103 protein-coding genes and 1 pseudogene (2 of these 104 only partly in view) are annotated in these 115343 nt (G+C 59.3%); 62 read left to right on the forward strand and 42 right to left on the reverse strand.

Translation table 11 applies throughout. The features are described 5' to 3' along the window. Window positions 1–563, forward strand: partial view of a substrate-binding domain-containing protein gene (locus tag AAE029_RS02375; RefSeq protein ID WP_371071182.1) — the 3' portion only. 484 nt of this gene lie to the left of the window's left edge; only the last 563 of its 1047 coding nucleotides appear in the window; the start codon falls outside the window, past its left edge; its stop codon occupies window positions 561–563. A gap of 76 nt (window positions 564–639) precedes the next feature. Beyond that, window positions 640–1848 (forward strand): acyl-CoA dehydrogenase family protein, encoded by a 1209-nt coding sequence (locus AAE029_RS02380; RefSeq protein WP_371071183.1) that lies wholly within the window; start codon window positions 640–642, stop codon window positions 1846–1848. A gap of 74 nt (window positions 1849–1922) precedes the next feature. Here AAE029_RS02380 and AAE029_RS02385 read toward each other — a convergent pair whose 3' ends face one another. After that, on the reverse strand, window positions 1923–3140 hold the full coding sequence (locus AAE029_RS02385) for an SfnB family sulfur acquisition oxidoreductase (protein ID WP_371071184.1): 1218 nt from the start codon (window positions 3138–3140) through the stop codon (window positions 1923–1925). A gap of 204 nt (window positions 3141–3344) precedes the next feature. Then, window positions 3345–4643, reverse strand: coding sequence for a glycoside hydrolase family 28 protein (locus tag AAE029_RS02390; protein ID WP_371071185.1), 1299 nt, complete (start codon window positions 4641–4643; stop codon window positions 3345–3347). A 220-nt stretch (window positions 4644–4863) separates the two neighbouring features. Here AAE029_RS02390 and AAE029_RS02395 point away from each other — a divergent pair, with 220 nt between their 5' ends. From AAE029_RS02395 to AAE029_RS02410, 4 genes are all read left to right on the forward strand, one after another. Next, on the forward strand, window positions 4864–6105 hold the full coding sequence (locus AAE029_RS02395) for an ABC transporter substrate-binding protein (RefSeq protein WP_371071186.1): 1242 nt from the start codon (window positions 4864–4866) through the stop codon (window positions 6103–6105). Next, a complete protein-coding gene (locus tag AAE029_RS02400) occupies window positions 6102–7055 on the forward strand; it encodes a carbohydrate ABC transporter permease (protein WP_371071187.1) in 954 nt (317 codons plus the stop codon). Before AAE029_RS02395 ends, AAE029_RS02400 begins: the two co-directional genes overlap by 4 nt. After that, a complete protein-coding gene (locus AAE029_RS02405) occupies window positions 7052–7870 on the forward strand; it encodes a carbohydrate ABC transporter permease (protein ID WP_371071188.1) in 819 nt (272 codons plus the stop codon). Before AAE029_RS02400 ends, AAE029_RS02405 begins: the two co-directional genes overlap by 4 nt. A 283-nt stretch (window positions 7871–8153) precedes the next feature. Continuing rightward, window positions 8154–8585: a DUF4168 domain-containing protein gene (locus tag AAE029_RS02410; RefSeq protein WP_371071189.1), complete on the forward strand. Its 432-nt coding sequence runs from the start codon at window positions 8154–8156 to the stop codon at window positions 8583–8585. Window positions 8586–8664: 79 nt separating this feature from the next. On the opposite strand, the gene AAE029_RS02415 is transcribed toward AAE029_RS02410, so the two are convergent. Genes AAE029_RS02415 through AAE029_RS02425 form a run of 3 tightly spaced genes read right to left on the reverse strand, consistent with a single transcriptional unit; the run spans window position 8665 to window position 12382 of the window. Continuing rightward, entirely contained in the window at window positions 8665–10149 is a 1485-nt protein-coding gene (locus AAE029_RS02415; RefSeq protein ID WP_371071190.1) for an aldehyde dehydrogenase, read from the reverse strand. Window positions 10150–10196: 47 nt separating this feature from the next. Further along, window positions 10197–11477 (reverse strand): amidase, encoded by a 1281-nt coding sequence (locus AAE029_RS02420; RefSeq protein ID WP_371071191.1) that lies wholly within the window; start codon window positions 11475–11477, stop codon window positions 10197–10199. A gap of 8 nt (window positions 11478–11485) precedes the next feature. Continuing rightward, complete coding sequence (locus AAE029_RS02425) at window positions 11486–12382, reverse strand: polysaccharide deacetylase family protein (protein WP_371071192.1); 897 nt, start codon at window positions 12380–12382, stop codon at window positions 11486–11488. A gap of 175 nt (window positions 12383–12557) precedes the next feature. Here AAE029_RS02425 and AAE029_RS02430 point away from each other — a divergent pair, with 175 nt between their 5' ends. The 12 genes from AAE029_RS02430 to AAE029_RS02485 all read left to right on the forward strand — a co-directional run bounded on the left by AAE029_RS02430 (window position 12558) and on the right by AAE029_RS02485 (window position 23720). Beyond that, a complete protein-coding gene (locus AAE029_RS02430; RefSeq protein WP_371071193.1) occupies window positions 12558–13460 on the forward strand; it encodes a LysR substrate-binding domain-containing protein in 903 nt (300 codons plus the stop codon). A 211-nt stretch (window positions 13461–13671) separates the two neighbouring features. Further along, window positions 13672–14262: an NADPH-dependent FMN reductase gene (locus tag AAE029_RS02435; protein ID WP_371071194.1), complete on the forward strand. Its 591-nt coding sequence runs from the start codon at window positions 13672–13674 to the stop codon at window positions 14260–14262. A gap of 29 nt (window positions 14263–14291) precedes the next feature. Continuing rightward, window positions 14292–15176 (forward strand): LysR substrate-binding domain-containing protein, encoded by an 885-nt coding sequence (locus AAE029_RS02440; RefSeq protein ID WP_371071195.1) that lies wholly within the window; start codon window positions 14292–14294, stop codon window positions 15174–15176. Between the two features lie 330 nt (window positions 15177–15506). Continuing rightward, entirely contained in the window at window positions 15507–16484 is a 978-nt protein-coding gene (locus AAE029_RS02445) for an ABC transporter substrate-binding protein (RefSeq protein WP_371071196.1), read from the forward strand. 85 nt (window positions 16485–16569) lie between these two features. Next, window positions 16570–17385 carry an ABC transporter ATP-binding protein gene (locus tag AAE029_RS02450; RefSeq protein ID WP_371071197.1) on the forward strand — a complete coding sequence of 272 codons (816 nt, stop codon included), beginning with the start codon at window positions 16570–16572 and terminating at the stop codon, window positions 17383–17385. Then, complete coding sequence (locus tag AAE029_RS02455; protein ID WP_371071198.1) at window positions 17385–18245, forward strand: ABC transporter permease; 861 nt, start codon at window positions 17385–17387, stop codon at window positions 18243–18245. Before AAE029_RS02450 ends, AAE029_RS02455 begins: the two co-directional genes overlap by 1 nt. Window positions 18246–18257: 12 nt before the next feature. Further along, a complete protein-coding gene (locus AAE029_RS02460) occupies window positions 18258–19235 on the forward strand; it encodes an alpha/beta hydrolase (protein ID WP_371071199.1) in 978 nt (325 codons plus the stop codon). Window positions 19236–19285: 50 nt separating this feature from the next. After that, entirely contained in the window at window positions 19286–20380 is a 1095-nt protein-coding gene (locus AAE029_RS02465; RefSeq protein WP_371071200.1) for an LLM class flavin-dependent oxidoreductase, read from the forward strand. Beyond that, window positions 20380–21192: a hypothetical protein gene (locus AAE029_RS02470; protein WP_371071201.1), complete on the forward strand. Its 813-nt coding sequence runs from the start codon at window positions 20380–20382 to the stop codon at window positions 21190–21192. Before AAE029_RS02465 ends, AAE029_RS02470 begins: the two co-directional genes overlap by 1 nt. After that, window positions 21179–21967 (forward strand): Rid family hydrolase, encoded by a 789-nt coding sequence (locus AAE029_RS02475; RefSeq protein WP_371071202.1) that lies wholly within the window; start codon window positions 21179–21181, stop codon window positions 21965–21967. Before AAE029_RS02470 ends, AAE029_RS02475 begins: the two co-directional genes overlap by 14 nt. A gap of 30 nt (window positions 21968–21997) precedes the next feature. After that, on the forward strand, window positions 21998–22999 hold the full coding sequence (locus tag AAE029_RS02480; RefSeq protein ID WP_371071203.1) for an ABC transporter substrate-binding protein: 1002 nt from the start codon (window positions 21998–22000) through the stop codon (window positions 22997–22999). Between the two features lie 79 nt (window positions 23000–23078). Further along, entirely contained in the window at window positions 23079–23720 is a 642-nt protein-coding gene (locus AAE029_RS02485; protein WP_371071204.1) for a glutathione S-transferase family protein, read from the forward strand. A 321-nt stretch (window positions 23721–24041) separates the two neighbouring features. Here AAE029_RS02485 and AAE029_RS02490 read toward each other — a convergent pair whose 3' ends face one another. Continuing rightward, a complete protein-coding gene (locus AAE029_RS02490; protein WP_371071527.1) occupies window positions 24042–25802 on the reverse strand; it encodes an amylo-alpha-1,6-glucosidase in 1761 nt (586 codons plus the stop codon). A gap of 2 nt (window positions 25803–25804) precedes the next feature. Beyond that, complete coding sequence (locus AAE029_RS02495; RefSeq protein ID WP_371071205.1) at window positions 25805–26737, reverse strand: ROK family protein; 933 nt, start codon at window positions 26735–26737, stop codon at window positions 25805–25807. Between the two features lie 229 nt (window positions 26738–26966). Here AAE029_RS02495 and AAE029_RS02500 point away from each other — a divergent pair, with 229 nt between their 5' ends. Both AAE029_RS02500 and AAE029_RS02505 read left to right on the forward strand, forming a co-directional pair. Continuing rightward, the gene (locus tag AAE029_RS02500) at window positions 26967–28169 is read left to right on the forward strand and encodes an ROK family protein (RefSeq protein ID WP_371071206.1); all 1203 of its coding nucleotides are present in this window, start codon (window positions 26967–26969) and stop codon (window positions 28167–28169) included. Between the two features lie 357 nt (window positions 28170–28526). Further along, window positions 28527–29705 (forward strand): ABC transporter ATP-binding protein, encoded by a 1179-nt coding sequence (locus AAE029_RS02505; protein WP_371071207.1) that lies wholly within the window; start codon window positions 28527–28529, stop codon window positions 29703–29705. A gap of 140 nt (window positions 29706–29845) precedes the next feature. Here AAE029_RS02505 and AAE029_RS02510 read toward each other — a convergent pair whose 3' ends face one another. From AAE029_RS02510 to AAE029_RS02535, 6 genes are all read right to left on the reverse strand, one after another. After that, window positions 29846–30103 carry a hypothetical protein gene (locus AAE029_RS02510; protein WP_371071208.1) on the reverse strand — a complete coding sequence of 86 codons (258 nt, stop codon included), beginning with the start codon at window positions 30101–30103 and terminating at the stop codon, window positions 29846–29848. A gap of 403 nt (window positions 30104–30506) precedes the next feature. Next, a complete protein-coding gene (locus AAE029_RS02515; protein WP_371071209.1) occupies window positions 30507–31601 on the reverse strand; it encodes a DUF5666 domain-containing protein in 1095 nt (364 codons plus the stop codon). Then, entirely contained in the window at window positions 31601–32452 is an 852-nt protein-coding gene (locus AAE029_RS02520; RefSeq protein ID WP_371071210.1) for a DUF6502 family protein, read from the reverse strand. The genes AAE029_RS02515 and AAE029_RS02520 overlap by 1 nt, the downstream gene beginning before the upstream one ends. Before the next feature lie 322 nt (window positions 32453–32774). Further along, complete coding sequence (locus tag AAE029_RS02525) at window positions 32775–33821, reverse strand: flagellar hook-associated family protein (protein ID WP_371071211.1); 1047 nt, start codon at window positions 33819–33821, stop codon at window positions 32775–32777. A 3-nt stretch (window positions 33822–33824) separates the two neighbouring features. Next, entirely contained in the window at window positions 33825–35288 is a 1464-nt protein-coding gene (gene flgK, locus AAE029_RS02530) for a flagellar hook-associated protein FlgK (RefSeq protein WP_371071212.1), read from the reverse strand. 13 nt (window positions 35289–35301) lie between these two features. Beyond that, the gene (locus AAE029_RS02535; RefSeq protein ID WP_371071213.1) at window positions 35302–36600 is read right to left on the reverse strand and encodes a flagellar hook protein FlgE; all 1299 of its coding nucleotides are present in this window, start codon (window positions 36598–36600) and stop codon (window positions 35302–35304) included. A 589-nt stretch (window positions 36601–37189) separates the two neighbouring features. Between AAE029_RS02535 and AAE029_RS02540 the strand changes: the two genes are divergently transcribed. Beyond that, window positions 37190–37840 carry a TetR/AcrR family transcriptional regulator gene (locus AAE029_RS02540; protein WP_371071214.1) on the forward strand — a complete coding sequence of 217 codons (651 nt, stop codon included), beginning with the start codon at window positions 37190–37192 and terminating at the stop codon, window positions 37838–37840. 106 nt (window positions 37841–37946) lie between these two features. Here the strand turns inward: AAE029_RS02540 and AAE029_RS02545 are convergent, their stop codons facing one another. Together AAE029_RS02545 and AAE029_RS02550 are read right to left on the reverse strand one after the other, a co-directional pair. After that, window positions 37947–38669, reverse strand: a complete 723-nt coding sequence (locus AAE029_RS02545) for a ribonuclease activity regulator RraA (protein ID WP_371071215.1) — start codon at window positions 38667–38669, stop codon at window positions 37947–37949. Between the two features lie 71 nt (window positions 38670–38740). Then, entirely contained in the window at window positions 38741–39526 is a 786-nt protein-coding gene (locus AAE029_RS02550) for an IclR family transcriptional regulator (RefSeq protein WP_371071216.1), read from the reverse strand. A gap of 215 nt (window positions 39527–39741) precedes the next feature. Between AAE029_RS02550 and AAE029_RS02555 the strand changes: the two genes are divergently transcribed. From AAE029_RS02555 to AAE029_RS02585, 7 genes are all read left to right on the forward strand, one after another. Further along, window positions 39742–41265: an ABC transporter substrate-binding protein gene (locus AAE029_RS02555; RefSeq protein WP_371071217.1), complete on the forward strand. Its 1524-nt coding sequence runs from the start codon at window positions 39742–39744 to the stop codon at window positions 41263–41265. A 45-nt stretch (window positions 41266–41310) separates the two neighbouring features. Continuing rightward, the gene (locus AAE029_RS02560) at window positions 41311–42231 is read left to right on the forward strand and encodes an ABC transporter permease (protein ID WP_371071218.1); all 921 of its coding nucleotides are present in this window, start codon (window positions 41311–41313) and stop codon (window positions 42229–42231) included. Next, window positions 42228–43145: an ABC transporter permease gene (locus AAE029_RS02565; protein WP_371071219.1), complete on the forward strand. Its 918-nt coding sequence runs from the start codon at window positions 42228–42230 to the stop codon at window positions 43143–43145. The genes AAE029_RS02560 and AAE029_RS02565 overlap by 4 nt, the downstream gene beginning before the upstream one ends. Next, window positions 43145–44116, forward strand: a complete 972-nt coding sequence (locus AAE029_RS02570; RefSeq protein WP_371071528.1) for an ABC transporter ATP-binding protein — start codon at window positions 43145–43147, stop codon at window positions 44114–44116. The genes AAE029_RS02565 and AAE029_RS02570 overlap by 1 nt, the downstream gene beginning before the upstream one ends. Further along, window positions 44113–45099 carry an ABC transporter ATP-binding protein gene (locus AAE029_RS02575; protein ID WP_371071220.1) on the forward strand — a complete coding sequence of 329 codons (987 nt, stop codon included), beginning with the start codon at window positions 44113–44115 and terminating at the stop codon, window positions 45097–45099. Before AAE029_RS02570 ends, AAE029_RS02575 begins: the two co-directional genes overlap by 4 nt. Before the next feature lie 399 nt (window positions 45100–45498). Next, window positions 45499–47685 carry a DUF1217 domain-containing protein gene (locus AAE029_RS02580; protein WP_371071221.1) on the forward strand — a complete coding sequence of 729 codons (2187 nt, stop codon included), beginning with the start codon at window positions 45499–45501 and terminating at the stop codon, window positions 47683–47685. A 4-nt stretch (window positions 47686–47689) separates the two neighbouring features. Next, on the forward strand, window positions 47690–47995 hold the full coding sequence (locus tag AAE029_RS02585) for a DnaT-like ssDNA-binding protein (RefSeq protein ID WP_371071222.1): 306 nt from the start codon (window positions 47690–47692) through the stop codon (window positions 47993–47995). Window positions 47996–48068: 73 nt separating this feature from the next. Here AAE029_RS02585 and AAE029_RS02590 read toward each other — a convergent pair whose 3' ends face one another. Further along, window positions 48069–48413, reverse strand: coding sequence for a hypothetical protein (locus AAE029_RS02590; protein ID WP_371071223.1), 345 nt, complete (start codon window positions 48411–48413; stop codon window positions 48069–48071). Between the two features lie 155 nt (window positions 48414–48568). On the opposite strand from AAE029_RS02590, the gene cobF reads away from it, so the two are divergent. The 5 genes from cobF to AAE029_RS02615 all read left to right on the forward strand — a co-directional run bounded on the left by cobF (window position 48569) and on the right by AAE029_RS02615 (window position 52997). Continuing rightward, window positions 48569–49384 carry a precorrin-6A synthase (deacetylating) gene (gene cobF, locus AAE029_RS02595; RefSeq protein ID WP_371071224.1) on the forward strand — a complete coding sequence of 272 codons (816 nt, stop codon included), beginning with the start codon at window positions 48569–48571 and terminating at the stop codon, window positions 49382–49384. Window positions 49385–49468: 84 nt separating this feature from the next. Beyond that, window positions 49469–50866: a precorrin-3B synthase gene (gene cobG / locus AAE029_RS02600; protein WP_371071225.1), complete on the forward strand. Its 1398-nt coding sequence runs from the start codon at window positions 49469–49471 to the stop codon at window positions 50864–50866. A 3-nt stretch (window positions 50867–50869) separates the two neighbouring features. After that, a complete protein-coding gene (locus AAE029_RS02605) occupies window positions 50870–51502 on the forward strand; it encodes a precorrin-8X methylmutase (protein ID WP_371071226.1) in 633 nt (210 codons plus the stop codon). Continuing rightward, window positions 51499–52236, forward strand: a complete 738-nt coding sequence (locus AAE029_RS02610; protein WP_371071227.1) for a precorrin-2 C(20)-methyltransferase — start codon at window positions 51499–51501, stop codon at window positions 52234–52236. Before AAE029_RS02605 ends, AAE029_RS02610 begins: the two co-directional genes overlap by 4 nt. Then, complete coding sequence (locus AAE029_RS02615) at window positions 52233–52997, forward strand: precorrin-3B C(17)-methyltransferase (protein WP_371071228.1); 765 nt, start codon at window positions 52233–52235, stop codon at window positions 52995–52997. The genes AAE029_RS02610 and AAE029_RS02615 overlap by 4 nt, the downstream gene beginning before the upstream one ends. Here the strand turns inward: AAE029_RS02615 and AAE029_RS02620 are convergent. Then, entirely contained in the window at window positions 52961–53731 is a 771-nt protein-coding gene (locus AAE029_RS02620) for a cobalt-precorrin-6A reductase (protein ID WP_371071529.1), read from the reverse strand. The genes AAE029_RS02615 and AAE029_RS02620 overlap by 37 nt on opposite strands. Between AAE029_RS02620 and cbiE the strand changes: the two genes are divergently transcribed. The 3 genes from cbiE to AAE029_RS02635 all read left to right on the forward strand — a co-directional run bounded on the left by cbiE (window position 53730) and on the right by AAE029_RS02635 (window position 56099). Further along, window positions 53730–54959, forward strand: a complete 1230-nt coding sequence (gene cbiE / locus AAE029_RS02625; protein ID WP_371071229.1) for a precorrin-6y C5,15-methyltransferase (decarboxylating) subunit CbiE — start codon at window positions 53730–53732, stop codon at window positions 54957–54959. The genes AAE029_RS02620 and cbiE overlap by 2 nt on opposite strands. Before the next feature lie 22 nt (window positions 54960–54981). Then, window positions 54982–55740 (forward strand): precorrin-4 C(11)-methyltransferase, encoded by a 759-nt coding sequence (gene cobM / locus AAE029_RS02630; protein ID WP_371071230.1) that lies wholly within the window; start codon window positions 54982–54984, stop codon window positions 55738–55740. Between the two features lie 104 nt (window positions 55741–55844). Continuing rightward, window positions 55845–56099: a DUF2934 domain-containing protein gene (locus AAE029_RS02635; RefSeq protein WP_371071231.1), complete on the forward strand. Its 255-nt coding sequence runs from the start codon at window positions 55845–55847 to the stop codon at window positions 56097–56099. 74 nt (window positions 56100–56173) lie between these two features. On the opposite strand, the gene AAE029_RS02640 is transcribed toward AAE029_RS02635, so the two are convergent. Both AAE029_RS02640 and AAE029_RS02645 read right to left on the reverse strand, forming a co-directional pair. Continuing rightward, window positions 56174–56986, reverse strand: coding sequence for a TIM barrel protein (locus AAE029_RS02640; RefSeq protein WP_371071232.1), 813 nt, complete (start codon window positions 56984–56986; stop codon window positions 56174–56176). 153 nt (window positions 56987–57139) lie between these two features. Continuing rightward, window positions 57140–58168, reverse strand: a complete 1029-nt coding sequence (locus AAE029_RS02645) for a LacI family DNA-binding transcriptional regulator (RefSeq protein ID WP_371071233.1) — start codon at window positions 58166–58168, stop codon at window positions 57140–57142. Between the two features lie 136 nt (window positions 58169–58304). Between AAE029_RS02645 and AAE029_RS02650 the strand changes: the two genes are divergently transcribed. The 5 genes and pseudogenes from AAE029_RS02650 (at window position 58305) to AAE029_RS02670 (ending at window position 62446) form a co-directional block, all read left to right on the forward strand. Then, window positions 58305–59393, forward strand: a complete 1089-nt coding sequence (locus tag AAE029_RS02650; RefSeq protein ID WP_371071234.1) for a fatty acid desaturase family protein — start codon at window positions 58305–58307, stop codon at window positions 59391–59393. Window positions 59394–59428: 35 nt separating this feature from the next. Further along, window positions 59429–59743, forward strand: coding sequence for a MocE family 2Fe-2S type ferredoxin (locus AAE029_RS02655; protein ID WP_371071235.1), 315 nt, complete (start codon window positions 59429–59431; stop codon window positions 59741–59743). A 12-nt stretch (window positions 59744–59755) separates the two neighbouring features. Then, window positions 59756–60982, forward strand: coding sequence for an NAD(P)/FAD-dependent oxidoreductase (locus tag AAE029_RS02660; protein WP_371071236.1), 1227 nt, complete (start codon window positions 59756–59758; stop codon window positions 60980–60982). A gap of 45 nt (window positions 60983–61027) precedes the next feature. Beyond that, window positions 61028–61840 (forward strand): annotated as a pseudogene (locus AAE029_RS02665) (3-methyl-2-oxobutanoate hydroxymethyltransferase). 54 nt (window positions 61841–61894) lie between these two features. Beyond that, window positions 61895–62446 (forward strand): NADPH-dependent FMN reductase, encoded by a 552-nt coding sequence (locus AAE029_RS02670; protein ID WP_371071237.1) that lies wholly within the window; start codon window positions 61895–61897, stop codon window positions 62444–62446. Window positions 62447–62468: 22 nt separating this feature from the next. Here the strand turns inward: AAE029_RS02670 and AAE029_RS02675 are convergent, their stop codons facing one another. The 5 genes from AAE029_RS02675 to AAE029_RS02695 form a co-directional block, all read right to left on the reverse strand. Continuing rightward, entirely contained in the window at window positions 62469–63638 is a 1170-nt protein-coding gene (locus AAE029_RS02675) for a M20 aminoacylase family protein (RefSeq protein WP_371071238.1), read from the reverse strand. Window position 63639: 1 nt separating this feature from the next. Then, window positions 63640–64464: an ABC transporter permease gene (locus tag AAE029_RS02680; protein WP_371071239.1), complete on the reverse strand. Its 825-nt coding sequence runs from the start codon at window positions 64462–64464 to the stop codon at window positions 63640–63642. After that, window positions 64464–65192 (reverse strand): ABC transporter permease, encoded by a 729-nt coding sequence (locus AAE029_RS02685; RefSeq protein ID WP_371071240.1) that lies wholly within the window; start codon window positions 65190–65192, stop codon window positions 64464–64466. The genes AAE029_RS02680 and AAE029_RS02685 overlap by 1 nt, the downstream gene beginning before the upstream one ends. A gap of 63 nt (window positions 65193–65255) precedes the next feature. Continuing rightward, window positions 65256–66035 (reverse strand): transporter substrate-binding domain-containing protein, encoded by a 780-nt coding sequence (locus tag AAE029_RS02690; protein WP_371071241.1) that lies wholly within the window; start codon window positions 66033–66035, stop codon window positions 65256–65258. 40 nt (window positions 66036–66075) lie between these two features. Beyond that, on the reverse strand, window positions 66076–66849 hold the full coding sequence (locus AAE029_RS02695; RefSeq protein ID WP_371071242.1) for an ABC transporter ATP-binding protein: 774 nt from the start codon (window positions 66847–66849) through the stop codon (window positions 66076–66078). Window positions 66850–67055: 206 nt separating this feature from the next. Here AAE029_RS02695 and AAE029_RS02700 point away from each other — a divergent pair, with 206 nt between their 5' ends. The 7 genes from AAE029_RS02700 (at window position 67056) to AAE029_RS02730 (ending at window position 75514) form a co-directional block, all read left to right on the forward strand. Next, the gene (locus AAE029_RS02700; RefSeq protein WP_371071243.1) at window positions 67056–67934 is read left to right on the forward strand and encodes a dimethylarginine dimethylaminohydrolase family protein; all 879 of its coding nucleotides are present in this window, start codon (window positions 67056–67058) and stop codon (window positions 67932–67934) included. Then, window positions 67931–68557, forward strand: coding sequence for a TetR family transcriptional regulator C-terminal domain-containing protein (locus AAE029_RS02705; RefSeq protein WP_371071244.1), 627 nt, complete (start codon window positions 67931–67933; stop codon window positions 68555–68557). Before AAE029_RS02700 ends, AAE029_RS02705 begins: the two co-directional genes overlap by 4 nt. Before the next feature lie 20 nt (window positions 68558–68577). Further along, window positions 68578–69768 carry a pyridoxal phosphate-dependent aminotransferase gene (locus tag AAE029_RS02710; RefSeq protein ID WP_371071245.1) on the forward strand — a complete coding sequence of 397 codons (1191 nt, stop codon included), beginning with the start codon at window positions 68578–68580 and terminating at the stop codon, window positions 69766–69768. Further along, window positions 69765–71372, forward strand: coding sequence for a 5-guanidino-2-oxopentanoate decarboxylase (locus tag AAE029_RS02715; protein ID WP_371071246.1), 1608 nt, complete (start codon window positions 69765–69767; stop codon window positions 71370–71372). Before AAE029_RS02710 ends, AAE029_RS02715 begins: the two co-directional genes overlap by 4 nt. Window positions 71373–71473: 101 nt before the next feature. Next, the gene (locus AAE029_RS02720) at window positions 71474–73408 is read left to right on the forward strand and encodes a PAS domain S-box protein (RefSeq protein ID WP_371071247.1); all 1935 of its coding nucleotides are present in this window, start codon (window positions 71474–71476) and stop codon (window positions 73406–73408) included. A gap of 383 nt (window positions 73409–73791) precedes the next feature. Next, window positions 73792–74187 (forward strand): DUF983 domain-containing protein, encoded by a 396-nt coding sequence (locus AAE029_RS02725; RefSeq protein WP_371071248.1) that lies wholly within the window; start codon window positions 73792–73794, stop codon window positions 74185–74187. A gap of 337 nt (window positions 74188–74524) precedes the next feature. Beyond that, the gene (locus tag AAE029_RS02730) at window positions 74525–75514 is read left to right on the forward strand and encodes an Ldh family oxidoreductase (protein WP_371071249.1); all 990 of its coding nucleotides are present in this window, start codon (window positions 74525–74527) and stop codon (window positions 75512–75514) included. A 3-nt stretch (window positions 75515–75517) separates the two neighbouring features. Here AAE029_RS02730 and AAE029_RS02735 read toward each other — a convergent pair whose 3' ends face one another. From AAE029_RS02735 to AAE029_RS02785, 11 genes are all read right to left on the reverse strand, one after another. After that, window positions 75518–75982: a cyclic nucleotide-binding domain-containing protein gene (locus AAE029_RS02735; protein ID WP_371071250.1), complete on the reverse strand. Its 465-nt coding sequence runs from the start codon at window positions 75980–75982 to the stop codon at window positions 75518–75520. A 42-nt stretch (window positions 75983–76024) separates the two neighbouring features. Beyond that, window positions 76025–78742: an ABC transporter transmembrane domain-containing protein gene (locus tag AAE029_RS02740; RefSeq protein WP_371071530.1), complete on the reverse strand. Its 2718-nt coding sequence runs from the start codon at window positions 78740–78742 to the stop codon at window positions 76025–76027. 246 nt (window positions 78743–78988) lie between these two features. Further along, the gene (locus tag AAE029_RS02745; RefSeq protein WP_371071251.1) at window positions 78989–80119 is read right to left on the reverse strand and encodes a glycosyltransferase family protein; all 1131 of its coding nucleotides are present in this window, start codon (window positions 80117–80119) and stop codon (window positions 78989–78991) included. Beyond that, a complete protein-coding gene (locus AAE029_RS02750) occupies window positions 80116–81363 on the reverse strand; it encodes a glycosyltransferase family 4 protein (RefSeq protein WP_371071531.1) in 1248 nt (415 codons plus the stop codon). Before AAE029_RS02750 ends, AAE029_RS02745 begins: the two co-directional genes overlap by 4 nt. Window positions 81364–81377: 14 nt before the next feature. Next, window positions 81378–82586 carry a glycosyltransferase family protein gene (locus AAE029_RS02755; protein WP_371071252.1) on the reverse strand — a complete coding sequence of 403 codons (1209 nt, stop codon included), beginning with the start codon at window positions 82584–82586 and terminating at the stop codon, window positions 81378–81380. Window positions 82587–82646: 60 nt separating this feature from the next. Then, entirely contained in the window at window positions 82647–83753 is a 1107-nt protein-coding gene (locus AAE029_RS02760; RefSeq protein WP_371071532.1) for an ABC transporter permease, read from the reverse strand. Window positions 83754–83818: 65 nt separating this feature from the next. Next, entirely contained in the window at window positions 83819–84817 is a 999-nt protein-coding gene (locus AAE029_RS02765) for an ABC transporter permease (protein ID WP_371071253.1), read from the reverse strand. A 1-nt stretch (window position 84818) separates the two neighbouring features. Further along, the gene (locus AAE029_RS02770) at window positions 84819–86726 is read right to left on the reverse strand and encodes an ABC transporter substrate-binding protein (protein WP_371071254.1); all 1908 of its coding nucleotides are present in this window, start codon (window positions 86724–86726) and stop codon (window positions 84819–84821) included. Further along, entirely contained in the window at window positions 86720–88615 is a 1896-nt protein-coding gene (locus AAE029_RS02775) for an ABC transporter ATP-binding protein (protein ID WP_371071255.1), read from the reverse strand. Before AAE029_RS02775 ends, AAE029_RS02770 begins: the two co-directional genes overlap by 7 nt. Before the next feature lie 156 nt (window positions 88616–88771). Further along, window positions 88772–90106, reverse strand: a complete 1335-nt coding sequence (locus AAE029_RS02780; RefSeq protein ID WP_371071256.1) for an adenylate/guanylate cyclase domain-containing protein — start codon at window positions 90104–90106, stop codon at window positions 88772–88774. Between the two features lie 364 nt (window positions 90107–90470). Beyond that, window positions 90471–91691 (reverse strand): DUF3095 domain-containing protein, encoded by a 1221-nt coding sequence (locus AAE029_RS02785; protein WP_371071257.1) that lies wholly within the window; start codon window positions 91689–91691, stop codon window positions 90471–90473. Window positions 91692–91814: 123 nt separating this feature from the next. Between AAE029_RS02785 and AAE029_RS02790 the strand changes: the two genes are divergently transcribed. Then, window positions 91815–92294 (forward strand): class I SAM-dependent methyltransferase, encoded by a 480-nt coding sequence (locus AAE029_RS02790; protein WP_371071258.1) that lies wholly within the window; start codon window positions 91815–91817, stop codon window positions 92292–92294. Window positions 92295–92322: 28 nt separating this feature from the next. On the opposite strand, the gene AAE029_RS02795 is transcribed toward AAE029_RS02790, so the two are convergent. Then, window positions 92323–93204 carry an FkbM family methyltransferase gene (locus AAE029_RS02795; RefSeq protein ID WP_371071259.1) on the reverse strand — a complete coding sequence of 294 codons (882 nt, stop codon included), beginning with the start codon at window positions 93202–93204 and terminating at the stop codon, window positions 92323–92325. An 8-nt stretch (window positions 93205–93212) separates the two neighbouring features. Next, window positions 93213–94928, reverse strand: coding sequence for an adenylate/guanylate cyclase domain-containing protein (locus AAE029_RS02800; protein WP_371071260.1), 1716 nt, complete (start codon window positions 94926–94928; stop codon window positions 93213–93215). A 257-nt stretch (window positions 94929–95185) separates the two neighbouring features. On the opposite strand from AAE029_RS02800, the gene AAE029_RS02805 reads away from it, so the two are divergent. Together AAE029_RS02805 and AAE029_RS02810 are read left to right on the forward strand one after the other, a co-directional pair. Beyond that, on the forward strand, window positions 95186–96280 hold the full coding sequence (locus AAE029_RS02805; protein WP_371071261.1) for a glycosyltransferase family 4 protein: 1095 nt from the start codon (window positions 95186–95188) through the stop codon (window positions 96278–96280). Further along, the gene (locus AAE029_RS02810; RefSeq protein WP_371071262.1) at window positions 96270–97043 is read left to right on the forward strand and encodes a polysaccharide deacetylase family protein; all 774 of its coding nucleotides are present in this window, start codon (window positions 96270–96272) and stop codon (window positions 97041–97043) included. The genes AAE029_RS02805 and AAE029_RS02810 overlap by 11 nt, the downstream gene beginning before the upstream one ends. On the opposite strand, the gene AAE029_RS02815 is transcribed toward AAE029_RS02810, so the two are convergent. Further along, window positions 97044–97376, reverse strand: a complete 333-nt coding sequence (locus AAE029_RS02815; protein WP_371071263.1) for a hypothetical protein — start codon at window positions 97374–97376, stop codon at window positions 97044–97046. Window positions 97377–97562: 186 nt separating this feature from the next. Continuing rightward, window positions 97563–98393 carry an MBL fold metallo-hydrolase gene (locus tag AAE029_RS02820; RefSeq protein WP_371071264.1) on the reverse strand — a complete coding sequence of 277 codons (831 nt, stop codon included), beginning with the start codon at window positions 98391–98393 and terminating at the stop codon, window positions 97563–97565. 401 nt (window positions 98394–98794) lie between these two features. Here AAE029_RS02820 and AAE029_RS02825 point away from each other — a divergent pair, with 401 nt between their 5' ends. Genes AAE029_RS02825 through AAE029_RS02855 form a run of 7 tightly spaced genes read left to right on the forward strand, consistent with a single transcriptional unit; the run spans window position 98795 to window position 106845 of the window. Then, window positions 98795–99961, forward strand: a complete 1167-nt coding sequence (locus tag AAE029_RS02825) for a transporter substrate-binding domain-containing protein (RefSeq protein ID WP_371071265.1) — start codon at window positions 98795–98797, stop codon at window positions 99959–99961. Continuing rightward, window positions 99958–100566 (forward strand): ANTAR domain-containing response regulator, encoded by a 609-nt coding sequence (locus AAE029_RS02830; RefSeq protein ID WP_371071266.1) that lies wholly within the window; start codon window positions 99958–99960, stop codon window positions 100564–100566. Before AAE029_RS02825 ends, AAE029_RS02830 begins: the two co-directional genes overlap by 4 nt. Continuing rightward, complete coding sequence (locus AAE029_RS02835) at window positions 100556–101449, forward strand: ABC transporter permease (RefSeq protein ID WP_371071267.1); 894 nt, start codon at window positions 100556–100558, stop codon at window positions 101447–101449. Before AAE029_RS02830 ends, AAE029_RS02835 begins: the two co-directional genes overlap by 11 nt. Beyond that, entirely contained in the window at window positions 101449–102369 is a 921-nt protein-coding gene (locus AAE029_RS02840) for an ABC transporter permease (RefSeq protein ID WP_371071268.1), read from the forward strand. The genes AAE029_RS02835 and AAE029_RS02840 overlap by 1 nt, the downstream gene beginning before the upstream one ends. Window positions 102370–102417: 48 nt before the next feature. Further along, window positions 102418–104046: an ABC transporter substrate-binding protein gene (locus tag AAE029_RS02845; protein ID WP_371071269.1), complete on the forward strand. Its 1629-nt coding sequence runs from the start codon at window positions 102418–102420 to the stop codon at window positions 104044–104046. Beyond that, a complete protein-coding gene (locus AAE029_RS02850) occupies window positions 104036–104980 on the forward strand; it encodes an acetamidase/formamidase family protein (protein WP_371071270.1) in 945 nt (314 codons plus the stop codon). Before AAE029_RS02845 ends, AAE029_RS02850 begins: the two co-directional genes overlap by 11 nt. A gap of 59 nt (window positions 104981–105039) precedes the next feature. After that, window positions 105040–106845, forward strand: a complete 1806-nt coding sequence (locus AAE029_RS02855) for a dipeptide ABC transporter ATP-binding protein (protein ID WP_371071271.1) — start codon at window positions 105040–105042, stop codon at window positions 106843–106845. Window positions 106846–106876: 31 nt separating this feature from the next. Here the strand turns inward: AAE029_RS02855 and AAE029_RS02860 are convergent, their stop codons facing one another. From AAE029_RS02860 to AAE029_RS02870, 3 genes are all read right to left on the reverse strand, one after another. Continuing rightward, entirely contained in the window at window positions 106877–108238 is a 1362-nt protein-coding gene (locus tag AAE029_RS02860) for an FAD-containing oxidoreductase (RefSeq protein ID WP_371071272.1), read from the reverse strand. Then, entirely contained in the window at window positions 108235–108693 is a 459-nt protein-coding gene (locus AAE029_RS02865) for a DUF4126 family protein (RefSeq protein ID WP_371071273.1), read from the reverse strand. Before AAE029_RS02865 ends, AAE029_RS02860 begins: the two co-directional genes overlap by 4 nt. Window positions 108694–108900: 207 nt before the next feature. Next, window positions 108901–109413: a protein tyrosine phosphatase gene (locus AAE029_RS02870; RefSeq protein WP_371071274.1), complete on the reverse strand. Its 513-nt coding sequence runs from the start codon at window positions 109411–109413 to the stop codon at window positions 108901–108903. A gap of 569 nt (window positions 109414–109982) precedes the next feature. On the opposite strand from AAE029_RS02870, the gene AAE029_RS02875 reads away from it, so the two are divergent. The 4 genes from AAE029_RS02875 to AAE029_RS02890 form a co-directional block, all read left to right on the forward strand. Continuing rightward, window positions 109983–111371 (forward strand): cytochrome c, encoded by a 1389-nt coding sequence (locus AAE029_RS02875; RefSeq protein ID WP_371071275.1) that lies wholly within the window; start codon window positions 109983–109985, stop codon window positions 111369–111371. Then, window positions 111368–111865, forward strand: coding sequence for a (2Fe-2S)-binding protein (locus AAE029_RS02880; RefSeq protein WP_371071276.1), 498 nt, complete (start codon window positions 111368–111370; stop codon window positions 111863–111865). The genes AAE029_RS02875 and AAE029_RS02880 overlap by 4 nt, the downstream gene beginning before the upstream one ends. Continuing rightward, entirely contained in the window at window positions 111865–114108 is a 2244-nt protein-coding gene (locus AAE029_RS02885; RefSeq protein WP_371071277.1) for a molybdopterin cofactor-binding domain-containing protein, read from the forward strand. Before AAE029_RS02880 ends, AAE029_RS02885 begins: the two co-directional genes overlap by 1 nt. Window positions 114109–114287: 179 nt before the next feature. Then, window positions 114288–115343, forward strand: the 5' portion of a protein-coding gene (locus tag AAE029_RS02890; RefSeq protein WP_371071278.1) for an ABC transporter ATP-binding protein. It continues 69 nt past the right edge of the window; the window shows 1056 of its 1125 coding nt (coding positions 1–1056); the start codon lies at window positions 114288–114290; its stop codon lies off the right edge, out of view.

Here is a 115343-nt window from a genome sequence, read left to right on the forward strand (position 1 = left end):
CCGGCTATGTCTATGTCGCAGGCTTCGCCCCGCTCGACCGCCGCAACGAGGTCTGGGAGAAGTTTAAGTCGGAAAATACGGGTGTGGCCGAAAAGGCTCGCTTCGGTAATGTCAGCGACACGACGGCAACCTCGACCGCCGACCAGGCAAAGGCCGCATTGACCGCCAACCCAGACATATCCGTCGTCTTTGCCCCCTATGACGAGTTTGCCCGTGGCGTGAAGCTTGCCGCCAACGACCTCGGTATCGCCAGCAAGCTGAAGATCTATTCGGCTGACGTCTCTACCGCCGACATTCAGGAGATCACCGAAGAGGGCAGCCCGTGGGTTGCGACGGTTGCGACCAATCCGGCCGTGATGGGTGCGGTTTCCGTCCGTGCCGCAGCACTTCAGATCGCCGGTCAGGAGGTTCCCCACCAGATCACGGTGAAGCCGACGCTGCTGACGCAGGAAAGCCTGCGCGCCGCCGGTGTCAAGACGATCGAGGAACTGGCGCAGAAGATCCCGGCCTTCAGCACAAGTGAGGCGGCGACCGCGAGCTGGATTCCGAACAAGCTCTTCTAAGCTGCCTGTCTCGATCTTCCAGCGGGGGTGTGCGGCCCCCGCCGGACCATTTTTCAAGGAACGGAGCCTGACCCCCATGAGCCAGTCCAATGTCATCTTTGCAACCAACAGCAACACGACGCGAGAGAACCTCTTTGTCCGCGCCAAGGAAATTTCGGCCGATCTTTCCTGGCGTGCCGCCGAGCTCGACCGTGAGGGCCGCCCGCCGCTTGCGGAAATCGTCAAGCTGAAGAATGCGGGGCTGCTGAACGCGCTGCACGCGCGACAGATCGGCGGCGGCGGTCTCGACTGGGTGGACGGGTTGAAGCTCGTGCGCATCCTTGCCCGCGGCGAGAGCTCTATTGGCCAGCTCCTTGGCTATCACTTCGTCAACAGCCAGTACATCTACTGGGCGCTCGATGAGGCCAGTGCGCATGCGCTCGGGGCAGAGACGGTCGCGAAAAACCTCTACTGGGGCGCGGCCGTCAATCCACGTGATCCCGGCCTGGTGCTGACCCGGCGCGGCAGCGGCTATGTGCTGAACGGCCGCAAATCCTTCTCCACCGCCGCTCATGTGTCCGACTACATCAATGCCAATGCGGCCCTCGACGACAAGATCGTCGGCTTTGCCGTTCCGACCAATCGGCCGGGCTATAGAGCCAATGACGACTGGGACAATTTTGGTCAACGCCTTTCCGACAGTGGCAGCGTCGAGTTCCACGATTTCCCCGTCTATGCGGAGGATTTCGTCGACGCGCCAGCAGCGCCCGATGCTGCGCCACCGGTTCTTTCGACCTTCAACACGCCCTTGATCCAGCTTGTCTTCGTCAATTTCTATCTCGGCACGGCCGAAGGCGCGCTGCAGGCAGCCGTCGACTATGTGCGCACGACGACGCGGCCCTGGGTCACTTCGGGCGTCCAGCGTGCAGCGGACGATCCCTATATCCTGGAGCGCGTTGGTGAGTTCACTGCGGCACTCAAGGCCTCAGCTGCACTGGCCGATAGCGCGGCTGCCGCCGTCCAGGCTGCTCTTGCGAAAGGCCATAGTGTGACGGCTCGCGAGCGTGGCGAGGCGGCGGCGGAAGCCTATGCTGCCAAGGTGCATGCAACGAACGTCTCGCTCGACATCACTTCGCGCGTCTTCGAACTGACGGGCGCCCGCTCGACCGCAGACAAGTATCGTTTCGACCGTTTCTGGCGGAACGTGCGTACCCACACACTGCACGATCCGGTCTTCTACAAGGCCAAGGAGGTCGGTGAGTTCGTACTGAACGACAGGATCCCGGAAGTCAGCCTCTATAGCTAAGGCTTGGCGCATATCCGTGGTGAAAACCCTTTTCCGAGGTAGGGAAATGGGGTTTTCATTTGGCGCTGGGAGGATCAGAGCGCGCCGTTTTTTGGTGGTATGACGCCGTTCAGGTGATAGTTGCCGACGACATGGTATTTCCAGCGCACCGGATCGTGCAGCGTGTGGGTGCGCGCATTACGCCAGTGCCGATCGAGGTTGAGGTCGAGCTTTACAGAAGAGGTTCCGGCGAGCTCGAAGAGCGTGTCAGAGGCTTCTATGGCGATCTCGGTCGTCAACACCTTGGCGGCCGCCACGGCCAGCGTTGCCTCCACCACCTTCTCCTCTGTCGTATCGATTTGCGCGGCATCGACTTTGCGGCCGGCGCTTTCGATCAGCACCGTGGCTGCCTCCAGCCGGATGGCGATCTGCCCAACCTTGGCGATCGTCAGAGGATCGTCTGAAGCGCGCTCGACGCCGCTATCCATCCAGGGCCGCGATTTCGTGCGAACAAAATCCAACGTTTCGGCGAAGGCGGCGCGGGCAATGCCGAGGTCGATGCCAGCATGGATAATCTGGCCGACCGAGCCGATCGTCGTCGGCCGCTCGAAGCCCTTGTGATGGAAAACGACGCAATCGGCCCTGACATAGACATTGTTCAACACCGTCGTGCCGCTGCCCGTCGTGCGCTGGCCGAAACCGTCCCAGTCGTCGACGCTCTCGACGCCTTCCGTGCCCTTCGGCACGAAAGCCATGACCAGTCGATCCTCCTCGTCGAGTGCAAAGACCGTGACCCAATCGGCGAAGAGCACGCCGGTGGAATAGTACTTCGTCCCGTTGATGCGATAGCCCGGTCCATCGGGCGTGATGCGCGTATTGTAGTGGCCGACGGTCTTGCTGCCACGCTCGGAAAGGGCATTGCCAAAACGGTCGCCAGCGAGCGCGCGGGAGAAGAAGTAGCGCTTCTGCTCTTCGCTTCCGTCCGCCCGCAAGGCTTCGAGAATATAGAAGTGGTTTTGCGGAATCTGGCCGATCGAGCCGTCGGCTTCCGAAAGGATCGCGGTTACTTCCGCCAGCACCGAATTGGAGACATCCAGTCCGCCATATTGCTCTGGAACAGTTATTCCCAGCAACCCGGATTGCGACAAAGCATCGAGTTCTTCGAATGGGAGGAGTCTCTCGCTGTCCCGCCGCGAAGCGGTCGTTGCAAACCGTCTCGCGAGTTCCCGCGCCACGGCGATTGCCTGCTGCTCATTTTCAAGCAGGTTCGCCACCGGGCGGGCCGGCGCGCGGTGCGTCAATGGCGCATTCATAGATTTCTCTCCGTTTCATTCCGCGTCACGATGCAGCATTCGCGGGCATGGTTCGAGGAACGAATTTTTCTTTTTGGACAGAGCTACGGACGGCAATTTCTTTGTCCATAGATTTTCTGGACAATACCGGCAATACCGGCACTCGCTGCGTCGGTGCACCGAGCGCCCAGCCGCGGCCGAGCGCTGGATCAGATGTCGAAAACGTCACTCGGAAACTATGTCCAAACTGTTCCAGCCAGCGGGCAGCGGCGTCGGGCGCTCGATTGCAACCTCTTCCATGACAAGATGCGTCACATTGTGTGTAAAGACACCTGGCAGCCCCCCCGGATAGTCGACAAGACCGAGGATCTTGCCGTCGGCACCGCGCAGCCAGGCGTTGCCTCGTCCCTCGGCACCTTCCGGAGGCGCCAGATCGGCATTGGTGGGACGAAGATCATATTGCCTTGCCGTTCCAAGCGGGCCTTCGTCCATTGTCAGGTCAATGTTGTGCAGGATGATACCGTCGATACCGCCGGCTTTTTCTGCGAACAAATTAATTGCGCCGTGGCAACGCCCCTTGATGTTTTCGGCGGTGACATTGCGGACCACTCCAGCCGGCAATTCCGGGCGGCGGTCGAGCTGGGTTATCGTCAGAGGTTCGCCGGATCCCCAGAATCCGTCCGGCGTTTCATGGCAATCGAGCTCGATATCCGAAAAGACGATGTCTTCGATGATGCCGCCGTCCCGGGAGAAAATTCCGAGCCCCCGGTTGGACGCTTCAACCTTCGAGCGTGAAAAACGAACGTTGCGAACGTCGCCGAAGCTTTCTGTACCGATCTTCAGCGCGCAACTCTTGCTCTCGACGACACAGCCGGAAATTTCGACGTTCTCGCAGATGGAGATGCCTCTGTCGCTCCGGCTCGTCTTCAGGCAGATGCCATCGTCTGCCGTTCTGATGATGACATCCCTGATCGTAACATGCCTGCAGCTGTCGATGACCACTCCATCGGTGTTCGGCAGTTGCCGATTGTTGGATATCTCCACGTCGCTGATGGCGACGGTTTCGCACCGGACCAGATGAACCGTCCACATCGGAGAGTCTTCGATGAAAACGCCTTCAAGCCTGACGTTGCGGCAATCCTCCAGAACAAGGATGCGAGGACGCTTTTCGCTCGGGGTGAAAGTCCCGACGCTCTCGTCGAACCCGGTCCTGAAAGCGTGGCCGGCGCCGAGAATCCTGCCCTTGCCGACGATGGCGATATCGCGCGCGTTTTGCGCCGTGATATAGGCCCGGTCGGAAGCCTCCGCTATCACGCTCACGGAATTGGAGGCGTAATATTCGTAGTTGGGGGTGAACTCGAGCGTCGCGCCTTCCTGAATGACCAGTGTTACGCCGCTGCCGAGCCTGAGCGGACCCGCGACATGCCATCCAGGCTCCAGTAGCAGCCTTCCTCCTCCAGCGGCGATCAGCTGGTCGATCACGCCCTGAAGATCAGCGACATCAGTTTCGACGGAAATTTCCATTCTGTATCCTTCCCATGAGAGCGGGCAAATTATGCCGGCCCGATTTATTCGTCAACACGACGAACTAATTGAGCCAGTCCGCCAGCGGCTATATTGACACGATCAAAAACTCGTATTTAATTCGTCATGGTTACGAACAAACAAGCGCCTGCGAGGAGCTGGAGGGCAGGCTGCAACATCGTTGAAATCCTGAAAAATGATGAGCTGAGAAGGGGAACCTATGAAACCGCTCAAGACATTGATGATGGCCGCCACTGCCGTGGCGATGACGATTTCGGCTGCGGCCGCTTCCGAGCTGAAGATCGTATGGTATGTCGACAATGACCAGCAGGAAGCAAATACCAGAGCCCTGCTCGACCAGTACACAAAGCTGCATCCCGACACGACCTTTGACCTCGAAATCACGCCCTATGACGGCATGATCCAGAAATTCCAACAATATGCAGCATCCGGCATCATGCCAGATCTGTCTCTGACCTCATCGATGGAGCCGGTCATTCGTCCGTTCCTCGTTGATTTCAGCAAGGAAATCGGGCCCGAATGGATCAATGATTTCGTCAAGGGATGGGGCGATGGTGCCAAGCTCGGCGAGAAAGTCATTGCTGCGCCGCTTCACGTGACCTCGACAGGCATTTTCCTGAATGTCGACGCCTTCAAGAAGGCGGGCGTCGCGATCCCGGACGCAGCGACCGGCTGGACCTGGGACGAGTTCATCCCCAAGATCAAGGAAGTTGCCGAAAAATCCGGCACCCGCTATCCGCTGGTCTGGGACGTGTCGGCCAGCCGCTGGATCGTGCACGAATATCAGTACGGCAACCACATCTATACGGAAAAGGAGCCCGTGAAGGTCGTGATGGACGAGGCGGCCTGGACGACGGCGCTCGACAAGTTCATCGATATTACGAAGGCAGCCATGCCGCCCGGCCTCTGGTCCGGCGCAAGCTCCGACAACCCGAAGGAAATCTTCACGGCCGGCCAGGCCGTGGCCTACATGTCGGGTAGCTGGCAGATCGCCGGACTGGCCGAGAATGCGCAATTCACCTGGCAGGCTGGCCCGACGCCGCACGGCACCGTCGCGTCGTCGATCTATGGCGGCGACTATATCGTCGCCTTCAACACCAGCCAGCATCTCCCGGAAGCGGTGGAATTCATCAAATGGATCACCTCGCCGGAAATCCAGGCGCAATACGCCAAGACCTTCGGTACGATCCCGGCAAACCTGAAGGCGCCCGCCGTCAAGTATGACAATCCGGCCGCGACCGAGGCGATCAAGGTCATGCAGAACGAGCTCAACGTCAGCCCTGTCTATGCGGCGACCGATCAGGCCTGGCCTCAGATGCAGGCCGTCTGGGGCACGGTCAAGACGGCCGTCACCCAGGCCGTAGCCGGTCAGATTTCGTCGGCGGAAGCCATTTCGCAGATCAAGAAGGCTGCCGACGCCTCGCTTGAGGCAGGCAAGTGACCGCGCTCGTCATGGAAAAAGGCTCTTCGGCACTGGGTTCCCACCCGGTGCCGAAAGGCCGCAAGAGCAGCCTCGCAAGCCTTGGATGGCCGTATCTGCTGATGCTGCCCACCGTGGCGCTGCTCGTTACCTTTACGCTCTATCCGCTGGTGCAGGGCCTGTTCATGGCCTTCTTCCATCGCGGTGTCGTGGTTGTCCCGCAGGTGCCGAACACCCTGCCGCAATATGTCGGGCTTCAGAACTTCATCGGCCTTCTGAGCGACGCCGATTTCCAGATTTCACTGCTCAAAACGGTTCTTTTCGTCGTTGTTGCCGTTCCGCTGAACATCGTCGTATCGCTTTCGCTTGCGCTTCTGCTGTCGCCCCAGACGAAGCTGTTCGCAATCGTCCGCACGATCGTATTCTTCCCCTCGATGATCAGCCTGCTGATCATCGGTGTTTCCTGGCGTTGGCTTTTCGGCCTCAACAACGGTCTGGTCAATTACCTGCTGTCGCTCGCCGGTATTGCTCCGGTTCCGTGGCTGGAACAGGATACGATGGCGCAGGTTGCCATGATCATCGCCTGGGTATGGGCGCAAGCCGGTTTCAACATGATGATCTTCATCGCCGGCCTGACCGCAATTTCCTCCGATTATTACGAAGCCGCATCGATCGACGGCACCAGCAAATGGCGGCAGTTCACGCACATCACGCTGCCGCTCTTGAAGCCCACGTTGGCCGTTGTTCTCGTGCTGTCGTCGATCGAGGCCTTCAAGGTCTACGAGCTCGTCGTGTCGCTGACCGGCGGCGGCCCCGGCAAGGCCACGGTCTACCTGATCCAGACGATCTATGACACGGCCTTCCAGAAGCCGATGCAGGCAGGTGTCGCGGCAGCGCAGTCGATGGTGCTTTTCGTCATCCTGATGCTTCTGACGATCTTCCAGCTTCGCGTGTCGAGGGGAGAAAAATGACGCGTATCTACTCCCCCTGGCGACTGATCTTTGTCGCGATAACGCTGTTCGTCTTCTTGATGCCGCCTGTCTGGCTTTTCCTGTCCTCGCTGAAGTCGCAGCAGGAAATCTTCCAATGGCCGCCGACCATCTTTCCGGCCCAGCCGACATTGCAGAACTTCATCGATACCGTATCGCGGGCGAAGTTCCTGGTGTTCTTCCGCAATTCGGCCATTGTATCGGTGCTATCGGCGCTCCTTTCGGTCACGATCAGCGTCATGGCCGGTTATGCGCTGGCGAAGTTCCGCTTCAAGGGAGATACGCTTTTCTTCCTGCTCATCATGTCCTCGCTGATGGTGCCGCTGCAGATCATCATGATCCCGGTCTTTCTGGTGCTGCGCGACCTCAACCTACTCGATACGTTGGCAGGCATCATCATTGCGCCGGCTGCAACACCGACCGGCGTCTTCCTGATGCGCCAATACATCACGAACATTCCGGACAGCCTGCTCGAGGCGGCACGCATCGACGGCACACCGGAATGGCGAATTCTGCTGCGGATCATCGTGCCGCTGTCCATTCCTGCCATCGGTACGTTGCTTGCCTTCAATCTCGTATGGCGCTGGAACGACTATCTGTGGCCATTCCTGATCATCAGCGATCAGGACAAGTGGACGGTGCAGGTGGCGCTGGCAAACACAGTCGGTCGCTTTGGCATCAATTGGCCGCGGCTGCTGTCGATGTCGGTGCTCTCGGTTCTGCCGGTGCTCGTCATGTTCACGGCGCTACAGCGTCTCCTGATGAGCGGCCTGATGGCGGGCGCCACGAAGGAGTAGAGCCGGAGCTGGCCTGCACGAAAAAGCCTCCGGACTTCTTACCGGGCGCTTTTTCTTTTTGTGCGATTGGCCGCGCGTCGGGGTTCAGAACTCACTGATTAAGCCGTACTTGCCGAGATATCGACGACCACAAAGCCGCCGCTCAATGGTCAGCAAATCGCCCCGATACCGCCGCACGGAGCACTCTTAAAGGGTCCATCGTCACCGCCTTGCTCGGCCTTCCAGCGCTGAGCGATCACCAAGGCGGTCCTGCTGCCGATCAAATCGTGCACGTTACAGAGGAATGACTATGATCACTCGTTATACACCCGTTGCAACGTTGACCGCTGCGGTCTTCAGCTTGATGGTTTTCAGCCCGGCGTCCGCATTGGAAGTGGCCCAGGCGCAAGAGGCGCAGCCGACGCAAGGGCAGACCGGTGGCAACAGTGCGGCTCCGGCCGTCAGCGATCAGAAAATCCAGGCTTTTGCCGTTGCCTATCTGAAAGTCGACAAGGTCAGGCAGGAATATTCGGCCAAGATCGGAGCGACGCCGGACGAAACGGCGAAGCAAAAGCTAGAGACCGAAGCCAAGAACCAGATGGTTGAGGCCGTTAAAACCTCTCCGGACATATCCGTCGAGGAATACACATCAATTCTGACGGCTGCCCAGAACGATCCGGCTTTGGCGCAGAAGCTTCGGGATAAGATCGACAATTCGGCACCGGCGCAGCAATAACCTGCGCGCTCCATGGATCGGATAGCTCCAAGAGCAGTGCCCGCCGTTTGGCCGGGCACTGCGTTCTCATTTGAGCAGTTCACAGGTTTATCATCACTGATTTTGTTTCCGTGAACGCCTCGACACCTTCCCTGCCGTTTTCTCTTCCCCAACCTGACTGCTTGTATCCTCCAAAAGGAAGAGCATTATCTAGTGCACCGCCGTTAATTCGGACGGTACCGGACTTGAGTTTTTTTGCCATGTTATGAGCGATGCTTAGATTTTGCGTCCAGACAAAAGCCATGAGACCGTAGATGGTATCATTGGCCTCGGCAGCGATCTCATCGAGGCTGTCGTCATCAAATGACGTGGCGCATAGAACTGGGCCGAAGATCTCTTCACGCCGGACGGCCATCTCCGCGGTAGTGTTGGTCAAAATCGTCGGTTCTACAAAGTATCCGGATCGAGCGATCCGACGTCCACCTGCAATGACGGCGGCTCCCTCTGATCGGCCAGACTCCACATAGCCGAGAACACGATCAACCTGCTCCTGAGAAATAAGAGGTCCCATCTCCGTCGTTGGCTCCGTTCCGAGGCCAACCTTCAGCTTGGACGCCCGATCGACGAGGCCATCCAAGACCTTGTCGAAGACGCCTTTGTGCACATAAAGACGTGAGCCTGCGGTGCAGACCTGTCCAGCATTTCCGAAAATGGCGCGGAACACTCCGTCAATGCTACGCTCCAGATTGGCATCGGGAAAGACGATCGCAGGCGACTTACCGCCAAGCTCGAGTGTGACCCGTTTCATGTTGCTGGTGGCGGCATGAACGATTTTCTTGCCCACTTCAGTAGAGCCGGTGAACGAGATCTTGTCGACACCTGGATGTTCAACGATTGCGGCACCTGCATTGCCATAACCGGTAACGACATTAATAACACCGGGCGGAAAGCCAATTTGGGTGGCGAGTTCGCCTATCCTCAGCGCGGTCAGCGGCGTTTGTTCCGCAGGTTTCAAGACCACTGTGCAGCCTGCGGCAAGCGCTGGAGCAATCTTCGACACCGCCATAGTGAGAGGGAAATTCCATGGGACAATAAGCCCCGCGACCCCAACCGCTTCCCTGATTGTATAAGAATGCCAATCCCCCGAAAGGGAGACAACGGGAGCTTCGCCAGTAAGCTTGGTTGCCCAACCTGCATAATAACGAAGCTTGTCGGCGGCCGCGGGGACCTCCCATCCACGCGACGCGGTCAAAGGCTTCCCGTTGTCAAGCGTCTCGATCAAGGCGAGTTCATCGGCATGTTTTTCGATTTCCTCACCCAACTGGTAGATCAGCCGAGAGCGCTCTGCTGGGCTCATGCGGGACCAAGTACCGGTGTCGAATGCAGCGCGCGCGGCTTTGACGGCGAGGTCGACGTCGTCCAGACCGGCGTGAGCTACACGAGCAATCACTTCCTCGGTGGCTGGATTCACTACGTCGAACACTCTTCCTGATATAGCCGGGGTCTGCTTTCCATTGATAAGGAGCGTACCGCAACGGCTTAGAAAGAAATCGACGGCAGTCTGAATTGTGTTGGCGCTATCCATAACTTCCTCATAGCTATTTTTGATTCCGAAAGAGACGCGAGACCGCGCTATCCGGGAAGCACGGTGTGAACCCAGTCAGCCCAAGCGATTAGACTCATGTCGTCGTCGAATTTTCCGATGAGCTGCAAGCCTAGCGGCAATCCCAAAGGTCCAAGTCCAAAAGGCACGTTCACGCAGGGGACGCCGAGTAATGTCCATGAACGATTGAAGACAGAGTCACCCGTTCCAGCAGTCGCAAGAGGGGCCTCGCCGGGCGCACTCGGGGTCAGCAGGAAATCGTAATTCTGCATGTTCTGTGCGAACGCCCGCCGGCAGGATTTCGCCAGATGACGAACAGCGTCGTATTCCTCACGGCCAACACCCCAGCCATCTTCAAGTCGAGCCTTGAGTGCATCGCTCAGGAGATCGGGGAAATTATCCATCTCCCAAGCCAGCGCTCTGGCGGACTCAAACCCCATAATCGATTTGTGCCGATCGGAAAGGTCTTCAGACCCTGCAGGCATTGCGAAGACCGTGATTGCAGCGCCGGCGCGAGCCAGCCTCTCGCAAGCTAATTCGAGGTTGGCTTGAGTAGTGTCAGCCGCCGTTTTCCAATGTTCATCCTGAACAATGCCGATTCGGGGTCTTCGATCGGGTGCCATTGGAACAGAGTTTCGACCCGAAAGGACGGTCAGGACGAGTGCCAAATCCTCCGGCGTCCGGCTGAATATACCGATGGTGTCGAGGGACTCCGCCAGAAATTTCAATCCCGCTCTATTGATGCTACCGAAGGTCGGCTTGATCGCGAACACACCGCAGTAAGCGGCGGGGCGAATTGTTGATCCGGCAGTTTGCGTACCAAGAGCCACCGGAACCATGAAATCCGCCACAGCTGCAGCAGAGCCACTCGATGATCCACCCGGTGAAAAACGGACGTCGTGAGGATTGCGGGTCGCTGCCGGATAAACATTTGCGAACTCCGTAGTCACCGTCTTTCCGGGAACAAGCGCGCCGGCGCGCTTGAGAAGCGCGACACTCGCCGCATCTGTCTTGGGCCGATGCGATGAATAGATTGGGGAATTGTAGCTAGTGGGTTGGTCGGCGGTGTCGATGACATCCTTTACGCCAATCGGGACTCCGGACAGCGGATCGGAAGTTGGCATCCGGTCCCTTTGCTCAGCTAGCTCGACCGCCTGTGCCCGATCTATGAAAGACCATGCCTTGATTGCATCTTCGCGCTCGGCAATCCGGTCGAGGCATGCTTCAATGACCTCGCGCGCAGAAATCTCCCCACGCGCCGTACGACGGGCAATTTCAGACGCCGTCAGCTTGTTGAGTTCGGTTGGCATACTCAGGCTCACTTCGCGGGCGGAGGCACGATGCTCATGAAGTGCGAAGCGACCTGACCTGGCGTCGCCAACCAGATATCACTTCGGTGGGAGGCGATATGCGCGAATGCGCGGCGCAAGGCACGCAAACGGAACGGCTGTCCAATGATGAACGGATGTAGCACCAAGGTATAGACAAGCGGCCACTTTCTAGACTGCAGCAGCATCTCGTCGAACTGGTCGATCATCATCCGCTCGAATGCCATCGCACTTTCCTGACGAAAGACCAGCGTTGGCGAGTCGTTCAACTCGATGGAGTAGGGGACCGAAAGCAAAGGCCCAGATCTGGTATGCATCCAGAACGGCTGATCGTCGGCGGCCCAATCAAGCGTGTAGCTGTAGCCGGCCTCTTTGAGCAGATCGAGGGTTACCGGACTTTGGGCCAGATAGGGACCGAGCCAGCCACCGGGTTGCTTACCGGTATGCTTCCGTATCGCTTCCGTGGCCTCTGCGATAAGGCTAGCCTCCCCGGCTTCATCCAGGGCGTCCTGACGCTCCGCATTCGTGCGACCGTGCCCGATAAACTCGTCGCCTCTTATCTTTATGCGATCCGTGATTTGGGAGCATTCTTCGAACAGCAGCGAGTTGATATTGTGAGAGGCCGAAAAGCCGAACTCCTCAAGGAGGTCAAACAGATACCACTGGCCAACACGGTTGCCATAATCACGCCATGCGTAGTTTCTCGTCGTCTGGGGGGCAGTAGTCGATGCGCTATCGCTTCCTAACCCGCTCAGGAAGCTGAAGACTTCAATATTGTTGCATATGCAGACTGCGAGTCGCTTGTCACCCGGCCATGTAAAGAGGGGCCGCTCCGGAAGGGGCACATAATCATAGCGACCATGCTTTTTGAGACTGACAAGCGACACGTCATTCCTCCTATATTTGCGAGCCGGTAAGTCGGCGGGGTACAACTTGAACTATATTCATGCGTCGCCATCCTCGTTCGAACGACGCGCGATGGGGCCGATGTTTGGTTCGAAGGTCGACGAGGGTCCAATACATTTTATGTACTTACTAATATCATTGTGATATGGCGCATGCATGGAACTGAAGCATTTGCGCTATTTCATCGCGGTCGCCGAGGAGCTGCATTTCACGAAGGCGGCAAACCGCTTGAATATGAGTCAACCTCCTCTCAGCCAGATCATTAACCGCCTGGAAGAAAACCTGGGCTTCAAGTTATTTGAGCGAACCAAGCGCAGGGTCACTCTGACGGACGCCGGCAAGATATTGCTGCAGGAGAGCCGGGCGATCCTGGCGCGCGCGGATTTTGCGGTGGAGAACGCCGCGCGTGCTGCCCGTGGTGACGTTGGTCACTTGAAGGTCGCCTTCATTCCTTGGGCCGACTTTACGAGCAAGTTCTCGGATCTTTTTCGAAAATTCGGAGAAGAGCATCCTGATGTCACAGTCGATTTCCATTCGACGCCAGTGGCCGCTGCCTCAGCGGCCCTCATCGAGGGGAGGGTCGACGTCGCCATTCTGTCGACGCCTCCGAACCCGCCGCCGAGCCTAAATGGGCAGCTGTTGCTGTCGGACCAAATTGTCGTGGCGCTTCCTGAACATCACAGCCTTGCGCGCAGGAAGCTTATCCCGCTCAAATTGCTGGAGCATGAGCCGCAGATTGTCGTTGCTCCGGATCGTATCGGGTCCTTTTACGAGGTGGTATATACTCTCTGTCAGCGCGCCGGGTTCACCCTGAAGCCAAGACACGTCATTGATCATCCGCAGACGACGCTTGCATTGGTATCAGCCGGGGTGGGTGTGTCGCTTGTCCCGTCATCCTACCAGAATATCCATAGACCCGGCATCATTTATAGGCCTATTGAACCGACCTTGAATGTCAGTCTCATTGCAGCCTGGAAGCGGGAAGAAAGTTCTCCGGTCGTGAAGGCGTTCCTCGATGTACTGCATCATTTTCCCGCGGAAGAGGGCGATCCAACATAGCGTCTAAGCGCATCAGCCCCGACGAGCCGTTGGCCATCGTTAATATCGAAACCATCTTAGTTGCCCCCAAAAATGTATTAGACAAGTCTCAATCGCCGTTGTCTGATCGATACAGGCGATCGATTGTGGGAAGTGCACCTGAACACAGTCGTCACGCTCAATGACAACGAAAGTAATCGCGCTTTGCGATCCAAGTGAGTGGGACTTCAAGATGACTCATAAACCGCTAATCGTCGCAATCGGTGGAACGCTCCGGCCGGGATCCAGTACCGAACGTGCTTTGCAAATATGTCTCGATGAGGCGGAGAAGGCCGGGGCCAGAACGGAACTATTGAAAGGCGTCGACCTTACCTTACCGCCATATAATCCGGAGGATCCGGTACGCTCACCCCAAGCAATGCGGCTGGTGCAGCTTATCCGCGAGTGCGATGGCTTGATAATCGGCTCGCCTGGTTATCACGGTTCCATTTCCGGAATGATAAAGAATGCCCTCGACTATACAGAGGACCTTCGGTCTGACGATAGGGTGTACCTGGACAGCAGGGCCGTCGGATGCGTCGCGTGCGGCGCCGGCTGGCAATCCATCGGCTCCACGCTCGCCGCGCTCAGATCGATTGTTCATGCCCTTCGCGGCTGGCCGACCCCGCTCGGCGCAGGGATTAATACGGCAGTCAAGACCTTCGATCCGGACGGACGTTGCCTTGACCCCGCGGTTGAAAACCAATTGAGGTTGGTCGGGCAACAGGTGGTTCGGTTTGTCGAGGCCTTCGGATCTATCCGTAAAATCGACGTTGCTGCATAGCGCTTCTCGACCGGGAAAACTCCTCAGGCATGGATCTTAAGCACCTTCGCTATTTTATTGCTGTGGCTGAAGAGCTCCATTTTGCAAGGGCGGCGGCTCGCTTGAACATGAGCCAGCCTCCATTGAGCCAAATGATCAATCGTCTTGAAGACTCGTTGGGCTTTAAGCTTTTCGAGCGGACAAAGCGAAAGGTGGTTCTGACTGAGGCTGGCAAGGTATTGCTACAGCACAGCCGCTCTATTATCGCGCGCGCGGATTTCGCGGTCCAGAATGCTGAGCGAACCGCGCGCGGCGATGTTGGGCACCTACGGGTGGCCTTCATTCCATGGGCCGATTTTACGCCGCTCTTCTCCGACGTATTTCGCCGGTTCGGAGAACGTCATCCTGAAGTCGTCGTTGATTTCCATTCAATGCCTGCCTTGGCAGCTGTAACGGCATTGGAGGAGCATCGCATTGATATCGCATTTCTCTCCACTCCTCCCGAACCCCCAGAAGGTCTGAGCACGCAATCCGTCCTTTCGGACAGCATTGTTTTAGCGTTACCGGAAAAGCATCCAATGGCAGAGAGGGACGCAATTTCACTGAGGCTGTTGGCCAGCGAACCGCAGATTGTCGTCGCTGCTGACCGAATTGGTTCCTATTATCAAATGATTGAGGCCGCCTGTAATCAGGCTGGTTTCAATCTCCAGGCCAAGCACATAATAGATCATCCGCAAACCACGCTAGCTCTGGTTTCTGCTGGGGTCGGGGTCTCACTTGTTCCCGCGTCCTATGAAAATGTGAGACGTCCCGGGATAATCTACAGGCCACTTGAGACCTCCATCACCGTTAGATTGGTCGCGGCCTGGAATCCGGAAGATAATTCCCGAGTCGTCGCCGCATTTCTCGGCATTCTGCGCGATATTGCAGGCTGATAAATACCTTTCCGGTATTTATCGAATTGCGCTTGGGAGGACGGGAAATTGTCCTCTCGACCGTGCTGGCCCCGTTTCGCCCATTCTGAGGCGCGGGCCGCCTTCACTTCCCAAAATAACGCGGTTCATCGTTATTAGCATAGGCTGTGCGTCGACGCCGACGGCATCTCATATCCGCTGCGCCCCTTGTTTGACATCCTAGTATATACGCCTGGAGCCGCCCGTATTTAATATCATCTTCGTCTTAGCGGACGCTAAAAATGTATTAGACAAAGATCAGGTCGTGTTGTTCGATGCCCCCATAAACCAAGAAGACCAGGGAACAATTTTATGAACTCACGAATGGGAATCTCCCACATTTCCGCTACTGTTCTGGCCATCACAACGGCGCTTACGTCAGCAAGTGTCGCAAAGGCCGCAGACGACGTCACGGTACGCCTTAACTGGTTCGCCGCCGGTTACACCGCCCCTTTTTACGTCGGTGTTGAAAAAGGCTGGTACAAAGACGCCGATTTGAACGTTACCGTCCAGGAGGGACAGGGATCAGGCCCCACCGCAGCGCAGGTTGCTGCAGGCCGAACGACCTTCGGTTTTGTCAGTGCTGACGCGCTCGTACGTGTCGCCTCGCAAGGTGCTCCTGTGAAGATGGTAGCGTCGCTGGCCCAAACCGAGGGCGATTGCGTGCTGGTCAAGGAAGCGTCCGGAATCAAGACGCCAAATGATCTCGAAGGCAGGAGGTACGGTTCTACCGCGGCGAGCTCGATCGGACGGCTCCTTCCGGCATACCTCAAGGCGGCGAATGTCGACGACTTGGTCGTGCAGCGTGTTTCCGTCGATGCCGCAAATCTCTATGCGGGTTTCATCGGCGGCCAGTATGAGGGGATGGAAGCGCTCTCCTACGATGAACCACCTCGTTTTGAGGCTCAGGGGATCAAAGTAGATTGTCTGGCTTATGCGGACAAAGGCATTCATCTCATTGGTCCGGGGATAGTGACCAACCTCGATATGATCAAGGACAAGCCCGATGTCGTCAGGCGCTTCGTCGATGTCACCTTGCGATCCTATGCATATTCTTACGAACATCCGGAAGAAGCGGCTGAGATCGCAAAGAAGCTCGCCGGCAAAGCGGTGGAAGACACCAAGATATCGACCGAGCAGCTCAAGATCTTTGCGCAGCTGAAGCCCAAACTGGCCGGATTTGCCAAGGCCGAAGACTGGCAATCAACCGTTACGTTGCTTGGACAGTATCTCGGCGTCAGTGCGCCGGACGTAGACACCCTGTACACCAACGAGTTCCTGCCGAAGTAATCGGCAGGAACCATCGCAAACTCTAGGTAAACACCGCCGGCAAGAATGCGGCTTTGCCGCAGCTGGTTCCTCCCTTGGTAACGATATGTCTGATCCCAAATTCCTCTCCATCGAAGGGGTGAACAAGAAGTACGCAACACGCGACGGCGAAGTTGTTGTGGCTCTTGATGATCTCTCCATAGATGCTCGCCACGGCGAATTTATTTCCATTGTCGGACCTTCCGGATGCGGCAAAAGCACATTGATGATGATGGTCGCGGGTCTCGCGAAGCCGACCTCGGGGCAGATCACCGTCGACGGGGTCGAAGTCACCAAACCGCAAACTCAGCTCGGGATTGTCTTCCAGGAGGCAAATCTCCTGGAGTGGCGGACAATTCTGCAGAATCTGATGCTGCAGGCAGAGATCCGGGGCTTGGACCGCAATCGTTACACGGAGCGTGCCAAGGAGCTTCTCGATCGAGTCGGTCTTGGTGCTTTCGCAAACCGTATGCCATTCGAACTTTCCGGCGGCATGCAGCAAAGGGCCTCGATTTGCCGCGCCGTGTTGCATGATCCGCCGCTCCTCCTGATGGACGAGCCCTTTGGTGCGCTTGATGCGATGACGCGCGACGATCTCAATCTCGAGCTGCAAGATATCTGGATGAGTTCGCCGAAGACGGTCCTCTTCGTCACGCACAGCATAAGTGAAGCTGTCTTTCTATCGGATCGCGTAATCGTCATGTCTCCTCGTCCGGGACGGGTTGCAGCGCAACTCGATATCAATCTCCCGAGACCCCGTGACCTAAGCATTCGCGAGACCCCGGAATTCGGCAGATATACGAGCAAGATCCGCGACATCTTCACTTCGCTCGGCGTCATGCGCGATCGCCCAAGCAGGACAGAACAGAAGGTGCGGAACTGATGAGCAACGCAGTGGTCAATCTCAACGAACGCCTCGGCAAGAAGCCTGAGCCGGTGAAGGTCGAAATAACGCGGAAACGGTGGCGCTTTCCGGTAAAGTACCTCTATCCGGTGCTAACAGTTATCGTCCTGTTGTGCCTCTGGGAGGCTGTGGTCGTTGCTGCGAATGTGGGGACTTGGTTTCTGCCGCGACCGTCTGCAGTCATCATCGCGTGTTTCGAGCAGGCTGCAATGCTGCTTCCCGCGGCCTTGGTGACGACGCAGGAGATCGTTGCCGGTTTCGCGCTCAGCATCGTCGTCGGCTTGGCTATAGCGATGATTATTGTCTCGAACCGGGTCGTCGAGGAAAGCTTCTATCCGCTTCTGGTCGCCACCCAGGTTATTCCGAAGATTGCCATTGCACCGATCTTGACCATCTGGTTTGGCTACGGCCTTGCGCCCAAGGTCATGGTCACGTTCCTGATCGCATTCTTTCCGATCGTCGTAGACGCGATCATCGGATTCAAATCGGTTCCGATCGCAAAAGTTCAGCTTGCACAGACGATGGGGGCGGCGAGCTGGCAGATTTTCAAGAATATCAGACTGCCGAGTGCGCTTCCCAGCATTATGGGCGGTGTCAAAATCGCCTCCACCTTCGCTGTTGTCGGCGCGGTCGTCGGTGAATTCATCGGCTCAGACGATGGATTGGGACGCGTAATCCTCGTGGCCAACGGCAATTTCGATACCGTCCTGGTCTTCGCCGCCATTACCTACCTGACCATTATCGGTGTGGCGCTCTTCCTCATCGTCGAAGCGGCCGAGCGGTTCCTTATTCCATGGCACGTATCGCGTCGTGCCGATCATTCAACTGCAAAAGTCTAAAGGGTAAGGTCAATGAATATTCGACCAACCACCAACTGGATCGCCCAACTGCTCGAGAGAGACGTAAAGCTTTCCCCCCGGCAATCTCCTGATGAAATACCGGCAGCACGAGAGCTTTGGGATCTTTCTCACCTGAATCAGGACCTACCCGAGCTTGCCCAGGTCCACGAACGTGTCGTTCTGCGAACGCGGGAACAAACCGATCTTACGGCCGAGATCTATGTACCGCACGGACAAGGCCCGTTTCCGGTGCTTCTCTATATCCACGGCGGAAGCTGGTGCCTTTGGAGCGCCGCTCACGTCAGAAAACTCACGATGCAGATTGCCGCGGCGGGTTTCGTCGTTGTCAATCTGGACTACGGATTGGCTCCTGAACATCGTTTTCCGTGGGCGCTTGAAGACTCGATTTTTGCGGCCCATTGGGCGATGGCAAATGTCGGCCAATATAATGGCCTGTCCAACGGACTTCTGATCGGGGGAGATTCCGCCGGCGCCAATCTAGCCGCGGCCGCCGTGGTCGCTTTGGCCGAGCAATCGATAAAGCCTGGCTATCCGTATGATGCTCAGGCGGTGAAAATCGCTGGTGCGCTACTGCTTTATGGAATTTTCGATTTTCCGTTGTTGTTTTCCGAGCCCGGCCGTAATGCTGGTTCGGGGACTATAGAGACGACCTGGAACCTCGCATATCTCGGCCCGAACTTCGTCGGCGTCCACCGCAATCCTCTCGTGAGTCCCGCCTATTGGGCCGGGATCAGCGCCTTTCCTCCGAGCTATCTGAGCTGCGGCGCTCGTGATGCGCTTCTCCCGCAAACGATCAGAATGACGAGCGTTCTGACCGCAGCCGAAGTTCCGACCACTGCATCGATTGTCGGCGAAGCGGATCACGGATTCCTCATGCTGACTGGCAAAGCCGAGGCAGCAACGCGCGAACTGAACAATATTACACGCTGGCTGGTCGAGACGGCGAATTCTCAGCTGGCTCGGTACTAATCACCGTAGCAGGCGACAAACCACAAAATTCTGGCAATAGGAGAGGAAAGATGCGGTTCGCACTTATCCAAGAGGGTGATTTTCCGCCCGATAGCGACACTTCCAAGCGCTATGGCGAGATGGTCAAGGAAGCGGTCTTCGCAGAAAAGATGGGCTTCGACACATACTGCCTGTCCGAGCAGCATTTTCTTAAAGAGACCTGCACGGTATCTGCGCCGGAGGTCTTCTTTCCGTATGTTGCTGCCCAAACCGAGCGTCTGCGGTTTCGTACCACGTCGGCGGTGCTCCTGTCGTTCAATCACCCGATCCGCGTGGCTGAGCGACTGACAACACTCGACGTTCTTTCCGACGGAAGGGCCGAGCTGGGAACTGCCCGATCCAACAACCTGAACACGCTTGAAGGTTTTGGGGTGTCGCCCGATGTGTCGCGAGCTCAGTGGGCGGAGTCGATCGATATCATTCTGCGTGCACTCACTCAGGACACCTTCGAGTACGATGGCACGTTCTGGAAGGTACCACCGCGGACCCTATCTCCCAAGGCGATCCAGACACCACATCCCCCTGTCTATGTCTCGGCTACAAGCTTTGAGACGCATACAAACGCCGGAGAGCGTGGCATTGGGGTCATGACCGGCAATAGTATTCTGGGATGGGAATATGCACAAAAGTGCATCGATGCGTATCGGGACGGCCTGACGCGAGCAAAGCCCGCCTCCGGATCGTACGTCAACGACCAGGTGAGCTTCTTTGTGGCCGTTGCCCATTGCTCCGACACTATGTCGAAAGCGATCAACGAGGCTGCACGGGTGAGCAAGACATTCATCGATCTCGTCATATGGCTTTACAGTCGCCTCGGCTCGAGCTCTCCCGATTATGCCTACCTTAGCGCGATCAAAACGATCGAGGCGCGAAAGGAAGATCTTGAGTACGTCTTGAATTCAGCCCCATATTTTATGGTGGGGACCCCGGACTATCTGATTGAGCGGTTCCGCCGGTTGGAAGAGATGGGCGTCGATGAAGTCATGCTCCGCATCGATGGAATGGGTCACGAGACCAACCTTCAAGCCATCGAGGCGTTCGGAACGAAGGTCATTCCGCACTTTCAGAAGACGCGTGCCAGATCGAAAACGGATGGAGCAGCCTGATGGACGTCCAGGGTTATGGTTGGGCCGGCCGTGTCGGCCTGATCGTTCCACCGGCGAACACGACCATTGAGCCGGAGATAGTTGCCGCACTTCCCGCGGGTGTCTCCTTACATGCGACCCGCCTGCCGGGCCGCGTTGTCAGCGATACAAGCATTGGCCTCCGCGAGCGCTTTATTGGCTATAACGCAAGCTTGGCGCAGACAGCCGATTCATTCGGCGGCGCGGATCTGTCTGCCCTTTGCTTCGGTGTCACGGGCTCCTGTTATCTTGTCGGTCATAAAGGCGAGGAAGCCCTGTTAAGGGATTTGCGCGCCGGTGGCGTTCAGAATGTCGTGACTGCCGCCCGTGCACTCGGCGAGCTAATAAACAAGATCGGTGCGCGACGTATAGCACTGGTCGTCCCATATCCCGATTGGCTGACAGAGCTGGCAATCCGTTATTGGAACGAGATCGATTTGGACGTGGTTCAGGTCGAAGCCTTAAGCAATGTTGTTTCGATCTATTCGGTCGATACGCAAAACGTCGTGACAACCTCCGAAAAAATCCGAGGCTCAAATGCGGAAATTGTTGTCCTGAGCGGCACGGGGGTCGCAACTTTGCCGGCGATCGAGAGGCTCGCTAGCTCGATGAATATTCCAGTGATCTCGTCAAATCTGAGCCTGGCGTGGTGGAGCATCGATAGACTCCGAAAGGATCACCCTGTTTCGGTCAGTCATCCCGCATTGCTGGCATTGGAGCGCTGGATCAAATCACAAGAAGGCTTGGCCGACAGCACGAGAACGAAGTGGGACATGTTGAATGACTTCCGATAATTCCGACGGAGAGCTGGTTTCACACCGCCTAAAGGTTCTTCATGAATTCGCCGACGCCTATAATCGGCACGACGTTGATGCGATCATGGAATTCATGACCGAGGATTGCTCGTTCATTTCCTATTTCGGCCCCGAACCCTTCGGTGAGCGGTTTGAAGGCGCCGAAATGGTCCGCCGGCGCGTCGTCTCCTTCTTGCAGGATGTCCCGGATGCCCGTTGGGAGAATGCCCGTCACTTCGTCAGTGGAGATCGCGGCGTCTCTCAATGGACGTACTCCGGCACGCGTAACGGGACCAAAGAAAAAGTAACGCGAGAAGGCTGTGACCTCTTCACATTTCGCGGCGACAGAATTCTCGTTAAGGATACTTATCAGAAGATCTTGCAGCCGCCGGCGGTCCGTCGTGAGATTCGGGTTCCTTCAATCCACAAGCCTCTTGGACGCTATGCGCACGCCGTCAGACATAAGGATATGGTCTTCATCTCCGGTTGCGGGCCATTCGATGCAGCTGGAGAGCTGGTTGGCGCAGGAGATATCGTCGCGCAGACAACACAAACGCTTCAGAACGTAAAATCGATCCTCGAGGCGGCCGGGCTAAGTTTCGCGAATGTCTTGAAGGAAACGATATTCCTGACTGATATCGGTGAGGGCGTTGCCACCCGAATGGTGCGGGAACAGTTCTATGGTTCAGTCTTGCCTGCCGCAACGTTGCTCGAAATTAGCCGTTGCGTGCATCCAGATATGAAAATTGAGATTGAAGTGATAGCCGGTGCCTAACCGAGCTCGAAATAAGTCGAGGTTATTACAATGAAGCGTGTTCCAATTGCGTTCGGTGGCGTGGATTACCTGGACCGGACGGCTGCGTTGCAAACAGGGCTGGTCTCGCCAGCCGGCGTCGATCTAAACTATATCGTCGTGCCTGGCATCGGCGATCTGTTCCGGCGTGTTGCTCAGCATGCGGAGTTCGACGCATCGGAATTTTCCGCTTCATCCTACTTCATGATGCTTGGCAAGGGTGACCGACGGTTCGTCGCAATCCCCGTCTTTCCCTCGAGGAGCTTCCGTCATAGCCAAGTCTACATCAACACCAAAGCGGGAATAACAAAGCCCGAGGATCTCGCGGGGAGGAACATCGGCATCTTGGACTATCAGATGACCGCTGCGCTTTGGATTCGAGCATTTCTGCAGCATGACCATGGGGTCGCGCCAAAGGACGTTACGTGGTGGACCGGCGGGCTCTACACCCCGGATTTTGCCGAACGTATGCCGATGTCCTTGCCTCCGGGCGTCGAACTGAGGCGAATCCCCGAGCACGAAACCCTGGAGGGTATGCTCAGTTCCGGCAAGCTTGATGCGCTCGTCACCGTTGAACCACCGAGGCCTTTCCTCGCTGGCTCGCCAGAGGTGGCGCGGCTCTTTCCAGACTACCGACGAGTGGAGGCGGACTACTTCAAACGTACCGGTTTCTTCCCGATCATGCATCTGGTGGTAATTCGCCGTGACGTTTACGAGGCAAATCGGTGGGTGGCCGTCTCTTTGCTTCAGGCGTTCGAAGCCGCAAAGCAATATGCCAAGAAAAGGATGCACTATCAGGGTGCCTACGCTGTCGGGCTTCCTTGGCTCAACGCTGAAATGGAGGAAGTGGACACGCTCTTCGGTGGCGATGCCTTCCCCTATGGCGTTACACGAAACCGCGCAATCCTTGAACAAATGACCGTGTACGCTCATGAGCAAGGGTTCACTCCACGCAAACTCGACGTTGAGGAGCTGTTTGCGCCCGAGACCTACCAGGATGACGTCCCCGGCTGATTTGTCCGGAGACAAGATGCCTCAGGCTTGCGCGCTTCCAGAGCGCGCGTTGGCCACATACAAATAGCGGACGATTGGGATGCCAACTCTATGTTACATGCCACGCACATGTGCGATCGGCATTCATATCATTCTTGAGGAAATCGGTAAGCCGTATGACCTGAAGCTTGTTGATCTGCGCAAGCATGCTCATCTTGACGAAGAGTATATTGCTATAAATCCGAAGTCCAAAGTACCCGCTCTCATCCGGGACGACGGAAGTGTTCTGACAGAATTCCCAGCAATTGCGACATGGTTGGCCTTAATGGCGCCCGAGCGCAATCTCTTGCCTCAGGATCCTGAAAAGCTTGCTAGAGCACTTGAGATGGTCGACTACGTCGTCGCTACCCTTCACATGCAAGGTTGGAGTCGCCATTGGCGGCCCCAGCATCATAGCAGCATCGAAAGCGAGCATCCGGCGATACAGGCAAAAGGTCGCGACATAATCCAGAAAGGCCTGGCGTTGCTCGACGGGCGGCTTGAAACAAGCGATTGGCTTATAGGGGCCTTCTCAATTGCAGATTGCGCCTTATTCTATATCGAATACTGGTCCGCGGATGTAGCGAAATGGTCGCTGCCTACGAATATCGCCGTCCATTACTCAAGGATGAAGCAGAGAGCATCCGTCCAGCGGATGGCTTCAGCTGAGGGTATTGCCGAATTATCCCTACAATCGAACTGACCCAACAGCCTGCGGCACTACTAGTCATTAGGCCGTTCGAATATTGCGTTGCCGCATCAATCACGCGACGGAGAACGGAGTTGTGACCAAGACTATGCCAGCATGCTAACGGGATTAAACATCTAAAGCCTGTCGCGTGAAAAGAGATTCATGCGACAGGCTTTAGCTCATTGTTTTTCATGCATGTCGTTGCCGCAAAACCGCTGCACACTTGCGCGACATGCGTTAACGACGTGAGCCCGTTACGAAAATCGATCCCGATTTTCGTAGTTATGCGCCAGCAAGCAAGAAAGGCCGCCCGCAGGCGGCAAGTCGGGAAAATCAACGGATATTCTTCGGCAGTTTGTCCTTGTAGGCAAGTGCCGCCGCCGCCGGCATGCTGCTCCATCCCTGGAGCAGTGAGCCGCGGCCCCAAGGCGGCGAGAAATATTCGACGGCGCCCATCCAGCCTTGCTCGAGGCAGGTCTGCCACCAACGCAGCAGTGGATAGCCGGCACCGTCCAGACCGTAGGCCAGGCGTTGCTCCGCATAGAGACCGGAGAGATAAGGCCAGTCCGATCCGTTGTGGTAGCGATAGGCGAAATAGGACTTTTCGCGTGTGTCCTTCGGGCGCTTGAACGGCGGGAAAGCGCAAAGCACGCCCCAATCGCCATAGGGCTGATCGGCATTGTTGCGGCTTTCCAGGATCTTCTGGACCTTTGCGAGCACCTCCCTTGCCCTCTCGGGCGAAACGGCGCGAAACCGCAGAAGCGTCAGGCTGTCCAAGGTCAAATGATCCTCGACGAAGTCTCTCTTGGTTCCGTAGTCGGCATAGATGCCGCTTGGCTGCAACAGCGCCTCGTCCAGCGATGCCCTTGCCTTCTCTGCGACCGCGGTCGCTCTCGATGCGATCGCCTGATCGACTGCCGCGCCATGCTCTGCGATAACGTCGAGCGCGCCGATCCAAAGGCCGATGTCGTAGGCGACATAGCCGTGACGATAGACATTGTCCGCCCAGTCGCGATCGTTGCGCGGCTTTACCGGCAAGCCGTTTCCAGCCTCGTCAAATCCGCAATAGCGGTTGAAAATCGTCACGACCTTGTCCCAGTAGAGGGACAGGGGCGTTTGGTCCCCGGTTTTGCGAATATAGTCGCCGATCGTCAGGATGAAGAAGAGCGGACTGTCGAAATGATCGCTCCACCAATCGCCGGGGCGCAGGTGTTCGATCTTGATCCTCGGATGCGACTGGCGCACCTTTTCCCACTCCTCGGCCTGCGCAGGACCCGTGAGAATTACGCCGCTCGGCGCTTCACCATCCGGCTGGATGCCGCGGGCAAGAAGATCGATCTGAGCACGCACCGCGTCCGGCTCGCGGTCGAGCAGCGCCTGGAGCGTCCAATAGCCATCACGATAATAGGTGCGTGCAGGCGCGCTATAGGCTTGGCCTGCGGCAAGGCCAGCAAAGGCGCCATGCTCGTCCCGTCTGATACTGGAAAACGCCGCATGCAGGCTCTGCGAAATCATGCTGCGCATCAGCGGCTCTGCCTGCGGCATCGCATCGCAGCGCGCCACATAGCCATGCGCTTCTTCGATCACCTTCGCCGGATCGACAGTGAAGGCCCGCTGTGCCTCGTCCAGCGTCGCACCGGCCGTCACAAGGATCCCGTCCGGCCTCTGCTCCACGATTACGACGCCCCATTCGGTTCGGGCGATCCGACGATTGCCCTGCCGCTCGACCGGCTTGCGTTTTGCGACGCTGCCCCACCACGCGCAACGCTGGGACGGCACGAGTGTGCGAAGCTTTGCGCCCTTCAGAAACAATGCAGGCGCGGATTGCGCGACGTAGAGGCCACCGCCTTCGGCCTCGATGCGGTTCGGGGCATAGATGAAGGGAGCGCCCCATCCGGCAAAAGAAAGATTTGCGAGCTTGCCCGCACCCCAGAGCGAAAGCTCGAGCCTGCCTTCCGGGCGGCAATCGCCTTGCAGGCGTGGGGCCATGAAGGGCAGCAGCACTGGCGTTTCCGAACGAAGTTGCCCGTCGGGAAGCGGTATCAGAACCAGCGGCTTCGGTGGAGTCATATCGGAAGTGGTCATCTGGGGCATGGTCATCTGGCGGCCTCCCGCTGTGCGCATTCTTCAAGGCTTGCAAGGCCATCCAGGCCCAGCATGAGGGCGCCGAGCATACCCGCTTGCGGACCGATTCCGGTCGCTGCGATCTTAACGTCGAAGGGCAGCAGGCCGGCCATATGCCGCATGACGGCGTCGACAAATTCCTCACGCGAGCCGATACCGCCGCCGAGCACGATCAGGGCTGGGTCGAAGAGCGCCTGGACGGACGCTATGCCGACGGAAGCGGATTTTGCCAGTGTTTCGATGACGGCCGCGGCCTCGGGATCGCCGGCCGCCGCACGCGCGAAGATTTCGCTGACAGGCAAAGTACCGTCCTTGTAGAGACGACGGACGGCAGGGGAATCGACCTGATCTTCAAAAAGACCGGCGCGGGCCTTCGGCGCGGCCCGATGCGGATCGGCACCGAGCGGCAACAAGCCAAGCTCGCCCGCCCGGCCATGATGCCCTCGGAAAATAGTTCCGCCGAGAACAAGCCCCATGCCGACACCGGTTCCGAAGGCAATGAACGCCAACGAATCGCTGTTCTGGCCTTTGCCGAGGGTCGCCTCCGCAAAGGCTGCGAGGTTGACATCGTTTTCAATCACGACAGGGCAGGGCAGATTTTCAGCAAGGAGGGCGGCGAGCGGCTGATCCGCAGGAATCGCCAGGTGCGGCGAGAGGGAGGCAAGCCCGGTCGAAGGCGAAACGGCACTCGGTATCCCGACGACGGCCTTGCGCAGAGGGCCACGGTCGCGATGCTGATCCAGCAGGGAAAGAATCATGCGCGGAATCTGTTTCAGAACCGGCGCGCCGGGATCGTGCTCCGTAGGTTCTTCAATTGTCGCAAGAACTTGCCCCTGAAGATCGGCTATGCCCGCAAGAACCTTGGTGCCACCGAGATCCACACCGGCAACGAGGCCCTTGACCATAATCGCCCCGTCTGCTCGGTGGCTGCGATTTGCCCCTCGCAAGCTTGACGCAATGGTTGAAATATTTGACAAAAGCAATCCTTTGCGATATTTGTTCGGCAGGTTGACGAATTTATTATTGCTGCGTCTGCAAGCTGTCAACAAGCAGTTTGAATTCGGCGGGCTTTCATGAAAAAAGCAGAGACACCAGTGTGCAGCGAGAAGATGAATCCGGCGGGATAGCTCGAATATGGCCTTAACCGAAAACGCGCCTCCCGTATTGCGGCAGATCTCTGTTCGCGCCGTCATGGATGTCCTGCTTCACGCGGGGCCAACCTCTCGGGCGGAGCTTTCCAAGATAACCGGCCTTTCCAAGCAAACGATGTCCGAAGTCATCCGGACACTCGAGGAGGGCGGCTGGGTTCGGGAGAAGGGTATCACCAGCGGCCGCATCGGCCGGACGGCCATTACCTATGAGGTGAACGGCAATGCCGGCCACGCCGTCGGTATCGATATGGGGGCGACGACAACGCGTATTGCGGTTGTCAACATCGTCGGAAGCATCATCGGCGAGATCGAATATCCCTCCGACCGGCGAGGCGGCTATCATCTGATCGATCAGCTCGAAACCGCGCTTTCCAGGATGCTTGCCGATATGGGCATCGCCAAAGAACTCGTGCTCGTGGCGGCGATTGCGACCCCGGGCGTGGTGGATCCGGTCACGGGAGCGCTGTCCATGGCGCCGAATCTGGCTGACATCGGCGGCATCGACATCGGCAGGACGCTCAGCGAACGGCTCGGCTGTCCCGTCGTCCTGGAAAACGATGTGAATGCCGCGGTCATCGGCGAATCCTGGCGGGGATGCGCCGTTGCGATAGACACAGTGGCCTTCATCTCACTCGGCACGGGTATCGGCCTGGGTGTTCTCCAGGACGGCAAGCTGATGCGTGGCGCAAGCGGTGCGGCGGGTGAGATCTCGTATATGCCCTTCGGCGCCGATCCCTATGCCGAAGACAGCCTCGAGCGCGGCGCTTTGGAATGCGCGATAGCCGCGCAGGGGATCAGCGATCTCTATGCTCGTTCGGGCGGCGCAAGGAATACGTCCGTACGCGACATCCTGGCTCTTGCGGAGAAGAATGATCCGGTTGCAATCGACGTTATCGGCAAGGTGGCCGACATTGCTGCGCTGCTCGTCGTCTCGGTCAATGCAATCGTCGATCCGAAAATCGTCGTGCTTGGGGGCAGTATCGGCCGCCATCCTTTGGTCGTCGACGGCATCCGCCGCGGGATTGCAAAGGCGAGCCGCCGCGCGATCGATGTCCAGGCGAGCGCTCTCGGCAACCGCGCCACGGTGACAGGCGTCCTCGCCATTGGGCTGAACCACGTTCACAACCTGCTTTTCTCTCCCCAGACCCTGCCGGAGCAGCGGCGCCTCCCGCCGCCGCCGCGCTGACCTTTTCAAGCAGTGGCCCGTCTCGAAATGCCGCGGCCGCGGTACCAATCCGGCACCGCGAGAAGAAGATGTGCGGCGACACGAAACCATGCAGCTCCCCGATGATTTTCCCATTCAATCCAAAAGAGTGAAGCGGTCACTGCCAAGCACAGTTAAATGGAACAGATAGAAGACTGCCCCCGAAAAATGGTCGGTTGCTGCGCTCTCCCTGAACCGCTGTCGTAGAAATTTACGTTCGTCATCTTGACGAACTAATTACTTGCACGCAAACTGCACGGCATCTGAGGAGCGGTGCACGTGCCAATGACGTGTGCCGATGGGATCCCTTGCGGGTAACTGCAGTTGAAGGACAGGTGTATGGCTGGTCTCAAGTTGAACGACGTCAGGAAGAGCTTCGGCCATCACGCGATCCTTCATGGCATCGATCTCGAGGTGAACGAGGGCGAGTTCGTTGTTCTCGTCGGCCCGTCGGGTTGCGGCAAGTCCACCCTGCTTCGCCTGATCGCAGGCCTCGAGAGCGTGAGCTCCGGCCAAATCCTTATCGGCGACAACGATGTCACGACCGCATCTCCAGGGGAGCGCGGGATTGCAATGGTGTTTCAATCCTATGCGCTCTACCCGCATATGACGGTCGCCAGGAATCTTTCCTTCGGCCTCGAGAACCTGCCGATGAGCCGCGCCGAGATCGACGCGCGCGTCCTGGAAGCCGCGCGAATGCTGGCGATCGAGCCACTCCTCGAACGGCGTCCGAAACAGCTCTCCGGCGGTCAGCGCCAGCGTGTGGCGATCGGTCGAGCGATCGTCAGGAACCCGAAGCTTTTCCTGTTTGACGAGCCGCTGTCGAATCTCGACGCCGCGCTTCGCGTACAGACGCGCGGCGAAATCAGCCGCCTGCACAAGCGGCTCGGTGCGACCATGATCTATGTTACCCATGATCAGATCGAGGCCATGACGATGGCCGACCGGATTGTCGTCCTCAACGGGGGCCGCGTCGAACAGGTCGGCACGCCGCTGGAACTCTTCGAAACCCCTGCCAACAAGTTCGTCGCGGGTTTCATCGGCTCGCCGCAAATGAACTTCTTCGAGGGAACGTTGGCAGGCACGGGGCAGGGGAATGTTGCTGTCGACGTGCCAGGGTTCGGCCGCCTGAACATTGCGGCAGAGCTCGAAGGTGCCGCCACCGGTCAGGCGGTCATCCTGGGCGTGCGGCCGAGCCATTTCCAACTGGCCAAGGGTGACAGGGTAGGTGGGCAGCCAATCCGCTTCGACGTCGACTATGCCGAAAGCATCGGCACCGATACCTATATCTACGGCAAGGTCGAAGGCAGCGAGACCGCGACGATCGCTCACCTGCCCGATCATGTGGCGATCGCGGACCGGTCGACCCTAACCCTTGCGGTACAACCCGGACGCTTTCAGCTCTTCGACGCCGAAAGTGGCCGCTCTTTCGCGAAATTAGCGGAGGCAGCTCTTCCTTCGCGCCAGGCTGAAGAACAGATCGGCGGCATCGGTGCGAGCCACCTTGGCGCCTTTTAAGCGGCTGATGCCTTCACTGGATAAAGCAGTTTGCCATGACTGAAGACTGCGTCCCGTTCGTTCCTCGATCGGCTTGATGGAAGGCTTTGTCAGCGAACTAGGTTCTTTGCCATATAATTCTGGAAGACGACGGGCGCGAGCTATTCGCAGTCTATTCTTTTCAGTTCGCTGCTGAGTTCGCTGAGCTGCCATAGCAGCCCGGCAAAACTATCCGCATCTTCTTGCCTTAAGCGACTTGTCTGGCTGATTCTGGTCCAGATTTCTTGGATTTCTTCACATAGCGCTTGGGAGCGACTAAAAAGCGCAAGAATATCGCTACGGTTTTCCCACGTGACGATCGGTCCTGACAGAAAATCGTCCATTGGAAGCAATTCGTTTTCGCAATTCGGGCTGAGCATCTGCGTAAGTCTCCAAAATGACTTCTAGCGGCCACGATGCATCACGGGCCAAGGTGATCTCGCAAGACTACCGAGGATTTCGTGGCGACGAGGTGCAAGGCCAATTCGCAATCGTTATAAGCATTGCGCCATGTGACTAATAATTTGATCTCTAGTAGCTTTTTCGAATGTTGAAACGACATCGGCTTGACCTGGGCCTAGCGGTTGCGGCGTGCTCGTTTACTGAAATTGGAAGCATGGCGAAGGCTCTTCCGCCATGCTTCCAGGAAGACGAGCACCACTGGCTGGGGGCAGAGGCGATCGACGTTTCCGCCACGGGAAGATTGATATACCTCCCGCATAACCGGAATCGCAGGATCAAATAAATGGGAAATTTTCCCATTTGTCAATCTATGTCAGACGATCACGGCCGTTCGGGCCTTCCTCTGTTGGGCCTATTCGCTCCCGGCGGGGGACCCCTGGGCGGATCGCCCGGAGGCCCCCCATCCGGTCTGTCAGGCATGCCTCGATCACCTGGGAATCCAGGAGGTGGACCGCCGTTCCAATCATCGGGCGGGCCGCGGTCTGGCGAGCGCGGCGGCGGGCGATTTCCAGGCCTTTCAGTTCCGCTGCGCGGTTCGCCAAACCGGTTGGCCCCTCGAATGGAGAGGTCGACAAACATGTGCGCGTCCCTTCTGGGGACGCCTGTCATCCCGACGGTGGTCTGGATTCCCACCCCCAGTCGAACACGTGCGTTTTCTCGGCGGCCGTAGGTCTCGACATTGACCAGACCTCTGCGCAGCCCCGGCACCACATCTTCGGCTGCAACATCGGCTATGAAGGGACCATTGCGCGTCGATTTAACGCGAACGAGCACTTGTTTGCCGACGAAGCGAGCGTATCGGTCTTCCAATTGAAGACCGCCGATGAGCACCCGCCCTCGAACGCGCGATGGGACACCGCGCACATGGAAAACATTGCTCACCGCCCGACTTTCGATCCGACGTGCAACGATCGTGCCGTCAGGCTTGCGAATCCCGAAAACCGCAACCACCTGACCTTTTCGCAAGCCTGCCGGCCCCACTTCGCGCAGGTCGATCGACTGCGATAGAATAGTCATTTCGGACCGGTTCAGGCGATCGATTTTGCCCACGACTTCGCTGGTGATCGAAATCGACTGTGCTGCCTTTCCTTTCAGGAGGATACGCGCTATCTGCCCAACGCGCATCGCGCTTGCCTGCACGCGACGACCATCGATGAAAATTGGCGTCGTGTCGGTATAAGGCACGTGAACATCATTGACGATGACGCTTCCAAAACCCTGTATCGTACCGAAAATGCCGGTTCCGCCGATGCCATGGTCCTCTCCGCCGCCTTTGCCCACGCGACCGGAATGCCCCGTTCCGCCAATACCGTGATCGTGAGGAGACGAATTCCGTGCCAACGCGCCGGTCGCGGCTGTAAACTGGAACGCGGCGATTTGCAGCAGAAACTTCCGTCGAGACAGAGACGATGTCATCAAGGCGCCTCCTTATCGGGAGGCGAAGGCGGAACGGCATCCGTCTTTTCGTTCAACACATATATGCCGGCGATCCAGCGGCGGGCTCCCCCGGGATCTTCCTGCACGGCCTGATGTGCAATGCGATTGAGCTTGACCAGCATCGCCATTGCTTCTTGCCGGCTAAGCTCTTCCATCTTTGCTGCAAGCTCTTCCGATATCCCGTCATAATGCACCGCCCGCTCGAAATGCGGCGGAGGATCACTGAGTATGTTCATAACGGCGACAAAGGCATGGTCATGCAGATTTCGCGTAAAATAATGCCAGCGGGCGTCGTCGGACGACAGGGGAACGAAGCGGGAGACGTCGAAATGGACGAGATCATGCTCGTCAACTCTGACAATGCCCCTGTCTATCCAGTCGTCCAATACGGCGCGGGGATGAAAATCCCGTGTGACGTCGCTGACCAATCCTTCAAAAGAAGGCTCATCCTTTGCACTTCGGGGAAGCGGCCTCGGCTGTCCGTCCACATCGCTGTAGCGCTCGTCACCCAGCCAATGGGCAATGATGCGCCCGCTTTGCGACACACTTGCCGGCAGTGAAACCGCGGAAAGCGGCTGCCCGCGCAGTTTGCTTACATCTTTGCGATGAATACCGGTCAGGAGAGATAGGCGACTATCGGTCTGCTGCTTGTCGGAAAGCGCAAAATCCTTCTCTGCGACCTCGATAAACAGCCGCCGCACGATCGCCGAGAAGGCGGGAAAACTCAACCCGCTCGCGAGTGCCAGCTTAATGAGCGGCCTGAGGACGCGGATGAGTGTGGCCTGCAGCGCCTCTTGGGAGAAAGGTAGTTTCGGACGCTGTGTCGCCATCAATATTGCTCGGATGTCCCGGCCATCGTCATCGATAATAATGACTGCCGCGCCCTGTCCTACGTCAAGATGACATCCGTCGCAACGCACTGACAGTTTGAACATTGCACGGCGTGTGCAGACCGGACGATGCATGGGCAAATGGCACCGTTCCGCGAAGCCTCGCTGCTGAGCAGCGGAGTCGGATTAAGGCCGAAGGCAGCCGGGAAATTTGCCTTCGGCCCTCCACCGCATAATTTCCTTAAACCGGGGGCGATGTAAGATTAAATTATGCAGCAGATTCAAAGCGCTACAGTGTCCATGCGCGTCATGCTTGAGGGGGTCACAGATAGTTCACCAGGCTAAGCTCCTGCAGCTTGGCAACCAGGGTATAGGCCGTTTCGAGCTGGGTTTGTAAGGCGGTGACTTGTGTTGAGGCTTGGTAAACGTCGACACCCGTGAGATCCACAAGTTTGTTTTCCAGCAGGGTCGATAGCGCGTCGAGGGTGTCGTTTGCTTTCTCCACGCGTTCCTGCGAAAGTCCGAGTTGGCTCTGTTCGGTGACGAGGCTTGAGGAGGCCTGTGATGCGTAGCCGATCGCGGCAGAGGTGACGGTGCTCTGCGCCTCCTCGCCGAGATCCTGGCCCGAGAGCGCTGTCACGAGCACCGACGCCAGAGCGAGATAGCGCATGCCTTCAGAATTTGCGTTGGTCGACGATGTGATCGTCTCCGAGGCGCTAATGCGGCTTGTCATGTTCGTGCTGGATGCGCTTGACCAGCCGTCTGTCGGATCGGTCCACGCCGCCTCCGAGAACATCGGCTCGACCGTGTCGGAAATGAAGGTCGACATCTCGTCTCCGCTGAGCTCGCTGACGGACTTGCCGAGACTGGTTGCATAGGTTTGGAGGGCATCGGTGATTTTCGTCGAGACGGGTTCCGTCCGATCGGTCAGTGGAGTGTCATCGAGGTTGATACCGCCGAAAATATACTCGCCGTTCACCATGGTGTTGGCGACTGACAGAAGCTGTGACACCGTGTCCGCCGCCGACTGCTGCGCGACTGCCTCGGCCGAGCTGTCTTCATTGCCTTGCAGCGCGGTCAGGTTTGACACCAGGGAATCTGCTGCGTCCTGGAGGCTTGATAGTCCGGTCTGGGATGCCTCAAGGCGAAGAGCGACGACGGCGTTGCTGTTCGTCAAAGAGGATGTCTGTGCGATCGCTGCGGTCAGGTTGACGCTCGTGGCGGCACCCGAGCCAAGAGAGAGGCCAAGGTCTGCATAGGTGCCGGTTGTCGCCTCGGTGGATGCCTTCGTCAGAAGTGTCTGCGACTGGCTGATCGTCAGCCGCAGGGTGTTTTGCATTGCACTGCTTGAGATAAATGATGATTTCATGGCTTAGCTCGCAATGTCGAGCAGCGACTGAAGCATCTCGTCGATAACGTTCAGGATCTTCGTCGCCGCTTTGTAAGACTGTTCGATGTCGAGAAGCAGCGACAATTCCTCGTCGAGATTGACGCCGGTCTCGTTGGAGTAGGCTTCGTCGGAACGCGACAATGCAGCGGACGTATTTTCCGCCGCGGTCGATGCATCGCTTCTGTACTGTTCAAGCCATCCAATGGAGTCACTTGCGTAGTCGATCAGGCTGGCGTTTTGGCTGATGCCGGCATCCGACGAGAACTCTCTTTGGGTGCTGAGGGCTTCGTAGAGAGCGTTCAGATTGTCGGAGAAACCGCTGTTGTCGTCGGTGTTCAGGTCAGTGATGCCGCTGATGCTCCCGTCACGAAGCGCCATGGGATCGCCGCCTTCACTGGTGATGACGGCTGTATTGACGGAGATGGTCGCGGCAATGCCGCTTATGACGCCATCCAAAGTTGAAGGTGTCCCGCCTGCATTACCCGACGATGTGCTCCAGACGAAGAGCCCCGGGACCGTCGTGCTGCCATCGGTCTCGGAGAAGATCTGCACGAGCGACTTTGCGATCTCGTCCAATTGCGACTGGAACGTCGGCGCGATTTCGTCCCGAATCTGCAAGAGGGCCTGCAGACTGCCTTCACCGGTCGTGGTCGACCCCTCTCCTGCGGAAAGGGCAACGCCATCGATATAGACAGCATTGCCTTCAGTGCCCGCGACATAGGTGCTGGTCGGCTCGAAAGTAACGGTGCGCGGGACAGTTTCAAAGAGAACCGTACCGTCCGAGGTATAGAGCGCCATGTCGTTGTTGTCGCGAACGACCGCCGAGACGCCGACCAGGGACGATATCTGTTTAAGGATCGCCTCCCGTTCATCCAGTGCTGAGGATGTATCGGCTCCGGTTGCAGTTGCGAGCTTCACCGCATTGTTCGCATCTTCGAACTGCGAAAGCAGGGTATTCAGCGTATCGACCTGCGTTGCGATTTCAGCGTCGGCATTTTCGCGGACGGACTGCACGGCATCGCTGGCACTGTTCAACGAGTTTGCCACATCCTGCGCTGCAGTGACGGCCGACCGTGCGGCGATGCTGCTGTTCGGCGACGTACTAAATGTCTGAAGCGCCTCCTGGAAAGCTGAAAGATATGTGCTTGGCGACGTTTCGTAGTCATTGCCGCCGAGGATGGATTTCAAGTCTTCCAGGCCGCTCAGCAATGTCTGCTGAGCGCTGTCTTCGGAATTCGACTGCAGATACTGGGCGAGCAGTGCGTCTTCCTGCGCGCGGCTGATTTTGACGACCTGCGCGCCGTTGAGCGATGTCGTGATCGAGGCCTCGCGACGCACATAGTCGGAATTTCCCGCGTTCGCGATATTCGTCGAGACGACACTGCTTTGACTGCCCGTGCTGTTGAAGATGCCCTGCACGGTATTGAGTGTTAACGAGAGGGACATGGCTGTTCACCCGTCAGCGCTTGAGGTTGACGAGGACATCCATGATGTCGGAGCCGGTCTGGAACACCTTCGAATTTGCCGTGTAGCTCCGCTGTGCCTCGATCATTTCCGTCAGTTCGCTGGCGAGATCGACGTTGGAGCTTTCGAGCGCGCCGGATTGGATCGAGCCGAGACCATTGGTCTCCGGAAAGCCGGTGACGGTGACGCCGGACTCGCCATTCGCGGAGTAGACGTTGCCGCTGAGAAGCGTGAGGTTGTCGGGGCTTGCGACGGTCGCCAGAGGGATCTGGTAGAGAGCTTTGGTGGTGCCGTTCGCATAGCTGACAGACACAGTGCCATCCGTGCCGATGGAAACCGAACTAACGGAGCTTGCGGCCTGCCCGTCGGCACTGCCGGTGGCGGAGAAATCCGAGGCAAGCTGCGTGAAGTCGGAATAGTCCATCGTGATTGTCTTGCCCGTCGTCGGATCGACGATGTCGGTATCCGTCGCGGAGGTCAGATTGCCGTCCGCATCGAAGGACAGTGTCGCAACGCTGACGGCGTCGGAGGAATAAGGGAAGGACGTCGTTCCGCCGCTGGCGGCATCCGCATTGCGGTAAACGGCCACCTCCCAGGTACTTCCGGTCACTGCGCCACTCGCATCCGTCGTCACACCGGTCTTGGTGAAGTAATAGTCGTACTGTACGGTGCTGCCGAGGCTGTCATAGGCAACCAGCGACATCTTCTTCGTATCATCCGTCACCGTCGCCGATGCCTGATTGGCGCTCGGCAGCACATCAGGGTCGCTGACGACTTCCGCATCGGAGTCGAGGTTGCCGCTGAAATAGGCGCTCGTCGAAGCTATGGCGCTCAGCCCCGACTGGTTCACATTCACCGGCACGAGGCCATCGAATCCATTCACGACCACGGAAGGCGCGCCGGAATCGTAGGAATAGCCCATCAGCGTGAAGCCGGCGCTATTGACAAGATTGCCTTCGTCATCGACCGAAAAATCGCCTGCACGGGTCAGGACCGGCGTGCCGTCAGCGCCCTGCACAATGAAGAAGCCATCGCCGGAGATTGCCAGGTCATATTCCGAGGTCGTGTAGGAGATATCGCCCTGCTGGGAAATTGCCTGGCGGACGGTCGTCTGCACGCCACCGGAATTGTAGTTGCCGGATGAGGAAGACAGGACCAGCGACGAAAAGCTTGTCGACACAGCCTTGTAACCTGTCGTGTTCGAGTTTGCGATGTTGTCGGAGACGGTACTGAGACGGTTTGCCTGCGCACTCATTCCGGAGACTGCCGTCTTCATGCTGCCAAAAATGCTCATTGTTCGGTTCCCTGTTTTGGATAAATCACGACATGCTCTTTTCCCGGGAATTGAGTCCAAGAATACGCAATCATGGATTGCGAATGCGGACGCGGTGCTGCGACTGTTTGCATGAAGAGTTCGCTAGTCGGCAGGAATCCTGGAAATGGCGATTTTGCTTGGGGTCATCCCAGCAACGGCTGAGGCTTCGGACGGCGCCATTTTACGCGGCGCCTGCAAAGCTGTTAAAGCGACGGGTAAACCGCCACACTGGTTGCACAAACACATTGATCAACAAGTATATGGCGGCCAGCGCTTGCCTTCGCGCCCGAAACGATATTAGACAAAATTGATCGCTTTGCAGAAGATTCGACCGTCGGCCTCAGGTGCCGATAATCGTATGTTGAAGGTACTGCGGCGATGGTCGCCATGAAGCGCTCCTTTATTGGAGTGTTATGAGCGACGCATTACGGTACTGGTGAGTTCTCTAAATCGAAACGCCGGTTCGCTCAACTAAAGTAAATTGTCGGCGAGAAGTCAGTATTGACCCGCGCCGGCGGTTGCTCGTGGCGATTCGCTGCGCACAGACCAGGGTGCAAGATACCGTAGCATGAGATCACAAACAGAACAGACGATACAGGTTGCGCGTAAGCGCGGGCGTCCCAAGGTCTCGACCGATGAAGACAGGCGATCTCATATTGTAAGCTGCGCACGCGAGATATTCATCGAGTTCGGCTATGCCGGAACGACGACGGCTGTGGTGGCAACACGGGCTGCAGTATCGAAACAAACGCTCTACAGGCTTTTTGAAAGCAAGGAAGAGTTGTTTGCTGCCGTTGTCAGAGCGCATCGCCGATCGATGCTCGATCTTCCGCGTGATCCTGAAGACATCTCGGTCGCCGAAAGCCTCGAGCGCATCTTCATGATCGATATAGACGAGGAGACGGACGCAGAGCGGGCGAGGTTCTTGCATCTCGTTTTTCGCGAGTCGAGCCAGTTTCCTGAACTCATCGACATCCTGCACGAAGAGGGCCTGCTTGCCGCGCGGCAACAGCTTGCCGACTGGCTTGCACAGCGCCAAGAGGAGGGCCGATTGAAGATCGGCGATGCGATGAGTGGCGCTCGCATGCTTATGGACATGCTCTTTGCCGGTATGGGACCGCCGGAGGGCAGGGCGCTGGCCTGGCCGGATCGGGCGAAACGACTCGAGCACCTGCGTCGTTGCATTGCGATCTTTACGGCTGGTGTCGACGCAAAATAAGGCTTCGGTCGCAATCTCTATGTGAGCGCGCTCGCGCGCTAGCTCGTCGTCGGCCAATCCGCACTCTCGCAACGCACGCTATCATGCTGCATCTGAACCAGTTAGGTCACGCCAGGACAGCACGTGTTTTGCGCCAGGCCTCGTAACGCTCGAGAGTCTCGGCATTCGGCGGATAGACGCCGAGCGTCGACCTGCCGGATTCGATCTCGGATTTCAAGAACTCTTCCTGCTCTTCCATCACGACGGCCTCATCGGCGATCTCGTGCACATATTCGCGCGGGATCACGATGACGGCTTCGCTGTCGCCGAAAATGATGTCGTCGGGATACACGGCGACGCCGCCGCAGGCGATTGGCTGGTTCATGTCCGAAGCGTGATGGGCGACGAGATTGGCGGGGGCTGCGGGTCCCATGCAATAGGTTTTCAAACCAAGTTGCGCAATATCCGCCGTGTCGCGGACACCACCATCCAATACAAGGCCGGCCGCCTTGCGATAGATGAGACGGCGGGCGAGCATGGCGCCGATGCCGGCGACGTCAGGCAGGGAACGGCAATCGAATACCAGCACATGCCCTTCCGGAATCGTGTCGATCGCCTTGCGCTGATGGTTCGATGGATCGGAACTGTAGGTCGAGCCATCGATGTCTTCGCGGGCGGGAATATAGCGTACCGTAACGGCTGGGCCGATCATCGGCTTGTCGACGCTCGCAAGTGGCCTCACGCCGCGAATTGCGGTGTTCCTCAATCCGCGCTTCAAAAGCAGCGTGCTGAGACTTGCCGAATTCGTCCGCAGGAGCTTCGCGTAAATCGATGGGTCCAACGCTGTCATGAATTCCTCCATTGTCTGTGGCTCAGACTTACCACAGCAAACGGAGAGTTCAATATAGATATTTGTGCTTCTTATTTGGATAATGGATGGACTCCATTGATTGCCTTGGTCAATGCGGCTGCTCCCTCCAGGACCTCCCGCCTTATCGACTGGCCTCGCTCCGGCGCTGCCTCGCCGATAAACGGGACGCTGACTGCGGCGACCAGCCGGCCCGCCGAATCGAAAGCCGGCGCCGAAAAGGCTCTGAGCCCAAGGTTGGATTCCTGATTGTCCTCGGCGTAGCCGTTACGGCGAATTTCGACCAGCGCCTCCTTGAGTACATCGGGATTGGTGATTGTATAGGGCGTCTTGGCCTCAAGGCCGGTGGCGCAGTAGGCCTCGATTTCGCTGTAATCAGAATAGGCCAGTGCAAGCTTGCCGGCGGCGCCCACGTGCTTGCGGGAGCGCCCGCCAACCTTAATGAATATCGCGTAATCTCCGGGGCTTGGCGCCGCAAAGATCGTCATCATTTCATTGCCGTCGGGGGTTGCGAGCTTGAAGGATTCGAGAATCCTGTCGGCGGCTGCCATAAGGATTGGCTTCGCCGCCTCGACGAGTAGTGCTTTGTCCGCGCCCGGCGATATACGGCGCGCCAACTCGATGAATTTGGGACCGAGCTCGTAGGATGCGCCGCCATTGATGCGCGCGACAAGGCCGTGTGCCATCAGTGAATTCAGGATGCGGTAAACAGTTGAGCGAGGCACGCCGAGCTGGTTCACCAGCGCGGCCAGCGAGATGCCCGTCCTTGCATCGGCGACAGCCTCCAGCAGATGCGCGGTCTTCTCCACCACAGGGGAGCCATGTTTAAGTTCATTCATGAACCGTAAATTCCATATCTGGATCAATCCATATTGACATCTCGGCAGCATCTGAGCATTCTCACGCTGCAAGTGTCATATTTGACACTACGCCGTTGCAGGAGGAAGTAAAGCCATTTGGATGGTCCGCATGGATGGCGGGCGGGACAGGGGGCTTTCGACAGGGCGGCACCGCAGAGCGCAGGTATCACCGCTCGAACTTGGAGGAGGCATCCATGAAGAAGATGACATTGATCAATGCTGCGACAATCGGGTTTGCTGCGCTTTCGCTGGCCGCAAGCACCGCGATTCCCGCGCATGCCGCATCGGACAAGTTAACTGTGGTGGTCACGGATGAGCCCAAGTCGCTCGATCCGTGCGACACCGACCTTTCGGGTAATTCTCGCATTCTGCGCAACAACATTACCGAGACCCTCGTCAACCTCAGCCCCGCGGACGGATCTGTCTTGCCGAGTCTCGCCACCAGCTGGCGGCAGGTGGATGACCTGACCTGGGAGTTCAACCTGCGCGAAGGGGTCGCCTTTCATGACGGAAAGCCTTTCGACGCGAGCGCCGTCGTCGCCTCGCTCAAGCGGGCGCAAGATCCGGCTCTTGCCTGTGAAGTTGGCCTTGCCACGCTGAAGGGCGTCAAATTCACCGCCGAAGCTCTTAATCCGGCAACGCTGCTGATCCGTACGGATAGCGTCGAGCCGATCCTGCCGAACAAGATGTCTTCCGTGGATATCGGTTCGCCAGCGACCCCGAATGACAGCAAGACGCGAACGCCTGCAGGCACCGGACCGTACAAGCTGGCCGCGTGGGCGCCCGGTCAATCGGTAACCCTGACGGCCTATGACGGTTACTGGGGCGAGAAGCCGGCCATCAAGAACGCAACGATTATCTGGCGCGCCGAGTCCGCCGTCCGTGCTGCGATGGTTGAGACCCGCGAAGCCCAGATCGCCTATGAGATCGCCCCTCAGGACGGCACGACGGAACAGGACCACGCATTTCCGAACGCGGAAACCTCCCTGCTCAGGATCGACCAGCAGATCGCCCCCCTGAACGACAAACGCGTCCGCGAGGCGCTCAACCTGGCGATCGACCGGGACGGCTTGATCGGCACCATCTTCCATGAGGAAGCTAGGAAGGCGATGCAGGTTGTGCCGCCGTCCGTATTCGGCTTCAATCCCGATATTCCCGTTTGGACGTACGATCCGGAGAAAGCGAAGTCGCTGCTCGCGGCGGCCGAAGCAGACGGGGTTCCGGTCGACCGGGAAATCGTCATTTACGGGCGCATCGGCATCTATCCCAATTCATCGGAAAGCATGGAAGCGATTCAGGCCATGCTCGCAGATGCGGGTTTCAAGGTTAGGCTGGAAATGCTCGAGACCAGCCCGTGGCTGAAGAGACTGCTGAAGCCCTGGGACAAGGAGCGCCAGCCGTCGATCCTGCAGACACAGATCGACAATACCGAAGGCGATGCCGTGTTTACCCTGCCGAACCGTTTCACCACAGACGGCAACCAGTCGACGATCGCCGAGGCAAGCCTCGACAGGCTTATTGCCGATGCCTCCAAGGCGACCGGCGACAATCGCATGCGGCTGTTCCAGGAGGCCTTCAGATACATCGCCGTCGACGCGGTCAATATCGCGCCTCTCTTCCACATGGTCACGATCGCCCGCGTCGCGAAGGATGTGAACTACAAACCCGACGTACAGGCCGGAAACGAGATCAAGCTCAGGACGATCAGCTATCGCTGATGCCGAAGCCTGTTGATACGCCTGAGTATCGCTTGAGGAGAGCGGATGTCCTTCACCTATTTCCTGAGACGCGCGGCTTTTGCTGCGCTCGCACTCGCGGCGCTGATGACATCCGCGTTCTTCCTGGTTCGATTGACCGGTGATCCAGTCAATCTTTACTTGCCGGTCGACGCCTCGGACGCCGCACGTGAAGCCATGCGGGTCCGCCTCGGGCTCGATCGTTCTCTCCCGGCTCAATTTCTCGATTGGGCAGGTGACATGCTGCGCCTCGATTTCGGAATATCGCTCTGGCACAACCGCCCCGCCATGGATGTGGTTCTCGAGGCACTGCCGAACACGCTCGGGCTCGGCGCGATCGCCCTCGCCCTGGCCTTCACTGCAGCTATCGTTGTTGGATCGATCGCCGCGGTCAATGCCGGAGGCTGGGTCGACCGGGGGATCAATGTATTGTCGCAGGCAGCCGCCAGTGTTCCCGATTTCTGGTTGGGCTTGATGGGAGTTCTGCTCTTCGCCGTGACATTCCGCCTTCTGCCGACATCCGGCTTCGGCGGTCCGATCTATTGGGTGCTTCCGATAGCCTGTCTCTTCGCCAGACCTTTCGGGACACTGGTGCAGATCGTCCGAGGCTCCATGATCGAGGCGTTGAATGCCACCTTTGTCCGCACGGCGCGGGCCAAGGGGGCCCGGTCCGGCCGCGTCACCTTCGTGCATGCCTTGCGCAACGCCCTGCTGCCCGCTGTGACGGTCACGGGCGATCTCGCCGCGCAGTTCGCCGGGGGTGGTGGCGTCGTCGAAGTCGTCTTCGGATTCCCCGGCATAGGAAAGCTTCTGATCGACGGCATCCTGAAGCGGGATTTTGCGATCGTGCAGGCTTCGATCTTCGCCGTCGCGGTCGTCATCTTCTTCATCAACATCCTGGTCGATATGCTCTACGCATCGATCGATCCGCGCGTGAGGGTCGAATGACCGAGACCTCAGCCGAGTTCCTCCCCGCCCGCGAGCGTCGTAGCAGCCGCATCCTGTGGCTCGTGCGCGCGCTCGCGGGCGATCCGATGGCGGTTGTTGCCGCGATCTGGTTGCTGATCGTTCTCCTGGCAATTCTTGCTGACGCCTCTTCTCTTCTGGGTGACAATCGCATTTCGCTGAAGGCACGCAACCTGCCGCCCTTCGACTTCAGCCAGACCTGGACGTTGTGGATCGGAGCCGATGCGCTCGGCCGCCCACTTCTTGTCCGCCTCATCCAGGCGGCATCGACGACGATCGGCATCGCCCTCGTCACCGTGCTGACGAGCCTTGTCGGCGGAACGCTGCTCGGCGTTGTCGCCGGTTATTTCGGTGGCATCATCGGCAATATCATTATGCGGATCTGCGACATTATCCTCGGCTTCCCGACGCTGCTCGTCGCCCTTTTCGGCCTTTATCTGTTCGGCCCGAGCGTCGGCAATCTCGTTATCGTGCTCGCTGTCACCCGCATGCCAGCCTATATCCGCGTCGCGCGCGCCGAAACGCTGGAAGTGCGTGAACGCCTGTTCGTGGATGCAGCGCGCGTCTTCGGTGGCGGGCCGATCTGGATCCTTCGCTATCACATCCTGCCGAGTGTCGCCCCCACCATGCTGACGCTGGCATCTGTCAACCTCGCGATGGTCATGCTGTTCGAGTCCGGGCTGAGCTACCTTGGCCTTGGCATCCAGCCGCCGGCGGTTAGCTGGGGCCTCATGGTCGCGCAGGGCCAGGGATATCTGTCTTCAGCCTGGTGGCTCGGCTTCTTTCCAGGTCTCGCCGTGATGTTTACCACCATGTCCTTCAATCTCCTCGCCAACTGGTTCCGGATTGTCAACGACCCGTCGCAACACTGGCGTCTCGTCAGCCGGAGACGATGATGGCTCTCCTTGAAGTCGAAAACCTGCAGGTCAGCTTCGATACGGCCGCCGGCCGCATCCTGGCGCTCAATGGGGTATCCTTTTCACTGGAGCGTGGCGAAGTCCTGGCACTGCTCGGCGAAAGCGGATCCGGCAAGTCGGTGACCGCATCGGCCATCATGGATCTCATTCCTGATCCGCCGGGCGCCATTAATGGGGGATCGATCCGTTTTGAGGGCGCGGATCTGCTGAGGCTATCGCAGAACAACCGACGCGACCTGTGCGGAGACCGGATCTCCCTGATCTTTCAGGATGCCCTGGCAGCGCTCAATCCGGTCTACCCTGTCGGTTGGCAGATTGCAGAGATGTTCCGGATTCATGGCCGAAACCCAGCCGCCGGCATCGACCAGGCGGTCCTCGACCTTCTGACGGCCGTCGGCATTCCCGATCCGGCGCGGCGCGCCAGGCAATATCCTCACGAGTTTTCCGGTGGGATGCGCCAGCGCATCATGATCGCCATGGCCGTGGCGCTGGAGCCGGATATCATCATCGCTGATGAACCGACAACAGCGCTCGATGTTACCATCCAGGCGCAGGTGGTCGATCTTCTGAACCTGGTGCGCAAGCATAGCGGCGCTGGCATGATCTTCATCACCCACGATCTTGGCGTCGTCGCCGAACTCGCGGACCGCGTCGCCGTCATGTATGCCGGGCGGATCGTCGAGACGGCGAGTGTCTTCGAACTGTTCGAGGATGCGCGGCATCCCTACAGCGTGGGGCTTCTCGCATCTCAGCCGCGCATGAACAGCGACGGAGACGAACTGGTACCCATCCCCGGCTCCGCGCCCAATCCCGCCGCGCTTCCTTCGGGCTGCGCCTTCCGAACGCGCTGTCCGAGGGCCGAAGACCTTTGCTCTAGGGTTGTGCCTCCCCTTGAAACCGTGGGGCCTGGCCGTCAGGCCGCCTGCCATTTCCCGGTGTCGCCAGCATGAACGAGCCTCTCCTCAAGGTCGAAAACCTCTCCCGCCACTTCGGCAATGCATCTACGCCCGTCCGTGCCGTGGATGACGTCAGCTTCGAGATCGCTCGCGGTGAAACGCTAGGCCTTGTCGGCGAAAGCGGCTGCGGTAAGACTTCACTGGTCAGGACTCTGTTGAAGCTCGGGCCGGCAACCGGTGGCAGTGTGCGGCTCGACGGCGTCGATATCACGAAGGCGAATGGCAAGCAGCTGCATGAATTGCGCCGCAAAATGCAGGTCGTTTTCCAAGACCCCTATCAATCGCTCAATCCGCGTATGCGGGTCGACCGCCTGATAGCGGAGCCATGGGCGCTCCATCCCGGAACCCACCCCAGAAGCCACTGGCATGAAGAAACGGTCCGGCTGCTCGAAGCCGTGGGACTGCGGGCCGAACACGCAGATCGCTATCCCGCCGAGTTTTCCGGCGGTCAGCGACAGCGCTTGGGGATAGCGCGAGCACTCGCGCTGAATCCTGCCCTGCTGGTCTGTGACGAACCGGTCTCGGCCCTTGACGTATCCGTCCAGGCGCAGGTGGTCAACCTGCTGGCCAAGCTCCGACGGGAACGCAATCTTGCCATGCTGTTCGTCGCGCATGACCTTGCCGTGGTGCGGCACGTCTCGGATCGGGTCATGGTCATGTATCTTGGCAAGATCATCGAAACCGGCCCCAGGCAATCGATCTTCGGTGCCCCGGCCCATCCCTACACACAAGCTCTGCTTTCAGCCGTTCCCATACCGGACCCGAGGCTCCGTGGACACCGTAAGCGGATTGTCCTGCAGGGAGATTTGCCGAGCCCGGCCAAGCCCCCGAGCGGCTGCCGCTTCCGGACCCGCTGCTGGAAGGCGACGTCGATTTGCGCGGAGCAAGAACCGGCACTGACCGCAAGGACTTCGGCTCCGGGTCTGCTGACCGCTTGCCACCATGCAGATGTGGACATGGCAACAACAGCCGTATGAGCTTTCATGGAAGCGCAGAACCGCTACTGGCCTTTTGTTTTCACGCAATTCCGGACAGAAAGCCGCTTCGCATTTTTCCTGGGATTGCTTTAACAGGCGATCCTCGATTCCACGGCGCAGGTTCGACCGCTAGGGATTTTCGCGGGGGCCGGAGCACTGCTCTCGAAGGATCACGCGGAGATGGATCTACCGTTTTCCAATTTGCTTTAGCACGCGAATCAATTATAGAACCACCTAGTTCTGCAATTAAAGCTGAACCGGCAAAGCTCGGTCTTCCTGCCGTTTTCGCCATGACTGGCGTCCCCTGTACTGAAAACGTCGCGTGATGTGAACAGTCGATGCGATCGCGCCGGCGATCGCAATTGATTGCGCATGTCTACGTGCAAGAGGGCAGTAAGCATGGTTTCGACATATCTCAGCTATCTCTCGGTTACGCGTAATCTGAGCGCAAGCCTCGACAGCGTTGCCTCAAAGGCGACAGTCTCGCGCGATACGGCGTACTACAAAGAGAACATCGACAAGGTGACGTCGGTCGATGAGTTTATGAGCGATTACAGGCTCTACTCATACGCCATGAAGGCTTATGGGCTGGAGGATATGATCTATGCCCGCGCGTTCATGCAGAAGGTCCTGGAAAGCGATCTCAGTGACTCCTCGAGCTTTGCCAACAGCCTCAGCGACAGTCGCTACGCGGAGTTTACGGCAGCGTTCAAGTTTTCTGGCGAAACGGCCACGGCTCAGTCCGATGCGCAACAGACGAGCCTGCTGGATGCTTACGATGCTTCCTTCGACGAGGAGACCGACTCCATTGCCGGGGAAGGGGACTATTATGAGAATGCGATCGCAGAAGTAACATCGGTCGACGATCTTCTGGGCAGCACACGCTTGCGAAATTATGTGCTGGCGGCCTTTGGCCTCAGCACGGATTACACATCCACCAGCTTTCTGAAGAACGTCCTGACCAGCGATGTGGATGACCCCGACAGCTTCGTCAATCAGCTCGACGACAGTACCTTTGTCAGCCTTGCCAAAGCCTTCAATTTCGCAAGCGACGGCAGCGTCGATGGCGACGCCGCGCAGTCCGACGAGCAGATGTCGCTGGTGACGGGCGGCTATACGCTGGCCATGGCGACATTTGCTTCGAGCGGGACCGGTGACGCCTATTCGGCGTACTTCGCCGCACAGATTGGCAATGTCACTTCCGTCAGTGATCTCATGGAGGACGACAAGCTTGTCGCCTATATTCGAACAGCATATGGCGTATCCGAAGACGATCCGGACAACTATATTTCGGCAGCCCTCAAAAATGGGGATATTGCAGAGGCCATCGGTCTCGGCAGCGTGCATGACGCCTTCAATTTTGACGAGGACGGAAACCTCGCCGACGGAACCGCTGCTCAGACCGACGAGCAGACGGAGGCCGCGGCGGAGAGCTTTGCGGTGAATTACCAGACAGAGATCGCCGATTTCAGCACGGAAGATGCGATCGACAACTACAAGACCAGGATAGCCGCGGTCACCTCCATTGACGACTTCCTGACCTCCAACGCCGATGATGATGACGATACGAACGACGGCGATCCCGAACTCTGGGAAATGGCCCTGCGTTCGTTTGGCATCGATCCTTCGAGCGTATCGAAGACTGAATTGCGCAAAATTCTGGAAAGCGATCCGAACGATCCCAAGAGCTACGTCAACGAGTTGAATGACGACCGATTCGTCGCCTTCCGGGAGGCATTCAATTTTGACTCCGATGGCAATACGACGGTCCCGCTTCAGGCGATGTCCGGGTCCGTGATCGACGATGTCGCGGCCGACTACAAGCAGAACAAGATCCGTTATCTTGACGGTACAGAGCAATCGGACGCAAGTGACGCGGCCGACACCGAAATAACCTACTTCCGCGAACAGATGGGGAGCATCAAGACGGTCTCCGAATTTCTGGCGGACGATCGGCTCGTGGACTTCGTCCTTGAAGCCAAAGGGATTGACCCCGAGGATGTCAGCACCGACGACCTTGAGAAAATGTTCTCTTCCGATCTCGAAGACGACAAAAGCTACGTAAACAAGCTGTCGGACAACCGGTTCGCCGAGATCGTTGCCTCTTTCAATTTTGATAGTGATGGAAATCTTTCCGAGGAAGCCACCGGATCGATACAGCAACGCGGCGACGTCGTGGAAACGGTCAACGCTTATTTACGTCAGACACTCGAAAGCGAACAGGGAGACAGCAATACCGGCGTTCGGCTGGCCCTTTATTTCGAGCGCAAGGCCTCAACCATCTCAAGTGCTTACGACATCATCGGCGATACCGCGCTCTTCGAGTTCTTCACGACAACCTTCAACCTGTCGAGCTACGTGTCCAACATGGATGTCGACAAGCAGGCTGAAATGATCAGCAATTATATCGATCTTGAGGATCTCTCCGATCCCGACAAGGTCGCTTCTCTCATCAGCCGCTTTACAGCGATGTACGATGTCGAAAACGGAACGACGGGCGACTCGAGTGCGCTTTCAATCTTGACCGGTTCATCCACGATCAGTGCTGATACTCTTCTTGCCGTAGCCCAGCTCAAGACAGGTTGACCACATGAACGCGATGCTCTCGCATGACTATCTGCCGGTGACCGAATGCCAGGAGGAACTGGCCTACCGGCTCGCCTGCAATCTTATTGACATGCTTCCTTTCGTGGGAGAACCACGTGTGCCGGGGCAGTCAATGGCATGGCCTCGTCGCGGTGTCTATGATCGTGAAGGCATCGAATTGGAAGAGGTGCCGCCCGAGATTGAACAGTTCTGCGATCGCATTGCGTCGCACCTTCTTGCCCATTCTGCGTTCGATCTCTGGGTCGAGGCACTTGGCGCGCTCAAGTCTTATCTTCGGCTGCACTCCTGAACCTGAGAGCGGCCGCAGCGGCATTATTCCGTGAGTTCAATTTCACGCCGCAGGGCAGAAGCCTATGCCCCGGCTAGACCCACAATTCGCGTTTGCCGAAGGGATCTTCGTCCGTGAAGTTCTTCTGGCCAATGCGCGATGTTTGCGTCTGCTCTGAAGTCGAGGTGCCCGATTGCGATTTGGCCTGTGTTTCCTGCTTTTCCTTCGCTTGGACCGCTTCGAGCTGCGCTTTCAGATCCGCGATCTCATCGTTGATCTCGGTTCGCTCCTCCTCCGTCTTAGCATTGGAAAGCTCGCTTTGCTTGGCAGCGATCTGCTGCTGCAGTTGCGCTTTCTGTGAACTGGTATTCCCTGTCGAACTGCTGGTCGACGTGGCGGATGTTGAGACCAGGGATATGCTTGAAGTGGCTCCGACCATGGCTTACTCATTTGGTTGCTGCAATTAACAGTACTATAAAGTACAATAATTAACGATTGATGAGTTCGATCGACCAAAGCGACATGTTCGCTTTTCCGACGCATGCCGTGGGCACACGGTGGGTCAGGTCGGCACCCCTTGAAAGCCTTCGCCATATGGTTCAGACAGCCAAAAGCAGCGAGGGTTCATCCGTGAAGCATCTTTATATCGTCGGCATTGGCACCGGTAATCCGGAGCATATTACGATCCAGGCCGTGAACGTCCTCAACAAGGCCGATGTGTTGTTCCTTCCGACCAAGGGCGCAAAGAAGGCAGAGCTTGCGGAAGTGCGTCGCGACATATGCGAGCGCTATGTCACGCGCGCAGACGGCCGCATTGTCGAATATGCCGTACCGGTCCGGCAGACGGCGAACCGGACCTATGTTCAAAGCGTGGACGACTGGCATGCGGAGATTGCAGCCACCTATGAGAGACTGCTGAGCGAGGAGCTCGGGGATGACGCCAGTGGCGCCTTTCTCGTCTGGGGTGATCCAAGCCTTTACGACAGCACGATCCGTATCGTCGAACGGGTCAAGGCGCGCGGCAATATCGCCTTTGACTACAGCGTCATTCCCGGCATCACCAGCATCCAGGCCCTGACGGCGAGCCATCGCATCCCTCTCAATCTCGTCGGTAAGCCGGTTGAAATAACGACGGGCCGGCGCCTAGGTGAAAGCCTCCCGCGCTCTATCGAAAGCGCAGTCGTGATGCTGGACGGCGAACAGGCCTTCAGCAAGGTCGATGACCCGGATGTTCACATCTTCTGGGGCGCCTATCTCGGCACCATGGACGAGATCACCGTTTCCGGTCGGCTGGGTGATGTCACCGATGAAATTCTCAAACGACGGGCCGCGGCGCGAGAACGGCACGGCTGGATCATGGATATCTATCTTCTGCGCAAGGGCGAGGATTTCGACGATCGAGACGACTGAGCCCGCATCCACACGCGATACCTGTCAAATTGTTTGCCTGCCCGCCTGGATCATGTAAGGACATCTTCCCGGAAGGATATTCTCATGACCGGAACGGACGGACAGTCTGTCGAAATGCAGGGCGCCAGGCGTGCAATGCCGTCCTGCGTGCCGCCCACATCTCCCGATCGCAATGGAAGACGTCGCGCCGCCTGCCCTTCCCTGGCCGTGCCGATGGCAACCGGTGACGGTCTCCTCGCCCGATTGCGTCCCACAATACCGGATCTGACTATCGCACAATGTCGAATGCTCGCTGTCGCCGCAGTGACCCACGGCAACGGCATTCTGGAGGTTACAGCCCGGGGCAGTCTGCAGATCCGGGGTTTGCGCCCGGAAACGGTGGAACCACTGAGAGCAGCGATCGATGCTGCGGAGATTGTGCCGCAGGCCGGCGTGGCAATCGAGATCCCGCCGTTGGCCGGGCTTGATGCGAGTGAGGTCGCCGATGCCCGGGCAATGGCATCCGCCCTTCGTGCCTCGATCAACGCACTGAGGCCCGTTCTTGCGCCGAAATTGTCAATCATCATCGACGGGGGCGGTCGCTTCAATCTCTCAGCTTTTTCAGCGGATATTCGGCTGAAAGCGATCGCGAACGCCTCAGCACCGCTATGGGCGGTCTCCATCGGCGGCGACGAGCGCACCGCTCGCCCGCTTGCGATCCTGCCTGCGGCTTCCGCATGTCGCGCCGTCACCGATCTTCTGCGGCTTCTATCCGACCTCGGAGCGGCCGCCCGCGGCCGCGATATCGAAGATTTTCCCTCCCTGCCCTGGGTACAACAGGGAGTGTTGTCGCCAATGTCGGCACCTGCTCCACCCATCGCCGGTTTGCATGATGTCGATGGGATCGGGCGTGTTCTGGGCCTGGGCCTCGCCTATGGGCAGATATATTCCGCCGAGCTGGTCCGTTTTCTCGATATCGCGGAGGCGCATGGCGCCGAGAAAATCCGGCTGGCCCCGGAACGTGGCCTGTTCGTTCTTGGTCTCGGCGACAAGGCGTTTGCCCCGGTTCGAGAGGCCGCCCGTGCTTGCGGATTGCGAACAGAAGGCGACGACCCGGCAAACCATGTCGCGACCTGCGCCGGGGCTGGGGGCTGCGCGTCCGCCTTCTATGCCACGCGCGATATGGCTGGCGCAGTGCTGGAGCTCGCACCGGAGCTTCTCGATGGCTCTTTGACGGTGCATCTTTCGGGCTGCCCAAAGGGCTGCGCTCATCCCCGCAGCGCGGCGATCACACTGGTCGGTGCGCCGATAGGCTACGGACTTGTCGTAAATGGTTCCGCATATGATGAGCCGCTGGCGTACATCGAGAGAGACAACATTCGCTCCGTGCTCCGGACGCTCTCCGGGCTTGTGCGCGACAATAAGGATGCTGGCGAATCGGCGCGGGCCTGCCTAACACGGCTCGGCGCAGAAGAAATCGCCAAAGCAGTGCAACAGGGATAGGAAATGCCAGACTACGATTACATCCGCGATGGTAACGCAATCTATCAGCGTTCCTTCGCGATTATCCGCGAAGAGGCGGATCTGTCCCGCTTTTCGGAGGCAGAGGCCGATGTTGCGGTGCGGATGGTTCATGCCTGCGGTCTGGTGGATGCCGCCCCGCATTTTGCCTTCTCTCCGAATTTCGTCATGGCCGCGCGTACGGCGCTCGGCAAAGGGGCACCGATCTTCTGCGACGCCGAAATGGTTGCCCATGGCATCACCCGCGCGCGCTTGCCTGCCGGCAACGAGGTAATCTGCAGCCTGCATGATCCCCGCACGCCCGATATCGCTAAAACCATCGGCAACACACGCTCGGCTGCGGCGATGCATCTGTGGGGCGATCGCATGGCGGGCGCCATCATCGCCATCGGCAACGCACCGACGGCGCTTTTTCACCTTCTCGAAATGCTGCGGGACGGCGCGCCGAAGCCTGCCGCAATCGTCGGTATGCCGGTCGGCTTCGTCGGCGCGGCGGAATCGAAAGATGCTCTCGCGGAAAATTCCTATGGCGTTCCATATGGCATCGTGCGCGGCAGGCTGGGGGGTAGCGCCATGACCGCCGCGGCGGTAAATGCGCTGGCGAGGCCGGGCCTATGACGACGGTCGGTATGGGCAGGCTGATCGGCGTCGGAACTGGTCCCGGTGATCCGGATCTGCTGACGGTCAAGGCCGTGAAGGCTATAGAATCAGCTGATATTATTGCCTTTTTTGCCAAGGAGGGCAGAAGCGGCAATGGCCTGGCGGTGGTGGAGCACCTCCTGCCTGCGGATGTGGAATTGCTGCCGCTTTATTATCCGGTCACGACGGAAATCGACAAGAACGAGGACGCCTACAAGAGCCGGATCACGGCCTTCTATGATGCCTCAGCGGAAGCGATCGCGCATCATCTCGATGCAGGTCGTACAGTCGCGGTCTTAAGCGAAGGCGATCCGCTTTTTTACGGCTCCTATATGCATCTGCATGTCCGCCTCGCCGGTCGTTATGACGCCGAGGTCATTCCTGGTGTCACCGCCATGTCCGGTTGCTGGTCGCTCGCAGGAGTCCCGATCGTCCAGGGCGATGATGTCCTTTCAGTGCTGCCGGGAACGCTGGCGGAGGGGGAATTGAGCCGCCGCCTTGCCGATGCCGAAGCTGCCGTCATCATGAAGGTCGGGCGCAATCTGCCGAAGATACGTCGTGCTCTCGAGGCGGCCGGATGCCTGGACAAGGCGATCTACGTCGAGCGTGGCACGATGTCGAACGCCGCGATGACACCGCTTGCGGCAAAGCTTGACGGCGAGGCTCCCTACTTTTCCCTGATCCTCGTTCCCGGGTGGCGGAGCAGGCCATGAGCGGCAAGCTTTTCGTGATCGGAACCGGTCCGGGCAAGCCGGAGCAGATGACGCCCGAAGCGCGGGCGGCAGTCAGCGAGGCGACCGAGTTCTATGGCTACGGCCCCTATCTCGATCGTCTTTCGCTCCGATCCGATCAGCTGCGCATCGCTTCCGACAATCGCGAGGAGCTTGACCGGGCGAGGGCGGCGCTCGACCGCGCCAGCAGCGGTGTAAACGTCTGCGTCGTTTCCGGCGGGGATCCAGGTGTCTTCGCCATGGCCGCCGCTATCTGCGAGGCGATCGACAGCGGGCCGAGCGTATGGCGCGATCTGGATCTCGTCGTCGTGCCGGGCATTACGGCGATGCTCGCCGTTGCTGCTCGCATCGGCGCGCCGCTCGGCCACGATTTCTGCGCCATCTCCCTTTCCGACAATCTAAAGCCCTGGGATATAATTGAAAACCGCCTGAGATTGACCGCCGAGGCCGGTCTGGTCATCGCCCTTTACAATCCGATCAGCAAGGCACGCCCCTGGCAGCTCGGCAAGGCTTTCGACATTCTTCGCAGCATCCTGCCTCAGCAAACACCTGTCATCTTCGGCCGTGCTGCCGGGCGGCCTGACGAGCGGATCATTGTCTCGCCGCTTACAAGCGCGGATGCGGCGCTTGCCGATATGGCGACCTGTGTCATCATCGGTTCCGCTGAAACCCGCGTCATCGCGCGCGGCGACCGCCCCGATCTGGTCTATACGCCGCGCTTCATCGCCGGAGAGAACAGATGATCGATTTCATCGAGCGCAGCTTCGATGCTGGCTACGGCCGGCAATCCTGCTCTCGTCCCTCGCTCGACCATGACGATGTCGATTCCGAGGAGGCGCGCCGCCTCGATCTTTGCATAGGCGGCAGTGCCACCGCTGTTCTTCGAAACAATCACGTCAATCCTTTCCGCCTGCAGGAGGCGGCTCTCGCCCTCCAGTGTAAAGGGACCGGCGGAAAGGATATACGTAGCCTGCGGAACCCGCAGCGGCGGCTCGACCGGATCGATGCTGCGCACGAAATAGCGATGCTGCGGCGCCGCGTTGAAATGATACGCCTCCTGCCGGCCGATCGTCAGAAAGACGCGGCGAGGAGAGGGGCCGAGCGCCTCGACCGCAGCCGCTATGCTGGAGACGGAAATCCACCGGTCGCCATCGCCCGGCTCCCAGCCGGGACGACGCAGCGAGAAGGCAGGCACGTCGGCAAGCCGCGCGGCCTCAGTGGCATTGGCGGAGATGCGTTCGGCGAAGGGATGGGTGGCGTCGATCATCAGGCCGATGTCTTCCAGCCGCAGGAACTGCGCCAGCCCCTCGGGACCACCGAATCCGCCGCTTCGAACCGGGACGGGAAGGGGCAACGGTTCGGCCGTCCGGCCGGCGAGCGAAAGGACGATATCGAGGTCCGTGCGGGTCGCCAGCCTTTCGGCCAGTTTGCGAGCTTCCGTGGTTCCGCCCAGGATCAGAATGCGGACCTTGCCCATGCCTGAAATGCCTTCCCCTTCAATTCGCTGGCTCACTCTTATCGGCCTCGGCGAAGACGGTCCAGACGGTTTGGGAGATGCGGCAAAGAAGCTGATTGCGGCGGCACCCATCGTCTTCGGCGGCGCCCGGCATCTGGAACTGGCGGCACCGTTGATTGCCGGCGAGACCCACGCCTGGCTTAGCCCTTTCGAGCGATCGATTGAGACAATCCTGGCACGGCGCGGCAGCCCGGTGGTCGTTCTGGCTTCGGGTGATCCCTTCTTTTTCGGTGTCGGTGCGACCCTGTCGCGAAGCATTCCGGCTTCGGAGATGAACGTTATCCCCGCGCCCTCCGCCTTCAGCCTCGCCGCCTCTCGGCTCGGCTGGCCGTTGCAGGAGGTCGCGACGATCTCGCTGCACGGGCGGCCGCTCGCGCTCATCCGCGCGCACCTGCACCATGGGCGAAGAATCCTTGCCCTGACATCGGACGGGGAGGGGCCCGCGCAACTGGCAACCCTCCTCACGGAGAGCGGCTTCGGTCAGTCAAGCCTTACCGTTCTCGAAGCCTTGGGGGGCACTCGCGAGCGCATCACTTTCCAGATCGCGAAAGACTTCGATCTGGGGAGTGCCGATCCTCTGAATGTCTGCGGCATTGAGGTCGCGGCAGGTGAGGGGGCACGCATCGTTCCCTTCGTAGCCGGTATCGATGACAGCCTGTTCGAGCATGACGGCCAGATCACCAAGCGTGAAATCCGCGCCCTGACGCTCTCGGCGCTGGCGCCGCGCCATGGTGAGTTGCTGTGGGATATCGGCGCCGGCTCCGGCTCCATCGGCATTGAATGGATGCTCGCCGATCGGTCATTGCGCACGATCGCCATCGAGGCCTCGCCCGAACGCGCGGTTCGTATCGGCCATAACGCTGAAATGCTCGGCGTGCCAGAGCTGACCGTCGTTGAGGGACGTGCGCCTGAAGTGCTTGCCGGTCTTCCGCAACCCGATGCGATCTTTGTCGGAGGTGGTGGCAGTGACGCCGGTGTAATGGATGCGGCGATCGCCGGCCTGAAGAGGGGCGGCCGCCTTGTCGCAAATGCCGTGACCACGGAAATGGAGGCGATCCTTCTTCGCCTCAGTGCAGAGCTTGGCGGCAGCCTGACACGCATCGACATCGCCCGCGCCGCGCCCCTCGGCAGCATGACGGGATGGCGCCCGGCCATGCCAGTCATGCAATGGGCATGGACGAAACCCTAATCCGGAAAAACGAGGAGACGACATGACCGTACATTTCATCGGAGCAGGCCCGGGCGCGGCGGATCTCATCACCGTGCGGGGCAGGGATCTCATCGCCCGGTGCCCGGTCTGCCTCTATGCCGGCTCCATCGTCTCGCCGGAGCTGCTGAGCTATTGTCCTCCAGATGCTCGCATTATCGATACCGCCCCGATGTCACTCGATGAGATCGAGGCGGAATATCTGCGCGCCGCCAATGCGGGGGAAGACGTCGCGCGGCTTCACTCCGGCGACCTTTCGGTCTGGAGCGCGGTCGCCGAGCAGGTACGGCGGCTCGAAAGGCATGGCATTGCCTATACGATGACGCCGGGTGTTCCGGCCTTTGCCGCCGCCGCATCCGCGCTCGGGCGCGAGCTCACCATTCCCGAGGTGGCGCAAAGCCTGGTGCTGACACGGGTTTCGGGAAGGGCATCGCCGATGCCCAACGACGAAACGCTGGAAAAATTCGGCGCGACGGGCTCGACGCTCGCGATCCATCTCGCCATCCATGCCTTGGAAAGGGTCGTGCGGGAACTGACGCCGCTTTATGGTGCCGAATGCCCGGTGGCGATCGTCGTCAAGGCATCCTGGCCGGACGAAAGGATCGTGCATGGCACGCTTGCCGACATCGAGCAAAAGGTCGCCGCAGAGCCGATAGAGCGCACCGCCATCATCTTTGTCGGCCCCTCGCTGGCAGCCAGCAATTTCCGTGAGAGCTCGCTTTATGATCCGGCCTATCAGCGGCGCTTCCGAGGGAGGGAATAACGCTGAGATTTACCCCAAATAAGGCGCCATCGTAACGACTTCGTAAGGCTGTTTTGGGAACCTTTGCGAGATAAATCCTCACGATGAATCGGCTGGGCAAATTCATGGACAACATCAAGGAAGAGTGGATCGGCCGGCGGGCCTATGCCCTATGGGAGGCGGAAGGCCGGCCTGAGGGGCGCAGTGGCGAACACTGGCGCCAGGCAACGGAAGAATACGAACGGCGGGAGCGGACAAAAGCCTCGCCCGACGGCAGCGAACTGATTGCCGCGTTGAAGGCCGCGGGCCGACAGATGAAAGCCCGCGGCGCTGCAGCGGACCAGACACCTGGCCCGAGGAAATCGGCAACTCGCGTCTAGATCCGGAAGGATGTGAAGTAGTTTTCCTTCAGAACGCTGAACTGCTTCTTGGGTGCTCGCTACAGTCCCGACGATTAGACTGCTCGCGCCAGATAATCCATGCTCGCCTTCAGCGCAGTCGCCGGATCCCTGAGTGCATGCACGTCCGGTGCAAATGGCTCGAAGGAGAAGGGTCCCTTGTAACCCTCCTTCAACAGGGCGCCCATCTGTCCGGTATTATCCAGCCGGTCGGTTTCGTCGACCAGGACCCGATGGGGATCGCGCATATCGGCAACGGAAACCATCCGGTCGCTGACGCCGGAAATATGAACAAGGCCTGTCAGCTCCGGGAAAAGCCGCGGCTCGCCCGCCAGATGATGGTGGAACGTGTCGTGCACCAGCTTGAAGCTTGACTGCGCGCCAAGTTGCGCGATGGCGTTCGCCGCTTCCGTCTTCGAACGTAGCGAGCAGATCTCGAAACCAAGCGGCTCGACCAGGCCAATAATGCCTGCCGCCTCGAGCATCGGCTTCAAAGCTTTGAGTGCCGTCAGCAGGTTCTCCTGGCGCACGCCATCTTCCGTGCCCGTGCCGTCATTCTTCGGAACCAGAACTAGCGCCTTGGCGCCGCAGTCGCGCGCATAGCCGATGAGCTCAGCTGCCTCCTTTGCGCGCGCCTCGTTCCATTCATTGAAGCGTTGCAGGGCATTGATCGAAATAATGGTAAGCCCATGCTTTTCCGCGGTTGCCTTGATCACTGAGGCCGGCGTGCCGTCAAGAATGGCGTTTCCGGCAAGATCATTGCGGATCTCCACGGAGGTGAGGCCGAGCGATCTCGTCAGGGCAAAAAAGTCGTCGATCGGGAGAGAGGGAGCGCACATGTGGTTAAGTGCGAACGGAACGGGATACATGTCGAAAATCCTCCTCTGGGGCTGCGCATCGGCAGGACGCGCATTCATCGGCTCAATGCCTAAAGAAAAATGCCGTCCCGATCCATCACCTCGGAGTGCCACAGTTCCATCATCCCTGATAGAAACGCCTTGGAAATGATAGAATTCCATCAATCAGATATTCTCTGAAATGAAGATATCGAAGGGCAGGAAGGATTGGCCGGGCAGAACGGCCTGACCGCGGTCGATCGCGCCAATCATGAGGTTGATAGCTTCATTGCAGAGGGCGGCAAGCGGCGTTGCGATGACCATGGTTACGATGTCCTCGGCAAGTGCCGCCTTCGATTCCGGTGTCAACTCATTGACGACGACCACCAGCTTGCCGGCGAGGTTTTCCTCCCGGATTGCCGAGATGGCGCCTTCCATTCCTCCGCCGGCGACATAGAAGCCGATGAGATCGGGATGCTTCTGCAGAAGGTTCAGTGTCGCTTCGTGTGTGATCTCGGCGGTTTCGAGATTGATGAGCGTGTCGACCACTTCGAAATCCGGCGCGTTCTCCCGGAAATAGGAGCGGAATCCGATCTCCCTCAGTTCGTGCCCGTGGAAACGGTGGCTACCGACGAAACAGGCGATTTTTCCAGGCTTTCGCGCCGCCTTTGCGATCATCCATGCAGCCGTGCGCCCTGCCTTGCGATTGTTGAGGCCGACATAGCCATCGCGCACGCCGGTCGCGAGATCAGAAAGCAGCGAAAAAACCGGCACACCTCTTTCCTTCAATTCCTCGACTGCCGCCGTTAGCGCGGGATAATCCGGCCCGACAAGTGCTACCGCCTGATTGCGCGCCGCCATTGTCTTCAGCTTCTCGATGATCGCCGCAGGCGTGGCCGCCGTGGCAAAATCGATCTGCACGTGAACGCGTGCCTTGTCGACCGATTGCGCCGCCGTTTCGATTTCCCGGGCGAGCGCCTGGTAGAAGGCCTGGGTCGGCTTTTGCAGGAGAAAGCCGAGCCTGTATTGCGGCAGGTCCTCGAAGACGCGTTGCCGCAGTAACGCGACCGCATGGTAGCCAATCGCCTGCGCCGCGTCATAGACCCGTCGCGCCGTCTCCTCGCGCACGCGATGACGTCCATTCAGAACACGGTCGACCGTGGCGACACTGACACCCGAGGCTTTTGCAAGATCGGAAATGGTAGGGCGTCCCATGGTGGCTCCTGATGCGATGCTGTCATGAATGACGTTATGTTGTGATGGTTTTTGATAGATTATAGCAAGACTGCATTGAGGCCGGTCGAAAGTCAACTTATCCTGATTTTCGTCGAGAGCGTGCGGGGAGGTGATTATGACGGCGCGGTCGGAAAAACGTGACTACAGCCTGCTCGGGCCGACGGGCCGTGCTGCGGTGGAGAGAGGCCTTGCGGCAGCTGAGTGGTATCATACCGACATACCGCGCAAGGAGATGAAGGCGCTGATGCAGCGCTCCGATGCGCCCGCCATCCGCGATACGCTTCTCTGGCTCGGAAGCATGATCGTCTTTGCCGGCCTCGGCATCTATTTCTGGGGAACGTGGCTCTGCGTACCCTTCTTTCTCGCCTATGGCGTTCTCTACGGCTCGGCCTCCGACAGCCGTTGGCATGAATGCGGCCACGGCACCGCCTTCAGAACCCGCTGGATGAACGATGCTGTCTATGAGATCGCCTGCTTCATGATCATGCGCAACCCCGTAACCTGGCGTTGGAGCCACACACGCCACCATACCGACACCGTCATCGTCGGCCGTGATCCGGAAATCGCCGTCATGCGTCCGCCGGACCTCCTTCGCCTGATCCTCAACTTTTTCGGCATCATCGACGTCTGGTATGCAATGATCGACATGGTCCGGAATGCCTTCGGCGTCATCAGCGCCGAGGAAAAGACCTTCATCCCGGAGATGGAGCAACCGAAGGCAATCCGCGTCGCCCGTATCTGGCTCGCGATCTATGTCGTAACGATCGCGCTGGCGCTCGCCACCAGCTCGATACTGCCGCTCGTTCTCATCGGCCTGCCCCGGCTTTACGGCGCTTGGCACCATGTTCTGACGGGCCTGCTGCAGCATGGCGGCCTCGCTGACAACGTCATCGATCACCGGCTGAACAGCCGCACTGTGTACATGAATCCGATCAGCCGCTTCATCTACTGGAACATGAACTATCACGTAGAGCACCATATGTTCCCGATGGTGCCCTATCACGCGCTGCCGCGCCTGCATGCCATGATCAAGCACGATCTGCCGGCGGCCAATCCGTCGATTTGGTCGGGTTACCGCGAGATGATCCCGGCCTTCCTGCGCCAGCTCCGCAACGAGGACTACTTCCTGAAGCGCGAACTGCCGGCGACGGCCAAACCCTATCGCGAAGAATTTCACAACGAATTGCCTCAGGCCGCACAATGAGTGCGATTGCCCGCAAAGCATATAGGGAGGAAAGCATGAGCGGAAACTGGATCGAAGTCTGTGCAGCGGACGAGATCGATGAGGAGGATGTCATCCGCTTCGACCACGAAGGCCGCACTTTCGCCGTCTACCGCAGCCCGGACGATGAATATTTCGCGACCGATGGCCTTTGCACGCATGAGCAGGTTCATCTCGCCGACGGTCTCGTCATGGACGAGATCATCGAATGTCCCAAGCACAACGGCCGCTTCAACTACCGAACCGGTGAGGCAAAGGGCGCTCCTGTCTGCGTCAATCTGAAGACCTATCCGGTCAAGGTCGAAGACGGCACGGTTTTCATCTCGCTCTGAAAAGGATTGGCCATGACGCATTTCGTCATCATTGGAGCAGGGGAGTGCGGTGCGCGCGCAGCCTTTGCGCTCCGTGAGAAAGGGTTCGACGGCAAGGTCACCCTGATCGGCACGGAGCCTGTCGCCCCCTATGAACGGCCGCCACTTTCGAAGGCGAGCCTTCTGGAGGCCCTTGAACCGAAATTCATCGCAAGCATGGACCGCTACGCCGAAGGCCGCATTGACCTGCTGACGGCAACCACCGCCGCGGCGTTAGACCCTGCCAGCAAGACGGTAACGCTTTCCGACGGACGCCTGCTCCATTACGACAAGCTGCTTCTGGCAACCGGCGCCCGGCCGCGCTCTTTCCCCGGCATCACGGATGGCAGCGGCCGCATCCGCACGCTTAGAACGCATGCTGACGCCGAAGCCTTGCGCGAGATCCTTGAACCGGGCAGGCACATCGCCATCATCGGCGGCGGCTTCATCGGCCTCGAGCTCGCTGCCAGCGCGCGGGCGAGGGGTGCGGCGGTCACCGTCATCGAAGGCCTGCCACGCGTGCTGATGCGCGGCGTACCGGAGAAGATTGCCACCGTCATTGCGGCGCGTCATCGTGAGGAAGGCGTGGAGTTGCGTTGTGGCCAAGCGATTGCTGCGTTGGAGGAGGGGTCGCAGAGCGCCGTCGTCCGACTGGCGAATGGTGAGGTGATCGCTGCCGATCTCGTTCTCGTCGGAATCGGCGCCATACCGAACACCGCGCTTGCCGAAAGAGCCGGGCTCGCGATCGAGAACGGCATTGCCGTCGATGAGCGGCTCCAGACTTCGGCGCCGAATATCTATGCAGCAGGCGACTGCTGCTCCTTTCCGCTGGCGCTCTACAGCGGACGTCGGGTGCGACTGGAATCCTGGCGCAATGCCCAGGAGCAGGGTGCATTGGCCGCGGCCAACATGCTCGGCGCCGGTCTATCCCAGACGGCAGTGCCCTGGTTTTGGTCGGATCAATATGATTTGACGTTGCAGGTGACAGGCCTTGCCGACGGGGCAGTGACGCATCTGCACCGGGATCTGGGGGAACACGCCTTCCTTCTTTTCCACCTGGACGAGACAGGCCGGCTGGTTGCCGCAAGCGGTATCGGGCGCGGCAATGCCGTTGCGCGCGACATCCGGCTCGCCGAAATGCTGATTGCCGCTCACGCCCGCCCCGATCCCGCAGCACTGACGGCAAGCCACGTCAAGCTCAAGGCCCTTCTCGCGGCCTGACCGGCCGTCTTCCGTTTCAACCGCCGACCAAACGAGGAACTGGCTATGAAGAAGAACAATCGTCCGACGGTTGCCGACCTGCTCGCATTGAAGGGTAAGCGCCAGTTGACGATGCTCCGCGTGATGACGCTCGAAGAAGCGGCGGCGGCTGAAAAGGCGGGGATCGATATGGTTTCCGTGCCGCCTTCCCTGCTTGGTCCGGAATTTCGCGAGGCCGCGCCCTCGACCTTCGCTATCCCCGGCCTGGAGTATGGCGATTTCATCACCGCAGAAGAGTATCTGCGCGCTGCCTTCAAGACTCTGAAGGCAGGAGGAGATGCCGTTTATTGCGCGGCCAGCCTGTAGACCATCCGCCGCATGCGCGAGGAGGGCATCCCGGTCTGCAGTCATGTCGGGCTGATTCCTTCGAACGCGACCTGGACCGGTGGATTTCGCGCGGTCGGCAAGACCGCCGCGAGCGCACTCGAAATTTGGCGTCAGACGAAGGCCCTGGAGGAGGCAGGCGCCTTCGCCGCTGAGATCGAAGTTGTGCCGGGCGAGGTTGCCGCCGCAATCAGCGAGCGGACTTCCATGATGATGATTTCCATGGGAGCCGGCAGCGGCTGCGATGCGCAATATCTCTTTGCCGAAGATGTGCTCGGTTCCAACCGCGAGCATTATCCACGCCACGCGAAGGTTTACCGCAATTTCGCGGCCGAATACGACCGGCTGCAGCAGGAGCGCATTGCCGCCTTCGCCGAATTCGCCGCCGATGTAAAATCCGGTGCCTACCCCGAACGGCGTCACCTGGTCGGCATCGACCCGGCGGAGTTGCAGTCGTTCCTTGATCGCCTTGAATTGAAAAGGAACCACTCTTGACGAAAGGCGGATTGCGATAGAAGTCTTGCCGAAACTCTGAACGGAGGAATCGGGATGAAACTTGTCGGGCTATCTGGAAGCCTTCGCCAGCGATCCTACAATACGGCACTCCTGCATGCCGCAGCCGCTATGGCGCCGGAAGGCGTCGAATTCGTCAAGGCCACCATCCACGGCATTCCGCTCTATGATGCCGACCTCGAAGAGGCGGAGGGCAATCCCCCGAAAGTGGCCGAATTGAAGGATCTGATCGCCGGCGCCGACGGCCTCATCATGTTTACGCCGGAATACAACAATTCGATGCCGGGCGTCTTCAAGAACGCGATCGACTGGCTGAGCTCGGGCGCTGATGCCCACCGCGTTTTCCGCGGTAAGCCCGTCGCTCTTGCCGGCGCCTCTCCCAGCGGGTTCGGCACGATCCTCAGCCAGAACGCCTGGCTCTCCGTGCTGCGCACGCTTCGCACGCGGCCCTGGCTGGAAGGTCGGCTGATGATCTCCCATGCCGGCTCGGTCTTCGATGCCAATGGAATGTTGGCCGACGAGAAGGTGAAGAAGCAGCTTTCGGAATTTCTGCAGGGCTTTGCTGCCTTCGTCGCCGCCGGGAAATGATCAGCGATAGCCGCGCTAATTTTTAGAGCCGGTTCAGATACGCTTCAGCAAGTTCCGTCCAGAATGCGGCGCCGATCGGCAGCAGATCGTCGTTGAAATTATAGGCCGGATGGTGGAGCGGCTTCTCGTCGCCGGTCACCCTGCTGCCGAGGAAAAAATAGGTTCCGGGTTTTTCCTGGAGCATATAGGCGAAATCCTCGCTGCCCATATAGGGACGTTCCAGGTCGACAATCTTGTCGGCGCCCGCGAACCGCGTGGCGAGGTCGCGCACGAAATCGGTTTCGGCCTTGTGATTGATCGTCGCATCATAGCTGCGCAGGTAACGCACGGTCGCCGTCATGCCGAAGCTTTCCGCCTGGCTTTCGGCGACAAGCGTGATGCGCCGCTCCAGCTCGTCGCGCACCTTCGGATCGAAGGAACGGATGCCGACAACGATCTCAGCCCGTTCGGGAATGATGTTGCTTGCCGAACCGCTGTGAAAGGACCCGACGGTCACCACCGTCGGGTCCATCGGATGGATGTTGCGCGACACGATGGTTTGAAGGGCCATGACGATACTCGCGCCGCAGACGATCGGGTCCGCCGTCTCCTGGGGTTCGGCACCATGGCCACCACGACCATTGATCGTGACGCGGCATTCATCGACCGCGGCCATCACCGGGCCTTCGCGAAATGCGAACTGGCCGAAAGGCAAAGCCGGTTCGTTGTGCAGCGCGAAGACGGCATCGCATGGGAATTTTTCGAAAAGCCCATCATCCATCATCAGCTTGGCGCCGCCGAAATTTTCCTCGGCCGGCTGGAAGATGAGATGGATCGTGCCGTCAAATTTTTTTCGCTCCGCGAGCGCCCTGGCGGCGCCAAGCAACATGGTCGTATGTCCGTCGTGACCGCAGGCATGCATCAGTCCCGGCGTCTTGCTGGCATAATCGAGGCCTGTCTCCTCGAGGATCGGCAGCGCATCCATATCGGCGCGGATGCCGATCGTCCTTTTGCCTGTCCCGTTCGAAAGCGTGGCGACGAGGCCGGTCGTGGCCAGCCCGCGGGTGACCGTATAGCCGAGTTTTTCCAGATAGCCGGCTACAAAGTCGGAGGTACGAAACTCAGAAAGCCCCAGTTCCGGATGGGCATGCAGATCGCGGCGGATGGCGACGAGTTCCGGCATGGAATTGGCAAGCGAAACGTTGATGGACATATCAGGCACCACGGGTGGGAATGCGGTTTTCGAAATAGCGGAAGCCGACGACCAGCAAGCCGGTCAGGCACATATAGACGAGTGCCAGCAGAAGTAAGGGCTCATAGGTGACATAGGTCTCCTGGCGCACCTTGGAGATGACCGAATAGACGTCGATGACGGTGATCGTTGCGACCAGCGGCGTCGACTTGAGCTGCAGCACGGTCTCGCCGGTCAGTGTCGGCAATGCGCGATGGACGGCGCGCGGTAACCAGATGCGCCGGAACAGCGTCCAGCGCCCCATGCCATAGGCGCGCGCAGCCTCCAGCTCACCCGCAGGCACGCCGGCAAAGGCGCCGCGCATAACTTCGCCTTCGTAGGCGGCAAACGAAATAGTCAGCGAGGCGACACCATACGGCCAGGCTTCACGCAGATAAGGCCAGAGAAAGGAGTGCCGGATCGCCGGAAATTGCGGGAAGAGCGAACCGAGGCCGTAATAGAGGAGCCAGAGCTGCAGGAGCAGCGGCGTACCGCGGATGATCGTGCAAAAGCCCCACGCGAGCAGCTTCAGCGGCCATGGACCCGTGACCTGCACCAGCCCCAGCGGTACGGCCAGAAGAAAGCCGAGGATGGATGTGCTGGCAAGCATTGCGAGTGTCACGCAGATGCCCCACCCAAGCCGCGGCAGATAGCGTGGCAACCAGTCCCAACGCATGAACCAGATGATGGCGAAAACGGCGAGAGCGAAGAGAGCGATCAGTACGATCCGGTGCGGCTGGAAGAAGCTTTTGGCCTTTGGCAGATCTTCCGGCGTGAACGCCATGGCGTGGGTGATTTCATCGCTCATCACTGCTCCGCCAATCCGCGCCGCGCATGTCGCTCGATGATGTGGACAATGAGATTCGAAACGAGCGTCAGGAGCAGATAGAGGGCCCCGGCGGCGCAGAAGAACAGGAAATAGGCCTTGGTCGCACCGGCTGCTTGCCGGGTGACGAGCGTCAGCTCGCTGAAGCCGACGACGGCAAGCAGCGCGGTATCCTTGGTCGCAATCAGCCAGAGATTAGCCAGACCCGGTATGGCATAGGGCAGCATGGCCGGTAGCGTCACGCGGCGCATAACCTTGAAGGGCGACATGCCGAAGGCACGAGCCGCCTCGATCTGCCCTGCCGGAACAGCCTTGATCGCGCCCCGAAGAACCTCGGTCGAATAGGCACCCTGAACGACGCCGATCACGAAGATCCCTGCAGCCAGGCCGCTGATGTCCACCGCTCCGTAGCCGAAGGCGGTCAATGCCTGATTGATGACATCCGTTCCGGCATAATAGAGCAGAAGGATGAGCACCAGTTCGGGAACCGCGCGCACGATCGTCGTGTAGCATTCAAGAAGGTCACGCAGGATTGGGCCGCCGTAGAGTTTGCCGAAGGCGCCTCCGATGCCCAGCAGAAGTCCAAGCCCGAAGCCGCCAATGGCGATCTGAAGGGAGTTTGCAAAACCTTCGAGCAGCACGCCGCCCCAGCCGGGGGGCGAGAGCGCCAGCAGGCTCCAGTTGATGAGGGAACTGGGATCCGTCGCCATGGGACTTTCGATCTTCGAAGGACATGACCGGCGATCCTTTTATCGCCAGTCATGCGGATTGATTTAGCCGCCGTAGATGTCGAAGTCGAAATACTTCTTGGAGAAGGTGTCGTAGGTGCCGTCGGCGCGGATCGCCTTGATGGCGGCGTTGATCTTGTCCTTCAACGCCGTGTCGCCCTTGCGCAAGCCGACGCCGACGCCGGTTCCGAGGATTGCCGGATCGTCCGCGACATTGCCCTTGAAGTCGCAGCATTCCTTGCCCTGATCGCTCTTCAGGAAGGCATCGAGGGCGATTGCGTCAGCTTGAACCGCATCGAGACGACCGGCCGCCAGATCCTGATTAGCCTCGTCCTGGGTCTGGTATTCCTTAACCGTCGATTTGGCGGCGAAATATTTGTTGGCATAATTCTGATGAACGGTTGCGACCTGAACGCCGATGGTCTTGCCCGCGAGACCCTCCGGAGTGGCGTCGAATTTCTGGTCCTTCGGACCGATGATGCCCGTCGGCGTGTTGTAATATTTGTCGGAGAAGTCGATGGTCTGCTGCCGCTCGGCGGTGATCGTCATCGAGCCGACGATCATGTCGATCTTCTTGGACGTGAGCGCAGGGATGATGCCGTCCCAGGCGACTGGGGTGATGACGCAGTCGAGTTTGGCTTCGGCACAGATCGCCTTCATGAAGTCGACTTCCCATCCAACCCACTGGCCGCTTGCGTCCGGCGAGGTGAACGGAGGGTAGGGCTCGGCCGCGAAGCCGACCTTTACGGTTTCGGCCGCTGCCGCCGTCGCGCCGGCGATGCCGAGTGCGACTGCGAACGCGATTGTCTTCAAAGTCTTCTTCATGCTGTTCCCCTGTTCTGGTGGTTGTTGAGCATTGTCGAAATCAGTGAATGGTGCTGATGAACTTCTTCAGGCGCTCGGATTTCGGTGCGCCGAAGATCTCCTCCGGCTTCCCTTGCTCCTCGATCATTCCGTTATGCAGAAAGACGACATGGCTTGCGACGTTGCGCGCGAACTTCATCTCGTGCGTGACCAGGATCATCGTCCGCTTTTCCTTCGCCAGATCGGCGATAACAGTCAGAACCTCGCCGACCAGTTCGGGGTCGAGCGCCGAGGTCGGTTCGTCGAAGAGCATCACGAGCGGTTGGATCGCAAGCGCCCGCGCGATCGCGGCACGCTGCTGCTGGCCGCCGGAGAGAAAGGCGGGATAGGCGTCGCGCTTATCGTAAAGGCCGACTCGGCGAAGCAGCGCTTCAGCCGTCTCGATCGCCTCCGCCTTGGATTTCCCGAGAACGTGGACCGGCGCCTCGATTATGTTCTGCAGGATCGTCATGTGCTGCCAGAGATTGAAGCTCTGGAACACCATGCCGAGTTGACTGCGGATGCGCTGCACCTGCCTGCGGTCCGACGGCATCAGGCCGCCATGCCCGTCTTTCTTCATGCCGATCGTTTCGCCATGGACCGTGATCGATCCCGCCGTTGGCAGCTCCAGCATGTTGATACAGCGAAGAAAGGTCGATTTTCCCGAGCCGCTGCCGCCGATGATGGCGATGACGTCGCCCTCGTTGGCGGTCAGCGATACACCCTTCAATACTTCCAGTGGCCCGAAACGCTTGTGGAGGCCGGTAACCGCGATAGCCTGAGCCCGGCCGCTCATAAATGATATGCCCTTCCCAGATGGGCACGCGCCTTGATAGGCATGAGCACATTTCCCCTTGTTTTTCATGCGGCATCTTCGGCCGTCATGCTTGTTCCGCGGGGTATCGTTGCACTTGTGCGGAAATTATTCAAGCGTATAATAACGGCAATGCCGCTTTTTCTGGCATGCCCACCACCTGATCAAATATCCAACAGGAGTACGCAATGACTGCTTTCGGTTCGCAGCACATGTCGGCCAGACTCTTGCGTGTCCTGATGCGCCGGCCGGGAGCGAGCCTGAAAGCGGCCGATCCGACGGATTGGCATTACGGACCGACATTCGATGCGGAAAAGGCCGTCCGGCAATATGCCGAGTTCGCGGATCTGATCGAGAGGTCGGGCGCGGAGATCCTCTGGATCGAGGATACCGGCGACGGTCTTGCGGATGCCATGTTCACGCAGGATCCATCCTTGATGACGGATCATGGCGCCGTGCTCCTGCGGATGGGGAAACCGCTCAGGCGTGCCGAGACTGCGCTTCACGAGCAGGCCTACAGACAGGCCGGCATTCCGATTCTCGGGCGCATCGAGGAGCCGGGCACCGTCGAAGGCGGCGACTGCGTCTGGCTGGATTCCAGGACGCTGATCGTCGGCCGCGGCGTCAGGAGCAACGAAGAGGGTATCCGCCAACTGTCGCGAATGCTTTCGCCGCATGGCTTTGAGATTCTTGGCTTCGACCTGCCGCTCTGGCAGGGCGAGGAAGCCTGCCTGCACCTGATGTCGGTCATCAGCCCGCTTGCGTCCGATCTCGCGCTTGTGTTTGCGCCTTTGCTCCCGGCGCCGTTCTATCAGCTTCTGAAGCATCATGGCATCGGCCTCATCGAGGCGCCCGCCGACGAGTTCCACGCGAGCAACGGGCTGAGCCTCAATGTCCTGCCTCTCGGGCCGAGGGACGTCATCATGATCGAAGGCTTCCCCAAGACCAGGGCCGCGATGGAGGCGGTCGGCTGCACGGTCACGACTTTTGAGGGCGATGCGCTCTGCATCGCCTGCGAAGGCGGCCCCACCTGCCTGAACCGGCCCATCCTGCGGCGAGCGTCATGACACGCCGAACGTTTCATCGCGCCCCCGAAGGCGAACGGCGGCAAGAGCTGATCGAAGCAACGCTCAACTGCATCGCCGAAGTCGGCCTGCAGGGCGCGACGGTGCGCGAGATCGCGGTTCGCGCAGATGTGACGGCCGGGCTCGTCCGGCACTATTTCGAATCGAAGGATCAGATGGTCGCCGCCGCCTACCGGCAGGTGCTCGCCACCTTCGCGGCAAGGGCTGAGACGATCGATGGGGATCCGGCGACACGGCTGCGGGAATTCATCACGCGTAACCTGAGTGCGCCGATCGCCAATAGCCGCAGTCTGTCGCTCTGGGCGACCTTCATCAGCCAGGTCCAGGTCGACCCTGCGCTCGCCGCCATTCATCGCGAAGGTTACCTGAACTTCCGCGACGAGTTGCAGGGCTTGATTTCTAATTTCCTGACCTCGATGGGACGGGAAGCGAGTGCCGCGGAATGCCGCCGATTGGCGATCGCCATCAATGGATTGATCGACGGCCTCTGGCTTGAAGAGTGCCTCGCCGGTGACCTCTTCGACCAATCCGAGCTGGTCGGCATCGCCATATCGTCCGTGGAATCGCTGCTCGGATTGCGGCTCGGCAACACCATAAAAAACTAGAAAAGAAGAAGGAAGCACCCATGCGCTACGCATCGATCACGGACCGTCTCGCTGATCTGGGCTCGGGAAAATGGACATTGCATCTGAGGGCGCGGCAGATGAAGCAGGCGGGCGCCCACATTATCGAGCTTACCATCGGCGAGCCGGATCAGCCGATCGATCCCCAGCTCATCATCGAAGCGCAGCGCGCCATGAATGCCGGTCGCTACCGTTATTCAAACGGCCGCGGCGAACCATCCGCCGTTACCGCGATCGCGGAGAAATATCGCAAGCGGCGTCCCGACGTCACCTGGGAGAACGTGCTGTGTTTTCCCGGCACGCAGACGGCACTCTTCGCCGTGATGCTCGGCCTCGTCGAGGCCGGTGACGGCGTGCTTGTCGGCGATCCGCTCTATGCCACCTATGAAGGGGTGATCCGGTCGACCGGCGCCCATCAGGTGACGGTGCCGCTCCGCCCGGAATTCGGCTTTCATATGCAGGCCGCCGATCTCGAAAGAGCCATCACGCCAGAATGCCGCGTCCTGCTCCTCAATACGCCGCACAATCCGACGGGCGCCGTGCTGACGGCCGCCGAAATCGCCGCCATCGGCGATGTCTGCCGTCGCCACGATCTCTGGATCGTCTGCGACGAAGTTTATGAGGAACTGGTGTTCCGAGGATCCTTCGCTTCGCCCTTCGACGATCCCGGTCTGGCGGAGCGCACGATCGTCGTCTCCTCGATCTCGAAGTCCCATGCCGCGCCAGGCTTCCGCAGCGGCTGGGCCGTCGGCCCGGCCGAATTTGCAAATCGGCTGCTCGCGGTGTCCGAGACCATGCTCTTCGGCGTGCAGCCCTTCATTGCCGACATGACGGCCCATGCGTTGACAAATCCGATCGAGACATCGGCCCGCATGCGTGCATCCTACAGTAAGCGCGCCGAGCGTATCGCCGCAGCACTTGCCGGTGCGCCCGGCATTGTTCCCCTGCCGCCGGAAGCCGGCATGTTCATTCTGCTCGACGTCACCGGGACCGGCCTGAGCGGCGAGGAATTCGCCTGGGCATTGCTGGAGGAGGAGGGTGTGGCGACCATGCCAGGATCGTCCTTCGGGCAAGAGGCGCAGTATTTCGTGCGCGTTAGCCTGACGGTGCCGGACCAGGCGATCGACGAGGCCTGCGGCCGCATCGCAGCACTCGCCCGCCGGCTGGCGCTGCGCGAGGAGCGTCGGGCATGACCGCAACGAAGACCGTGGGCGAAGCGCTCATCGATCTCCTTGAAGCCAATGGGGTCGAGACTGTTTTCGGCATTCCAGGTGTTCACACCATCGAGCTCTATCGTGGTCTCGCCGGATCGAACATACGGCATGTGACGGCGCGCCATGAGCAGGGCGCCGGCTTCATGGCCGATGGTTATGCCCGTGTCAGCGGTAAGCCGGGCGTTGCATTGGTGATCACCGGGCCTGGCATTACCAACACGATTACGGCAATGGCGCAGGCGCGCGCCGATTCCATCCCGATGCTGGTGATTTCGGGTGTTAATCGTCGCAATGCGCTGGGACATGTTCGCGGTCTCCTGCATGAGCTTCCCGATCAGCACGGCATGATGAAGACGCTCGCCCTCTATTCCCATACGCTGCTTGAACCGGAGGACCTGCCTGCGGTGATGGCGCGGACCTTTTCGGTGTTGATTTCCGGACGCCCGGGACCCGTCCACATTGAAATTCCAACCGATGTCATGGCGGCGCGGATCGGCCGGCCGCAATCGCGGCAAACGGCGATTACGCGCCCCTATGCGGATGCCGAGAGCCTGGAGAAGGCTGCCGCCCTCTGCGATGTCGCCACCCGTCCGGTGATCGTCTGCGGCGGCGGAGCCGTTCTTGCGGAGGAAGAGATCAGGGCGCTTGCCGAGCGGCTCGGTGCGCCGGTCGTCACGACGGTGAATGCACGGGGCCTGCTGGCCGACCACCCCTTGCGTGTGCCGGCAAGTCCCAGCCTCAAGTCGGTGCGGATGCTGCTCTCCGAGGCTGATCTGGTGCTGGCAATCGGAACGGAGATGGGGCAGACCGACTACGACATGTATGCCAATGGCGCGTTTCCGATGCTTCCCAACCTGGTGCGCATAGATATCGACGCTGCGCAACTCTCACGTGGCCCGCATGCCGTGCTTTCCGTGCTATCCGACGCCGGGGCCGCAACAAGCGGCATCGCCGCGCGCTTGGTAAGCAAGCCGTCCGCGACTGGAAGCCATCGAGCCGAAGCTGCGCGCAAGGCGGCACTCGCCGAACTCACCGCCAAGATGCGCGTGGAAATCGGCATCCTGGACGCGATCTTTGGCGTGTTGCCGGACTGCACGATCGTCGGTGACTCGACCCAAGCAGTCTACGCCGGCAATCTCTATTGCGATGCGCCGCGCCCGAAGAGCTGGTTCAATGCCGCCACCGGCTATGGCGCGCTCGGCTACGCGCCTCCCGCCGCTATCGGTGCTGCGATCGCCGATCCCGCGCGCCCGGTCGTCTGTCTCGTCGGGGATGGCGGGTTCCAGTTCTCGCTGGCGGAAATGGGCTCGGCTGTCGACGCCGGTGCACGCATCATCTTCCTTGTCTGGAACAATGACGGCTATCGGGAGATCGAATCCGCAATGGTGGAGGCCGGCGTGGCGCCGGTAGGTGTAACGCCTTCGGCACCGGATTTCCTGTTGGCTGCAAAAGCCTATGGCATTCCAGGCGTGCGCCTTACCGATATCGGGCAGATGCCTGCAGTGCTGACGGAAGCCGCAGCGCGAATGGGACCCACCCTTGTCGAAATTCATCAAACCTCGACGGCCGGCGCCACCGGGTAAACGACCATTCGCGTTCGGCCCCTGTCGGCAAAATCTTCGTTTTGCGGAACAAACTTCCGCCCGAAGCATTCCTTTTCACCGATTATTTCCTTGAGGGGAACATGAACGCAGCAGAGCAATATGAGATCTCGGATGCAGATGAAGGCCGGATCCGTCTCCTTCTCGATGCCATCATCGACTACGCAATCTACATGCTGAGCCCCGAAGGGATAATCACCAGCTGGAATGCGGGTGCGCAACGCGCCAAAGGATACAGACAAGGAGAAATACTGGGCCAGCATTTTTCGCGCTTTTATCCGGAAGAGGATCGCAGGGCCGGGAAGCCGGCCCAAGCGCTTATGACTGCCGCGACGGAAGGGCGCTTCGAGGGCGAAGGCTGGCGTATCCGCAAGGACGGCAGTCGCTATTGGGCTCATGTCATCATCGATCCGATACGCGACCACTCCGGCAGGCTCATCGGCTTTGCGAAAATTACCCGCGACCTGACTGAGCGCAAGCGGGCGGAAGCCGAACTTGCACGAAGTGAGCAGCAGTTCCGCCTGCTGGTGCAAGGTGTCACGGACTACGCAATCTATATGCTCGACCCGCAGGGCTGCGTCAGTAGCTGGAACGCTGGCGCACAACGCATCAAGGGATATCGGCCCGAGGAAATCATCGGCGAGCATTTTTCGCGATTCTACACGGAAGAGGACCGTGCCGCCGGGGAGCCGCAACACGGGCTTCGGATCGCTGCACGCGAAGGCCGCTGCGAAAAGGAGGGCTGGCGTGTCCGGAAGGACGGTACGCGCTTCTGGGCAAGCATCGTCATCGATGCCATCCGTAATGACCTCGGAGAGATTGTAGGCTTCGCCAAGGTCACCCGTGACATCACCGAGAAATTGGAGGCGCAGCACAAACTGGATCAGGCGCGTGAGGAATTGTTCCAGTCGCAGAAGATGGAAGCGATCGGCCGTCTGACCGGGGGAATCGCGCACGACTTCAACAACCTGCTGATGGCAGTCCTCGGCAGCCTTGAAATCGTTCGCAAACGACTGCCGTACGATCCGGCGATAACGCCGCTGATCGAGAATGCCATTCAAGGCGCACAGCGTGGCTCCGCACTTACCCAGAGAATGCTGACGTTCTCCCGGCGGCAGGACCTCCACCTCGAGCCGGTCAACGTGGCTAAGCTGGTTCGCGGCATGAGTGAGCTGCTGCGGCGTTCACTGGGGCCATCGACACTGCTTGAGACCAATCTCCCGTCCGACATCTCCGCCATCATGATCGATCCCAATCAGCTCGAAACAGGAATCCTCAACCTTGTGGTCAATGCGCGCGATGCGATGCCGCAGGGCGGCTCGATCGTTATTGAAGCGCAAGAGGAAACGCTATCGAAGGAGCTTGGTCAGCGCTTGCCGGCCGGTCGCTATGTCTGTCTTGCGGTGGCCGATCGGGGCGAAGGTATGGACGAAGCGACGCTCTCCCAAGCAACCACACCCTTCTTCACAACCAAAGGTGTCGGCAAAGGGACCGGGCTTGGACTATCGATGGTGCAGGGTCTGGTGGAACAGGCAGGTGGCCGTCTGATCTTGAAAAGTGAAAAGGGCGTAGGAACGAGAGCAGAGCTCTGGTTTCCTGCGACCGACGCGAATACGGCCGTCGCACCTAAGGTCGAGAGGGAAGCGCCAAAAGGTCTCGAAAGAGATCGGCACCCGCTCCGGATTCTAGCGGTCGACGATGACAGCCTTATCCTTATGAACACAACCCTGATGCTGGAGGACCTCGGGCATACGGTATTCGAGGCAACAGCCGGCTCCGATGCCCTCGATATATTGCATCAGGAGACGGTGGATCTTGTGATTTCCGATCATGCCATGCCCCATATGACCGGCTCGCAGCTTGCCGAGGCAATCAGGAAGGAATGGCCTGATATGCCGATCATTCTGGCGACGGGCTATGCAGAATTACCGCAGGGAATGAATGCGAACCTGCCGAAGCTGGGCAAGCCCTTCTCGCAACAGCAGTTGGCCGAAGCGATCCTGAAGGCGTTGCCATAGCGACTGAACATCGCATAATTGTATGCATACAATTATATTTCCTATGCCTTGATATAGCCATTTCGTCGCAGGTCGAATTTCCGGCATACGCAGTTTCCCGGAACTCTATGGCCCGCAACGTGCTGAATTTAAAGAAATATAGATCTGATGGATCACTCTGCGATGCGTCAGCGGCGCCATCGCGCTGCAGGCATGTATGCGGTCAATTCTTGACATTGTTTGCTGTCAATTCCATTTTTGACGCAAACGAGACGGACATCGCCGTCCTGCAGCGCCGCGCGTCTTTTTAGATGCACAAAGATCGCTGCATTTTGAATTGCTGCATGTCTCCTTAAATCGATCCCGATTTGACGATACATGCAGCGGCCTAGAAGGATCGTGAGATGAACTACCAACAGCAATGGCCGGCGCTTCCGCCGCTGCAGACAGGGATCAGGGGACGCTGCCCGCGTTGCGGACAAGGGCATCTTTTCAAGGGTTTTCTTACGCTTCAGCCGCGATGTGAAGTGTGCGGTCTGGATTATTCCTTCGCCGATCCGGCCGACGGTCCCGCCTTCTTTGTGATCTGCTTTGCTTGCATACCGAGTGTGGCTCTCGGCGTCTGGCTCGAGGTCCAGTACAGTGCGCCCTACTGGGTCCATCTGTTCACGACGTTGCCCTTCATGCTTCTGACCTGCATCCCGCCGCTGCGGCCGTTGAAAGGCTGGCTGGTTGCCAGCCAGTATTTCTATAAAGCTGAGGAAGGTCGGCTCGATCGACCGGAGCACAGCGCACATTGATTGCATACATTCCACGGAGAACTGGGGATAAGATTCGTCGACGGCCGCTAGAGCTGCTCAGCTTTTCATCGGGTCGCAGAACCGCTCTAACCCTTTGTTTTCAGCAATTCCGGCCAGACAATCGCTTCGCACTTCTCCTGGAATTTGCTCCAGCATGTAGCCAGGAAAATTAGAATCGACTTCGGAACGCACCCTTGACGGGTTTCATTGACGCGCTGGCTGGTCTTGGAATGTCTCAGTTTCTGCATTCATCCTGTGCTATTTGGCTTGCGGAACTGTGCCGGCGAGGGTAGGTGGGCAACACAGCCCACCACGGCCCATACCGAAAGCCCCCATCATGCATCTATCTATCGCGGAGGCCGAAAGCCTTGTTGCCGGCGCTCTGGAGCGCAGCAAAGTCAGCGCCACAAACGCCCGCTCCGTCTCGCTTGCCCTTGTCGCAGCCGAAGCCGCCGGGCAGGGCGGACATGGTCTACGCCGCGTGCCCGCTTATGCGGCGCAGTCGAAGGCGGGAAAAGTCGATGGATTCGCAGAGCCGTCGCTTTCACGGCCGACCGCGGCAGGGTTGCGGATCGATGCAGCCCACGGCTACGCTTATCCAGCGCTCGATCTTGCGGTCAAGGAATTGCCGGCCATCACCAGAAGCCAGGGCATTGCCTTTGCCGCACTCAACCGCTCCCATCATGCGGGCGTCATGGGCCTGACGGTCGAGCGCCTAGCGGATGAAGGGCTGGTGGCGATGATGTTTGCCAATGCACCGGCCTCGATGGCACCCTGGGGCGGCAAGGTGCCTCTCTACGGCACGAACCCGATCGCCTTCGCCACGCCTTTGCCCGATGCGGACCCGCTTGTCATCGATCTGGCGCTCTCGAAGGTCGCGCGCGGCAAGATCATGGCCGCACATCAGAAGGGTGCGGCAATTCCGGCCGACTGGGCTTTTGACCGGGACGGCCGGCCAACGACGGACGCGGGTGAAGCATTGGAGGGGACGATGATGCCCGCGGGCGAAGCCAAGGGTGCTGCGCTGGCACTGATGGTGGAAATCCTCGCTGCGAGCCTCACGGGTGCCAATCACGCTTTCGAGGCGACATCGCTGTTCGACGACAACGGCCCGCCTCCGGGACTTGGCCAGTTGATCATCACGATCGATCCGGCCGCTGTGAGCGGCAGAAACACGGCAGCAAGGCTCAATCTGCTGGCCTCTCAGATCACGTCCGATCCTGGCGCGCGTCTCCCCGGCCGCAGAGGCCAGAACGCGCGCAGGGACGCGATTACCAACGGCCTCTCGGTAGAGGACGATGTCATCGAGGCGATCGGAAAACTTTGAGGATTACTGAACGAGTTGCGGCTGTCGGCTGCGCGCCGCCGTCAGTTCGGAGGTCGTGTGGTTCAGGCGATCCGCCAGAACCCTCATGACTTCCACGGCCATTTCGGGGAAATCGCTGAGCAGCTTGAGGAAATGCTCCTTGCTGATCCGAAGGACTTCCAGGCGGGAGGTGGCCCTGACGGTTGCGGTCCGCGACACATCACAAAGGATGGCGATCTCGCCGACGAGCGAATTCAATTCGACATCCGCGACCTTGATCTCACCAGCCGGGCTGTCGACGATGACATCCGCCGTTCCGGAAAGAACGACATAGGCGGCGTCGCCCGGATCGCCCTGATGGAACAGATCCTGGCCGGCCTTATAGCTGACGCGATCGGACGTGAAAGCAAGCAGTTTCAGCTTTGCCGGCGCTATGCGAGCAAAGATCGGAACCCGCTTCAGCATTTCCACTTCGTCCTTCAGCAGCATGGCTGTCAATCCCCTACAGAATTTTGCCGCGCATATAGAATATTACGATAACAGTTCCTTGAACATACCGTTATTTTCCAAAAGTTCCGTATAGTTTCCGGCCTCGACCAGCGTCCCGCGGTCAAACAGGAGCACACGGTCAAAGATTTCTGAGAGTGCGGCATTCGACAGAACCCAGATGATGGCGGGGCGATGTCCCTCCTCATGCAGGTCCAGAATGACGTTTCGCGTTATCTGGTCCTGGACGCGCTGATCCAGCGCCGGAAGCGGCCTGTTGAAGATGAAATAGTCTGAACGCTTGAGCAGGGCACGCGCCAGATTGAGTTTCTGCCGCTGCACATTCGTCAGTCGCCTGCCGCCCGCACCGACATCGAAATCGAGCCCGATCGAAAGCACGCTGTCGTAAAGGTCAAGCGCGTCGAAAAGCTCGCGGATAATGCCGCGGATACGTTCGAAGGCATCGGCCTGCTGGAAGGCGATCCTGCCGAACAGCACATTGTCCATAAGGGTCGCCGACGAGGTGAAGCGCTCGGCGTCGTAGCGCTCGATCACCAGCTTGAGATCAGCCGGCATGTTTTCGTGGAAGGCCTTGCGCGCCTGGACGATCTTCGCCTTAAGCGCGTCGGTCAGAAGACCAAAACGATGCCGTGGTTCGATATAGGAAAAGGTGAGCCGGATGATGCTGGCGCGGTCTTCTGGTGACGCCTCGGCGAAGCTGCGGCCCTGCAGCTTCTGCAGCAGCGCCTGATAGGCCGGGATATCGTCCGCAGTCATGAAGGTGAGCTGCTGGAAGAAGGGATGGTCCGGCGGCAGGTCATGGAACAGCTCGACGGTGTTTTCCGCGATTTCGAGACCCATTGCATAGAGGTCCGTGCTGAGGTCGGACTCTCCGAAGAGCTTCTGGAAATAGGGATGGGCAGCGAGCTTCCTGTTGGTCATCATCGGCCGTCTCATCGTACCGAAGAGCAGGTTCTCACCAACGGTTGCCTGTTCGTTATAGGCATCGAACTCGAACGGAACCACGACGCCGTCGAGATCCTCCTCACGCAGCTTCTCGCGCAGCGCCGTGCGCAGTTCGACGATGCGGGCCGTCAGCGTCGTATGCGAAGCCGTGTCGACTGTGGAGCGCAGAGCGAGCTCGAGAATATCGTGGGAGATGAGCACGGCATCGAGCACCGGCCGGATGGCCTTCAGAAGATCGTCGGGGCCGCTTGCACCTGCCGAGGCGTAGTCGACCCAATCGCTGTTCAGATCCAGAGCAGGGTTTCCCGCCTTGCGAGCCTCGATGAGGTTCCACTTGTTTTTCAATGCCTGAGCGTCGTCGTATTCGGCGGCGATCAGCGGAGCATGCTTGAGCCCATAGAGAAGATTGTTCCTGAGCGTCCCATGGAAGAAATAAGCGTCGGAGGAGGCATAGGAGATGCGCCGGCCGGTGATCGATTCCGGCAATTCCAGGATATCCCTTCCGTCGATGGTGATCCTTCCGCCTGGTTGGGGCCAGACCAGCCGGCCGAACGCCTCCGCCAACGCCTCGACGCCGCTGCTGTTCGTTCCAATGATGGCAACCGTCTCCTGCGGCTTGATCTCGACGGAGACATGATCGACTATCCGCGCGCCGCTGTCGTCGATCAAGGTGACATTGGTCGCGACCAGTGCATGCGTCAGCGGTCCGACAGCGGCCGGCGCGACCTCCTGGATACGCGCATCGATCAGCGGTTCGACATTGAACTGCTCAACGACCTGCTGATATTTGACCTGCACGTCCTGGCGCATCTGATCCCAGTCGATCAGTTCCTTGAGCGGCCCCGGCAGATCCTTGTAGGCATTGATGACGGCGACGAGCTGGCCGATGTCGAGCCGGCCCTGCAGCGCCAGCAGACCGCCGATTGCATAGAAGAGGAACGGGGTCACCTGCGCCAGGAAATTATTGATGAACTTGACCAGGAATTTCCACTGGTAGAGGTCGTAGCGGATCGAGAAGATCCTCCCCAGCCGGGCGGCGATATCGGCACGTTCGAGGTTCGAGGTATCGTTGGCATGAATGGTGCTGATCCCGTCGACGATTTCGCCGACCCGGCCGGAAAGCTCGCGGGCCGTCAGTTGCCGCTGCCTGCCCAACTCCAGTAGCCTTTTGCGCATGCGGGGAATGATGATCGCCTGCACGCCGACGATGGCGGCCGCAATTGTGCCGAGCCAGAAATTCTGCAGGATGATGAAGCCGAGCGCGGTCGCCGCCTGACCGCCGAGGAGGGCCGGCTGCACGAAGGCATCCCCGGTGAAGCCGCCGAGTGGCTCCACCTCGTCCTTGATCATGGTCGCGATCTCGGCAGACTTCACCCGCTTGAAATGAAGCGGTGGAAAGCGCAGCACCCGGTCGACCAGCTCGAAGCGGATACGCCTCAGCATCCGCTCACCGAGACGGCCCTTATAGGTGTTGATATAGAACTTGAAGAGGCCGTTGAGGACGACGAGCGCAAGAAAGACCAGGCTCAGCGCCATCAGCATCTGCAGGCGGTTGAGCTGGAGCCCCTCGAATATTTCCACGTGACCTATAAGGGGAAGATCGTAGGCGATATGCATGAAGGTCTGCGTTGCGCCTTCACCTTCGAATCCCTGGCCCTGAATGGGACCGTTGACGATCTGCTTCGGCAGATCGAAAGACAGGAAATAGGGAATCATCGAGACGGCGACCACCAGCAGAATCCAGAGCTGCTGGAGGCGAGTATTCGACCAGATATAGCGCGCTAGGCTCTTTTCCATCATCTACCGTGAAGTTTCCGGATCAGCTCAGTCAGTGAATCCATCCGCAGAGCCAAATATGAAAGGCATGAAGAGGACTTCAACGCAACCGGGCCCACCAGTGCCAGGCAAGAGAAGAAACGGGCGAAGCGAGATACCATACCCAGCTCGCATCTGATTCTCCTTGAAGACTGTTCTTATAGCACAAAATCCTACAAAAGAGCGATATACCGATACCGTCTCAGTCGCCCCTTTGTGCCATAGCGATCAGAGTAACTCGCGGATCATTCGCGCGGTGGCCTGCGCACCATTGATGTCCAGTCCGTGGCTCTGCGGCTTCGGACTCGCAAGGCTTTCCTCAATGGCGGCGGCGAGCATACCGGCTGTCAGCCCGGTTTCCGGAAGGGTGGCCGCAAGACCCAGCCTTTCGAGGCGATCCGCCCGCACGGACTGTTCGGTTTCGCCTCCCGTCGTGAAAGGCACGAGGATCGCTCGGCATCGGGCACTTAAGATATCGCAGACCGTATTGTAGCCGGCTTGCGAAACCGACAATTCCGCTCCACGCAGCAGGGATGGAAAATCCTTGCGGAAACGGACGAGATCGACATTTGCCGGCACGTCCATCGCAAGAGTCCGGAAATCATTTTCCGGCAAATTTGGACCTGCGATCAGACACCAGCGACGATCGGTTGCGACCATCTTCGCCGCACTGATCGCCGCGCCGATCAGATCCCGCCCGACCGCTCCGCCGCCTGCTGAAACGACTATATCGAAGATTTCGGAAGGCTCCGGTGCCGGCGGTGCGGCGACAAGCCCGGTATAGGCGATCTTATCTTCGATCTCGGCTGCCAGCGGAAATGTTTCATCGAGCCTGACGAAATGCGGATCGCCGTGCACCAGGATACGATCGAAATGATCCTTCAAAAGGGCAACAGTCTCCTCGTCTCGCCCCGGCTTCCTGTTCTGCTGCAGAATATCGCGCACAGAGGTCATCAGCCTCGGCCTCGGACTTGCGGCTTTGATTGCATCGAGCAGCGGCAGGAGTTCGAAGCGCATCTGGCGGCGGCCGAAGGGAAATGCCTCGATGATCACTACATCCGGAGCTATGGCAGCAAAGGCTTGCAGCAGCAGATCCCGGCGATTGTCGAGGAATTGCTGATTCACCGCTTTTCCGTTCTCGTCCGCAAGGCCGGCGAAGCCGACGTTGCTTGCAACGACCGGCGGCAGCACGACGGATTTCACGCCTTCGCCCGGAAAACCCGGGACCGATATGCCGCCCGTGACAGTCGTCACGTCGAAGCCGTCCTCGACAAACGCATCGGCGACGCGGCTTGCGCGCGCGAGATGGCCGATGCCGAGAAGGTGCTGCACGTAAAAGAAGACGCGCGCCGCGCTCATGATGCCCCCTGCCACTCCTGTTCGAAGAGTCGCGTCAACTGATGGATGCTCGAATGATGATCGAAATGCTCGCGTACCCGCTTTTCGGCGGCAACGCCGAGGCGGCTGCGCAGCGCCGGATCACGAAGCGCCTTTTCCAAAGCGTCGGCGAGCTGTCTTGGATCCTCCGGCGGCACGACAAGGCCATTCTCGCCGTCGATCAACAGCTCCGGTACGCCCGAAACGTTTGTCGAGACGCAGACGAGCCCCTGGCTCGACGCTTCGACCAGCACGTTGGGCAGGCCGTCGCGGTCGCCATTGGTGGCGATGCGGCAGGCAAGCACGAAAAGATCAGCGCGTCGATAGTGATCGAGCACATCCTCCTGGGCGAGAGCGCCCTTCCAGAAGATCCGGTCCGATATGCCAAGTTCGACCGACAGCGTCTTGAGCTTCTTCAACTCGTCGCCGCCGCCGATATGCTCGAAGCGCCAGTTCAAATCAGAAGGCAGCAGCGCCAAGGAGTTGAGCAGGATGTCATAGCCCTTTTTTTCCACCGCCCGGCCGACGCTCAGGATGAGGATCGGATGGGACGGATCAGACCCATCGCGCTGCGACCGCTGCCCGTCGAAACGACCGAAACGCATAAGGTCCAGCCCATGGTAGCTGAGGTGGATGCGATCCTTCCGGTCCGTTAGCTGCCGCATGTGATCGTAGCCGCTCTGGGTGCAGGTGACCGTCCAGCGCGCATCTTGCAGCTTTTCCGAAAGTTCCCAATCCGCCGATGTCCAGATGTCTTTTGCGTGCGCCGAGCATGTCCAGGGGATACCGGTCATGATGCTCGCATAGTCCGTCACGGAAGCCGGGGTATGGATGAAATGGGCATGCAGCCATTGGCCGCCATCAGGCCATTCACGGGCAAGAACCAGCGCCTGGCCGAAGCGGCGGACCCTGTTCGACGTGAAATCGCGACGCAGATCCGCAAGGAACCGCTTCCATAACGGCCTGAACCCCGGTTTCGAGACGCCCCAGAAAAGCGCCTTCAACACCCGCAGCGGCTCCTGGTACAAATATTCCGGCAGATAGACGACTCGCGCCCTGATCTCGTCATGGATCGGATGGCGCTTCTTGTCGGTCGGCCTGCGCATCGAGATCAGGGTCAGATCGAAGCCGGCCCGCTCGAGCCCCAATAGTTCTTGCGCGATGAAGGTTTCAGAAAGGCGCGGATAACCCTTCAGCACCACAAGGATCTTCTTCCGGACAGGCAAGATGGTGCTCACTGTTACTCGGCAATGGCAAGCGATGCGCGACGCCCGCGGCTTTCCAGCCAATTGCCGACAGTGCGCGATATGTGATCGAGACCCTCGAGGCGCATGTTGCAGCCGCTTTGCGACGGCGGCAGCCGATCGGGAAGCCGCTTCAGGGCCTCCGCAAGCAACAGCGGATCGGCTGACTCCTCAGGCAGAAGCATGTCGATCAGGCGAAGCTCGCTTGCCCGCTGGGCGCGCAGCAACTGCTCCTCCCGCGGCTTGACGCGCGGGATGATCAGGGCCGGCTTGTCGAAGGACAGAATTTCGCAATAGGTATTATAGCCGCCCATGGCGACGACCGCCTTGGCGCCTGCGATCAGTTCCTCCATGCGGCTGTCGAATTCGATGACCTCGATCTGGGGAATGCTTTCAGCCTGCTTCAGGAGCTTCGTTCGTTCCGCCGCCGGCATATAGGGTCCGAGCACGACCAGGGCCTTATGCTGCAGCGTCGAGTCCTGCTGGTAGGCGTTGAGCACATCGTGCACGAGATCGGCGCCATCACCGCCGCCGCCTGGTGTCACGAGAATATAGTCGGCCTTTGGCTTGTGTTCCGATTTCGAGTCCTGCGAAACGCTGCGTTGAAGAAAGCCGACAAAATCCATTTTGCGGCGAACGCCGGCGGGCACGTCAAGCCCCACCAGAGGATCGTAGAAATCGGGCGGGCCATAGATCCAGACCGAATCATAGAACTGGTCTATCTTCTGTAAAACGTTGTTCCTCTGCCACTCGGCTTCGAGAAGATGCGGAGCGTCCATGATATCCCTGAGCCCGAGCACAAGTGTCGTGCCCAGAGCCTTCAGATAGGCAAGCGTGTCTTCGACCTCGCCCTTCAATCCCATCGGCTCCTTGTCGACGATGAAGATGTCGGGCTGGAAGGTTTCCGCCGTGTGCCGGATGATGGACTGACGCATCTTCAGGGTTTCATGCAGGTCGATGTGGCTGGCCATCGACGTATATTCGCCGTTGCGCAGCTTGATCACGCTCGGCACTTTGACGAAATCCACCCGGGCGCGATAGTCGAAGGCGCCAGCAATCGTCGCGCCCGATATGATCAGGATATTCAGGCCCCGGTAATCTTCGACAAGCGCATGCGCGATGGTCCGACAGCGGCGCAGATGACCGAGGCCGAAGGTGTCGTGGCTGTACATCAGGATCCGAGCATCTTCCAAGCGCTTCACCATGGGTATTGTCTCCCGATTGGACGTAACGTCTAAAGCGTCCCGAACAACCGCATAAGTTGATTATTTGTAGGGATCGGCCGCATCACGCAACCCGTCTCCCAGAAAATTGAAAGCCAAAATGACCAGAACCACCGGAATGATCGGAAACAGCAGCCAGGGATAGAAGGCGATGACGCTGACGCTTTTTGCCTCCGTGAGGAGAATGCCCCAGCTCGTGATCGGCGGCCTCAGGCCCAGCCCGAGGAAACTTAGGGCGGTTTCGCCAAGAATCATGCTCGGGATGGAAATAGTTGCTGAGGCGATCAAATGCGACATGAAGCCGGGAATGAGGTGCCGGCCGATGATGCGCGGTGTGCTGGCGCCCATCAGTTGCGCGGCGACGACATAATCCTCTTCGCGCAGCGCCAGCAGCTTGGAGCGTACCGCGCGCGCAAGACCCGTCCAGTCGATGATACCCAGGATGATGGTAATGCCGAAATAGACGAAGATCGGACTCCATGTCACCGGCATGATCGCCGCCAGCGCCATCCAGAGCGGCAGGCTTGGCAGCGACTGCAGCACCTCGATCATCCGCTGGACGACGAGATCGAAGATACCGCCGTGATAGCCGGCAAGGCCGCCGATGACGAGCCCGAGAACAAAGCTTATGGCGATACCGAGAAGCCCGATCGTCAATGAGATGCGCGCGCCGTAGATGATGCGAGAAAGCACGTCTCGTCCGAGCCTGTCGGTTCCGAGCAGGAACATCTGTCCGTCCTTGGCGGGACAGACGAGATGCAGGTCGGAGTCGAAAAGGCCCCAGAAACGATATCCATCGCCACGGCAGAAGAAGCGGATCGGCTGCACATCGTCACGGTTGTTGGCATAGACGCGCCGCAATGATTCCATGTCAAGCGTCATCGTCCGGCCGTAGACGAACGGCCCTATGAATTTGCCATCATGAAACAGACGCACCCTCTGTGGCGGCGAATGGATGAAGTCTACGTTGCGGGTATGCAGATTATAGGGTGCCAGGAACTCGGCGATAAGGATGGCGCCGTAGAGTGCGAGCAGAAATATGCCGGAGGCGAAGGCAAGCCTGTGTTGCCGGAATTTCCACCACATCAGCTGTTTTTGCGAGGCGAGATGATAACGAGACTTCGCCTGCGCGATCGTTTCCGTCTGCATCGGATCGAACGGAGCGGTCGATACGTAGTGCGGTAACGGCGCCCCTGGCTCTGGAAGGAAGGACTTCACTTCGTGCTCCTGCCTTGCAGGCGAATTCGCGGATCGAGGAAGGCGAGCGCAATATCAGATATCAACACGCCGATGACATTCAGGAACGCAAGGAACATCAGGAATGACCCTGCAAGATACATATCCTGACTTTGCAACGCCTTGATGAGCATCGGCCCGGTGGTTTCCAGCGACAGTACGATGGCCACGATCTCGGCGCCGGAAATGATCGAGGGCAGGATCGAGCCGATATCGGCAACGAAGAAGTTAAGCGCCATGCGCAACGGATATTTGACGAGTGCGCGCATGGGATGGAGGCCCTTGGCGCGAGCGGTGATGACATATTGTTTCTGCATCTCGTCGAGCAGATTGGCTCTCAGCCGGCGGATCATCCCGGCGGTACCGGCTGTTCCGACGATAATAACCGGAATCCACAGATGCCCGAGGATCGACTTTGCCTTCTCCCAGCTCATCGGCTCGGATAGATATTTCTGATCCATCAGGTGCCCGATCGATAATCCGAACCAGACATTGGCGAAGTACATCAGGATCAGCGCCAGCATGAAATTGGGAATGGCGATGCCAAGCAGGCCAAACAGCGTCAGACCATAGTCACCCCAGCTATATTGATGGGTGGCCGAGTAAATGCCGATCGGGAACGCAATGAGCCATGTCAACAGAATGGTGCTGAAGGAAACGAGAATGGTGAGCCAGAGCCGGTCGCCCACGACGTCGGAAACGGGCAACTGGTATTCGAAGGAGTAGCCGAAATCGCCCTGGAGCATGCCGCCGACCCAATAAAAGTAGCGAATGACGGCCGGCTTGTCGAAATTATACTGATGGCGCAGTTCCTCGATTTCCTGCAGGTTCGCAGCCTCGCCCTGCGCCCTTAATTCGGCAATCTGGCTTTCGAAGAAATCGCCCGGCGGCAATTCTATGATGGTGAAGACCAGGGCCGAGATCACCAGCAGTGTCGGGATCATTACCGCGATACGCCAGAGAATGTATCTGAGCACGTTAGGCCTCCTCGTACCAGAAAGTGTCCGGCATATAGATGCCGAGATAGGAGGTCGGATCGAAGCCGTAGAGCGCCTTATCGGGAACGTTGCGCAGTTTAGCCGATTTCAGGATGGGTTGCAGCGTTCCGTTTATGAGGCCGATCGAGAAGACGCCTTGGGTATAGACCGACAACATCTTGTGCCAGATCTTCTCTCTTTCGGAATATCGCGAGGTGCCGCCCCAGAGGTTGAGAAGCTCGACCAGTTCAACAGCCTCCTCAAGATCTGGCGCCTTGCCCGCCTGTCCGGCGGAGAGGTAGTGCATGCCCCAAAGCGGCCATTGCAGCTGGTCGTCCATCGTCGGCGCGAGCTGGCTTGGAGACATGTCAGCGGTCGCAACCGCGTTTTCGATGCCGAACCAGACGGACATCATGATGCTGCCGCTCATGGCACGATTGTGAAAGATGTCGCGCTGGGACGTGCGGATATAAAGCGCCAGTCCAATGTCCCGCCAATGGTCGCGGATGAGCTCGAGCACGTCGGTGTCGAGGCTGCTTTCGCCGGCGGTCTCAATCGTGATTTCGGCGCGCCGGCCATCAGGCAACAGGCGGATGCCGTCGTCGGCGCGTTTCATCAGTCCTGCTTCATTGAGCAAGGAATTGGCCTGTTCGGGATCGAATGCGATCCAGGCATCGGCGTATTCCTGCTTGAAGAGCGGGCTTTCCGGCAGCACCGTATCGGCACTCGGCTTGCCGAGGCCGTAGAAGTTGACCATGTTGATTTCGTGACGGTTGATCGCGAGCGACAGTGCGCGCCTGACCCGTACGTCACGGAAAAGATTGCGCCAGACGTCATCGGCGCAATTGAGGTTCGGCAGCAAAGCAAGGCGCGAACCGCGCGCCAGCTTCCAGAGATTGACCCTTACCGGAAAACGCCTCTCGGCATCCTTCAGGAAAGCATAGTCTGTGAAGTCGATACCCGTTGCCTGTAGGTCACTTTCGCCGGCGCCGGTCTTTGCGGCGATGATCGAGGATGAACTGACGCCAAGAACGAAGCGGTCGATATAGGGCAGTTGCAGGCCGTTTTCGTCGATGCGATGGAAAAATGGATTGCGTTCAAAGACGAATTGCTCCGCCGGCGGCGCCGTCGTGTTGCGCCACGGATCAAGCACGGGCAGCTCCGGATTTTCCGGCCGGGAGGCGCGCGACATCTTGATATGAAGGTCAGCCCATTTCTTCACCCGGTTCTGCTTCATCAGCGCAGACAGGCGAAAATCGTCCTGAAACTTCTTATGGAACTGTCTCAGATAATGGCCAGGCCCGTAAATGACGAGCGGCAGCGGTCCGGCAAGCGCGGGCAAGAAGTTGGGATTGGGTTTGTCCCAGCTATAGCGGACGGTAAGGGAATCCACGACCTCGAAGTTCGGCAGGCTTCCGTGCGGGCGCAGCTCCAGCGCGCCGCCGCCCGGCGTCAGATCCCCGTTGAGAATGACGTCCTCCCACCAGTAGCGGAAATCATCCACGGTGAAAGGGTGACCGTCCGACCAGCGGTGACCTTCGCGCAGCGTGAAAGTGAAGACGCGATCGTCCTCGGACTGGAAGCTCGCCAGAATATCCGGCTGGAACCTCAGGTTCTCGTCATAGCCGACGAGCCGCGAATAGCCGTAGACGGTCATGTAACGGATGTCGCGCTGGCTTCCGATGATCGTGCGCACGGTGCCGCCATACTGTCCGGGCTCGCGTCCGAGCTTCTTCATGTTGACGATCCTCGGATGCGCGGGGATACGGTCGACAAGGGGCGGTATACGGCCTGCCCTCAGCCAGGGCTCCAGAAATACGGGCTCGATGTCCCGGTCGGCGGCGGCCCGAGTGGCCGCCGGAAACATTGTTGCTCCGAGAAGACCGAGAAAAGTGCGCCGCGTTACCAAGAGCGTAGTTCCTGTGCGCCGAGGCCGCGACGGGCGCGCACGAAATGTCCGCCGCCGAGATCTGCATAGGAAAGCGCTTCACCGCCTTCCGTCTCGGTGAACTGCTCACCCCAGTTCTGCTTGCCCGAGGAACCGGTCTTGTGCAGCGCCTTGAAATCGAGCGGCCTGTCGAGATCCGGGAAGGGCACAGCGGCAAGAAGCGAACGTGTGTAGGGATGAACCGGATCGCGAAGGATGATTTCGCGCGGCGCGATCTCGACGATTCGACCCTTGCACATGACGGCGATGCGATCCGCCATGTAATCCACGACGGCCAGGTTGTGCGAGATGAAGAGATAGGTAAGCCCCAGTTGCTTCTGCAGGTCCTTGAGCAGATTGAGGATCTGCGCCTGCACAGACACATCGAGCGCCGAAACCGGCTCATCCAGGATCAGGAGCTTCGGACCGAGGGCGAGGGCGCGGGCGATGCCGATGCGCTGACGCTGGCCTCCGGAAAAACTGTGCGGATAACGGCTCAGATAGCGCTGGTCGAGGCCGATTGCGCCCATCAGCGATTGTACCTTTTCCCTGCGATAGGCGCTGTCGCCCCGCCGGTGGATTTCCAGCGGCTCGCTCAGGATGTTTCTCACCGTCATGCGCGGAGAAAGCGAGGAGACGGGGTCCTGGAAGACCATCTGGATATTCGTCCGCAGCTCCTGAAGATCATCGCCGCTCACCGCCAGGACATCGATCACCTCGTCGCCGTCATTGAAGGTGACCGAGCCGTCGTCGGGCGTGACCGCACGCATCAGTATCTTGCTGACCGTCGTTTTGCCGCAACCGCTTTCGCCGACGAGCCCGAGACATTCCCCGCGCCGGATGTCGAAGCTGACATCGTCCACAGCTCGCGTGGCGGTTCCCTGCCCCCTGGCGAAAAAGCCGCCGCCTCGCGTGGAAAAAGTCTTGGTAAGATTGCGGGCGGAAAGAAGGATCTCCGGCCCTGCGGTCTTGCGTTCCTTCTTGTCTTTGCTGAGCAGAGTATCGAGATTAACCGGCACCTCGCGCAATGCTTTCAGCCGCTCGCCCGGTTTCATGTCGAAATGCGGAACCGCCGACATCAGTCCCTTCAAATAGGGATGTCGAGGGCCGCGGAAAAGCGCCTCGACTGGTCCCGCCTCCATGATCTCGCCGTGATAGATCACCACGACCTCGTCGGCCATATTCGCGACAACGCCGAGATCGTGAGTGATCAGCAGCATCGCCATGTTGAAGCGGTGCTGCAGATCGCGCAGCAGTTCAAGAATCTGCGCCTGGATTGTCACGTCCAGCGCCGTGGTCGGCTCGTCCGCGATCAGAAGCGCCGGCTTGCAGATGAGCGCCATCGCGATCATTGCGCGCTGGCGCATGCCGCCCGATAGTTCGAAGGGATACATATCGTAGGTGCGATGGGGATTGGCGAAACCGACAAGGCCCAACATCTCCTCGGTTCTTTCCCGTCTTTCCTTCTTGGGGCAGTCCTCGTGGATCTTCAGAACTTCGCTGATCTGGTTGCCGACCGTATGCAGCGGCGACAGCGACGTCATCGGCTCCTGAAAAATCGTGGCCATGCGGCTGCCGCGCAGTGCGCGCATCTCGATGCCGTCACGGGGGAGCTGCAAGATATCCGTCTCCGTCCCGTCTTTCGGATCGGTGAACAATATGCGACCCGATGGCTGCGCCTGTTGCGGCAGGATACCCATGATGGTTTGGCTGATGACTGATTTCCCCGAGCCGGACTCGCCGACCAGGGCAGTCACTTTTCCCGGCAGAATACGCAGATTGGCGCCTTTGACGACGCGCAACCGCTCTCCGAAGATCGAGAAGACGACGTCGAGATTTTCGATACGCAACAAGTCAGTCCCAGGCGCCATGCCAAAGCCGTTCCCGATCCATGTAAGTGTGGCCCGTTAAGGCACACTATCTTACCGCAGATGGAGTGTCCAGTTGGCGTCAATGCGCAAGAAAACGACCGCGATCCCCGTCCGTTGACGATCGCGGGCGGTCTCGCAGTGCCCCGATTTGGGGGGTCACTGCATGAATTTTTCCTGCGTCGGACGCTTTGCGTGCTTCTTGGCGTCGCGATGCAGCAGAATAACCTGTTCGGCTTCCGAAAGACCGGTTGCAACGGCTTCCTTGAAGGTTCCCTCGACTTGAACCGTCGAGGCAGTTCGCGGCTTGAGCACGGTAACCTTCTGGCGGACGCCGCGCAATTCCTCTTGCCCAAGCGTCAACCATTCGCCACCGCAGTAGCCGGCGAAGGCGTGGCTCGCGACAATCTCGCTTGAATATTTCTTAGTGAGCGACTGCAGTCGCTCCACTTCGTTTACGGCGGAGCCGAAGGCCGAAAAAGTCAGGCGATCCTTGAGCCCGACATTGCCGAACATCACGTTGCCGATGTGCAGGCCGATACCGTATCGGACGGGGCCGAGCCCTCTATTCTGACGCTCGCCGTTGAGCTCCGACATCCTTGCCTGCGCCTGCTGTACGGCGGCGTAGGCGGACTGGCAAGCGACCTTGGAAGGATCCTTGTGGCGACCGCAGGGATAGACCGCAAGAAAGCCGTCGCCAAGGAAGCTCACAATCTCGCCGCCGTTGCGGTTAAACGGAGCAGCGATGGCATCGAAGAACTGGTTGAGCGTGTCGATATAGGCTTGGCGTCCTTCCTTTTCGGCGACCGCAGTCGATTGGCGCATGTCGCCCATGACCAGGGCGGCGCGGATGGTCTCGCCATCGCCGCGCCGGATCTGCCCGTTCAGCACCCGCTTGCCGGCATCACCTCCGAGATAGGTTGTCAGCATGTTGTTTGCGAGCTTGCCGAGAACAGCGATCTTCGCGGCGACCGCCAGATGGTTCTGCATGCGCAGCAGCGCTTCGATCATATCATCGCTGAAGCCGCTGCGGTTGTCGGTCGACCAGGAGCCCATCATGCCCTGCGCCGTATCGTCACCGAAAGGCTGCACGAAGGCGAGATAATCGGTAACGTTTTCCTTAACAAGGTCTTCGAAAATTGGAAATTCCGGGGCCACGTCCGGAGTGAGGCGGCGACGCAGATGCGGAAGATTGTTGTCGAGCAGATGGTAATAAGGGCTTTGCAGGAAGCGGTCCTTGGATGCGGCATGGCGGTAGCCTTCGATCGTCACACCGCTCGAGCGCCGCCAGGTGAAGCCGAGTGCATCATAAAGCGGATGCAGCATCGAAAAGCTAAGATGGATGCGTGCCACCGGCAGCCCGGAAGCAGCGATTCGCTCGCAGAATCCGCGAACAATATTTTCAAGATCTTCGCCCGCCAGCGCCGAATGCGTGAGCCATTCGGCAACCTTGTCCAGAAGTGTGGCGGAAACCCGGGCTTCGAGCGTATTCATTGCTTGTCATTATCCTTGCAGCCGCATTCAAGTCCCGAACCAACGCCAATACCGTCGCACGATGGTCATCATACGAGGCCAAGGCACCAGATCAGGGTGAACGCACAGTAAAATAGTATCAACAATCGCCGGTCACTACCGGCTTGCGGTCCTGCCCGGCGCAAAAAGTCACGCGGCGCCGAACAAGCATCCCTTCTCGTTTTAATTCTCTTGCAAATTGTCACATAGGCACGACACCAGTCGGAAACAATGCCTTTCGATTGATTTTCATCAGGCAAAAATCCGAATCGGACAGTTGTTTCCTGAGGCGCGATGACAACGAATTGCGGCGCGCCGCTGCGGCGGCGCTCTCGCGGGGCGATGTTCAAAGCGTGATGGCGGCGCCGGCTTCGGTCTGATCAGGGGGAGGTTGCATGTCGCCTTGAGTGGCCGTCTGGCTCCTGCCTTTCAGACGGCTCGCCGCCATTGCATAGCCGCCATCGGCGCCATCGATAAAATGAATGTGATCACGTGACAGCGGCGTGGGTACGAAACAGGTCATCAGGGCCGAGGTCTGACAGTGCAGTCCGTAGCGAGCGACTCCCCGGCCTGCGGAATCCTCGAGGAGCGCTTCGATACGCTGCAGTCGTCCGGCATCGACATCGATTGTCATCTTCAATCCGTCGTCAAATTTGCGGAAATCGGAATTCTCGACGAGATCGTGCCGGTAGTTGATGGCGTCAAACCCCAGGAGCTTTGCCCGGAGCTTCAGCAGCACCGCAAGCAAGCCGATCTGGAAGGCGATCCACAAGCCCTGCAGGAACCGCCTTCCCTTGGGAGCGGTTGCACGCACCTCTCTTCTGATCGCAGCAAGGGAAAACCCCACCTCCGGTCCGTCCAAGGGCACCGGGTGGCCGCCACGACCCTGCTCGCTGGCGATCGCGATAACCGATGTCACCAGATCCTGAAATTCGCCCGAAGGACGTCCTCCGTCCGGCACGGCGATGATCGAGACGATCTCGCCGTTATGAGCCTGGATCGGACTCCAGCGGCAGGAGAGCCCCGTCAGATCCGGCCTGGTGCCGGCGGGTGCGGGATCGATATCGTACTTGCCCGCCTTCATCTGTGCTTCCGCCCAACTGGTACCGCCGCCGGTGAACATCGCATAGGAAACGAAGGGACTGGCTGCATAGCGGGCGACGCGCACGTCGAGACCCTGGGCATGAACATCACGCATGGGAACCAGCGCAACGCGCAATGCGAGCCGAAACTCTTCCCACGCCCAGGTCCTGACGGCCGCAAGCGCCTCGCGCGCCTGGCCCGTCAGTGCGGCCGGCAAGGCGATCAGCGCGCCATCGCCGCCGAATACGAAAGGATAGTCGCCCTTGTCGACTGCGTTGAGGACGGCGGAAATGACGCTGGCGCCCGCCATGTTGACATCCTTGTATCGGCCCGCTTCGATCTCCTTGGTGGAGCCGACAATATCGGCAAGCGCCAGAACCCAGCCTTCCGGCAGAGGGCGATAATTATCGCTGTCGGCAACTCCCTCGAATTGCGTGAGAACCGGCAGTGAGTTGAAAAAATTATCGTCGGCAGCATAGTCCATGGCGGCAGTCTATCACAGACCCTCAAGATTGCGGCAACGGCATTTTACCGGTGCCGAGGTCGACTTCACAAGCGGCGGCGTGATAAGCGAAGCGCCGCTATTGCTATTAAGAACGGAATACGTATGAGCCGCCTGGACAGTTTCATTCGTCGCCTGACCGCCCAGCGCGATGTTCTCAATGCGATTCGGGACACCGTGATCAAGATGGAAGGTCCCATACTGGAACTCGGTCTCGGCAACGGGAGGACCTACGATCACCTGCGGGAGCTCTTTCCGGAACGACGAATCATTGCCTTTGACAGGGAGATCCGATCCTTCAGCGCCTCGACGCCGGAACCCGAGAACCTGGTCGTCGGCGAGATCCGTAAAACGGCCGAGGCCTATGTCGGCATCGGCGCAGTACTTGCTCATGCCGATATCGGCACCGGCCATGACGATATCGACGCGGTGACGCTGACATGGCTGCCGCAATTGACGGCCGGCGTTCTTGCCCGAGGCGGCATCGCCGTCAGCGGACTTCCGCTTGTGCGTCCCGAGCTCGATCCTCTGCCACTGCCGCCAACCGTCACTGAAGGGCGCTACTTCCTCTACCGTCGCATCTGAACGCTTTAACGATGGGGTTGCGAATGCTTCAGCGCATGAAAAGGACATCCACCTGATCCTGATCGACCGGGATGTCCTTCACTTTCATGGCGGCTACCCGATCCTCGAAAAAGACCAGGCAATCTTCGTAGAAGCCGGCAAGATAAGCAACGAAGGCGGCCGCTTGTTCGGGACCGTAGAAGACCGGCGTGAATTCCATATGGAGAGGGACCTTGCTGGCCATCAGGTCTTCCATCGAGCGACAGGCGATGGGCTCGTAACCCTCGATATCCATCCATACAAGGCCCACGTCCTCGACTGACACGCCGGCCTGTTCGAGGATTCTGTGCACCGGTCGGACCGGGACGCTGATCCTGTGGTCGTTTTTGCTTTGGCGGATAGCGCTGCTCTTGCCGTGATTGTTGCGATTGAGGAAAAAGTCGATCTCGCCATCGCGGTCGCCTGCGGCGCAGTTGATCAGGGTTACGCTTCCATCGAGCTTGTTCTGAGCGATGTTGGTTTCCAGCAGCGTGAAATTGCGCGGGTCCGGTTCGACGGTGACGATTTGCTGATAGGCTCCGTTCAAGGCGAAATAGACGGTCTGCGTGCCGATGTTGCCGCCGATCTCGAGAAGTACGCTTCCCTTTCGGAGGAGCCCCCTTTCGTCGAGGACGGCAAGCAGCCGGTCGACGTGATCGCGCTCGAACTGTCCCTTGCGGAAGACCTTCCTGCCGATGTAGTCGCCGGGCGCAAAGCTCATGATGTGGTCGCCGCAATCGACGGTCATGGTCAGAACGCGTGGTCCGATATTCTCGATCAGCAAACGGCGGCCGAAGCGCGTGTCGAAGAAACGCTCGGCCATCCTGTTCCTGTATTTGCGGAAAAACCGCGTCCAGAATTTCGCCGTCAGCGGCCCTCTTTTTGCGGCCATTCTCATCCCTATGCGAGCATCTCGCTCTTTTCCTTCGGAACCACGTAGACCTTCAGCGGCAAAGCTCGGCCACGGATGGCGATTTCGTGGCTCTCAATGCCGGAAAAATCGGCGCCGGACAATGTCGCCACCGGTTCCGAGATGACCAATGTTGCATTGAATTCCTTCGCAGCCGTTTCCAGGCGACTTGCGACATTAACCGTGTCACCGATCGCGGTCAGGCTGCGGACGCGTCCGTAGCCGAGCGTGCCGACGATTGCCGGACCGGCATGAATGCCCATCGCGATCCTGAGCGGCACGGCGAGTTCGCCTGCGAGTTCGCGCTCGAGCTTGTCGATTTCCGCAGCGATTTGCGCTGCCGCCTGCAGCGCCTGTCGGCAGCCATCGGCAGGCGTGCCGTTCAGCCCGAAGAGTGCCATCGCCCCATCGCCGATGAACTTGTCGATCCTCCCGCCGGCCTGCTCGATCGCCTTGCCGACAATGGCGAAATAGCGGTTGAGGAGGAAGACGATATCGAAGGGAAGCTGGGTTTCGGTCAGTGTGGTGAAGTGGCGGATGTCGCAAAAGAGGACTGCGATTTCCCGTTCCCGGCCGGGGCTTGCTTCCTGGCTATATTCCGGGATCAGACCCTCCGTTACCGGTGTCAGGAGCGGCACGACGCTGAGATTATGTGTTGGACGTAGTTGACAGGCAAGCCGGACCCCAGGCCCCGCGCCAATCCTCTTCAGGGTCGTCTGCTCGATCGGCTTGGCAATCGGAAGAAACGCCGCGCCTTCGATCACCTGAACGCGGCAGGTAGAGCATTGCCCCTTGCCGCCGCAGACGGAGTAGTGGGACAGCCCGCCGAGCCTGCTGGCTTCGAGAACCGTGAAGCCAAGGGGTACGCGTACGGTCTGGCCGCCGGGATAGCTGACGGCGACCTGATGTGCCCGCTCGCTGAAGCTCCGCCGTGCTCGTAGCAGAATGACGCTCAATACGGCCGCCGAAAACCCGCCGTAGAGAACGGCCCGGATTCCGGCGATCTGAGCGATCGACTGGTTCGAGGTCTGCGGATCGTAGTAGCCATAGCTCTGGATTTCGCCGTAGTAACCGCCGGGATAGCGCGCATGTTCGGGCATCGTTGCAAGCATGCGGCCCATTTCAGCAAAGCCGAGCAATGAAAGGACGGGCAGGAGAACGGCTAGAGCGAGCAGCCATGGCGCCGCAGTCGGATACCAGGGGCGATAGCGCAGCCAGAAATGAACGCCGATGCAGCCGTGAAACCAGACCGCCAGCAATGCCACCGCCTGGCGCACACCGTTTAAGGGGGAGGAGACCCATAGCAGGCGGACGATCGTATGGTAACTATCGGAGTAGCGGTACAGCGAGTGGACGATGCGCGTACCGATGACATGATCGATGAGGAGAAGCGGGATGAAGAGGCCGACAACGATCTGAAGGATCTCGTTTGCCGGCATGACGAGACTGCGCCGCAGATAAAGCGAGCGCAGGACCAGAAAGATATGTACGATGATCGCGCCATAGAGGAGGACGGTTCCGACGGGATTGCGCCAGATCATCATGAACCAGCGCCTGCCTTCCTCGGCTGTCGCTATGGAAATCAGGCCCAGTGCATGATTGGACAGGTGCAGGACCACGAAAACGAAGATGACGAGCCCCGACCCCAGCCGCGCCTTGCGGACGAAACGCTCCGAAAAAATTGAAGGGCGAGCCTGTGTTGTCATCAATTCCGGTTCTTGTGATCCATTCACAGATGCGATGAAAGCAATTTGGCGCCGACCACGATAAGATGACAATCACCATTCCTGCGCAATTCATCTATCCGTGAATCGTAATGACATCGACACTATTCGAATTCTCAGGCGAAATCCGCAATCGCAATTGCAAACAGTCTGTTTACCCTGGATCAATTGGTGGTGAGCCAGGAAGATCGTCGGACACCGGATTTGCACCTGGATCGGAAAGACAGGCTTGAGCTTTGATGCGGATCGCATTCTACGCCCCTCTCAAATCACCCTATAATCCCGTCCCTTCGGGCGACCGGCTGATGGCGCGGCTGCTGATGCGGGCGCTGGAGATTGCCGGCCATACTGTCGAAGTGGCTTCGGAATTCCGCAATTTCGCAGGAACGCCGCAGGCGCTCGCAGATCTTGCGACCGCAGCAAACGGGGAGCTGGAGCGGCTCAGGCATCGATGGACGCATGAGCCACCGCCGGATCTCTGGTTCTGCTATCATCCCTATTATAAATCCCCCGATCCGTTCGGTCCCAGGATCAGCGCTGAACTGAACATTCCCTATGTCACGGCTGAGGCCTCGTATTCGAAGCGGCGCAATCAGATTGGATGGTCGGCATCTCAGGCGCTGGTTGCGCAAGCGGTCCATCGGGCGGCGGTCAACATCTGTTTCACGGAGCGCGACCTCGACGGTCTGCGAGAAAACGTTCCACAGGCGCGCTACGCGCGGTTGAAGCCCTTCATCGACACGGAAGCCTTCGCGAAGATTTCTCCCAATCCGCGTCCATCGCGACTGATGACCGTCGCAATGATGCGCTCCGGAGACAAGTTCGAAAGCTACAGGATGCTCGCAGCCGCGCTGCGGCTGATTCCGGACCGCCCCTGGACCCTGAGCCTGATCGGCGATGGCCCGATGCGCAACGAGGTGAGAGCTTTGTTTACCGCTCTAGATCCCGGCCGAATCGAATGGCTGGGCGAAAGGAGTGCGGCGGAGATCGCCTCGCTGCTTTCGCAGGGAGGCATCTATGTCTGGCCAGGCTGCGGCGAGGCCTATGGACTTGCCTATCTGGAAGCGCAGGCGGCGGGGCTGCCCGTTGTTGCGCAGGCGACCGCAGGTGTTCCGGAGGTGGTCGAAGCGGATATGACCGGTGTTCTGACACCGGACGGCGATGTCGGAGCCTATGCCGCGGCAATCGGCGCCTTGCTTGACGAGCCGGCAAGAAGAGACGCAATGGGCAGGGCTGCGCGCCGCTTCGTGCTGGGAGAGCGCTCGCTTGTCGATGCGGCGAAGAAGCTGGACAGGATTTTGCGGGAGCATATGGATTTTAGATATGGAGAATAATCTGGTTTGGGAGCCGGTGCGCCAGGAGCTTGCCCACTGGGCGGAAGCTGGGCGCACGGCGCAGCTCTGGCTGCGCGATGACGATGCCGTGGAGCCGACCGATGCGCTTGAGACGCTGCTCGCCGTCGCGTCAGCGAGCCTCATCCCGGTGACAATCGCCGTCATTCCTGCTTTTACAGGGGAAGCACTCGCCGCAAGGCTTTCGGATGAAAAGGGCGTCTGTGTTGCAGTCCATGGCTGGTCGCATCGGAATTTTGCCGAGCCGGACGAAAAGAAGCAGGAACTCGGCAGCCATCGGCCTGTTGAGATTGTGCATCGCGAGCTTCGTGATGGATATGTTCTGCTCAAACGGCTACATCCGGCCCGCTTTATTCCCATCCTGGTGCCGCCCTGGAACCGTATCGACGGGGGACTTGTTCCCGGATTGCCGGCGCTCGGTTTCGAGATGCTGTCCGCTTACGGGCGGGCGAAAGGCGACGGTCCGCTCCCCCAGTTGAACACCCATCTCGACATTATGGACTGGCATGGGACGGGCGGAGGCCGCGAAACTGCCGACCTCGCAAGCGAGCTGACTAGGCATCTTGCAGAGCGACGCAAAGGCCAGGACGAGCCGATCGGTGTCCTGACCCATCATCTCGTCCATGACGAGAACGCCTGGACATTTCTGGCAGAGCTTTTCGCCCTCACGGCAATCGACCCCGCCGTGCAGTGGATCTCTCCCGCCGATGCCTGGAAACCCCGGAAAAACTGCTCGTCGGACTGATTAATCGCACTTTTCTTGCATAGCGGTCGCAGCAGCGCTTTTGCCGCCATGCTGCTGTGCAACGACGTCCTGGTCAGACGTGGCCTGATTTGGATTCGTGCCCATCGGCATCGTTCCGCCTTCCTTTTGGGGAGCCTTGCTGGTTGTCGTTAAGCCCTTCTGCCCTTCTTTAGGTACAGTGGCTTCCAATGGGGCATGCGTCCCATCCTTGGAGATACCGCTCCCGGCCTCCTTGTTTACGGATCCGGTTATGTCCACGCAGTCTGCAAAGCTCGGTTGGAATGAGAGTGCTGCCATGCCAATGGCAGTCGCGATCAACGAAGTGAGTTTCATGGCATTTCCTCCTTGTAGCACTGCCCTCTTCTCGTGGCTAACGATGCAGCCCCCTTATGGTTCCCGGGGGTGTCCTTTGAGGCCAACCGGACGTTCAGCATGAGATATTTGCATGCCGATTGCTGCCTTGCTTGCAGTCATGCGCAAGGCTTCGCACCCTATGACAGGTCTGTTTGAGCCTGGAACTTAGAGATCGATGACTTGGCCGTCGCGAGCGGCGAAAGCCCCGGGGAAGGCGGCTTGGGCGTCGTTCTCCAGCTGCTCCATCTGTTCATCCGTCCGCGAGGGGGCGTGATGGAACATGGCGAGCCGCTTGGTACGAGCCTTTTCCGCAAGTTGAACGCCACGCGGCCATGTGGAGTGGCCAAAGCCGCGATAGCGCTGCATCTCGTCTTCCGTATAGGTACAGTCATAGACCGCAAGATCGGCGTCGGCCATCAGTTCGAGCGCAACCGGATCGAGCTTGTCGCCCTCGTGCTCGATATCGTAGACGAGCGCAAGGACACGGCCGTTCCATTCTATGCGGTATCCGATGCATCCGCCCGGATGATTGATCGCAAAAGTGCGGATCCGGATTCCTGGTCGGGGAGAGAACTCATCGCCGGCCTTGAAATCCCGGAAATTCAGCTGGGCCTTGCAGGTATCGGTCCTGACCGGAAACCACGGCGGACTGATGAACTGATCCACGATGTCACGGGTGCTCATGCTGCCGTGAAGATGACCGGACCAGATATTGATATTGATCGCCGGGTTGTAGATGACCTTGAAGAAGGGCAGGCCGATAATGTGGTCGTAATGGCAATGCGTGAAGAGAAGATCGATATCGGTTGCGCCTTCCGCAAGCAGCGCAAGACCCGCTTCCCGCAGACCCGAACCGGCATCGAAGATGAGCTTGTGGTCGCCACAGCGTACTTCGATACAGGATGTATTGCCGCCATAACGTTGGAATTCGAGTCCAGAGACGGGTATGCTGCCACGCACACCCCAAAACTTTATCCGAAACAGATCTTCGCTCATAAGCTCTTCAAACTGGTCTTCCCAATCCCGCCGTCGTCATCACTCTTTTTCATTCCGTATGCGAAGCTCTGCATTCTCGATTTTCCAGGCCGTTCGAAGCCCGCCTCTTTTATAGACGTACAGGAAGTATCCTTTACTAAAGCAAGCGGCTTTTCTCGCATAATGCAAGCCGGCGCGGCTTTTTTTGGTAAAGAGCGCTCCTTTGCCCGCCCACCGGCAAGGATTCAGACGATTTATAGGGCAAATTGCCTAAAAAATGTGAAAGGCCAATATTTATGCAAGCGGCCTTGACTCCTGAAGTCAAAGGTTTTTATGTGATCGCATAAACCGAATTCAGGCAGCTAGGCCTCACCGGGGACGAAAATCCCCAGTGGGGCCTTTGTCGTTATAGGTGGTTGTTCGTGACCAGAAATACAATTCCTGTCGGCGTGCTTTTCTCCAGGTCCGGTCCTTATGCCGATCTCGGGGAGCAGGGCTATGCGGGAGCGCTTGCCGGAATTGCGGCCGTGAACCGCCGTGGCGGTATTCCGTTCCGGCTCGAGGCTGTTTCAGCCGATCCGCAGGGGGCGACGGATCGCTATGCGGCGCTGGCGACCGAGCTCGTCTCAATGCACAAGGTTCAGCATATCGTCGGCTGCACAACCTCCTGGAGCCGCAAGGAAGTCATCCCTTCGCTCGAAAAAACCGGTGCGCTGCTGTGGTATCCGTGTGTTTACGAAGGTTTCGAGGCGAGCGAGAGCGTCGTCTATGTCGGCGCCTGCGCCAACCAGCACGTCCTGCCGCTGCTCGACTTCGCGCTGCCGGCGTTCGGCCGTAACGCCTTCCTTCTGGGATCGAACTATATCTGGGGCTGGGAAACCTGCCGCATCGCCCGCGATATTGTCAGCCGTTCCGGCGGGCAGGTGCTCGGCGAGCGCCATGTTCCGCTGGGCGACACCGATATCAGTCGCATCATCGAGGAGATCCGTCGCAAGAAGCCGGATTTCATCCTCAACTCGCTCATCGGCCCGTCCTCCTACGCTTTTCTTGAAGCCTATCATGCCCTCGGCGCCGTGGACCCGGAATTCGCCCCCGGCCGTCGCCCGGTGCTGAGTTGCAATCTCAGTGAAAACGAGATCATGAAGATTGCGCCCGCTGCCGAAGGACACCTGACGACGGCAACCTATTTCGAGGCGCTGCCGGGCGCGGTGAACGCGGCGTTTCTGGCAAGCCTTGGCGAAGACACGAAGGCGGCGGGCATTTCCGCCTTCTTCGCCCAGGCCTATGCGAGTATTCTGCTGATTGCGGCCGGTCTCGAAAGAACTGCGCAGGGAGCGGCTATGGAGGTGCTCGATGCGGTGAAGGACGATGGTATCGAGACGCCGCTCGGTCCTCTGAAGGTCGATGCGCGCAACAACCATATCCACGTGCCCGCCCATATCGCACGGGCGACTGCGGACGGACGCTACGAGATCATTCGCGAGGGGTCCGACGCCATCGTGCCTGACCCTTTCATGACACATGCAGTCCTTGTGGTTCCGGGAACCGGCACCGCGCCGGCAAAGCCCATCTTGAGGATCGTCAAATGAGCAACGGCTTCATGACACCGTCCTTCGAGGGTTTCCGCGCCCTCATCCTGCACCGCGAGCATGCCAATACCGAAGCGCTGGAGCGGCAGTTTGCCCGCATCGGCGTCAAGGCGGCGACCTTCTGGCCGGAGATTGCGCCGGAGTGCAATTTCGCCGACTTCGATATCCTGCTCTTCGACGCCGACATGGGCTATGACGAGCAGTTTCCCTGGTCGGTTGGGGACGCACCGATCCCCACCATCGCATTGATCGGCTCGGAAGCGCCGGGACGCGTTACATGGGCGGTCAGCCACGGAGCGGATGCGCAACTCCTGAAGCCGATCGGCAGCTCCGGTGTCTATTCGGCTCTCGTCATCGCGACCCATGCCTTCAGGCGCCGCAAGGCGCTGGAAGCACAGGTCGCGACCCTTGGCGAACGGCTGGCCAACCGTGAGAATCTTGCGGAGGCAACGGCGCTTCTCATGGTCCGTCACGGTATCTCCGCCGGGAACGCCTATGCCTCCCTCCGCCGCATGGCAATGGAGGAGCGGTGCACGCTCGACGAGATCGCGCGATCGATCCTGAATGAAACGAGAGCCGGGAACGGAGAGCGTCATGGCGGGTGAAGCAGCGATAGCTGGCAACATCTCGCCGGCACGATTCAGTATCTGGCGGCGCCTTGCCAGGCGCAAGCTTGCGCTCTTCGGGCTTTTCATAATCGCCGTGATCGTGGCGCTGGCGGTTCTCGCACCTTGGGTCGTCCCCTATAATCCGGACGAGCAGTTTTTCGACGGGCTGACGCTGGAAGGCGCGCCACTGCCGCCGAATGCCCAATATTGGTTCGGCACCGACCTTGTCGGCCGCGATCTCCTAAGCCGGATGATCTATGGAGCGCGCACCTCGCTTGTCATCGGCGTTGTCGCCAATGGCGTGTCGGTCCTGATCGGCGCGATCATCGGGATAACGGCTGGTTATTTCCGCGGCTGGGTCTCAACTGTTCTGATGCGCTTTACCGACTTGATGATGGCCTTTCCGGCGCTGCTGCTGGCGATCGTGCTCGCTGCGATCTTCCACCCGAGCCTCTTCATCGTCGCGATGGTGATCGCGATGGTGAACTGGGTTCAGGTCGCCCGTGTACTTTACACCGAGACGCGATCGCTCGCTGAACGGGACTTCATCGATGCCGAGCGGGCGCTCGGAGCGGGCGCGTTTCGAATTCTTGTCCGGCACATCTTTCCGCACCTGACCTCGACCATCGTCGTCTATGCGACGCTCGGAATTGCCACGACCGTTCTGCTTGAGGCGACGCTCAGCTACCTCGGGATCGGCGTGCAACCGCCGACTGCCTCCTGGGGCAACATCATCTTCGAGAACCAGACCTATTTCACCTCGGCACCCTGGCTCGTTTTCATTCCCGGTTTCGCGATCATCCTGCTCGCTCTCGCCTTCAACCTGGTCGGCGATGCGCTGCGCGACGTTCTCGATCCGACACAGCGGGGACACCATTGATGCTTGCGTATCTCGCCCGCCGTTTCCTGCAATCGATCCTGATCCTGATCGGCATCAGCATCGTCACCTTCGTCCTTCTCTATCTCCTGCCGGCGGATCCGGCGCGGCAGATTGCCGGCCGCAGCGCGACCGCGGAAACCGTCGCCAATATCCGCCGCCAGCTCGGCCTCGACCTGCCGTTCTATCAGCAATATTTCCGCTATGCCCTCGGTCTGCTGCACGGCGATTTCGGTCGTTCATACCTGCAGAAGACGGAGGTCGCCGAACTCATCGTCTCGCGTCTGCCGGCAAGCCTGTTGCTGATGGCCGGCGCCATCACCTGTGAGCTCATCATCGGGATCGCCATGGGGCTCGTCTCGGCGCTGAAGCGAGGCTCCGCCATCGACAACAGCCTGATGCTGATCTCCTTCGTCGGCGTTTCGGCGCCGCAATTCGTCATCGGCATCATGATGCTTTATGTCTTCGCGGTACTGCTCGGCTGGTTCCCGATCGGCGGCTATGGAAGCTTCAAGCATCTCGTGCTGCCGTCGCTGACGCTCGGAATCCTCGGTGCCGGCTGGTACGCCCGCATGATGCGTTCCTCAATGCTCGATGTGCTGCGCCAGGACTTCATCCGCACCGCGCATTCCAAGGGGCTGGCGCGGGCGACGGTCCTTTTTCGCCACGCGCTGCCGAACGCCATCCTGCCCGTTATCGCCATGATCGGCATCGATATCGGCATGTTCATGTCGGGCATCGTCGTCGTCGAAAGCGTCTTCGGATGGCCGGGTATTGGCCAGCTTGCATGGCAGGCCATCCAGCGCGTCGATATTCCGATCATCATGGGTGTCACGCTGGTGTCGGCCTGCGCCATCGTGATCGGCAACCTCATCGCGGACCTGATCGCCCCCATGATCGATCCGCGCATCAAAGTCCGCTGATCGAAGTGGAGAAGAAATGAAGCAAGAACAGACCAGAGGAGAGAACAAATGCGCAAGAGATTTCTAACCGGAGTGGCCGCCTTGGCCATCGCCGCGGCCAGCTTGGGGCTGGCCCATGCCGAAGACACCATCAAGCAGGGCGGCTCCATGGTCGTCACCTACAAGGACGATGTCTCGACGCTCGACCCGGCGATCGGCTACGACTGGCAGAACTGGTCCATGATCAAGAGCCTGTTCGACAGGCTGATGGACTACGAGCCGGGAACGTCGACGCTGGCGAAGGACCTCGCCGAGGACTATACGATCTCGGAAGATGGCAAGACCTTCACCTTCAAGCTACGCAAGGGTGTGAAGTTCCACAACGGCCGCGAGATGACGGCAGACGACGTCAAATATTCGTTTGACCGCGTCACCAATCCACAGACACAGAGCCCGGGTGCCGGCTTCTTCGGTTCGATCAAAGGCTTCGACAAGATGGCCGACGGTTCTGCCAAGACGCTGGAAGGTGTCACGGTCGTCGATCCCTACACAATCAAAATCGAGCTTTCTCGGCCCGATGCGACCTTCCTGCACGTCATGGCGATCAACTTCGCCTCGATTGTTCCGAAAGAAGAGGTCGAGAAGTCGGGTGCCGATTTCGGCAAGCATCCGGTCGGAACCGGCGCCTTCAAGCTCGCTGAATGGACGCTCGGCCAGAAGCTCGTCTTCGAGCGCAACCAGGATTACTGGCACAAGGGCCTGCCGAAGCTCGATCAGATCACCTTCGAGATCGGCCAGGAGCCGGTGGTCGCACTGCTGCGCCTGCAGAAAGGCGAGGTCGACATTGCGGGCGACGGAATCCCGCCCGCAAAGTTCCTGGAGGTCAAGAACGATCCGAACTATTCCAAGCTGATCATCGAAGGCGGCCAGCTTCATACCGGCTACATCACCATGAAGACGACGATGAAGCCCTTCGACAATGTGAAGGTGCGTGAAGCCGTCAACATGGCGATCAACAAGGAGCGCATCATCCGCATCATCAACGGCCGCGCCGTGCCGGCAAACCAGCCTCTGCCGCCCTCAATGCCGGGATATGCCAAGGACTACGCGGGTTACAAATATGACGTCGAGGGAGCAAAGAAGCTGCTCGCCGACGCAGGCTATCCGGACGGATTTACGACCGAGCTCTATGTCTACAACACCGATCCGCAGCCGCGTATCGCCCAGGCGATCCAGCAGGATCTCGCCGCCGTCGGCATCAAGGCCGAGATCAAGGCGCTTGCCCAGGCGAACGTGATCGCTGCAGGCGGCGAGCCGGATCAGGCGCCGATGATCTGGTCGGGCGGCATGGCCTGGATTGCCGACTTCCCGGATCCGTCCAACTTCTACGGTCCGATCCTCGGCTGCTCGGGCGCGGTCAAGGGTGGCTGGAACTGGTCCTACTACTGCAACAAGGATCTCGATGCCCGTGCTGCGGCGGCCGACTCGATCGTCGATCCGGCCAAGAAGGCGGAGCGTGAGGAAGCCTGGCGCTCGATCTTTACCGACATCATGAAGGATGCGCCCTGGGTGCCGGTCTTCAACGAGCAACGCTTCACGATCCGCTCCGAGCGGCTCGGCGGTCCGGATGCGATCTTCGTCGATCCGGTCCACATCCCCATCCACTACGATCAGGTTTACGCCAAAGATGTGCAATAACTGCAACTATACCATCCACGGCGCGCATCATCATTTCGGGTGGGACCGTTCGATCCCGCCCGTCGAAAAGGTGGCGCCAGGCTCGAAGATCCATTTTGAATGCAGGGACAGCGGCAGCGGTCATTTCAAGCCCGAAAGCACCGTTGCGGACGTCTCCACGCTGGACTTCTCCAAGGTCAACCCGGTGACGGGCCCGATCTATATCGACGGGGCTAAGCCCGGCGATGCGGTGAAGGTGACAATCCATGATTTCGAGCCCTCAGGCTTTGGCTGGACGGCGAACATTCCGGGCTTTGGCCTGCTCGCCGACCAGTTCACCGACCCCGCACTGCTGCTCTGGAAATACAACGCGTCGACCTTGGAGCCGGCGCTATACGGAAAGCACGGCAAAGTACCGCTGAAGCCCTTTGCGGGAACCATCGGTCTTGCGCTTGCGGAGCCCGGCCTGCACTCCGTCGTGCCCCCGCGTCGTGTCGGCGGCAACATGGATATTCGCGATCTGGCGGCCGGTTCGGTGCTTTACCTGCCGGTCGAGGTTGAAGGCGCGCTGTTTTCGATCGGTGATACGCATGCCGCCCAAGGGGACGGCGAAGTTTGCGGAACTGCGATCGAAAGCCAGATGAACGTCACCGTGACGCTCGATCTGGTGAAGGATGCCAATCTCTCCATGCCGCGTTTCACGACGCCCGGACCGGTCACTCGTCATCTCGACGCCAAGGGCTACGAGGTGACGACGGGCATCGGCGCGGATCTCATGGGAGGCGCCAAGGCCGCCGTCTCGAACATGATCGACCTCATCGGCAAGCAGTACAACCTTTCGGCTGAAGACGCCTACATGCTCTGCTCGGTCTGCGGCGATCTGCGCATCAGCGAGATCGTCGATATGCCGAATTGGGTCGTCTCCTTCTATTTCCCGCGCATCGTCTTCGAATGACGCAACCAGGAGGTCGCATCTCGATGCGGCCTCATCATCTTCGCAACTGAAATGTGCCTATGACCGCTATAGCCGAGACATCTTCCGAAGCACTTCTCTCTGTCCGCGATCTCGTCGTCCAGGTCGCGACGCCCTCCGGGGCGAAGGCCGTGGTCGATCGCCTGAGCTTTGATCTCAGGCGCGGCGAGACGCTCTGCATCGCCGGTGAAAGCGGCTCGGGCAAATCGATGACGGCACTGTCGCTGATGCAGCTTCTGCCGAAGCCGAGCGCTCGCGTCGCTTCGGGGAGGGCACTGTTCAAGGGCCGGGATATCTTCACGCTTTCCGGCGAGGCACTGCGCAAGCTGCGCGGCAGGGAGATCGGCATGATCTTCCAGGAGCCGATGACGTCACTGAACCCCGTGCTGACTATCGGCCGCCAACTTACGGAAGCGATCACTGCACAGAAGGCTCTCGGCCATGCGGAGGCAATGGCCGAAGCAAGGCGTCTGCTAGACCAGGTGCAGATCCCTGATGCGGCGCGCCGGCTCAGCCAGTATCCGCACGAGCTGTCAGGCGGAATGCGCCAGCGCGTCATGATCGCGATCGCACTGTCTCAGGGGCCCGATATCCTGATCGCGGACGAGCCGACCACTGCGCTCGACGTGACCGTTCAGGCGCAGATCCTGAGCCTCATCCGCCACCTGCAGAAGGAACGCGGCAGCTCCGTTATCCTGATTACCCACGACATGGGCGTCGTCGCAGAAATGGCCGATCATGTGCTTGTCATGAAGGATGGCAAGGCGATCGAATACGGCGCCGTCGGAGAGATTTTCGCCAACCCGCGTGAGCCCTATACGAAAATGCTGCTCGACGCCGTGCCGAAGCTCGGGGAAATGAACGGTACCTATGCCCCCAAGCGGGCGAGAGCGGCGGTGGTTGCTGCGCCGACGGCAACAGTACCGAAGGATGACATCGTCATCGATGTCGCAGACCTGACAGTGCGCTTCGACATCAAGGGCGGCATCCTGCAGCGCCCCGTGAGCCGTGTGCACGCGGTCGAAGGGCTGACATTTTCGATCCGCAGGGGCGAGACGCTGGCGCTCGTCGGAGAATCGGGCTGCGGCAAGTCGACCACCGGCAAGGCGCTGATGAACCTGATCCCTTGGACGGGTTCCATCCGCGTGGGGGGCCGCGAGACGAGCGGCCTTTCGCGCGCCGCGATGAAGCCGGTCCTGCGCGACGTGCAAATGGTTTTTCAGGATCCCTATGCCTCCCTCGACCCGCGCTACCGTGTCGGCGATCTCGTAGCCGAACCGCTGCTGATCCATGGAATCGCCAAGGGCCGTGAGCTCAAGGACCGGGTCGAATATCTATTTCGCCGCGTCGGGCTTTTGCCGGAACAGGCGGATCGCTATCCGCACGAATTTTCGGGCGGCCAGCGACAGCGCATCTCCATCGCTCGCGCGCTTTCGTTGTCTCCCAAGGTCATCATCGCCGATGAAAGCGTCTCGGCGCTCGATGTCTCGATCCAGGCGCAGGTGCTGGACCTGCTCCAGGAGATCCAGAACGATACCGGCATTGCCTATCTCTTCATCTCGCACGATATGGCAGTGGTCGAGCAGATCAGCCATCGCGTCGCGGTCATGTATAGCGGCCAATTCGTCGAGGTCGGCACGCGCAGGCAGGTCTTCGAGAACCCGCAGCATGATTACACCCGGCAGCTTCTTTCAGCCGTACCCGTACCCGATCCGCGCCGTGAGCGCCGACTCTACAACGAGAACGCACGCGAGATCAGAAGCCCGATCCGGCCGCTGGATTTCGTTCCGATCTATAACAGGCTCGTCAACATCGGTGAGCAGCACTTCGTTGCCGAAGGCGCTTGAAGAGTTTGCACTCCGAGCGCTGCCTTTGCCGCTATTTCAGATCGCCAAGCAGCGTCGGGATCAGCTCCGACACCGTCGGATGGATTGGTACGGCCCATTGCAATACGGGGTAAGGAGCCTTGGCATTCATCACGTCCAGGACGCCGTGGATCGCCTCGTCGCCTTCGACGCCCAGAATTGCGGCGCCCAGGATCTGCTTTGTGTCGGCATCGGCGATCGCCTTCATGAAGCCTTTCGTCTCGCCCTTCTCGACGGCGCGGCCGACACGGCTCATCGGCCGGGTCGAGATAACGATCCTGCGGCCGCTCGCGCGCGCTTCCTTTTCCGTCATTCCGACGCGGCCGAGGGGTGGGTCAATGTAGAGCGCGTAGCCGAGAATGCGGTCGCTCAGGCGACGGTTCTCGCCGTCGAGCAGATTGGCGGCGAGAATCTCGAAATCATTGTAGGACGTGTGGGTGAAGGCGCCGCGGCCGTTGCAGTCGCCCATCGCCCAAATGCCTGCGACATTGGTTGCGAGCGTGTCGTCGACCGTGATGTAGCCCTTCTGGTCGGTCGCAACACCGGCGGCCTCAAGCCCAAGGTCATCAGTATTCGGCTGGCGACCGGTCGCAATCAGCAAATGGCTTGCCTCTATTTCGGCTCTGCCTGCTCCAACCGTGACGGCGATGCCGTCACCCTTTCTGGCGAAGGCGATAGCATCGGCATTTGTGTGTACGGCAATACCTTCAGAACGAAGAATATCCTCGATTGCCGTCGAGATATCCTCGTCCTCACGCGGCGCGAGTTTCGGCCCCCGCTCGACGATGCTCACCTCGGCACCGAAACGGCGATACATCTGTGCGAATTCAAGGCCGATGTAGCTGCCTCCAATGACGGCGAGATGCCGCGGCAGCCGATCAAGCCCTATGATCGAAGTACTGGTGAGATATTCGATGTCGGTAAGCCCCGGCATGTCGGGAATGGAGGGCCGGGCACCCACATTGAGAAAGATGCGCGGGGCAGTGAGTTTATCACCGTTGACGGTGATGGTCCTGGCGTCCTCGAAGCGCGCGTGGCCTTCAATCAGCGTAAGTCCCTTCATTCCTTTTAACCAGTCCGTTAGGCCGTTGCGGGCATTCATGATGACCGTCTCGGCCCGCGCCTTGACCTTTGCCATATCGACCGCGATATCGCCCGCAATCAGTACGCCATAGTCGCCCCCCACCTTCGCGGCGCGCGCCGCGCGGGCGCTGGCGACCAGGGTCTTCGTCGGCATGCAGCCGGCGTTGACGCAGGTGCCGCCGATAAACTTGCGTTCGATCACGGCGACGGTCATGCCGGCTTCGATCAGCCTGCCGGCCAGGGACGGCCCGGCCTGGCCGGCACCGATGACGATTGCGTCAAAGTTCTTCATGTGATTGCCGCGATCAAGATCGCGCCTCCGATTGCAACAACGTCTTCAATGAGCGCGGCGGGTGCATCCTTGCCGAATGCCGCTGCAAGCTGCTTGCGTGCTGCAGCGCCACCATAGGTTCCGGCGACGGCGCCGATGATACCTGCGATAAGGCCGCCGACGAGCGATCCGCCGGATGCGCCGATTGTCCCGCCGGCAAGTGCGCCAAGTACGATGCGTGCGCCGAATTGTATCGGCACCTTGCGGCTTGGCGTGGAGGGAAGCTGATCGGTGATGAGTTCGACGATCGCCAACAGTGTGAAGATCCAGGGCGTCCAGCGATAGCCCATGAAGGCAAGCGGCGTCTGCGAGACATCGAACCAGCCGAGATAGGCAGCCCATGCGACCGCAGCGGGTGCCGTCATCGCCCGCAGACCCGCGATGATACCAATTAGAAATGCGAATAATAATATCATTGTTGCCCCCATAATCACTCAACCCGATTTTCCAGTCGGAATAATTCGCTGGTTTATTCTTCACTATGTCAAGTGCATCCGCACCGGCCGTCGCGAAATCGTAAGAGTTGTGAAATGCCAAAGCCCGAAATCGGCGCAAGCCAGGCGCTATACTGATGGAGGCTACATCGGCTTCAGCCAAACGCGTGCAGGTATCGGCACACCCTTTTATTCTGATGTTCCCGGCTTCAAACCTGCAATCTGGTCGATCTTGCTTTGCAAGCTCATTCGGTCCAGTGCTTCGAAGGGAAGATTGACGAAGATGCCGAGTCGACGCTCAAGTTCAGTCATCACGCGGGCGAAAGCCTGCTTTTTCTCCCAGTCGGCTCCCTCGGCTAAAACCGGATCGGAGGAACGCCAGTGGGCCGTCAATGGCATTCCTGGCCATTCGGGCAACGGCTCGCCGGCGGCCGTATCGCTCAGTGTAAAGACGAAGTCGAGCTCGCGCGCATCGTGTTCCGCAAATTCGCGATAGTGCTTGGGCCGAACATTCTCTGCAGGCAGGCCGTTTATCCGCATGAGATCCAGGACTTCGGGCTCGATCTCATGCGCCGGGTCGACCGCCGCACTGACCGCATGGAAACGCCCTTTTCCGATCTTGTTCAAAATGGCTTCCGCAAGGATGCTTCGGGCGGAATTTCTCCGGGAAAGAAAAAGGACATGATAAACATTCTTGGTCATAGCTATCCCCTTTGATGGGGCTGAACGGTCAGCGTGCCATCAGCTCGCGAATATCTGCGCGTCTGATGCGCGCCTTGCTGCCATGCAATATCGCCGACGGAGATCCTTTCTCTCCATCGAACGGAATATCCTACCTTGCCGCGGCGGACATGAAGCCATGCTGGATAACCGGAATATGCGGATGCTCGATAACGAAACCAAGAGCAATATCAGTAAGATTTGCGTCAAATACATGACAGGCGATTAGAGCGGGATGCCGAAAAGTGTACGCGGTTTTCGGGCGACATCCCGCTCTAACTTTTTAATTTGGAGACGGATTCAGATTTCAGGGCGATTCGACCTGAAATCATCCGGCTGTAATGCCGCCCGGCGCCGTCGAACGCACGGCGACGGTTTGCTAAATTGTCTCAGCCGTGGGTTTAGCTGAGGCGGGAATGCCTGTCATCGCCTCGCGGCCGGTCAACTTTTTGTAGAAAAAAGAAGAGTCTCCCCGAATTCTTTGGAACCGAGCAGTGCTCACGAGCATTATCGTTAATGCGGTTTGTTCGCCTGGAGGGTTCATACCGGCAATGCGCCCCATTCGATTTCTTTCATCTATTCTCACCTTAATACTGATCCTCGGCCTCGCTTTCTTCGCCTTCTCATGGCGCTCGGAGATCGCGCCCGAAGAGCCCAGCCAGCATGCAAGTTTCGATCCACATCTGGTGGCCGAGGGGGCAAGCCTCGCCGCGGTTGGAAACTGTATTGCCTGTCATACGGTCCCCGGAAAAGAGGCGTTTTCCGGAGGCCTTGCAGTGCCGACGCCTTTCGGGACGATTTATTCGACGAACATCACGCCGGATCCCGACACGGGCATCGGGCGCTGGAGTGAGGCGGCTTTCCGGCGCGCGATGCGCGAAGGGGTGGATCGCGAGGGAGACCATCTCTATCCGGCCTTTCCCTATGATCATTTCACCCGCGTGACCGACGAGGACAATCGCGCCCTCTACGCTTTCCTGATGACACGTGCACCGGTCAAAGCCAGTGCACCGGAAAACGAACTGCCGTTCCCGCTCAATGTCCGGCCCATTCTTGCCGGCTGGAAGATGCTGTTCTTGAAGGGTGGCGCCTATCGGGCGGACCCGAACCAAAGTGATGAGTGGAACCGCGGTGCCTATCTCGCCGAGGGCCTCGGCCACTGTGGCGCCTGCCATACGCCCAGGAACGAGCTTGGCGCAGAAGATGGCAGCAAGCATTTTGCAGGTGGTGAGGCGGAAGGCTGGCAGGCTTATGCGATCAACGCGCAATCCGTGTCGCCCGTGCCATGGGACAAGGATGCGCTCGCCTTCTATCTGCGCCACGGCTGGCATGAGCTGCATGGCGTTTCGCGCGGACCGATGGCGGAAGTCACCGGCAATCTCGGCGGCCTCTCCGACGGTGACGTTAATGCCATTGCGACCTATGTCGCCTCCCTCGTGGGCTCGCCGTCGCCCGAGCGTGTGCAGAAGGCGGAAACCCTCAAGGCTCAATACGGAAACGCGAACGTGGTTCCTGTTTCCAATGGCGAGAGCAAGGACTCTGCCGAACTTGCCGCGCTGCCAGGAGCCGCGATCTATAGCGCTGCCTGCGCGAACTGTCATGACAACGGCCGGCCGCCATATGGCGGTATGAACTTTCATCTGAGTACCGCCGTCAATGCGCCCAATCCGCAGAACATCATCAATGTCACGATGTTCGGCCTGCCGCCTGCGGATGGCGCGGCGAGCGCGATCATGCCGGCCTTCGGCAATGCGCTGAACGACCAGCAGATCGCGGACCTGCTTACCTATCTGCGGAAGCGCTTCACCGACCAGGAGCCGTGGGGTGATCTGACCGGCCTCGTCAGCCGAACGCGGTCCGGCGAACATTTCGTCGCCGTCCGCCCATCCGACGGCATTGAAAGGGCGCCGCTCAACGTCGGCGCGAAGGAGCAGAAATGACCATATCGCTCAGTGTCAACGGACAAAGCCACCAGATTGAGGCGGAACCGGATACGCCGCTTCTCTATGTTCTGCGCAACGATCTTGAGCTCAACGGAGCGAAATTCGGCTGCGGCCTCGGACAATGCGGCGCCTGCACCGTCTTGGTCGACGGGGCCGCCGTTCTTTCCTGCGTCACACCTCTTCTTGCTATTCAGGGCAGGGAAGTCACGACCGTGGAAGGTCTCGGCACGATCGATAATCCCGGACCCATTCAGGCAGCCTTCATCGAAAAGCAATCGGCGCAATGCGGCTATTGCATTGCCGGCATGATGATGAGTGCCGCTGCGCTCCTGAAAAAGAGCAGCAAGCCGAGCGACGATGAAATCCGCACGGCGCTGCGTACCAATCTCTGTCGATGCGGCACGCATATGCGCATTATCGCAGCGATCAAGCGTGCGAGCGAGCTCATGCAATCGGCCGAATTGCCGGCTTCGAACAGGAGCGCAGGCTGATGGACAACCTCATGAAAGAAGAGATCACCCGCAGGAGCCTGCTTGTCGGAACAGGCGCCATTGTCGTCGCATTCTCCGCCGCACAAGCCTTCGGACAGGAGGCGACCCAGCCGCCGACGGCGGCCGAACCGCCCAAACTGCCGGGAAGCCTTGATGACGACCGCTTCCTCGATTCCTGGATCAAAATCGATTCCAGTGGCGAGATCACCGTCTTCACCGGCAAGGCGGAACTTGGACAAGGTATCCGCACGGCGCTGATCCAGGTGGCGGCGGAAGAGCTGAAGTTACAGCCGAACGACATCACGCTTGTCACCGCCGATACCGGCAGAACGGCTGATGAAGGCTTTACTGCCGGCAGCCAGTCGATGCAGAACAGCGGCACCGCGATCCGCAACGCCGCAGCCCAGGTCCGCGAGCTGCTGATTGCCGAGGCCGGTCGCCGCTTCGGCCAGCCCGCCGAGAAACTCAGGGCCGAGAAGAAGGCGATCGTCGGTCCCGAAGGAAAATCGGCAAGCTACGGCGAGCTCGTTTCCGGCCAGTTCCTGCATGTCGAGGCCCAGCCGCAATCGAAACTGACGCCGCAGGCGCTGTTCACCGTCATGGGACAACCGGTCCAGCGCGTCGACATCCCGGCCAAGGTCACCGGTGGCGTTGCCTACGTCCAGGATATCAGGCCCGACGGCATGGTCCACGCCCGTGTCGTTCGGCCGCCGAGCCCCGGCGCTACACTGAAATCCCTCGATTCCGCCCGTGTCGAAGCGATGCCCGGCGTCATTTCAGTTATCAAGGACGGCAATTTCCTGGCCGTCGTTGCCGAAGGGGAATTCCAGGCGATCAAAGCCATGCATGCCCTTCAGCGGTCTGCACAATGGGACGAGCACGAAACCCTGCCCGACGAGGCGAACCTTTGGGCGGTACTCCAGAGCTTGGAGCGGGAAGTCGGCACCGTGGCCGAAGCGGGTGCTCCCGCCTTTCCGAACGGCGCCACTTTCGAGGCAATGTTCACGCGGCCCTACACGATGCATGCATCTATCGGTCCTTCCTGCGGCGTCGCCCATATGAAGGATGACGGAACGATCGACGTTTGGACACATACGCAGGGTGTCTTCCCCGACCGCAAGGCGATTGCTCAGATGCTGGCCATGCCGCAGGAGAAGGTGCGACTCATCCACACCGAGGGCTCCGGCTGCTACGGTCATAACGGGGCGGACGATGCCGCCGCGGATGCTGCCCTGATCGCCACGAAAATCCCGGGGCGCCCCGTGCGCGTCCAGTGGATGCGCGACCAGGAGCATGCCTGGGAGCCCTATGGCCCCGGCATGGTAACCAAGGTTCGCGCCTCGCTCGACGCAAACGGCAAGATCGACAACTGGACTTTCGATGTCTGGAGCAATACCCACGCGACGCGACCGGGCAGCGCCGGCGCGCTGCTTGCGGCACAGCTGAAAGAGAATCCATTCCTGCCTGATCCCGCCAAGATGGTCATCACGCCGGTTGGTAATGGCGACCGCAATGCCGATCCGCTCTATGTCATTCCGAACAAGAAGGTCCTGTGGCATTTCCTGCCGGATATGCCGGTGCGGGTTTCCGCGCTCAGAGGGCTCGGCGCCTACGCCAATGTCTTCTCCATTGAAAGCACCATGGACGAACTCGCCATTGCCGCCAAGGCCGATCCGGTGGAATTCCGGCTGCGCCACCTCCAGGACCCGCGGGCGAGCGACGTCGTAAGGATGGCTGCGGAAAAGTTCGGCTGGGGGCAGGGTGAAATGCCTGCGGGTCACGGCCGCGGCTTTGCCTTCGCCCGCTATAAAAACCACGCAGCCTATCTGGCGATTGCGCTCGAACTCAAGATCGAGCAGGAAACCGGACGCGTTCGAGTTCTGCGCGCTGTTTCGGCTATCGACAGTGGCGAAGTAGTCAGCCTGGACGGCATCCGCAACCAGACGGAAGGCGGCATCCTGCAATCGATCAGCTGGACGCTCTATGAAGGCGTGACCTTCGACAAAACGCGGATCACGAGCACCGATTGGGCGAGCTATCCGATCATGCGCTTTGCAAGCGTGCCTGATAGCATCGAGGTTCATGTGATGGATCGGCCAGGCGAGCCTTTCCTTGGCACCGGCGAAGCGGCACAGGGACCGACCTCGGCCGCCGTCGCGAACGCCATTCGAAATGCGATCGGCAAACGACTGGTCGACCTGCCGCTGACGCGGGAACGCGTGAAACAGGCAATCGGCGCCTGAGCAACAGGTAGGGATAACAGCCTGGGCGGCCGCTGAAATTCACAGCGGCCGCAACTATTTTGGCATTTGCGGCTGCGTGACAACCAATGTCACGGAACTGAAATGAAACTGTCGCAAAGCTGTCATGTGGCGTGCCTAAATGTCGCCTTATTTTTTCAGAAAGCGACATCCGGTTTCCCATGGACACCCCCTCCCGTGCTCCCATTGCTGCCGTTGCCGCAGCAGGGCTGGAGCTCAGTTATGGGCGGACGGCGGTGCTGCGCGGCGTTGATTTTTCACTGGAAAAAGGCCGTACGCTTGCCCTTCTCGGTCCCTCCGGCTGCGGCAAGACAACATTGCTGCGACTGGTCGCCGGACTTCTGGCGCCGACCAGGGGAGCGATCGCGATCGCAGGGCAGATGGTCGCGGATGCGAAGCAGGGAACGTTCGTTCCGCCGGAGCGGCGCGGCCTCGGTATGGTCTTCCAGGATTATGCTCTCTGGCCGCATTTAAGTGTCGGCGGCAACGTCTCCTTCCCTCTGGAAATGCGTGGCCTCAACAGGGCGGAACGCGAGAGCCGTACGACCCGCGCGCTCGAGCGTGTTGGCCTTGCCGGCTATGCCGATCGAAGGCCGAGCGAGCTCTCCGGCGGCCAGCAGCAGCGTGTCGCGATCGCCCGCGCCATCGTCGCGGAACCGGACCTGATCCTCTTTGACGAACCGCTCTCCAATCTCGACCGCGAGCTCCGCGAAAACATGGTCGGTGAGCTTGCCACGCTCATCTCCACGCTCGATCTGACTGCGATCTACGTCACGCATGACCACGATGAGGCTTTGACGCTTGCCGACGAGGTGGCTGTGATGCGCGCGGGCATGATCGAACAACTGGCAAGCCCCGATGTCCTGATCAATACGCCGGCGAGCGCGGAGGTCGCCGAATTTCTGCGCCTCGGCCGTGTCGCCGCCATCGAAAGGCGCAACGACCTTTGGGTTTTCAAAGACAGCGACATCACCCTTCTGCCGCATGCCGGCAGCGGCATTCCGGTTGGGACGACGCATGTGTTGCTGCCGATCGATGCCCTTCATCTTGCAGAACCGTCCAATGCGGTTCTCAACGGCACCGTCCTGCGTTCGCAATTTCGCGGAGACGGACACATGGCGACGGTCCGCCTGATATCCACTCGGATACCGATCGAACTTCAGGTGCTGAGCCGCATCAAGCTTCGTGCCGGCGAAACCGTCGGGCTTCGGGTCGAC

The organism is Sinorhizobium sp. CB7 (assembly GCF_041357635.1).
Lineage (GTDB): Bacteria > Pseudomonadota > Alphaproteobacteria > Rhizobiales > Rhizobiaceae > Rhizobium.

Excerpts from the sequence above, each read along its gene's own strand:
- AAE029_RS02615 (WP_371071228.1), top strand. The coding sequence starts at position 52,233 with ATGAGCGGCAAGCTTTTCGTGATCGGAACCGGTCCGGGCAAGCCGGAG.
- AAE029_RS02705 (WP_371071244.1), top strand. The coding sequence starts at position 67,931 with ATGACACGCCGAACGTTTCATCGCGCCCCCGAAGGCGAACGGCGGCAA.
- AAE029_RS02620 (WP_371071529.1), bottom strand. The coding sequence starts at position 53,731 with ATGGGCAAGGTCCGCATTCTGATCCTGGGCGGAACCACGGAAGCTCGC.
- AAE029_RS02870 (WP_371071274.1), bottom strand. The coding sequence starts at position 109,413 with ATGACCAAGAATGTTTATCATGTCCTTTTTCTTTCCCGGAGAAATTCC.
- AAE029_RS02545 (WP_371071215.1), bottom strand. The coding sequence starts at position 38,669 with ATGACAGCGTTGGACCCATCGATTTACGCGAAGCTCCTGCGGACGAAT.
- AAE029_RS02675 (WP_371071238.1), bottom strand. The coding sequence starts at position 63,638 with ATGTCCATCAACGTTTCGCTTGCCAATTCCATGCCGGAACTCGTCGCC.
- AAE029_RS02555 (WP_371071217.1), top strand. The coding sequence starts at position 39,742 with ATGAAGAAGATGACATTGATCAATGCTGCGACAATCGGGTTTGCTGCG.
- AAE029_RS02510 (WP_371071208.1), bottom strand. The coding sequence starts at position 30,103 with ATGCTCAGCCCGAATTGCGAAAACGAATTGCTTCCAATGGACGATTTT.
- AAE029_RS02730 (WP_371071249.1), top strand. The coding sequence starts at position 74,525 with ATGCATCTATCTATCGCGGAGGCCGAAAGCCTTGTTGCCGGCGCTCTG.
- AAE029_RS02525 (WP_371071211.1), bottom strand. The coding sequence starts at position 33,821 with ATGAAATCATCATTTATCTCAAGCAGTGCAATGCAAAACACCCTGCGG.
- AAE029_RS02785 (WP_371071257.1), bottom strand. The coding sequence starts at position 91,691 with ATGGACTATGCTGCCGACGATAATTTTTTCAACTCACTGCCGGTTCTC.
- AAE029_RS02860 (WP_371071272.1), bottom strand. The coding sequence starts at position 108,238 with ATGAAGAACTTTGACGCAATCGTCATCGGTGCCGGCCAGGCCGGGCCG.
- AAE029_RS02645 (WP_371071233.1), bottom strand. The coding sequence starts at position 58,168 with ATGGGACGCCCTACCATTTCCGATCTTGCAAAAGCCTCGGGTGTCAGT.
- AAE029_RS02580 (WP_371071221.1), top strand. The coding sequence starts at position 45,499 with ATGGTTTCGACATATCTCAGCTATCTCTCGGTTACGCGTAATCTGAGC.
- cobF (WP_371071224.1), top strand. The coding sequence starts at position 48,569 with ATGGTTCAGACAGCCAAAAGCAGCGAGGGTTCATCCGTGAAGCATCTT.
- AAE029_RS02445 (WP_371071196.1), top strand. The coding sequence starts at position 15,507 with ATGAACTCACGAATGGGAATCTCCCACATTTCCGCTACTGTTCTGGCC.
- AAE029_RS02680 (WP_371071239.1), bottom strand. The coding sequence starts at position 64,464 with ATGAGCGATGAAATCACCCACGCCATGGCGTTCACGCCGGAAGATCTG.
- cobG (WP_371071225.1), top strand. The coding sequence starts at position 49,469 with ATGACCGGAACGGACGGACAGTCTGTCGAAATGCAGGGCGCCAGGCGT.
- AAE029_RS02535 (WP_371071213.1), bottom strand. The coding sequence starts at position 36,600 with ATGAGCATTTTTGGCAGCATGAAGACGGCAGTCTCCGGAATGAGTGCG.
- AAE029_RS02790 (WP_371071258.1), top strand. The coding sequence starts at position 91,815 with ATGAGCCGCCTGGACAGTTTCATTCGTCGCCTGACCGCCCAGCGCGAT.
- AAE029_RS02430 (WP_371071193.1), top strand. The coding sequence starts at position 12,558 with ATGGAACTGAAGCATTTGCGCTATTTCATCGCGGTCGCCGAGGAGCTG.
- AAE029_RS02655 (WP_371071235.1), top strand. The coding sequence starts at position 59,429 with ATGAGCGGAAACTGGATCGAAGTCTGTGCAGCGGACGAGATCGATGAG.
- AAE029_RS02500 (WP_371071206.1), top strand. The coding sequence starts at position 26,967 with ATGGCCTTAACCGAAAACGCGCCTCCCGTATTGCGGCAGATCTCTGTT.
- AAE029_RS02690 (WP_371071241.1), bottom strand. The coding sequence starts at position 66,035 with ATGAAGAAGACTTTGAAGACAATCGCGTTCGCAGTCGCACTCGGCATC.
- AAE029_RS02520 (WP_371071210.1), bottom strand. The coding sequence starts at position 32,452 with ATGGCGACACAGCGTCCGAAACTACCTTTCTCCCAAGAGGCGCTGCAG.
- AAE029_RS02455 (WP_371071198.1), top strand. The coding sequence starts at position 17,385 with ATGAGCAACGCAGTGGTCAATCTCAACGAACGCCTCGGCAAGAAGCCT.
- AAE029_RS02605 (WP_371071226.1), top strand. The coding sequence starts at position 50,870 with ATGCCAGACTACGATTACATCCGCGATGGTAACGCAATCTATCAGCGT.
- AAE029_RS02550 (WP_371071216.1), bottom strand. The coding sequence starts at position 39,526 with ATGAATGAACTTAAACATGGCTCCCCTGTGGTGGAGAAGACCGCGCAT.
- AAE029_RS02470 (WP_371071201.1), top strand. The coding sequence starts at position 20,380 with ATGGACGTCCAGGGTTATGGTTGGGCCGGCCGTGTCGGCCTGATCGTT.
- AAE029_RS02830 (WP_371071266.1), top strand. The coding sequence starts at position 99,958 with ATGAGCAACGGCTTCATGACACCGTCCTTCGAGGGTTTCCGCGCCCTC.
- AAE029_RS02850 (WP_371071270.1), top strand. The coding sequence starts at position 104,036 with ATGTGCAATAACTGCAACTATACCATCCACGGCGCGCATCATCATTTC.
- cbiE (WP_371071229.1), top strand. The coding sequence starts at position 53,730 with ATGCCTGAAATGCCTTCCCCTTCAATTCGCTGGCTCACTCTTATCGGC.
- AAE029_RS02450 (WP_371071197.1), top strand. The coding sequence starts at position 16,570 with ATGTCTGATCCCAAATTCCTCTCCATCGAAGGGGTGAACAAGAAGTAC.
- AAE029_RS02495 (WP_371071205.1), bottom strand. The coding sequence starts at position 26,737 with ATGGTCAAGGGCCTCGTTGCCGGTGTGGATCTCGGTGGCACCAAGGTT.
- AAE029_RS02745 (WP_371071251.1), bottom strand. The coding sequence starts at position 80,119 with ATGAGCGCGGCGCGCGTCTTCTTTTACGTGCAGCACCTTCTCGGCATC.
- AAE029_RS02490 (WP_371071527.1), bottom strand. The coding sequence starts at position 25,802 with ATGCCCCAGATGACCACTTCCGATATGACTCCACCGAAGCCGCTGGTT.
- AAE029_RS02775 (WP_371071255.1), bottom strand. The coding sequence starts at position 88,615 with ATGGCGCCTGGGACTGACTTGTTGCGTATCGAAAATCTCGACGTCGTC.
- AAE029_RS02715 (WP_371071246.1), top strand. The coding sequence starts at position 69,765 with ATGACCGCAACGAAGACCGTGGGCGAAGCGCTCATCGATCTCCTTGAA.
- AAE029_RS02760 (WP_371071532.1), bottom strand. The coding sequence starts at position 83,753 with ATGCAGACGGAAACGATCGCGCAGGCGAAGTCTCGTTATCATCTCGCC.
- AAE029_RS02635 (WP_371071231.1), top strand. The coding sequence starts at position 55,845 with ATGGACAACATCAAGGAAGAGTGGATCGGCCGGCGGGCCTATGCCCTA.
- AAE029_RS02405 (WP_371071188.1), top strand. The coding sequence starts at position 7,052 with ATGACGCGTATCTACTCCCCCTGGCGACTGATCTTTGTCGCGATAACG.
- AAE029_RS02840 (WP_371071268.1), top strand. The coding sequence starts at position 101,449 with ATGCTTGCGTATCTCGCCCGCCGTTTCCTGCAATCGATCCTGATCCTG.
- AAE029_RS02575 (WP_371071220.1), top strand. The coding sequence starts at position 44,113 with ATGAACGAGCCTCTCCTCAAGGTCGAAAACCTCTCCCGCCACTTCGGC.
- AAE029_RS02755 (WP_371071252.1), bottom strand. The coding sequence starts at position 82,586 with ATGGTGAAGCGCTTGGAAGATGCTCGGATCCTGATGTACAGCCACGAC.
- AAE029_RS02415 (WP_371071190.1), bottom strand. The coding sequence starts at position 10,149 with ATGGATAGCGCCAACACAATTCAGACTGCCGTCGATTTCTTTCTAAGC.
- AAE029_RS02835 (WP_371071267.1), top strand. The coding sequence starts at position 100,556 with ATGGCGGGTGAAGCAGCGATAGCTGGCAACATCTCGCCGGCACGATTC.
- cobM (WP_371071230.1), top strand. The coding sequence starts at position 54,982 with ATGACCGTACATTTCATCGGAGCAGGCCCGGGCGCGGCGGATCTCATC.
- AAE029_RS02395 (WP_371071186.1), top strand. The coding sequence starts at position 4,864 with ATGAAACCGCTCAAGACATTGATGATGGCCGCCACTGCCGTGGCGATG.
- AAE029_RS02695 (WP_371071242.1), bottom strand. The coding sequence starts at position 66,849 with ATGAGCGGCCGGGCTCAGGCTATCGCGGTTACCGGCCTCCACAAGCGT.
- AAE029_RS02420 (WP_371071191.1), bottom strand. The coding sequence starts at position 11,477 with ATGCCAACCGAACTCAACAAGCTGACGGCGTCTGAAATTGCCCGTCGT.
- flgK (WP_371071212.1), bottom strand. The coding sequence starts at position 35,288 with ATGTCCCTCTCGTTAACACTCAATACCGTGCAGGGCATCTTCAACAGC.
- AAE029_RS02820 (WP_371071264.1), bottom strand. The coding sequence starts at position 98,393 with ATGAGCGAAGATCTGTTTCGGATAAAGTTTTGGGGTGTGCGTGGCAGC.
- AAE029_RS02390 (WP_371071185.1), bottom strand. The coding sequence starts at position 4,643 with ATGGAAATTTCCGTCGAAACTGATGTCGCTGATCTTCAGGGCGTGATC.
- AAE029_RS02865 (WP_371071273.1), bottom strand. The coding sequence starts at position 108,693 with ATGATATTATTATTCGCATTTCTAATTGGTATCATCGCGGGTCTGCGG.
- AAE029_RS02875 (WP_371071275.1), top strand. The coding sequence starts at position 109,983 with ATGCGCCCCATTCGATTTCTTTCATCTATTCTCACCTTAATACTGATC.
- AAE029_RS02515 (WP_371071209.1), bottom strand. The coding sequence starts at position 31,601 with ATGACATCGTCTCTGTCTCGACGGAAGTTTCTGCTGCAAATCGCCGCG.
- AAE029_RS02650 (WP_371071234.1), top strand. The coding sequence starts at position 58,305 with ATGACGGCGCGGTCGGAAAAACGTGACTACAGCCTGCTCGGGCCGACG.
- AAE029_RS02505 (WP_371071207.1), top strand. The coding sequence starts at position 28,527 with ATGGCTGGTCTCAAGTTGAACGACGTCAGGAAGAGCTTCGGCCATCAC.
- AAE029_RS02670 (WP_371071237.1), top strand. The coding sequence starts at position 61,895 with ATGAAACTTGTCGGGCTATCTGGAAGCCTTCGCCAGCGATCCTACAAT.
- AAE029_RS02710 (WP_371071245.1), top strand. The coding sequence starts at position 68,578 with ATGCGCTACGCATCGATCACGGACCGTCTCGCTGATCTGGGCTCGGGA.
- AAE029_RS02725 (WP_371071248.1), top strand. The coding sequence starts at position 73,792 with ATGAACTACCAACAGCAATGGCCGGCGCTTCCGCCGCTGCAGACAGGG.
- AAE029_RS02465 (WP_371071200.1), top strand. The coding sequence starts at position 19,286 with ATGCGGTTCGCACTTATCCAAGAGGGTGATTTTCCGCCCGATAGCGAC.
- AAE029_RS02485 (WP_371071204.1), top strand. The coding sequence starts at position 23,079 with ATGCCAACTCTATGTTACATGCCACGCACATGTGCGATCGGCATTCAT.
- AAE029_RS02440 (WP_371071195.1), top strand. The coding sequence starts at position 14,292 with ATGGATCTTAAGCACCTTCGCTATTTTATTGCTGTGGCTGAAGAGCTC.
- AAE029_RS02735 (WP_371071250.1), bottom strand. The coding sequence starts at position 75,982 with ATGCTGCTGAAGGACGAAGTGGAAATGCTGAAGCGGGTTCCGATCTTT.
- AAE029_RS02815 (WP_371071263.1), bottom strand. The coding sequence starts at position 97,376 with ATGAAACTCACTTCGTTGATCGCGACTGCCATTGGCATGGCAGCACTC.
- AAE029_RS02540 (WP_371071214.1), top strand. The coding sequence starts at position 37,190 with ATGAGATCACAAACAGAACAGACGATACAGGTTGCGCGTAAGCGCGGG.
- AAE029_RS02565 (WP_371071219.1), top strand. The coding sequence starts at position 42,228 with ATGACCGAGACCTCAGCCGAGTTCCTCCCCGCCCGCGAGCGTCGTAGC.
- AAE029_RS02805 (WP_371071261.1), top strand. The coding sequence starts at position 95,186 with ATGCGGATCGCATTCTACGCCCCTCTCAAATCACCCTATAATCCCGTC.
- AAE029_RS02855 (WP_371071271.1), top strand. The coding sequence starts at position 105,040 with ATGACCGCTATAGCCGAGACATCTTCCGAAGCACTTCTCTCTGTCCGC.
- AAE029_RS02640 (WP_371071232.1), bottom strand. The coding sequence starts at position 56,986 with ATGTATCCCGTTCCGTTCGCACTTAACCACATGTGCGCTCCCTCTCTC.
- AAE029_RS02590 (WP_371071223.1), bottom strand. The coding sequence starts at position 48,413 with ATGGTCGGAGCCACTTCAAGCATATCCCTGGTCTCAACATCCGCCACG.
- AAE029_RS02480 (WP_371071203.1), top strand. The coding sequence starts at position 21,998 with ATGAAGCGTGTTCCAATTGCGTTCGGTGGCGTGGATTACCTGGACCGG.
- AAE029_RS02660 (WP_371071236.1), top strand. The coding sequence starts at position 59,756 with ATGACGCATTTCGTCATCATTGGAGCAGGGGAGTGCGGTGCGCGCGCA.
- AAE029_RS02700 (WP_371071243.1), top strand. The coding sequence starts at position 67,056 with ATGACTGCTTTCGGTTCGCAGCACATGTCGGCCAGACTCTTGCGTGTC.
- AAE029_RS02800 (WP_371071260.1), bottom strand. The coding sequence starts at position 94,928 with ATGACAACACAGGCTCGCCCTTCAATTTTTTCGGAGCGTTTCGTCCGC.
- AAE029_RS02795 (WP_371071259.1), bottom strand. The coding sequence starts at position 93,204 with ATGGCCGCAAAAAGAGGGCCGCTGACGGCGAAATTCTGGACGCGGTTT.
- AAE029_RS02435 (WP_371071194.1), top strand. The coding sequence starts at position 13,672 with ATGACTCATAAACCGCTAATCGTCGCAATCGGTGGAACGCTCCGGCCG.
- AAE029_RS02685 (WP_371071240.1), bottom strand. The coding sequence starts at position 65,192 with ATGGCGACGGATCCCAGTTCCCTCATCAACTGGAGCCTGCTGGCGCTC.
- AAE029_RS02560 (WP_371071218.1), top strand. The coding sequence starts at position 41,311 with ATGTCCTTCACCTATTTCCTGAGACGCGCGGCTTTTGCTGCGCTCGCA.
- AAE029_RS02380 (WP_371071183.1), top strand. The coding sequence starts at position 640 with ATGAGCCAGTCCAATGTCATCTTTGCAACCAACAGCAACACGACGCGA.
- AAE029_RS02880 (WP_371071276.1), top strand. The coding sequence starts at position 111,368 with ATGACCATATCGCTCAGTGTCAACGGACAAAGCCACCAGATTGAGGCG.
- AAE029_RS02610 (WP_371071227.1), top strand. The coding sequence starts at position 51,499 with ATGACGACGGTCGGTATGGGCAGGCTGATCGGCGTCGGAACTGGTCCC.
- AAE029_RS02410 (WP_371071189.1), top strand. The coding sequence starts at position 8,154 with ATGACTATGATCACTCGTTATACACCCGTTGCAACGTTGACCGCTGCG.
- AAE029_RS02570 (WP_371071528.1), top strand. The coding sequence starts at position 43,145 with ATGGCTCTCCTTGAAGTCGAAAACCTGCAGGTCAGCTTCGATACGGCC.
- AAE029_RS02475 (WP_371071202.1), top strand. The coding sequence starts at position 21,179 with ATGACTTCCGATAATTCCGACGGAGAGCTGGTTTCACACCGCCTAAAG.
- AAE029_RS02810 (WP_371071262.1), top strand. The coding sequence starts at position 96,270 with ATGGAGAATAATCTGGTTTGGGAGCCGGTGCGCCAGGAGCTTGCCCAC.
- AAE029_RS02780 (WP_371071256.1), bottom strand. The coding sequence starts at position 90,106 with ATGAATACGCTCGAAGCCCGGGTTTCCGCCACACTTCTGGACAAGGTT.
- AAE029_RS02460 (WP_371071199.1), top strand. The coding sequence starts at position 18,258 with ATGAATATTCGACCAACCACCAACTGGATCGCCCAACTGCTCGAGAGA.
- AAE029_RS02385 (WP_371071184.1), bottom strand. The coding sequence starts at position 3,140 with ATGAATGCGCCATTGACGCACCGCGCGCCGGCCCGCCCGGTGGCGAAC.
- AAE029_RS02720 (WP_371071247.1), top strand. The coding sequence starts at position 71,474 with ATGAACGCAGCAGAGCAATATGAGATCTCGGATGCAGATGAAGGCCGG.
- AAE029_RS02585 (WP_371071222.1), top strand. The coding sequence starts at position 47,690 with ATGAACGCGATGCTCTCGCATGACTATCTGCCGGTGACCGAATGCCAG.
- AAE029_RS02740 (WP_371071530.1), bottom strand. The coding sequence starts at position 78,742 with ATGGAAAAGAGCCTAGCGCGCTATATCTGGTCGAATACTCGCCTCCAG.
- AAE029_RS02885 (WP_371071277.1), top strand. The coding sequence starts at position 111,865 with ATGGACAACCTCATGAAAGAAGAGATCACCCGCAGGAGCCTGCTTGTC.
- AAE029_RS02845 (WP_371071269.1), top strand. The coding sequence starts at position 102,418 with ATGCGCAAGAGATTTCTAACCGGAGTGGCCGCCTTGGCCATCGCCGCG.